This window comes from Salinicoccus halodurans, from assembly GCF_900114445.1.
GTDB classification, from domain to species: Bacteria; Bacillota; Bacilli; order Staphylococcales; family Salinicoccaceae; genus Salinicoccus; species Salinicoccus halodurans.
In genome coordinates, this window is record NZ_FOTB01000001.1 from 33,885 (window position 1) to 120,635 (window position 86,751).

The window sequence follows — 86,751 nt, forward strand, 5'->3', positions numbered from 1 at the left end:
GCTTCCTCAGCTTCACGTTGTTCCGCAGCTTCCTGCTCAGCAATTCTCTGCGCTTCGGCTTCTTCCGCTTCACGTTGTTCTGCAGCCTCTTGCTCAGCGATTCTCTGTGCTTCGTCTTCTTCTGCTGCGACTTCCTCTTCAGTAGGTTCTTCTTCAACCGGAGGTGCAGCTTCTTCAGTTGCTTCCTCTACAGTTTCCTCTTCAACGCTTTCTTCAGCCGGAGCTTCTTCCTGAGTCACTTCTTCAGCTGTCTCTTCCTCGGCAACTGGTTCAGATTCAACAACTTCTTCAGCTGTTTCTTCTTCGACAGCCGGCTCTTGTTCTACAGTCTCTTCCTCAACAACTTCTTCAGTTGCCTCTTCTTCAGTTGCTTCCTCTGCTGTTTCTTCTTCAGCGCTCTCTTCAGCCGCTTGCTCTTCGGCTTCAAGCTGTGCAGCTTCTTCAGCTGCCTGACGTTCTGCCTCTTCAGCAGCCGCCTGTTCCTGAGCTTCCTGTTCAGCGATTCTCTCTGCTTCAGCTTCCTCGGCCGCTGCTTGCTCCTCAGCCTCACGTTGTTCCGCTGCCGCCTGCTCTTCAGCTTCAGTATCTTCTTCAACAACTTCCTGTTCCTGTGCAACAGACGCATCAGGATTTACATTCAACACCTGGGAAGGGTGGATGAGGTGATCAGTAATGCCGTTTATGTTCATCAATGTGCGGTAGCTCATGCCGAACTGGCTGGCTACGCTGCCCAATGTATCGCCCGGTTTAACCGTATATGTGTCAGCGTCAGTATCAACTGGCGCCGCCTCTTCAGTTTCAGTCTCAGCTTCGACAGGTTCTTCCGTCTCTTCTGCAGCTTCAACTTCCTCAGCCGGCTCAGCTTCCTCGACTTCTACCGCCGTAGCAGCAGGAACCTCGACTGCAGGCTTTTCTTCAACTTCAGTTTCTGCCGCAGGTTCCAGTGTCTGTGCAGGTGTCTTCACCTCAGGCACCGGTGCCGGCTCGTCGCTTTCACCGATGGTAAGTTCCTGGTTCACCAGGATGAGGTCGGAACTCAGATTGTTCCATTCCTTCAATTCATCAACCGTAACGTTGTGCCTCAAAGCAATGCCCCATAAGGCGTCACCGGACTTAACCTTATATGTAATGGCCTCTTTTTGTTCATCAAGCTCAAGTGTCTGATTTACTAAAATTAAATCTGAAGTCAGATTGTTGTATTGCTTCAGCTGGTCAACCGTCAGATTGTTGTCGTTGCCGATCTTCCAGAGGGAATCTCCCGGCTGGACTGTGTAACTCTTGGCAGATGCATCGTCGGATAATCCATAAGCTGAAATTGCTGCTGTTGCTGTGAGTGCAGTAACTAATTTTTTCATAGATTGTTTATCCCCCAGATATGTTTAGTTTTACGCGTAACTTTATCAAATTTTCAAATTACTATAACACTTTACATACTAACAAAGTTAGAAATAGGAATAAGCAATGTAACACGATTGTAATATAAATAAAATATAATATTCATATTAGCGAAGAAAATTTACTGAAATTAAATGTTTGGGAAGATGAAAACCCCATCCTGCCATATCTTTCTTTGGCAGAACGGGACGCTCACCGCACCCCAGAAAGTCTGTAATATACCTCATGAGGTATAAAGATATCAAAAGACCTCAAGCTGTCAGAAAGGGTGGTCAAAATGAACTTTGCAGAACAATATGCCCGAAAAAGGGGAGCAGCAGACCCTGATTTCAAAGCCTTGCCGGGGAATCCGGTTAATGCACAGAATCACGAGCTGAGAGCACAATTGATCCAACTGAGGCTCAGTCTGGGACTGACCCAAAAAGAATTTGCAGATCTTACCGGAGTTCAGCAGTCACTGATTTCCCGGCTGGAAAACGGCAATCAGAATATCACTATAGGAAGGCTGCAGAATATACTGGTAAAGACGGACACCGGCGCTAAATTGAAAATAGAGACAGATGAACATGAGTTGATTTCCCATTAAAAAAGCCCGTACGGGCTTTTTTAATGAAGAAATATTATTTTTAATAAATGTTCAACCTGTTCCATTTATTCTTATATCAACTTCTTCTTCGTAAACTTGTTCCTCAACCATCTCACCGTCAGCATGATACCCATGAGTATACCGAGATACCCGAGCAGCGGGTAGACAAAATTCACGAGATCCACGAATCCGACCAGACTCAGTACATAGCGACGACAAGTGCAATCACCAGCGCCACTTTATACTTCCGGCTGTAAGGTACCCAGATCCGGGCACAGAAAAAACCGAATAATGGACGTTTTTATTCACTGTCCATTATTCGGGTTATAGTTCATCCAGGAAGACCTTTTTACTCACTTTAGAAGATAAAAGTCACTAATAAGAAGATCACTGAAGTTTGTATGAACAAATAGATCATAAATACTTTTCAGTCGATTTTTAAATTATTTATAAACTTTTGACCAATATAGTTGAAGAAAAATACGATTAGAAGAATCAAGAAATAGTTCAAAACATAACTCATATAAATAGCCCTTTTCTCTAAAAATTAAAATATAGTATAAAGTATTTCATTTCATATACTGACTTTAAAGAGAAGGGTTTTACTTATCAAAATGTTTATTGCTTATTGTCTGTCTTCTCCTGGCAAACGTTGTATTGACACCAGAAACACAAGCATTAGAAAAAAATTCCAAAAGGAGCAGGAATAGACTCATAAAGAGTACATTAAATATAAGGTTCTGAGAATTAGGTAAAAAATTAGAAACCAGATTAGTGATTTTGCATGTTTGTTTTTATTTTCTTTTTGGAATTTTATTATGCCAAAAATAATTATTGCTGGTAAGATTATATAACCTATTAAAATGTGGTCTAATAGAATACTTAAGATTTTCAAACCCTCCTTTTGTTTAATGATTTATAGATATAAATTGTGTTTGGAATTAGCTTCTCTAATGCATTTGTAGTTCATATAGCCATAAACTGTTATTAAGCCAGGGACAGTAACTGATGCGCTTTTTTTTGCAAGTTCTGCGGCTGCTTTTCTAATTCTTTTTTTATGACTTGGTATTGAGGGTGGTCCTTTAATTCTTGTTCTAATTGCTTTTCATTAATTAGAGTTGTTCCATCTGCTTGCACAATAGAACTTTTATCCAGTGCTTTTAAAATTACTGCTGCTTCTTCTGTTTCTAAATTTTGTGTGTCTGATGATATATTTGCCGAGGTACTCATTGGTACCAGACTAGTAAAGATTAATAAAAGAGATAAAGTGAAAAAAGTTGATTTGAAAAGTGAATTTTTAAAATCCATGTGTGAATTTCCTCTTTATGTATGCTTCTATAATTGTGTCATTCTTTTCTTGTGAAATACAGTAGGTGGGTAAATTCTTTACTGAAACTTAACATAAAAATAGTATTATTATTTTACTTTTAATTTAAGTCTATTGTTCGAGTATAAACGAGTTTTTTATCTTGATACGAAGATTAGAACTATAATTATTTGAAGTGATTGAATGGCTGGGAGCCAGAATGAAAAAATCAATTCTCTTTAACTAGATTTCCATTACTACTCTATAAGTCACTACTCCTCCTGATATAAAACCTCTAAACGAACCCCATCTTCTCTTTTATTTTCAATAGATTTAATATTGTAATATTTTTCTCCTCTTTCCACAGGTCCAGTATACGGAGATGGAAATCATGTCCAAAGGCTGAATCTTCTCGTAATCATCTTTTCACTTTGCGATGATTACGAATGTTATAAACAATAATTCTTAAGTACTTCTGATTTATATTTATTAGTATCCATGACTCAATTCTGTTGGTATGGGTCTTTAAGCGCAATTGTAGAGATTATAAAGGAACGCACGCCCGCTCGAGCCACCATTCATTTAGATCAGGGCTGGCACTATCAGAAGAAGCTGTAATCACGAACGATTAAAACAAAAATTGGCTGGAACAGTCCGGTCGAATACCGAACAGACTCCAGCCAATCTGACTCATAATATAAACGCTAACTTTTGGGACTAACCATCAAAAACTCAACTTTAGGGTGTATGCATTGCATATCAGAAGTACATTAAACTAATGGTGAACACAGTACAATGTGTACCCATTCCTTCTATATCAACTTCTTCTTCGTAAACTTGTTCCTCAACCATCTCACCGTCAGCATGATACCCATGAGTATACCGAGATATCCAAGCAGTGGATAGAAGAAATTCACGAGATCCACGAATCCGACCAGACTCAGTACATACCCGACGACCAAAGCCATCACCAGCGCCACTTTGTATTTCCGGCTGTACGGCACCCAGAACCGGCTCAGGAACGGATACAGCATGCCGACTGCGGTATTGTAGATGATCAGCAGCATGACGATCGTCAGCACCAGGTGCAGCACGGGATGGATCTCATACGCAAGCATCAGTGTAGGCAGGTCCGCCTGGCTGGTCTTGTCGAACTTCGATACGAGCCCCGCATTCATCAGCATCATCAGCACAAGCAGGATCACACCACCGTACATGCCGCCGCGGCGGGCGACTTTATGTGTGGACTGCGCGCCGACGATCGACAGGATACTGAACGCCATCGCAATCACGATGCCGCTGTATGTGATGGCCTCGAGCCACCATATGCCGGTCGGCGTCTTACTCAGATCTGCAATTTCATTGATTTCACTGAACGAAACCGTCGGCGTCATGAAACTGTATACCGCAATGATCGCAACAATCGCAATCAGAAACGGTGTAACGAATCCGAGTGCCGTCAACATCTTATCAAACCCGAGCGTCAGCGTGATCATCACCGCAAACATCATGACGAGTGACCCGAGCCATGCCGGCACACCGAAGCTCTGCTCAAGCGCCGAGCCCCCGCCCGCAAGCATGATGATCATCACACCGTACAGGAAGAATATAAGTATGTAATCGACGATGCGGCCGAGCGTATCGCCGAACATTACCTTGATCGGCTCGAGATGCGACTCCGCATCCAGCACATGGCCGAACTTCGCCACCTGCCGGCCCAGAAACATGATCACCACAGCAGAAAGCAGCACAGCCCAGTAGCTCATCGTGCCGAAGTTACTGAAGAACTGCAGTATCTCCTGCCCCGTCGAGAAGCCCGCACCGAGGACCACCCCGACATAGGCAAAACCGATTTTGATGGATTCCTGTTGTCCTTTACTCAAACAATCAACTCCGAATTTTAGTTTCTGATTTACATAAGTAAGTCGTCAAACACAAAACGAAAAAGATACAGAACCCGATGGGAGGCGTGGGCAATCTACAGAGGCAACGGGGCATAGAGAGGATTCGGGGCACGACCATCATTTGAAAAATTATTCACAAGTACATATTAAAACATAATGACGGAATCCTGTCAAAACGGTGAAACAGAATGACGCATACCGTTCAGCACACAATCACAAGCCTTTTTAAACACATCGTGTTATCATATCCTTTCATATGAAAGGGACTGAGACCATGGATACACAAAAAATGAAGCAGGCATTCATGTCCCACGAAGGCCTGATATTCACACTGATGTTCACACTCATCTTCATCGTGACCAATCTGATCATGATCGACTACAGAGGACTGCAAAGCCTGATTACCAACATGGATCCATTCACGATCCTGACGATGGGCGCAATATTGACCTACCTATATAAAAATTCAAAAATCACTTTTTCAAGGAATAAAAACCTGTTTCTCATTGTATGGGGCCTGTATATACTGTCCATTTTCGCCAGCATGCTGGTGGAGAATCACTTCGCCTGGACAGAAGCTATTATATGGATACTGCTTTCGGTAATGTTCCTATATAAAATACCGCTCGAGCTGATCATGTATATCACAGCCGGCGCACTGATCAGTCTGCCGTCGCTGCTGATGGCGGACATCACATTGAACGAATCTGGTTCAACGCTCGTTCTCGTCTTTGCGGCGGGGCTGATCTTTATGCCGAAGACGAACCGCGCGATGATGTGGTACGTGCTGCCGTCACTGGCACTGCTCGTCATCATTACGACAAGCCGGACCGCGATGCTCGTGTATCTGCTGGTGACGGTCGCACAGTTTGCCTATATCAACATATACAGGACGAATAAGAAACAGAGGAAGAATTTCCTGATCGCGATGGGAATCTTCATGCTGGCACCGCTCATATTGTTCTCAAGACAGCTGTACAGCTATTTCATCCAGGGAAGCTTCGGTGGGGCGGGCGTAGATCTCGACAGACTCACCTCCGGCAGATGGGATCCCTGGCAGACGGTCATCGCCAACAGCCGTTGGTTCGGGCAGGGACATGACTACGTCGATTTCACCCATCTCCTGCACGTCCATAATATTGTGTTCGACACACTCGGCAGGTACGGCATACTGACCATGGTATTGTTTATCGCTCTTCTATGCTTAACAGTTCTTATCTCCATTTTCTCGACAAGAAGTTTCAATATTACACTCTTCCTGATTGCTTTCATCTTGACGGGAATGTTCGAGTACAATTATCTGTTCATGTTCGTATATTTCTCACCGGTCGTATTATTCTTTGTTATTACTGGCTTTATAATTAATCAGAAAGACTTCAGATCATAATAATCTGAAGTCTTTTTTAGTGTGATAAATAAACTATTATTTCACCGCGATTTCTCAGTAAATTATTTATTTCATTTTTTTATATGAATAATGAAATAAAAAGAAAATTCAATAAGTTAGAATGATTTCATTTAAAAGAGAAAGCTGAAAAATGGTCCTATGATATAAATCATTAGAAATCCTATAACCACTGAAATGACAGCAATAGGGAATTTATGTAAATGACTTATGAATGTACTTGCATCAATGCATAAAGTTTAAAAGTATACTAATTGACTATATTTGACTTTTTACAGTTTCAAAATATTTCCTGAAAAAATCTGAAAAAGGGTATATTTAATATTTGTAAAATGCTATAATCCTATGTGATTGAAATTACATAATGTAACCCAATATCAGTTTGGCATGGAGGAAGCTCATGGAAGAAACATTGAATCTGGAAGATATTCTGGATGTGATCAAGAAGAACCTGATCATGATCATCAGTCTTACTTTACTATTTGGTGCACTGGCTGCATTTGCCACGGCACTGCTTATGACACCACAGTATGAAGCAAATACACAGATCCTGGTCAGCCAGTCGCAGGACAGTGATGCAGGAATCAACAACCAGGAAATACAGGCGAACTTGCAGCTGATCAATACATATCGGGACATCATCAAAAGTCCCACAGTTCTGGATGATGTAGTAGCAAACTTGAATCTTGAACAGACGACAGCGACTCTATCCAATCAGATTACGGTGAACAATCAGGATCAGTCACAGGTACTCACAGTAACAGTGACGGATGAAGTGCCGGAAAATGCGGAGACGATCGCCAACGAAGTGGGAACAGTCTTCCAGGAAAGAGTAGCGGAAGTGATGAGCGTGGATAACGTATCGATACTCGCACCGGCGGATATCGGAGACAACCCGTCACCAGTTTCACCACAGCCGCTGATCAATATCGCAATCGGCCTGATCCTTGGCGCACTGCTTGGTCTCGGAATCGCGTTCCTGAGAGCATTCCTGGATAAGCGCTTGACGACGGAAGAAGAAGTGGAACAGCATCTTGATCTCCCTGTACTCGGTACAGTGGCAAAATTTCATAAATAGGAAGGAGGACACACATTATGTTTGGCAAGAAAAACAAGCATCTGGATTATACATCCGGGCCGCGGGATCTGATTGTGGCAAAAGAGCCGAAATCCCCCATCAGTGAGCAGTACAGGACCATCCGCACGAACATTACATATTCGAGTGTGGACACACCGATAAAGTCAGTGTTGTTCACTTCTTCATTGCCGAGTGCCGGTAAATCCACTACGGCTGCTAACGTTGCGATTGCGTATGCACAGGCAGGTAAAAAGACACTGCTGCTGGATGCGGATCTGAGACGTCCGACAACGCACTATACATTTGAAATGAACAATCAGAAAGGATTGTCTACGGCAATCGTAAATGAAATGCCACTTGAGAATGTCATCAAGGAAACAGAAATAGAAAACCTGGATATCGTAACTTCCGGGCCGGTACCACCGAATCCCTCTGAACTGATTGCATCGAACAAGATGGAGCATTTCTTCAAGACCGTAACGATGCAGTATGACATGGTGATTGTGGATTCACCGCCAATTCTTGCGGTTACGGACGGACAGCTGCTCAGCAAACTCGTTGATGGAACGATACTTGTAACAAATGTGGAATCCAACAACAAAGACAGCCTGACACATGCCAAAGATCTGCTTCATAAGGCGGATTCGAATCTGATCGGTGTCGTCCTCAACAACAAGAAACAAAAAAGTTCAAAAGACAGCTACTACTATTATTATGGGAATGAAAAATAATGATAGATATCCATAATCATGTGCTGATCGGTGTTGATGACGGTCCGCAAAATGAAGATGAAGCGTTGAATCTTCTGAGACAGGCGATTGACAATGGAATTACGGACATCATAGTAACCCCACATCACTATAGTGGGGATTTCATTAACCCGAAAAGTAAAATAGTTACAAAAATGGCAGAAGTTACAGACATCATTGAAAAGCATCAGTTGAATATCAATATTTACCCGGGTCAGGAAATCCGTATTAACGGAGACCTGGTGAATGAAATTGAAACTGATGTGAATCTTCCGCTCAATCAATCGCAATACGTATTGGTTGAGTTTTCTTTTACAGAAATTGCGAGCTTTACTGAAAATCTGTTCTTCGATCTGCAGATGAAAGGCTATACGCCGCTGATTGCCCATCCGGAAAGATGTCGGCCGATGGCTAAAGATCCGAATAAACTGTATGAACTGATTGAAAAAGGGGCAATTGCCCAGATTACTGCCGGTTCTGTTTCAGGAGCGTTGGGAGAAGGTTTGCAGGAGACGAGCCTGAAGATGATAGAGCATAATCTGATTCATGTAGTGGCAAGTGATGCCCACCACGCGACCATGAGGCCGTTCATGCTGAAGGAAGCGTATGAAGTGATTGAAGAGAAGCTCGGATCAGAATATGTGGAATATCTTCAGAAAAATGCTGAAGCGATTTTGAATAACAAAGAGGTCAAAGTAAGGTCGCCGAAAAGGATTGAAATGAATAACAAGGGTGCTAAAAAGAGAAAGAAATTCTTAGGGTTATTTTAGAGGAAAGAAGTGTGTTGTGAATGGGAGCGAAAAAACGATATTTTCTCCTGCTGTTTATAGATTCAATCATAGTTACATTTTCGGTGTTTTTGGGTTATTACATCCTGGCGCCGTTTTTTCTGCAGTATACATGGCCTGCATTGGTAATTACGGCACTTATACTGCTGATCAGCCACCATATATATGCATATGTATTTAATCTTTACCATCGTGCGTGGGAGTATGCGAGTGTACGGGAGCTGATATCGATTACTCAGGCGGTCACGGCTTCGATTGTGACTACATACATATTGAATTTTCTGCTTTTCCAGACCACTTTTACCAGATTGATGCTTATCACATGGATGATGCATCTGATTTTAATTGGGGGATCAAGACTTTCCTGGAGAGTGGCTAGAAAGCAGATTGTGGGTAAGAATGCGAAGGATTCACGTCATAAGAAAACTTTGATAGTCGGAGCAGGTAAAGGTGGTTCCATGCTGATCAAGCAGATCATGGATACGCCGACGATGGAGATGAATCCGATTGTCGCGGTTGATGATGATCAGGCAAAACAGAGAATGGAACTGGCAGGCAGAGTTAAGGTTGAAGGGACTAGACAAGACATACAAAAACTCGTTGAAAAGTATGGGATTGAGAAAGTGGTTATCGCCATTCCTTCACTTACAAAAACAGAACTGAATGAAATTCATGAACACGCAAACCGTGATGGAGTAGAAGTTCTGACGATGCCTAACATAGATGATGTCATGTCGGGACGTGTGGAAGTCAATGCTCTCAAAAAAGTGGAAGTTGAGGATCTGCTTGGACGTGAACCTGTAGAGCTGGATTCGGAAGGGATTGAAGATCAGGTTAGGGATAAGACCATACTTGTTACAGGTGCCGGTGGAAGTATAGGGTCCGAACTGGTAAGACAGATTTCAAAATTCCAGCCACGACAAGTTGTACTGCTTGGTCATGGAGAAAACAGCATCTACACCATTTTGGAAGAAATGTCAGGTATCAAAGGGAATATTGAATATATCCCAATCATTGCGGATGTACAGGATCGAAAACGAATCTTTAAAATATTTGATAAGTACAAACCAAATATCGTATATCATGCAGCAGCACATAAGCATGTGCCGTTGATGGAGTATAACCCAAAAGAAGCCGTGAAGAATAATATTATTGGGACAAAGAATACGGCAGAAGCGGCTATAGAATATAAAGCTGAAAAATTTGTTTTAATCTCTACAGACAAAGCGGTGAATCCACCAAACGTAATGGGAGCAACAAAGAGAATGGCAGAAATGGTTGTACAAGTGTTGAATGGTGAAAGTGAACAAACAACGTTAGTGGCGGTACGATTTGGGAATGTGTTGGGTAGTAGAGGATCTGTAATACCTAAATTTAGAAAGCAGATTGAAGCCGGAGGTCCAATCACAGTCACTGATGAACGTATGACAAGGTACTTCATGACTATACCAGAGGCGTCAAGATTGGTTATACAAGCTGGTACGCTCGCAAATGGTGGAGAAGTATTTGTTCTCGATATGGGACAACCAGTTAAAATTGTAGATCTTGCTAGAAACATGATTAGATTAAGTGGTTATTCAGAAACAGAGATACAAATACAATTCAGCGGAATCAGACCTGGGGAGAAATTGTATGAAGAATTATTAAATGAAAACGAGATATATCCAGAGCAGATTTTCGAAAAGATATATATTGGAAAAGCAAACATATATAATAATTTTAATATTAATGAAATTATAAAAGAACTCTTAGGTTCTCAGGAGACTAAAAGTTCTCTGATGGAATTTATTAATAGAAGATAGGGGGATATTAATGGAAAAGGAAAAAGATGTCCTATTTTTATGTCAATATTTTTATCCTGATGCAGTGTCATCAGCTCAGTTGCCGTTTGAAACTGCTACATCACTATCAGAAAATGGTATCAATGTTGATGTTCTTGCAGGCTTTCCAAAGGAATATAACTCTTCAAAAAATGTTAAATCCAAAGAGAAGCTAAATGGTTTTAATATTAAAAGAGTAAAGTATTTACAATTAAATAGAAATAGTTTTTTAGGTCGTATTCTTAATTATTTTTCTTTTACCTTATCAGTATTTTTGAAATTCTACTCAATGAAAAATTATAAAATGATTCTTGTGTATTCAAATCCTCCAATTCTTCCATTAGTAGCTAGTTTATCTCAAAAAATTTTTAGAACTAAAGTAGCTTTCGTTAGTTATGATGTTTATCCGGAAATAGCATACCAAACTAAGTCTTTATCTCGGGATAGTATGGTTGGGAAAATTATGAAAGTTGTAAACAGTATAGTCTTTAATGATTCAATTAATGTAATTGCGTTATCTCATGAAATGAAAGAATTATTATTACAAAAGAGACAAGGTTTAAAAGAAGACAAAGTACATGTAATACCTAACTGGGACACTGCTGAAACTACCCGTGAAGATAATAAAAGTAATAGCAGACTTAAGCTAACTAGTTTAAAAGAAAATGGAAAGTTTATAGTATCCTATTTTGGTAATTTAGGTATCGCTCAAGACGTTGATACAGTTTTAGATACTATATATAAAGTTAAAAATCATTCTAAAATACATTTTATTTTTGCAGGTCATGGAAATAAAGTGGAAGAACTTAAGAAATACGTAAGGAATAATGGGATTTCTAATATAAGTATTTATGGTTTCCTTACAGGTGAAGACTTTGAGGAAGCCCTAAAGGTCAGTGATTTTTCCATTGTAAGCCTAGGAGAAAATTTAACTGGCTTGGCAGTCCCAAGTAAAACTTATACATATCTACGTGCAGCAACAACTGTCTTTGCAATTATGGATAAAGAAACAGACATAGTGCAGGATATTGAAAAATACGAGGCAGGTTTCCATATTCCTCATGGTGAGAGCCAAAAAATAATAGAAAAAATGGATATATTGATTCAAGATAAAAATCAATTAAATCAAATGAAAGATAATGCTGCAAATCTATATAAAGAAAAATACAAAAGAAAACTTAGTACTGATAAATATACTGATGTAATAAAATCTATTTTGAAGGAAGATACTAATGTTCGAAAATAAAGTATTACTTATTACAGGTGGAACCGGTTCTTTCGGGAATGCTGTACTCGACAGATTTTTAGAAACTGATATAAAAGAAATTCGAATTTTTTCTCGAGATGAAAAAAAGCAAGACGATATGAGAAAAAAATATAGAAATGAAAAAATAAAATTTCATCTCGGCGACGTAAGAGATAAGGATAGTGTTAAAAATTCAATGCATGGTGTTGATTATATATTCCATGCAGCTGCTTTAAAACAAGTGCCGTCATGTGAATTTTTCCCTATGGAAGCAGTTAAAACTAATGTTGTAGGCACTGAAAATGTAATAGATGCTGCTATCGAAAAAAATGTAGAAAAAGTGATTTGTTTATCCACAGATAAAGCGGCCTATCCAATTAATGCGATGGGTATTTCTAAAGCAATGATGGAAAAAGTCCTTGTGGCTAAATCTAAGACAGTTAGTTCTGAGGATACTTTGATATGTGGAACGAGATATGGCAATGTCATGGCTTCAAGAGGTTCAGTGATTCCTTTATTCATACAACAAATTAAAGAAGGAAAAGATATAACAGTTACCGATCCAAATATGACACGATTTTTAATGAGTTTAGAAGAAGCAGTTGAATTAGTAGTATTTGCATTTGAAAATGCTAAATCGGGAGATATAATGGTTCAAAAATCACCGTCATCTACTATAAAAGATTTGGCACAAGCACTTAAAGAATTATTCAATGCAGATAATGAAATCAAAATTATAGGGACACGGCATGGCGAAAAATTATATGAAACACTTTTAACAAGAGAAGAGTACTCAGTGGCTAAAGATATGGGTGGGTTCTTTAAAGTTCCCGCAGATTCCAGAGACTTAAATTACGATAAGTATTTTGAAGAAGGCGATAGACAATTATCAGAAGAAAGTGAATATAATTCTCATAATACAGAAATATTAAATATACCTGAAATAAAAGAAAAACTTTCTTCTTTACAGTTTGTTCAAGAAGAATTAAAAGGGTGGTCAAACAAATGAATATTTTGATTACTGGTGCAAATGGATTTGTGGGTAAAAATTTGTCTGCAGAATTAGAGCAAAATACTAACTATATAGTATATAAAATCACTAGAGAAACTACAGAAGAAACTTTTGAAGAATACTGTAAAAAAGCTGATTTTGTTTTTCACCTAGCTGGTGTAAACAGACCCAAAAATGAGAAAGAATTTATGACTGGTAATTTAGACTTTACAGTCAAGCTGGTCAACGAATTAAAAAAACATGATAATTTTGCGCCAGTTCTAATTACCTCTTCTATTCAGGCAGAATTAGATAATCCTTATGGAAAAAGTAAAAAAGCAGGAGAAGATATTGTTTTTGAATATGGGGGAAATAACAAAGTGAAAACCTTTGTATATAGGTTGCCAAACTTATTTGGTAAATGGTGTAGACCTAATTATAATAGTGTCGTTGCAACCTTCTCTCATAATATCGCTAATGGACTTCCAATTAGGATAGATAATCCAGATGCAAAAATCAAACTACTATACATTGATGATCTTATCAATGAATTTAAGTTAGCGATGGAAGATAAAGAAAAAAGAAATACTGAGGGATACTGTGAAGTAGAGAATGTTCTTGAAGTCACATTAGATGATGTGGTTAAAACTCTGAATTCATTTAAACAAAGTAGAGAAGATAAATTTATTCCTAATATGGAAGATTCATTTACCAAAAAACTATATAGTACTTATTTAAGTTATCTATCTGAGAATGATTTCAGTTATGAATTGAAAATGAATAAAGATAACAGAGGCTCTTTTACGGAATTTATTAAAAACGTTGATAGAGGACAAGTATCTATAAACATTTCCAAGCCTGGCATAACAAAAGGAAACCATTGGCATCATACAAAAAATGAAAAATTTTTGGTTGTTAGTGGTGAGGGTGTAATAAGGTTTAGAAAATATGGTGAAGAAAAAGTAATAGAGTATTTAGTGAATGGAAATAAGCTTGAAGTAGTCGATATACCAACTGGTTACACACATAATATTGAAAATCTTGGTGAAACGGATATGGTAACTGTCATGTGGGTTAATGAAATGTTTGATCCAAATAACCCGGATACATATTATGAGGAGGTTTAAAAATGAAAAAATTGAAGGTAATGACGGTTGTTGGAACGCGTCCGGAAATTATTCGTTTATCAGCAGTAATTAATAAACTTGAAGAATCTGAAGCAATTGATCATGTTTTAGTTCATACTGGCCAAAATTATGATTATGAACTGAATGAAGTGTTTTTTAAAGATTTTAATTTAAAGAAACCAGACTATTTCCTTGAAGCAGCAACTGGAATAGCAGTAGAGACAATAGGAAATATTTTAGTAAAAGTAGACCCTATCATGGAAGAGGTTAATCCTGATGCTTTTTTAGTTTTAGGGGATACAAATAGTTGTTTATGTGCCATTGCAGCAAAGCGGAGAAAAATTCCAATTTTCCATATGGAGGCAGGCAACAGATGTTTTGATCAAAGAGTCCCGGAAGAAACGAACAGGAAAATAGTTGACCATATTGCTGATATTAATCTTACATATAGTGATATTGCAAGAGAGTATCTTTTAAGAGAGGGACTGCCAGCAGATCAAATTATTAAAACAGGTAGTCCGATGTATGAAGTTTTAAATTCTAGAAAAGAAGATATTGAAAATTCTGAGATACTCCAGAATTTGAATTTAACAGAAGGAAAATACTTTGTTGTTTCGGCTCATAGAGAAGAAAATATAAATTCTGAAAAGAACTTTATCTCTCTAGTGAACAGTTTAAATGCAATTGCAGAAAAATATAACTATCCGATTATCATGAGTACGCATCCTAGAACACAGAAAATGATTGTAGAAAAAAACATTACTTTTAATCCTTTAATTAAAATCTTAAAGCCTTTAGGTTTTAATGATTATGTGAAACTACAAATGGCATCCAAAACTGTTTTAAGCGATAGTGGGACTATTAGTGAAGAGTCTTCAATATTAGGTTTCAAAGCTTTGAATATTCGAGAAGCACATGAAAGACCGGAAGCTATGGAAGAAGCTTCTGTAATGATGGTTGGAATGAATGAAGAAAGAATTCTACAAGGTATAAAAATAATGGAAACACAAAAAAAAATAGAAGTAGAGATTGTAAAAGATTATAGTATGCCGAATGTAGGAACAAAAGTTCTGAGAATTATATTATCTTATACAGACTATATTAATAGAGTAGTTTGGGGGAAATAATTTGAAAGTATGCATATTAAGTATAATGAATATAAGACATATGTCATTAATATCACTATATACAAATTTTTTAGAAAGTCACGATATTGATTACGATATTATTTATATAGATAAATACCAAGAAGATGAAAAAATAAATGCTAAGAACGTTTATAAATATTCATTGTATGTTCAAAGAAATTGGGGATTTATAAGAAAATTATATGCATATTGGGGTTTTAGAAATTTTGCTAAAAGTAAATTGCGCGAGCATGATTATGATCATATTGTTGTATGGCGAAGTGAAACAGCTTTAATGTTTTTGGATTTCCTACTAAAAAATAAGAAAAAGAAGTATAATATCAATGTTCGAGATTACTGTAAAGAAAAGAATTTATTTGTTTATTATGCTATGGCGAAATTAATAAAAAATTCTTTGTTTACCACAATTTCTTCAGAAGGTTTCAAAAGATTTTTACCCCCTTATAAATATGTTTTAGTTCATAGTTATAATAATAACGTTTTAAAAGAAATTAGACCAAATTATACTAAAGTTAAAGAAAATGAGCCTATTAAAATTTGTTTTATAGGTTATGTGAGATTTTATGAAGAAGATAAAAAATTAATTGATACTTTGGGAAATGATAACAGATTTATATTACAGTTTTTTGGTTCAGGATCGGATGAACTTAAGAACTATGCTTACGAAAAAGGAATTAAAAATGTTATTACAAAAAAAGCATTTAAGGTAGAAGAAACACCTCATCTATTGCAGAAAGCTGATGTTATTAATAACTTATATGGAAATGGAAATATTGCTTTAGATACTGCTATATCTATCAAATACTATTATACATTGAAAATGCAAATACCAATTTTAGTTAATGAAAACACTTATATAAGCCATATTGCTCAAAAAACTGATGTGGGTTTTATAGTTAAAAATAATCATGAAAATCTAGCAGATGATTTTTATAACTGGTATCATAATAGGGATTTAGAAAGATTTAAAAATAGATGTCAAAGAGAGCTTGAGAAAGTAGAGGAGAAAAATAAAGAGTTCAATGAGTTTCTAGAAACTATATTCATAAAGGGTAAATATAATGAGGATTAATATAGATCTGTTTAATATATCTATCATCGTAACTTCTATCTTAAGCTTTTTAGTTTCTCTTTTTTTCTATCAAAATGTATCTCCTGGATATAATAATATAATTCTTTTGCCTTTAATATATTTATTTATTTATATCATTATCTTGCAAAATTTAAGAAGAGTTCCATCATATTTCGTAGTATATGGGATTATATTAATGCAGTGGATTAGGTTTGTATTAATGCCTCCGGTGATAATTATGGCTGGCAGTATGCCAGGTATGGCATATATAAATCCAAGTGAGTTTACACTAAATTTAGCTATCTTATTAATGATATATGAACTTATATTCACCTCGGTATTTGCTTTTTTTTGGTTTACAACAAGAAAGAAAAAGCTCATATTTCTTTCTAGAGATAAAGATATCTCATTCAAAGGGAATAAACTAATTTATTCTTTATTTATAATTTTGGGAATCGTATTAGCTATAACCATTGGTTTAAATAATAATATTTTAAATTTTGCATATATACCGATTGATGAAACAAATCAAGAAAGAATTGGAGATCTAACAAACACATTTTTGGTTTTGATACGTCAGATAATTTTAATATCACTGTTCATAATATTCTTATGGACTGTGCATGTAGCTAAAAAGTTTTATGAAAAAAGCTCTAAGAGTATTTATATAGATTTTGCAATTATAATGGCTTTATTAAACGTTATTATTATAGTAGGTGAACGCAGAACCGTACAAATATACACAGCATTAGTTTGTATTTGGATTTTATCGAAAGTTTTTCCTTATTATAAAAAAAGGATAATTTTTAATATTGGCTTAGTTGCTTTTATAGTCCTTTTCTTTATGAGTGTATATAAGTTTTTAGCTGCTTATACGTCAGGTTCTTATATAACAGCTATAGGAAGTGCGGACATGGATATTTTTTGGTGGTCAAGAACCTTACAAAGTTATTTTTTTGGTCCTGAAAATATAGCTGCAACCATTGAGTTTTCAAAAATTTATAGTTCATCCGGAGAAAATTTGATATTTGATATTACAAGATCAATATTTGGTCTTAGTTTTTTAGCTAAGGGTGATGGAATATTGACTTCCGCTGCTTTCAATACATATATATATGGAGAGAATAGACAAACAGGGCATGTTATTTCTGCTATTGGCTATGGAACTATTTATTTCGGTAAAATACTTTCGCCAATAATTGCTGTAATTAATATTATTATCGCAGCTAAAATAGAAGAATTCATGAAAATTAGTAAGTCATATGAAATGATGTTCGTTTGGTGTTATATATTAGTAAGGTTTGCAACTAATTTGTTTGTAAGCACTCCTCCTCTATTAAGTTATGGAAGTATGATGTTAGGAACTGCTGGTTTATTATTTATAACTGCCATTGGGTTGAAAAGTAAGGGAAATAATAAATTATTATAATAATTTTATTCAAGGGGGGCAACCATTTATGAATATTTTAGTTCTATCATATGGAATTATAGATTACGATGGTAGATTAAAGGAATTAATCAATGTAGCAGAAAACATGGGGAAAGTCACGACGGTGTGTTGTGCAGAAAATCGTAAAAGTGACGAAAGTAGTATACTAATTAACACTAAAAGAAAAAAGTATTTAGGATTAAGATTATATTCAGAATTTTTTTTGAAATCATTATTGACAATGTTAAACTTGAAAAATATTGACATATTGATCGTTGATAATTACTTCGCTGCTAATGTTGGCTTGATAATTAAAAAGTTTTTTAAAATAAAATACGTTGTACAAGATGTGAGAGAATTATATTTTATCAATAATATGAATTCATGGAGAGGAAAGTTATTAGTAAAATCAGAAGTCAGCTTAATGAAACAAGCCGACGTAGTATTGACAGCCAATGAGGCTAGATCTAAAATAATGACTGAATACTATAAATTGGAAAAAAATCCAATCGTTTTTGAGAATATCCGTTTTTTAGAGGGAAGCTATAATAAGAAGGAACTTGATGAAAAATATAAAAATTTTTTCAAATATAAATATAATATTATAAGTTCCGGAGGAATCTCTGTAGCTCGGGGTACAGACAGATTAGTCAATGCTATGAGTGGTATGAGCAAAGATTACGGGCTATATATTGTCGGTGGAGGTACTATAAAAGATATAAGTATAATAAAGGAACTTATAAATAAACTTAAACTTACTAATGTTCATTTAATAGCAAAAGTTCCTTTACAAGAACTTAAGTATATAGTAAACAATTGCGATATAGGGATTGTAAACTATCATAAAAAAGATTTAAATAACGAATATTGTGCTTCAGGGAAAATATATGAATACATTGGAGAAAACCTCCCAATTGTTACTACTGATAATATTCCCCTTAAAAATTTTTGTGAAGAATATGAGGTTGGGGTCGCAGATAATAATTTCAAAGAAGGTTTACTAAAAGTATCTAAAAATATTAATTACTATAAATATAAAGTCGAAGAACTCCTGAAAAAAACATCTGTGAATGAATATAATTTAGAAGTAGCCGAAGAAATTTTAAGTTCAATCCAATTGGAGAGTAAGATACATGAGAGATCAACTAAATAGAATTAAAAGCAATCAATTCCTTCTCTCACTATCCACACTAATAAGTGGCTCTGTTATCGCACAAGTGATTACAATACTTCTATCTCCTTTAATAACTCGATTATTTTCACCTGAACAATTTGGTTTATATACGATTATTATTACAGCAGTTTCTCTATTCGGTCCTATTATTTGTTTGAAATATGATATGGCTATAATTGGTGCGAATAATATAAAAGAGACTTTTTCTATTATAAAGTTATGTTTTATATTAATATTTCCAATTAGTTTTATAATTAGCATAAGTTATAGTCTATTAGTTTTTAACGGATTCAATAAAAAAACTGAAGTTATTTGGTATAGTTTTGTTATTTTTATACTTCTATTAACTTATGGATTAAATAATGTTCTTTTAGCATACAATAATAAAAGTAGATCATATAATCTAATAGCTTCAGTAACCATCATAAAATCTTCTGTGAATAATTTTATACTATTGATTACAGGGTTTCTTAATTTGGGAAGTGTTGGATTGATACTTTCTCAAATTATTAGTTCAATTGTTGGCGTAAGGAAACAATCAAAAGAGATAAGAAAAAAGCTGATCTATCTAAAAAAAACTAGTCTTTATAATATGAAATCAGTGTTTATAAAATACATTAATTTTCCAATGTTTAATGCTACATCAGCTATTATAAATACCTCTATTTATTCGAGTATTAATCTTTTTATTGCTATGTCTTTTTCGCTTCAGCAATTAGGTTATTATTCTATATCTTATAGAGTACTAGGAATTCCATTTATGATTATAAGTGCTAATGTAGCTAGAATATTTTTTGAAAGAGCAACAAAAGAAAAAAATGAAAAAGGGAATTTCAATAGTACATTTAACAAAACATTTAAAATTATAGCTATAGTAATTATTCCTACTATAGTGTTGTTAGCGATTCTTGCTCCAACCTTGTTTCCAATAATTTTTGGACATGAGTGGGGTATCGCAGGTATTTATATAGCTTTATTGTCGCCAATGTTTGCAATAAGGCTGATTGGCGAGTCTTTAACAACAAGTTTTATAGTGGCGGGCAAGCAAAATGTGGAATTACAGTTTCAATTAACACTAATGATTGGACAATTAATAATATATATTTTTACATATTATTTAAACATTCAGATTGAAACTTTTTTCGTTTGTATCTCATTCTTATATGTGATTGTTCAAAGCATTATGATTATATATATGAAAAATTTAAGTGAAAAAATTCTTTGAATTAGAAAATATACTCTCATTTATTCTTACAATTGATCCACTTTAAGTTCTTAATATTAACAAAAATATATTTTTAGAAATAATTATAATGATAGTTGAGTGAAAAAATGGAAATTATATTACTGAGTACGACCTCTAAGCATAAAAAAGATATTTTAGAATTGCCTAGAAAAAAAGTATTAAAACATGTTAGTGAAAATTATTTAATTAGTTCTAAAAAATATCTACATCAATTTATTGAAGAAAAAAATAATGAAAATAGGCTTTTTATCGTAGACTGTGAAAAAAAACAAAATATTTCTCTTTATGATGAACTAAATAGTTTAAATATTAACATCAATTTACTGGATTATAAACCTAATGATTTAACAATGGAGGCAGCAGATCTTGCACTATTTAATTATTTTTTTAGGGATATTTCGAATAAATCTATAGCAATTTACGGTACAGGTAATATTGCGTTCAAATTGGCTCTCAGATTATCTGAACGAAATGCCAATGTTTATCTTTATGGTCGAGACCAAAAAAAAGTACAAATTTGTGTAGAAGCTTTAAGACAAATTACATTTGATGGTAATTTAATTCATTATGGAACGGATGATACTAAAGTAGATTCATTGGTTTCTTGTGTCAGTGCTCATGAAGTTATTGACGTTAAATATTTACAAATACTCAATAAAAGCTCTCTATGTCTGGATGGAGGAATAGGGAATTTCTCAAAAAAATTTATTGAGCTATCCCTGGAAAAAGGACATGAGGTCAGGAGACTGGACGTGCGGCAATCCCAGGAAATAATGGATGGTTATATTAAATCACGAATGGATTCTGAATTCGATAGTATCATTGGTAAAGACATAATTAATGACCAACCTGTTGTAGCTGGTGGAATTTTGGGACGTAACGGTGAAATTATTATAGATAATATATCGAAACCTTCCAAAGTAATTGGCATAGCAAATGGTATAGGGGGAGTCAAAAGTGAATCAGAGCTTAGCGATGAAGAGAGAGAGAAAATCAAAAAAGTTGAGTATCATATTCAATAAAGTTTCTAAAAGAGCACTGGATATTGGTGTAAGTGTAGCGGCTCTTATCGTTGTCAGTCCTATCTTAGTTTATGCTTCATATAAAATAAAAAGAGAAGATAATGGTCCGGTCCTTTTTAAACAGAAGAGAAGCGGAGTTAATGATGAGCCATTCGAAATGTATAAATTTAGGTCGATGAGGGTGAATAATAATGTCATCGGCACTCATTCCAACAACTCTAAAGATCCTTATAAAGACTGGAATGGAAGAGTTCCAGATGATTTTGTGTTTAAGAGTGCTTCTGGTTACAACCCAAATATAACCGACATAGGGGCATTTATTAGAAAATATTCAATAGACGAGTTGCCTCAGCTTATAAATGTACTTAAAGGTGACATGAGCGTTGTCGGCCCTCGCCCAGAAATTACACAAATTACAAATCATTATGATGCAGAACAAAAAAGAAGGCTTGAAGTGAAACCGGGAATAACCGGTTGGGCACAGGTGAACGGTAGAAGCGATATGAACCATGGTAAAAAGATTGAGTACGATCTTTTGTATATAGAGAACGAAAACTTCTGGTTGGATATAAAAATATTGTGGATGACCTTTATGCAAGTTATTAAGGGTAAAGGCTCAGTTTAAATTATTATAAAGAATGTACAGTTGAACTAACTCTACATTTCTTTAAATATTTTAATCAAATGATACGAGACGTATTCATAAACGCCGATTGTAAAATTAAACTAGACACATAAAAAGAACCACGCGTGATACACTCAAAATGTATTTCCGACCAAAGAAATCATAGGAGTGATCACGAATGACCGACCCCCATCTTAGCACGGATGAACTCGTAATTATAGAATCTTATTTCCAGCATAATGTCTTTGTATCAAAGATTTCAAAACAGATTGGCCGATCCTGTCAGACCGTACACAATGTGATGACTTTTCTGAGAGCCGGCCATACCGCATTGGATTTCTATAAGCGCTACCAGGCAAACAAGCAGCGCTGTGGCCGAAAACGGGCGAGACTGCCAGAGAACCAGCACGCATATGTGGCAGAAAAAGAGCACAGGGCTGGACACCGGATGTGATTGCCGGCTGGCGTGAACATAAGATCCAGTGTTCCGGCCTCAAATTGTACCGCATGTTCAAACGTAAGGACTTTGATGTGTCCACATTGCCAATGAAAGGCAAAAGAAAACCCAACGGTCATAAGGAACGCCGGGGGAGTCAGGCCTTCAGACGGAAACGCTCTGACAGAGAGAGGGACTATCCCGGCTTCACAGAAGAATTTGGACATCTGGAAGTGGACACCGTTGTCGGTGTCCACCATAAAAGTGCCGCTGTGACCCTCGTAGAACGGCTGTCAAAAGTGATCATTACCCTCAAGCCCGAGGGCCGGACAGCAGGAGATATTGAAACAGCCATCAACGGATGGTTCCATCAATTTCGATTGTGGGAAGGAATTCTCAAATTGGCAGTCAATAAGCAACCGGAATGAGATTGACATTTACTTTGCCAACCGGGGTACGTCCTTTCAGCGGGAATTGAACGAGCATTCCACTGGACTGCTTCGGAAAGACGGGCTGCCTAGAAATATGGATTTCAACGCGGTGGATCAGAGGATGCTTGCTTCAGCAGCCTCCAGGAGAAACCACATACCCAGAAAGTCTCTGAACTACCAGACACCGTTGGAAGTATTTATGAGTTACATGGATGTAGGCAGGCTGTCTAACTTATTTTGACCAACGAAGATTACATAAATGAACGTACTATTTAACAGTAATTATTCTTGAGTTGTATAGAGTATGTAACTGCTAAACTGGATTCAAGAATATCAATCGTTTAAAATGCGATGTTAATAAAAGAGGGAAAAATAGTGACGGATGTTGATAAAGAATTAATCACTCTAAAACAAAAGTTAATATATGAAGAATATGTACTTATTAATAAAAGAAATAAATATTTATTAAAATATTTTCGGAAATTTATAAAGAATAATCAATGTTTCAAGAACATGAAATTAAGTGAAATCAATTATGGTGAACATGTGATTATATACAATAAAATTAAAATTACCATTGAAATCTATAATGATTTTATGAAATTACTTGGGCAATTATTTAAACTTCAAATGCGTAATAATAATCTTACCTATAGAGGTCATGCTAACGCTAATTATCAATTGGTTTCCTCACTTCTAAGAGAGGAAGAAAATTTGCAGAATGAAGATAAAATATATTTTGATATAATAAAAGCCTTCCCTGAAAAATTTTCTAATGCAAGATATCATTTAGATTATCTTAAAACTATACAACATTATAATGGTAAAACCAGAATAATGGATTTAACTACAAACTTCTTAATTGCCTTATATTTTGCAACTTCAAGCAATAACGAAGTACTTGGTGAACTTATTATTTTTGATAAGAACATTGATAAACACCTTTTAGAGAAATTTGGACCAAGATATATAAAAAAAGTGAAACGATTAAATAGCGACACTATAGAAATACTTGCATCATTAGCAGCTTTAGATTATGAAAGTAAAGAAAGTATAGAAGCACATGCTCATTCTTCAAGTACATTTATTGACTCCAACCCAATAAACGAATTTCAATACATTGAAATTTTTAATGAGTACGAAAATGTCCAAAGACTTGTTCATGAAGTAGGGCAAGTAAGACTTAATTTTTTGCCTAAGATAGATCCAAGGCACCTATTAGATGTGTATTTTTCAGATTCAACTTTTGACAATGAAAGGATTACAAATCAAGCAGGAGAGTTTATTATACATGGATTACTCCCTAAAAATAAAGTGATGAAAAAATTAAATAAGTATAGGTACAAAGCTGAAGGTAAGAAAAGAATTATACTTATAGATAATAAAGCAAAAAATGATATGTTGGAGCATCTCCAAATATTAAATATTAAAGAGAGTACAATATATCCTTCTTTGGAAAATACTATTAAAGAGATTTATAAAAATTATCAGAGTTAATACAGTACGTATATAGAATAGCAATAATAAAACATTTGAAATATAAATAAAAACCTTAAAATTAGATAACAGAAATCTTATTCTTGATACTCCTTACTATATTAACTTTTCATTGCTCTCTTCAGTACTGTTACTTCAGTGATATTTCAAATTAATTGATAGTTGCCAGCTTGTCAGCTAATATGTTGATAAACCAGTTTGCAAAGCACCATCAAACATCAGTTATGTATTTGTGTTTTATTACAAACTAATTCATTCTGCAGTCGAGTGAGTCCTCTACTGCCTCGAAGCTTTTATTTTCTTTACAGACTTTATTAACTGTTTGTATTCCTGCATTTTTTCAAGTATATTGTATCAGCTACAGTAGGTCTTTTTCTGGAGCTTTTAAATTTCTGAAGAACATTATATATTTCTTTACCAACACAATACGGTCTAAATTAACTTTATTCAAAGCTCATTGAATAAAGTTTTATTTTTACACAAAGAATAAATTCTTAAAAAATATTATATCTGAATATTCAAAAATCTATTGCTTGTTTATAACGTGATGGTTATAATAATGTTTAAATACCATTTAATTGTAATAAGTAAATAAGTGTTTTGTAGTAAGTGGTTTAGTAGTTAACTATTTTAAAATTAAATATACAGAGGAGGGGTGGCATGAGGGAATCTATCAACCTGGAGAAAGCATTGGAGATTATAAAGAAAAATATGACTTCAATTATTGTGTTGACTCTGATCATGGGAATTATCGCTGCTCTCATTACATTCTTTTTAATCCCTCCGCGCTACCAGGCACAGACGCAAATTCTGGTCAGTGAATCTGAAGAGACAGAGAATACGAGTGATCAGGATATTGAGACAAGTCTCCAACTGATTGGTACATACAGTGATATCTTACAGAGTCCAATCGTATTGGAGAATGTCATCAATAATTTGGAACTGGATAAATCTTTCTCCAGTCTTTCCGAACAGATTACTGTTGTTAATCAGGAACAGTCCCAAGTGCTGACTGTAACTGTGACGGATGAAAGCATGGAAGAGGCTCAACGTATCGTGAATGAGATTGTGAATGTGTTCCAGGAACAGGTGACGAGCATTATGAATGTCGACAATGTTTCTATTCTTTCACCGTCAAATTTGGAAGCGGATACAGATCCTGTGTCGCCGAATCCTCTGATTAATATCACTGTTGGGATTGCGCTTGGCCTGATTCTTGGTCTGACGCTTGCATTTTCCAGAGCTTATTTTGATAAATCTGTAAGAGATGAAGAAGATGCAGAGTATTATCTTGATATGCCTGTGGTCGGGTCCATAGCAAGGATAGAAGAATAAGAGGGGGGTCCTCGTGATGCGGGACAGGAAGATGAACAATGAAGTTGCCAGTGCAAAGAAGATCATCGTTGCGACTAAACCGCATTCTCCTGTAAGTGAGCAGTTTCGTACGATACGGACGAATATCATGTATTCCAGCATAGACCGTCCGATCAGATCTGTCCTGTTCACTTCAGCCGTGGCAGGAGCGGGAAAATCCACGATTGCTGCCAACGTGGCAATCGCCTATGCCCAGGCAGGGAAGAAAACACTGCTGCTTGACGGGGATCTGAGACGGCCGACCTGTCATTATACATTCAAGGTGAGTAATCAAAAAGGGCTTTCCACTGCCATCGTGAATGACATTGCTTTGGAAGATCTGGTAAATCAAACAGAGTTCGATGATCTTGATTTGATTACATCAGGGCCAATTCCGCCGAATCCGTCTGAACTTCTGTCATCGAAAAAGCTGACTCAGTTCATCGACCATCTGAAATTCCAGTATGAAATGATCATCGTGGATTCACCGCCTTTATTGTCCGTGACAGATGCTCAGCTTCTGAGTAAGAGTGCGGATGGCGTGATTCTGATTACCGATGTGGAAAATAATAACCGCAATCACTTGCTGGAAGCGAAGGATCTTCTGAACAAAGCAGATGCAAATATCATTGGGCTTGTCCTGAATAACAGAACCATAAAAGATAAATCAAAAGACGATTACTATTACTATCAGGCGTCACATGACGTCTGATTTTCATATACGGAAGATAGTACATATCTTCTGATGTCGGGTGCACACGTATCGCTCAATCAGAACATCATGCAGGGATTGAGGGTGGAGGCAATACAGAAGGAAATTATGCAGATGCTTATAAAAAGAGATGCGGCTGTGTGATTTTATAAAATGACTCACGTCAATTACAACAGGGGTGCTGTAATTGACTTGAGATAAGTTAAGGAGGTTTAGAGAAACTGCTGTCCCGCTGCAGAAGCCAATACGTGTTTTTGGTAAGTGTAAGTAAAAAATGAATTTATTAGAAGCGTGCGATGATGATTTCACTTAGAGAGGTCAAAGTGAATCATCCAAAGAATTCGCGAAGAATGCTTAATGGTGCATTCAAAACCAAATAAGGGTTCATCGGAAAGAAGAGATACTATGGGTGCAAAGAAACGCTACTTTCTCTTTCTCTTTGTCGATTCGTTAATCGTCACTTTTTCGGTGTTTATCGGTTATTACATTCTCATGCCCTTTTTCTCGGAGTATCCACTGACTGTATTAGGGGTCACAGCAGTGATGCTGCTCCTAACTCACCATCTATTTGCCTATATATTCAATCTGTATCACCGGGCATGGCAATATGCGAGTGTGAGGGAACTGATTTCGATTACTCAGGCGGTCACTGCCACAATGTTCGCAACATCCATATTGATCTTTCTCCTTTTTGAAATGACTTTCATGAGGCTGATGGTCATTACATGGATGATGCATCTGATTTTTATCGGTGGCTCACGGTTGTTCTGGAGATTGCTTTATTATCAGCTGAATGGCAGACAATCACATAATCCTAAAATGATCAGAACACTGGTGGTCGGAGCAGGCAAGGGTGGTTCACTGCTTATCAAACAAATGCTGGATAACCCGACAATGGGGATGAATCCGGTGGTTGTTGTGGATGATCATCCTTCCAAACAGAATATGGAACTTGCCGGTGGAGTGAAGGTTGAAGGAAAACGAGAGGATATCGAACGGCTGGTAGGCAAGTACGGAATAAAAAAAGTGGTTATTGCCATACCGTCGCTCAGTAAAAAGGAACTCAAAAAAATCCATGCCCTTGCAAATATTGAAGGCGTGGATGTACTGATCATGCCGAATATAGAGGATGTACTCTCCGGAAGACTGGAAGTCAATATGCTGAAACGGGTCGAAGTGGAAGATCTGCTCGGACGTGAACCGGTGGAACTAGATATCGAAGGCATTGAAGAAGAGGTCGCGGATAAGACGATACTTGTTACCGGGGCCGGTGGCAGCATCGGTTCCGAAATAGTGCGCCAGATTGCAAAGTTCCAGCCGCGCAAAATATTGCTGCTCGGACATGGTGAAAACAGCATCTACACGATACTGGAAGAGGTGCTGGACAATAAGACGGACAGTATCAGCTATGTTCCAATCATCGCTGATGTGCAGAACAGAAAACGGATGTTCAAAGTATTTGAAAAGTACCGTCCGGATATCGTTTATCATGCAGCGGCACATAAACATGTACCGATGATGGAGTACAATCCGCAGGAAGCAGTGAAAAATAATGTGATTGGTACAAAAAACACTGCAGAGGCGGCATGTCACTTCAAGGCGAAGAAGTTCGTCATGATATCGACTGACAAGGCGGTCAACCCTCCGAATGTGATGGGTGCTACAAAACGGATGGCTGAAATGATTGTACAGGCACTGGATAAGGGGTGCGAACACACGACGCTTGTGGCAGTAAGGTTCGGCAATGTACTCGGCAGCAGGGGCTCGGTCGTTCCCAAGTTCAAAAAACAGATACAGCTTGGCGGGCCGGTGACTGTGACTGATCCGAGGATGACAAGGTATTTCATGACGATTCCTGAAGCTTCAAGACTTGTCATTCAGGCGAGTACATTAGCTGAAGGGGGCGAAGTATTTGTCCTCGACATGGGAGAACCTGTAAAGATTGTCGATCTTGCCAAAAATATGATCCGTCTGTGCGGCTTCGCAGAAGAGGATATCGGCATCGAATTTGTAGGGATACGTCCCGGCGAGAAATTGTATGAGGAGCTTTTGAAAAAAGAGGAAATCCACCCTGAACAAGTATACGAAAAAATATACCGGGGTAGGGTATCGGAATCTTCATTGAGTGTAATCGAATCGCATATTAAGAACTTCCTGTCGATTGATGAAAATGAATTGAAGGAAAGCATGCTTAACTTCATCGGACAGGAAAATGTGAGAAAACCGGAACTGGTAAAAGAAAAAGTAGTCTGATTAACGGAGAACCAGTGCTGTGGAAACTCTTGGTCGGGTGCACTGCAGCATGTCCAATTAAGGGAGAGGTGACGTGATCATGTCTCAGAATAGAATACTATTATCATCCCCCCATATGGGCGGGAATGAAAAGAAATATGTAAAAGAAGCATTCAAAACGAACTGGATTGCACCAGTCGGAAATAACGTAAATATGTTTGAAAAACAGATTATGGAATTTACAGGTACAAAAGCAGCCTGTGCGGTATCCAGTGGTACAGGCGCGATACATCTTGCACTCGATCTGCTGGGTGTGGGAAAGGATGACATCGTCTTTTGCTCGTCACTGACTTTTGTAGCCAGTGCCAATCCGATTCTCTATCTCGGAGCAAGACCGGTATTCATCGACTCGGAGCTTGATACATGGAACATGAGTCCGGAAATACTGGAACAGGCTCTCGAGTTCTATCAGACACATGAGAGGCTTCCTAAAGCAGTGATTGTCGTCAACCTATACGGGCAATCAGCACAGATGGATCGTATTGTTGAAATATGTAACCGGTACGGTGTTCCGATTATCGAGGATGCTGCAGAATCCCTGGGGGCCGTTTACAAAGGAAGAATGAGCGGCACGTTTGGGAAATTCGGAGTTTATTCCTTCAACGGTAATAAGATCATTACGACTTCAGGGGGCGGTATGATCATATCGGATGAAGAGATAATGATCAAGAAGGCATTGAAAAAAGCGACACAGTCCAAGGAAACGGCTGCCCACTATCAGCATGAGAATGTGGGGTATAACTACCGTTTGAGCAACATATGTGCAGGAATAGGCAGAGGACAGATGGAAGTTCTGGAAGAACGCATCAGGCAGAAACGGGCGATTTTTGAACAATATGTATACGGGCTTGGAGATGTGGATGGCCTTGGATTCATGCCTGAAGCCAATGATTCATTCCACACAAGATGGTTGTCTGCCCTTACAATCGATCGGACGAAATTGGGTGCGACTGCAGGGGAAATGATAGAACATCTGGCTGAAAATAATATAGAAGCAAGGCCGGTATGGAAGCCGCTTCACATGCAGCCATTATTCAGAGGGTTCGATTACTTCTGTGAAGGACAGGACAATTCCAGATATCTTTTTGAAAATGGCATATGTCTTCCGTCGGATACAAAAATGACTGTTGAGGAGATCAGCAGGGTCATAAGATTGATGAGGGAACGTATACACGCCGATAAGATTTTAGCCTGAAACGGGCAGAGGATCAGGTTGGACTATTAAGGGAGTATAATACGGACCTTATATGATCTGAAAATTATTCCCATGGAAAGGGGACTAAAGTTATTGACGGGAGCCATCTGAGGTCTTGGAAACCGAGGAGGAAATGACTTGAGGACAGACAGTTATGCGAAGACAGTGACGGCAGGTCTATTGAAGACAGTGAATTCGATGTACCTTGTAAAGATTTTGGCAGGGGAGTACTACAATATTTTCCGGAAAAGGCATCTTTACAAGGATATACAGATCAGCGACCATCAGGAGGCAGAAATACAGGACTTATGGGAAAGGCATTACGGCAAGAGGATTTCCACCAGGTGGCACCGGCTGTATCAGAGTTATTCCGGACATTTCAACAAAAGGTATTTCCCCGAGATGCTGTTTACAACCAGGCTTGAGAGAAAACTCAACAACCGGGAAGTCGGACGGATGATCAGTGACAAGAGCTTCCTTGCGATGTACTACAGGGACATCGAAGGTGTAAGGATGCCCGACACTTACCTCATCAACAACAGCGGAATTTTCTATACGGGGGACAGGAAGATCATTACGAAGGAAAAAGCGGATTCGATTCTTGAAGACAAGGGAGAAGCCGTTATCAAGCCGACGCTGGATTCAAGTTCCGGGGATTCGGTTGCGCTCTTCGATTTCAGGGGCGGTGTCGATCAGCGCAGCGGACGGTCTCTCGATGAAGTGCTTGCCTCCTACGATGAAGATTATATTGTGCAGGAAAAGATTGTCCCAAGCAGCAGCCTCAAGGAGCTTTATGCAGGATCCATCAACACACTCCGGGTAATCACCTATCTTGTGGAAGATGAGGTGTTCCATGCGCCAATCACACTGAGCATGGGCAGGAACGGCAATCATGTCGATAATATACAGGCCGGTGGAATCTCAGTGGCGGTTTCTGATGAAGGGGTGCTTGGCAGCGAGGGATTGACGTTCTTCAGGGAAGTCCATGCATCTCATCCGGACACTGGTACTTTATTTGCAGGGCATAAGTTGCCGAAGATTGATGCACTCATCAGGGTGGCAAAAGAAATGCATGAAAAGACGCCGCATATGAGAATCATCTCATGGGATTTTACGCTGGATGAGAATGACGAAATCGTTCTGCTGGAATTCAATATCTTCGGACAGTCTGTCTGGTTCCCCCAGATGGTGAGCGGAAAAGCGGTATTCGGAGAACATACGGAGCAGATGATCAAAGCGATGCGCAGAAGATAAGGCCTGAATAGGAAAGGGCAGGTGCATTAGATGAAGAAGATACTGGTTACAGGGAGTGCCGGATTCATCGGTTCCCATCTTTCAGCAAGGCTCCTGCAGGAGGGATACACGGTCGCCGGCATAGACAATCTCAACGATTACTATGATGTCGGACTCAAGAAAGACCGTCTGGAACTCCTGCTCCAAAACAGGGTCAAAAGCTATGAGGCGGATATATCGGATACGGGCAGTGTGATGGAGATATTTGAGTCGGAGAAGCCGGATATCGTAATCAATCTGGCGGCGCAGGCGGGCGTCAGATACAGTCTTGAGAACCCGCATGCCTATATCACAAGTAATATCAACGGGTTCACAAATATACTCGAGGCATGCAGGCATCAAAAGGTCGAGCAGCTGATCTATGCGTCGTCGAGTTCGGTATACGGGGCGAATACTTCGAAGCCTTTCTCCACTTCGGATAATATCGATCACCCGCTCAGTCTGTATGCGGCAACTAAGAAGGCGAATGAACTGATGGCCCACACATACAGTCATCTGTACCGTTTGCCGACGACGGGCCTCCGGTTCTTTACGGTATACGGCCCGTGGGGACGGCCGGACATGGCGTTGTTCAAGTTCACCAAAGCGATATTGGAAGACAGACCGATCGATGTATACAACAACGGCGACATGCTTCGGGACTTCACATATGTCGATGATATTGTTGAATCAATCCACAGGCTCGTCAAACTGACACCAAAGCCGGATCCTGAGTGGTCTGGGGATAATCCGAATCCAAGTTCAAGCAACGCACCGTACAGAATATATAATATCGGCAACAATGCACCGGTCAGACTGATGGCATTCATCGAGGCGATTGAAAACAGACTCGGCAAAAAGGGGGAGAAGAACTTTATGCCGCTTCAACCCGGAGATGTACCTGAAACCTATGCCGACGTGGAGGATCTCTTCAGGACGACCGGGTTCAGGCCCTCTACGGATATACAGGACGGGGTGAATCATTTCATCGACTGGTATCTCGGCTACTACAGCACGGAGCCGGTGGCAGAAAGCCGGGTTATATGATTGCTTTTCAATGTTTTGAAGCATAATCATGAAATGAGTGATGCAGATGAATAGGAAAATTGGAGTGGTCGGTCTCGGGTACGTCGGACTCCCTGTCGCAGTTGCCTTTGGCAAAATCGGGAAAGTCATCGGTTTTGACATCAGTGACAGCCGGATCGAAGAACTGCAGAAAGGATACGACCGGACGAATGAAGTGGACGGGCGTGAATTGGAACTATCAAATGTTGAATTCACATCTGATAAAGAAGCGCTTCGTGCAGTGGATTTCATCATCGTCTCCGTACCGACACCGATCAATGAGCACAATCAGCCGGACCTCTCGCCTTTGATCGGAGCGAGTGAAACCGTCGGTTCTGTGCTCAAGGAAGGGACAACCGTCGTCTATGAATCGACAGTGTATCCGGGTGCGACCGAGGAGGTCTGTGTGCCCGTGCTGGAGCAGATGTCGGGTCTTGCCGGCGGCAGTGATTTCCATGTCGGGTATTCGCCGGAGCGGATCAATCCGGGGGACAGGGAGCATACGTTTGAGAAGATAACGAAAGTGGTCAGCGGCCAGACAGACGAAGTGACGGATATCATCGCGGAAGTGTACAGTTCGGTAGTAAAAGCCGGTGTATACAAAGCGGAGAGTATCCAGGTCGCAGAAGCTGCCAAAGTCATTGAAAACATACAGCGGGATGTCAACATCGCGCTGATGAATGAACTGGCGGTCATATTCAATAAGATCGGCATCAGTACCCGGGAAGTGCTGGCAGCCGCAGGAACGAAATGGAACTTCCTGAAGTTTTCACCGGGTCTTGTCGGCGGACATTGCATCGGTGTTGATCCGTATTACCTGACGCATAAGGCACAGGCGATGGGCCATCACCCGGAAGTGATACTCGCCGGCCGGCGCATCAATGACAATATATGCAAGCACATCATTTCGTCGATGGTCAAAACGATGCTCTGCAAAGGACTTGTGGTGCAGGGTGCGACCATCAATATGCTGGGTCTGACTTTCAAGGAGAACACACCGGACCTCCGGAACACCAAGGTTATCAACCTCATCAATGAACTCCATGAATTCGGCTTCAACATTGCGGTGAATGACCCTGTGGCGGATCCGGGTGAAGCGAAAAGGTTTTATGATATCAATCTGAAAGATAAAGAGGACCTTGAGCAGACGAATGTCATGATGTTTGCGGTATGCCACGACGAATACCGTGAGAATAAGCGGGATTATCTCGATTATCTGAGTGAAGATGGTCTCGTAATCGATATCAAAGGAATCATTGATGACGGCGATCTGCGCGGGGAGCAGACAGTGTGGAGACTGTAGAAGGCAATCCAGTAAGCGGCGCACAAAAAGATAGAGTTCGAATGCCGAAAAAAAGAAAAGGATAGATATCCGGCATCTTGGAAATCCCGGCAGGGGTGCAACAGGGATTTCTCCAAAGAAGGGGAGTGTCGGTCATGCTCAAACGAAAGATGGGAAAACCAGGGTGTGATCCAGGAAAAAATGATTTTCAATTTGAAGTCAGGAAGATAGATAATGACAGAGAGGGTCCAGCAGAAGAAATACAAGGACCTATAAGGATACGATATGAAGAATAAAATCCTGCACGTGTGCTCCACGCTGCTGTTTTCATTCAACCAGTGGATCCAGGTCATCCTCATCACAAGAATGATCGGTCTGTACGAAATGGGGCTGTTTTCCTATTTCCTTGCGATAGTGGCGCCGCTCGTACTGTTCAGCAGATTCTCGTTTTCAGATCTTGTACCGACCCAGCGGAAATACAGCTACGGCTATACGATATTTGCGAGATTCAGAAGCATTCTCAACTATATCTTCCTGTTTTCGATGGTGGGTTTTGCCCTGACCATCGATTTCAAACCGTATGAAATCGTCTGCCTGATACTGTTCAGCGTATTCAAATTCTATGAGACGAAAGAGGATTTCATATATACGGAAAATATAGCGGAGGCCAATATCAGATTTCTGGCACAATCCAAAATCATCAAGAGCATCGTGACGATACTGCTTTTCGCCCTCGCGGTATTTTTGACCCACTCGCTCATAGTCGCAATCATCAGTCTGCTGGTTTCACAGATGCTCGTCTACTATTTGTATGACAAGAGGTTTTCATCCTATGATAGTCATTTAGCGAAGCTGTTCGGAAGGATGCATTTCAGGCATATTTTCTGGCTGGGTATCGGGTTATCCATTGTCGGATTGCTGTCCTCGCTGAATGCGAACGTTCCGAGATATATTCTTGAACATTATCACAGCGTGGAGGATCTCGGCATATATGCAACGATCATGTATTTTGCGGCGATTTCATCGAACATTGTCATCACCATCAACCAAAGCTACATCGCGGAGCTTGCTTCGGCCGCTGCAGAGAGCCTGCGGAAATTCTACGGTGCGTTCCTGAGACTGCTGGGACTTTATCTGATTGTGATACTGCTTGGGAATATCATCCTCTTACTTTACGGCAATGATATCCTCGTGTTCGTCTACGGGGATGCATTCCGCGGCTATCAGACGGAGATGCTGCTGCTCGGTGCATTCATCAGCCTGATTGTCATTGAGAAGTCATTCGAAATGGCACTCAACATATTCAATCTTTATAACATCCAGGTCATACTGCAGATGGCGAATTTCGTCATCACTGTGATTCTGTCGATGCTGCTCATCGTGCCATACGGAATCAGAGGAGCATTCATGGTGGCGGTCATCACGGCATTCACTGTCGTGGCTGCACAGATTTCAACAATACTCTATACAAGGAAATACTAAATCCGGTTCTGGAGGTGGCACATGCTGCTCATTTGGGGTGTTACTTTAATCTATCTCTTTCTCGGGGCATCGTTGAATCATTTTTATTTCCCCGACAGCACGTATCTGACAGTGACATTCATATGCATCACTTCAATTTTGCTGCTGCTGTCACTTCTGATAGAGTACTCGGAATTTTTCCTTGTCATATTTGCAAGTTTCATCACGCGGGTGTTTCTGCTGCTTGCCGATCTGTACATGATGGATGTGTTCGAGGTGCCCCACAGCGGGGATGATACTGAGAACTTCTATCTGACAGGCATCATGATCTCGGAGGATCTGTCCATGCTGAATGAATCGGTCTACGGCGGTGTTTATTCTCACCTGTTGGGCATCCTCTTCAATATATACGGGGATGACAGGCTGTTCGTCCAGTATCTCAATATACTGATTGCAATCACGGCAATACTGATCGTCATCCGGATCTTCAGGATGCTGGAGGTGCCGCACCGCACACAGATGGTGCTTGTGCTGGTTGTGGGATTCTTCCCGCATTCACTGATATTCTCGGGCATTCTGCTGAGGGAATCCATCATTTCACTGTTTGTGGTCATGTCACTCTACTGCTTTATCAGGTGGTTCAGGGAAAAGGATCGGATCAGTGCATTTCTGAGTGTGCTGCTGGTGCTTTTCGCAGCATCCTTCCATTCGGCAATCATCGGCATACTGCTCGGCTATCTGTTCGGGTTCATCTTCTACCGGCATGACCAAAAAGCATTTCGTTTCACTCTGGAATCCGTCGTCCCGTTCAGTCTGTTCGCACTGATCATGACCTATGTGCTGGTCTTTCCGAGTATCGTTTCGGGACTGCCGATCTTCAATAAGGTGGATCAGGTGCTGAACAACAATGACAACATCTACGAAGCGTTCACATCGAGCCGGGGGGATACCGCATATCTGACCGGACTGGAAGTCAATAATCTGTTCCAGGTCGTCCTGTTTGCTCCGATCAAGATCATCTATTTCATCGCTTCACCGATGCCGTGGAGCGTGCGGAACATGAACGACCTGATCAGTTTCTTCCTGGACGGCGTATTCTATCTCTTCTCGGTTGTGGTATTCGCGCGTAACATCGATACAATCAAAAAACGACCCATACTGGGAATCCTGCTGCTGAGCATCCTCGCCGGATGGCTGATTTTCGGACTTGGGATTTCAAACGCGGGGACGGCACTCCGGCACCGCTTCAAATTTTTCTATATCGTCATCGTCGCACTTGGGGCCGTGTGGTCAAGAACGGGCAGGGGACAAAGGTTTGAACAGAGGTCCCGTCAGTAGCATAAGCGGGTGCTTTTATGAAAATAACAGGGTTTGGAGTTGTAGCCTATGCATAGGAAAATGATTCAGGGCGTCACTTCCTCACTGAGCGTCGTGTTCATCAGGGAACAGGTCCAGTTCATAGAAAAGAACGGCTATCAGGTCACCGTTGTCTGCAACAAGGATTTCGAAACGTCGTATGACGGCATGACAGTTGAACATATTCCATTCGAGAGGGAAATAAGCATATTACAGGATATCCGGACGCTCTACAGTCTGCTTAAGTATTTGAAACGGGAAAAACCGGACATCATCAATTTCAGTACACCGAAAGCCGGGCTGCTCGGCATGGTTGCCGGACGGCTTGCCGGCGTCCCGACACGGATCTATATCCAGCGGGGACTGCGCCTTGAGACCGCCGGGGGAATAAAGAAACATATCCTCTATGCGACTGAGAAGACCGCATGCAGTTTGAGTACACATGTGATCGTCGTCTCCGACAGCCTGGAGCGTGAGATGGTCGAACGGAAACTGCTCACGCGTGAAAAGATGGTCCGGATAGGCAAGGGCAGCAGTCACGGCATAGACACAAAAAAATATGACCCGGCGGCGATCGACTGGGACCGTCTGAACAATCTCCGAGATGAATTGGGAATTGGCCCATCGGACTTTATCATCGGCTACGCCGGCAGGCTTACGCGGGATAAGGGCATCAATGAACTGGTAGAATCTTTCATCAGTCTCGCGGAGCACCGCAGTCATGTGAAACTGCTGCTGATCGGGGACTTTGAAATGAGCGACCCGATTGAAGAAAGAAACATCCGGAGCATCGAATCCCATGCTCGGATCATCCATTGTGCATACACGGGGGGCATGGAATATTACTACAGCCTGATGGATGTATTCGCCCTGCCCACGTACCGTGAAGGCTTCAGCAATGTCAGCATCGAGGCACAGGCAATGGGCGTGCCGGTCGTCACTTTCGACTCGACGGGCGCGCGGGACACGATCGACCCGAGACGGACCGGCATCATTGTGAAAAGCAATGATGCGAAGGGGCTCAGGGATGCTCTGGAGGCGCTGATCGATAATGGCGTAAAGCGGAAAGCTCTGTCTGGAGCGGCAAGGAAGTTCATCGTCGATAATTTTGACAGGCAGTACATGCATCATGAACTGCTGAAGTTCTATGACAGCCTTGGAAAGCGGGGTGAATATGATGTTGAAGAAAATGATGAATACCTCGGTGCATGACATATACTTCAGCTCGCCGGTGTTCATGCAGCATGCGTTTACGAGTGTCTACGGCTATAAGCTGAGACGGGAACGGTACAATGTGCTCTACCGCCGGGCCTTCAGACGCTATATGGAAGGGGGAACGAATCCGAAGGAAATGCTGTCCGATTTCATGCATCACCTGAAACAGAACATCCCGTTCTACAGGGATATCAGGATCGATGAAGGCAATCTGTTTGAGAGTTTCCTTGCGCTGCCGGTGACAGTGAAAGAGGACTTGAGAAACGGGCTTGAAGAGCGGTCACACACGGTGGGAATCATGCGCAAATCCCGGACCAGCGGAACGACGGGTAAAAATTTGGCCGTCTATGACTCGGAATACGACCGTGCAGACAGGATGGCGTACCTGGATTATATAAAGATGCAGAGCGGGGTGAAGCCCTTCTCTAAGCGCGCATCGTTCACCGGCCAGGAACTGACACCGCCGGACCACAGGAATATTCTCTGGCGCTATAATAAACCGATGAATCAGATTCTCTATGCAACCTTCCACATGACACCGGAGAATGTGGGACATGTGTATGAAAACCTCGTCAGGTTCAGGCCGGTGACCCTGGACGGGTTTCCGACATCGATCCATATGCTCGCCAAATATATGCTGTCAAATGGACTGAAGCCTGATTTTGAGGTCAGGGCTGTCTTTCCGACTGCGGAGACGCTTCTGCCCCACGTAAAGAGGGATATTGAAAAAGCCTTTGATACGGTTGTCATCGACCAGTACTCCTCGTCGGAAGGGGCACCGTTCATCTACGGCACCGAAGACGGCAAATATATCGTCGGCAAAGAGACGGGGCTGATCGAATTTGAACGGGTCGGACATCACCTCTATGACATGATCGTCACGAGCTATATCAACCGCGCCACACCGATTGTCCGTTACAGGATCGGCGACCAGGTAGAGATCCGTTCGGACCGGAAATATCTGAACTCCTTCGATGATGACATAAAGATAGAACGCATCATCGGCCGCGCGGCCGATTACCTGACCGGCAGCCGGTCGAACAGGGTGACTGCCGTAAATATTTCATGGGTCGTCGACGGACTGGAGGAAAAAGTCATTCAGATGCAGTTTGTACAAACGGGGAGATATCATTATGTGGTGAACATGGTGGTCGAGGATGCATTCGAAAAGCATGATGAAGATATCATCCGGGACAGGATGTACCGCCGGCTGGGGGAAGAGAGTGTCATACACTTTGATTATATGGAAGCAATCCCAAAAGAGAAAAACGGCAAAGTGCGGTTCATCATCAATCAAACCGGAAAGGAAGTGAGTGTCGGCGATACGGATGAATCGGTTTAACTGAAGGCACGTGTTGTGGAAAGGTTCAAAGTGCGGTGCGTTTCTTTATTCCAAAGTGATTTTGCGCATGTTTCAAATGCCGTCACACTTGTGTTGAAGGCAATTTTGATTGAAGAAGTGGACAGTTTGCGCTGCCCGGCTTCTTAACAGTCTATGAGATAAGGTGATCTTAATGCTGAAAGAACTGATAGGTGCCTCGACACATAATATCTACTACAAGTCGCCGATATTTCTGCAGCACGCATTTACCAGTGCCTACGGCTATAAACTGAAGCGTGAGAGATACAACAAGCTCTACCGGGACGCGCTTTTGCGCTATGTCAAAGGCGGGTTCGATAAGAAGCAGACACTGATTGAGTTCATGCACCATTTGAAGCAGCACATCGACGTGTATGCTCGGATCGAGATTGATGATGACAACATCATCGACAGTTTCCTCAAGTTGCCGATGACAGTCAAATCGGATCTGAGGTATGAACTCGAAGCCCGTTCCTGGAGGAAGGGACAGATCAGATTTTCAGGGACGAGCGGTACGACGGGGGAGAGTCTGGCAGTCTACGATTCTGAATATGACCGTGCAGACCGGATGGCCTACCTGGATTATATAAAATTGAAGAATGGCGTCAGGCCATTTGCGAAACGCGCATCGTTTACGGGGCAGGATCTGACACCGCCGGACCACAGGAATATTCTCTGGCGCTATAATATGTCGATGAACCAGATGCTTTATACGGCGAACCATCTGACGGCGGATAACATCAGATATGTCTACGAAAACATGGCCCGCTTCAAGCCGGCGGCACTGGACGGTTTCCCGTCCGCCATCCATATGGTGGCAAAATTCATGCTGAGCAATCATATAAAGGCGGACTGGGATGTGCTGGCGGTATTCCCGACCTCTGAAATCCTGCTTCCGTACGTAAAGACGGATATTGAGAAGGCGTTCGGCACGACGGTCGTCGACCAGTATGCGAGCGGCGAAGGGGCGCCGTTCATATACGGAAATGCTGACGGCGCGTATCAGATAGGACACGAAACCGGCCTCTTTGAATTCAAAAGGATCGGAGACCGTCTGTACGAAATGATCGTGACCAGCTTCATCAATTATGCGACACCGATCGTGCGCTACAGAATCAACGATCAGGTTGAAATCGATTCTGACAAAGATTATCTGAACTCCTATTCCGATGACATCAGGATCACCAGGATCTTTGGGAGAAGGTCGGACTATCTGATTGGAAGCAGGGGGAATAAAGTGACCAGTGTAGGCATTGCACGGGCGGTCGAAGGCATTGAAGACAAAGTGATCGCCTTCCAGTTCATACAGAAGGACATGAAGGAGTTCGTGGTGAATCTGGTGGTGGAGCCGGACTACGGTGAAAAAGAAGATAAGATATTCAAGGAACGGGTCGTGCGCCGGCTGGGACAGGACAGCCGCTATCACTTCAATTATGTGGAGACGATCCCTAAAGATAAAAACGGCAAGGCCCGCTTCATCATCAATGAGATAAGCGGGGCAAAGTGAATGGATTGTCCATGGGAGGTGCCGTAATGAAAAGAGCATTCGATATTTCCGCGGGAATACTTGCGCTGTTGATCCTTTTTCCACTGATGGCCGCCACCGCTGCCCTGATAAAGATGAAAATGGGCGGTCCGGTCATATTCAGACAGATGCGGCCGGGATACTTGGGCGCGCCATTCTGCCTCTACAAGTTCAGGACGATGACGGATGAGACCGATGACAAAGGGGAAATGCTGCCGGATTCAAAGCGGCTCACTGCTGTGGGGATATTGATCCGAAGGTTGAGCCTGGATGAACTCCCCCAGCTGATCAACGTCATTAAGGGAGACTTGAGCCTTGTGGGACCGAGGCCTTTATTGATGCAGTATATGGAGCTTTACAGCGAGCGTCAGATGAAGCGCCATGAAACGCGTCCGGGGATCACAGGATGGGCGCAGGTGAACGGGCGGAATACCCTTTCGTGGGAAGAGAAATTCGAGATGGATGTATGGTATGTGGAAAACCATACCTTTTGGCTGGATCTGAAAATCCTGGCCATGACGGTGCAGAAGGTGCTGAAAAGCGAAGGCATCAATCAGGAAGGGGAGAGTACGGCCCGGGCATTTACCGGAAACAAGGCAGACAGCTGAAGCAGATTTCCTTTGGTCGGGTAGTTTAAATCTGCATATATGCTGCAATACCGTAACCCGCTTTGTCGGGAAGCCGGTCACGGTATGTGATACAAAAATCCAATTAGGGGGAAGGAGTGACTGGATGTGTCTCAATGGAGAATCCAAAGGATATCACCTCGTAAGGATTGCATAGGGAAGGAACGTTTGAAAGAAGCGTTTGAAATGAACTGCGTTGCAGATGTTTATAAAGAAAATCGCAGGAAAAGATTCACGGGTGGTGCTTTTGACGGATCGCTGCGTAAGTTCGAGATAGAGAATGGATCCTGTTCAGATACGGCTTGTGAAGCGTGCGTCAGAGTCAGCATGAAAATGTTCATGAAGCAAATCCATATAGATTGCCTCTTTCCCGAAACGCGTGAGTGTTAAGGGGAAATTAAGAGTCTTTGGAATCTAATGGAGGACTTGCCATGAACAAAGATATCTATTTTACGAGGGAATACGCACAGGTGAACGAGCTGATCGAAAACGGAAAATCACTCTATTATGAAATCAAAAGCAGGCACGGGCATATCACGCTGGGGGCGATAAAAAGAGAGATAGACACGCCCGTTGACGGTGAGCGCTATTATGATCTGATCACGCCGTACGGCTACGGTGGTCCCGTTATCCATGAGTGCACAAACCTGAAACAACTTCTGTCAGAGTTCCAGGAATGCTTCACCAGATACTGCAGGGATAATAATATCGTGTCGGAATTCGTCAGGTTCAACCCGTTATTCCAGAATCAGGAACCTTTCAGGGAAATGTACGATGTCAGCTATATAAGGAACACAGTGGGGACAGACCTGGAATGTTCGGAGGATACATTCCAGAGCGAATTCTGTTCGTCTGCCCGGAGGAAAGTCAGGAAGCTTCTGAGAAATGACAAGATTTCCTGCACTTTGACTAGAGGGTTTGAGGACATCGAGGAATTTCTTGAGATATACAACGATACGATGACGCGGCAGCATGCCACAGGGTTTTATTACTTTGACAGGGAGTACTTCTATGAGATGAAACGGCAGTTCGGCGACGATCTGTTCACCACGAGCGTATATTACGAAGATGAAATCATCGCCATGGGCCTTTATTTCATCTCGGGGAATATCATCCATGACCATTTGAACGGTACCAGGTCTAAGTATCTGAACTTCTCTCCGGCCTATCTGCTGAAATATACCGCGATGAACTGGGCAAAAGAGAATGGATTCTCCGTCATACATTACGGAGGCGGTGTTTCCAATTCGGAGGAAGACTCGGTATTGAAGTTCAAGAAGCGATTTTCCAACAGCACAGAGTTCAAGTTCCATATCGGCAGGAAGATATGGAACCAGGAAGTGTATGACCGGTTATGCCGGATGACAGGTGCAGATACAGAAACCGATTTTTTTCCGGCCTACAGAGCAAACGACGGACAAAAGAAAAAAGTGGCAGTGTAGTCTTTATTCCGGAGATTGGTGTGACGCTGGTCTTCGGAATATATTTATATAAGACGATAAAAAATACATAAAGTAAGATGGAGAGGAGCATCAGAGCCCATGAAAATAAGAATCATAGTTATTGTAATCTGTCTCCTGTTACTGTTGTTGGTCCTCATGCTGATTGACAGCTTCAACCATAACTACTCGGATGCTCCTGTTCAAAGTGACGTCATCGTGATGCTCGGCGGTGACGGCGGACGCATGCAGAAAACCGCCGAATTATACCGCGCGGGATATGCAGACTACGTACTGATCACGCCGGTTGTAGAAACAGAGTTTCTATCGCAGAGTACCAAGCTTGCTGTCGCGTATGGCATTCCGGAAGAAGCTTTGATCAAGGAGTATGAAGCAACGAGCACCTATACCAATGCGGCCATCACGATGGAAATCATGGAAGAGCACGGTTTCGATTCAGCACTGGTCGTCACAAGCGATTATCATGTAAAAAGGTCCAAGTATATCTTCGATAAGCTGAACGATGGGAGTTTTGACTTCAAATATATCGCATCGTTATCAGATGACGGAGAACGCTGGTACGAAGGACCGGGTGCTTCACACATATGGCGGAGTGAACTGATCAAGCTGTGGGCATACAGATTCGGGTTGTATCGGTGGAGTGAGTAGGGGGCAGAAGTTACTTATAAAAAATAGTGTTCGACCATTTATATTGAAAATCAGATTAATAAACTTCCTGTATTATCGATTGGTACACACAGTGTACACAATGATAATCAGGAAGTTTTTGTTTTTTATAAGATCATCACAATACAAAAGCAGTATGGTTTTCAGATTGTGATGAGAAGAGTCATTTAACTAAAAATTCTGATATATAATTGGGTTGTGCACAAATAGGAGGCAGTATAAATGATTAAAAAGTATAAGAAGATCGTACGGTACTTATTAAATATCAATCATGAAAGAATCGAAAGCCTTACTCGCCATTTTGATATCGAAAGCAAGGAAATAGCTAATCTTGTTAACGATATAAATACACATTTTAGAAAAGAAGCAATCATTTACAATGGAGAAATGATTTATATTGCTAATGAATTTACAACGTTGATTGCTGAGTATTATCAAATTCCTATTGATGAACTAACTCCTATTTATAAGCCTGAGGTCAGGAGGGATATTGCTTTTTTGAAAATTGCTCTAAATGATGATTACCTTTCTTTGGATGATATATCGCAACATTGTCTGGCGAGTAAAAATACTTTAACGAATGATATTAAAGCCATCAATAGCTATATATCTGAGAATGATATCTACATCGAGTATCAAAGAAAGTATGGTTACTTAATTAAAGGCAAGGAAATTAATGTCAGAGCTGAAATTATGAATGTAGTGGACAGAATGTTCCAATATCCTAACGGAAGAAGTCTTTTAGAAGAGAAAGTAATCATGGTTAAAGGTGAATATTTTTTGCTTACTGAGCGGATTAGGAAACTGGAAAGAAAACTAAATATCACGCTAAGCGATGAATATTTAAACAAATTGCCCTACATTATATTAATTATGATAAAGCGTTCTGAAGTTACAGAGAAAGAGTGGGAGTTATCAATAAGATTCCAGGACTTGAGCAGTACCAAAGAGTTTAAAGAAATACAGGATCTTTTCTGGGGGTACCCTGAATTAACAAAACAGGATTTAACTTATTTGGCATTAGTATTCCTGGGAGCAAATAGAGTGGATTTAAAAACTGAATCTGATATCAAAAGTGAGATAGAGATTGAGAAGTTCGTAGACTATATCACCATGAAGTTGGAAGAAAAACTCGCCTTTAATTTTAAAAATAACCAATTTAAATCTAAATTGACACAGCATCTTATTCCTGCTCTTGTCCGTAAGAACCTTAAATTGACAATCGAAAATCCAGTAACTGATGATTTTATACAAAGGTATTATCCAGTTTATGAAGTTGTAAAAGAAATTATAGATGGTTATCAAGATATTAGCTTGAATGAAGCGGAGATTGTCTATCTTTCAATGATTGTCCTTGGTCATATGTATTATGTGAATAATGAGGAGTACAGGAACAATAAAGAATTAAAAGCAGTGGTTGTATGCCACAGCGGACACTCAATATCTGAATTAATGAAAGTGCAATTAAAAGATATGTTCTCTGATGTTAATTATATTGGAACTTATAGCATGCGGCAGTTTTACGAAGCAAAGCCCAATGTTGATATCGTATTCAGCACTATTCCATTAAAAACTAATAAAAAAGTTTTTATCATGGAAAATCTCTTTTCTGATCCAGGGAGAAAGGCCTTTATAGAGAAAGTTGAGACTTATTTTGAACTTGATCCTAATATAAAAACTAGACAGCTCATGAATTTTCTCAAAGATGTAATACCTGAAGAAAATTTTGAAACTATAAAAGATAAGGCTCACACCTTTTTTGAAACGGAAGAAGAGGATTTTAATAACTCATTGGAACTGTTAGGAGAAGAACAAATTAAATTCGTCAGGGATAAAGATATATTTCAGATGGCCGCTAAAGGATTAAATCTACTCAAGAACAGAAATTCGATAAATCAAAACTACTTGGACAGTACTATGAGTATATTTGAAGAAAAGTTTGAAACGATGATAATTGGTCCAGGTGTATATTTGCCGCATGCTCCTGTAGAAGATGGAGCAATTAAAGAAGATTACCAACTATTAATCAATCCTTCTTTGGAAAAATGCGTATTATGCATATCTCCTGAAAGTAATAATGCCCATGTAAAAAAATTACTAGAGTTAAACAGTCTTTTCACAGATGAATTATTTATGAAGAGATTATATAAATCGAATGAAAAAGAATTAATTAATTTAATAGAAGGGAGTTACGAATGTGGGATATGGTAGTTTGTTTGACGAAACACTAATAACTTTGGATGCATCTTATAGTTCCCAGGAAGATCTATTCAAGAATGCCGCAGAACACCTTGTCGACCTAGGATACATTGAAGAGACATATCTGGAGGCTTTGGTGAATAGAGAAAGAGAATTCCCGACGGGATTAGAAACAAAATATTGTAATATAGCAATCCCGCATACAGATGCTCCTCATATAAAGCATCCATTCATTTATCTTATAAGACTGAATGAAAATCTGAAGTTTAAAAATATGGGTGATGTGAATTCAGAGGTCGCGGTAAAGATTGTATTGTTTTTAGGAATAAAAAACCCTAAAAAACAAATATCATTGCTATCTGATTTGATGGGAAAATTTGAGGATGAAGATATATCCAAAATGATTTTAAATGGTAAAAATGAGAAGGAATTAGAACAAAATTTAAAAAAATTATTTTAAGGAGTGTAATTATGAAAAATGTAATTGTAGCGTGTGGTAGTGGTGTAGCAACAAGTCAAACAGTAGCGTCTAAGGTCAAGAAAGTTCTAGATGAGAATAAAATTAAAGCGAATGTAGAAGCTGTGGATATTAAGTCATTAGATAGCTATATCAGATCAGCAGATGTATATGTATCGATAACTAAAACTTCAAAAGAGTATGATATACCAACATTAGATGGTATAGCGTTTCTGACAGGAATGGGAATTGAAGAAGAAAAACAGAAATTGATTGATGCTTTAAAATAAATACTTTTTAGAAAGGAAAATTATATGGAAGTATTACAAAATGCAGTTCAATATGTGTTAGATATGGGAGCCGCTGTATTTGTACCAATAATAATGCTTATTATTGGTCTTGTAGCAAGAATGAAATTTAAAGATGCATTAAGTGCGGCCATAATCTTTGGTGTTGCTTTCTCAGGTATGACTCTGGTAGTTGATTATATGTTATCTTCCATCAGTCCTGCAGCACAAACTTTTGCTGAGAATACTGGTATAAATTTAACTTCTGTTGATGGGGGTTGGACTACAGCAGCAGCTATAACTTGGTCATGGCCATTCGCTTTCTTGATGTTTCCGATACTGGTCATCATAAATATCGTCATGCTGGCTTTTAAGTGGACGAAAACATTAAATGTCGATGTGTGGAATGTTTGGGGCAAAATATTCACAGCAATTTTAGTGACCTATCTATCAGGAAGTATTGTTGCCGGTTTTATCGTTGCAAGCATACAAGTAATAGTAGAACTGAAAATTGGAGATGTTTGGGGAAGAGAAGTTGAGGATTTGACTGGAATCCCGGGTGTTACTGTACCACATCATATGACTCTGATCGCTGCACTTCTTTATCCAATTGATAAGTTAATGGATAAAGTACCATTTCTCAATAAAAAAATGGATGCTGAAGCATTGAGAGATAAGTTGGGTGTATTTGCAGAAAACCATATTATGGGTGGTATTATTGGTCTCTTGCTTGGTTTAGCCGCGAGTTATAGTATTCAAGAAGCTTTAATATTGGCCATTCAGGCTGCTACCGCTCTGACTTTATTCCCGATGGTTTCCAAGTTATTTATGCAAGCGCTATCACCAATCTCTGATGCCATTTCTGATTTTATGAAAAAGCGATTCAAAGATCGTGAAATTTTAATAGGCTTGGACTGGCCTATATTGGCTGGTAGAAATGAGATTTGGGTAACTGCGATTATAATTGTTCCGGTATTGCTCTTATTTGCAGTGACACTGCCTGGAAATACTGTACTACCATTTGGCGGAATCATTAATCTATCCATAGTAGTAGGAGCGGTTCTTCTAACTAGAGGTAACTTAGTGAGAATGATTATTTATGGAGTGATTACTGCACCTGTATTCCTCTATATATCTACTTACTTCTCGCCTTATATTACACGTTTGGCTCAAGAGACAGGGGCAGTTAATGTGGAAGAAGGAAGCATGCTGACATGGAGCACGATTGAAAATGGTGAATTCAAATTGTTCTTTGCAAATGCGATGAATGGCGAGTGGTGGGCAATACTTGCTTCGATAGGCTGGCTTGCAATATTCACATACTTCGTCATAGGAAGGCAAAAAGATAACAAAAGGTATTTTTCAGCAGAAGCAAAAGAAGTCAATTGATATAAGTGAGTGATAATAAATGAATCTAATTTTAAAAAGCAAATTATTTTGGAGTTTTATGGTGCTATTGGGAGCAGCATTAATGATAATTGGATTTTTCACTAAAGATATAAAAATGTGGTTTATAGCTTTTGCGATAGCACTATTGGTAAGGTATTATGCTGCTGATTTCCTATTTCACTCTTACGAGAATAGAATCGAGAGATTGAAACAGAAACATAGCCAGTTAAAGGATGGATAAAATGATTTATACTATCACATTAAATCCAGCAATTGACAAAATAAAATATCTAGAAGGCAACTTGGAACAGGAGAAAAACAATCGTGTAAAGGAGAAATTTATAGATTTAGGTGGAAAAGCAACCCATGTGTCAGCGATATTGCAGCAATTAAATAAATCGAATATTGCACTTGGTTTTTCAGGTGAGCTGAATAAACAGGAATTTTATGAAGTTTTGAAAATTTATAATATCCGACATGATTATATCGAAGTGAAAAATGAATCAGTAAGGGAGAGTATTGTAGTTATAAATAACTCAGGCGGCAGTTATATGATTACTGAAAAAGGCCCTGATATTTTAGAACCAGATAAAAATAAATTAATCAAAATTTTGAAAGAACAAGTTAAAGAAAACGATATTATTGTAATTGCAGGTTCACCACCTCCTGGTTATTCATCAAAAGATTTCAGAGAATTAATAAAGGTTCTTCGAAAAAATAATGCCTATATAGCTTGTGATGTAGCAGGTAAATATTTAAAGGTATCGTTGGAAGAAGGTGTCGATTTCGTAAAACCAAATGAGCATGAACTGGAAACTTTGTACGATGGCAATGAAGACCTCAGTGAGAAATTTAAAAAACTGACATCGAAAGTAAAAAATGCAGTATGTAGTCTTGGCGGTGAAGGCGCAATGTATATGGCAAACGGTAAAATTTTTAGAATTACACCTCCCAAAGTTAAGGTGAAAAGTGATACTGGTGCAGGTGATGCCTTTGTTGGAGGATATATTTACGCACTTAGTAATAATAGTTCAATTCATGAAAGAGTAAAGCAGGGGATTATAGTATCTGCAAGTAAAGTACAGCATCATGGAAGTTGTCAGATAGATCCGGCTCAATTCGATTTTATTAATAAAAACACAAAAATTTTAGAGGTGAGATAATGTTATATGCAGAAGAAAGAAAAAAGATGTGCGCGACAGTAAAAATAATGTTTGATCGATTTCAAACTAACGCTGCCGGTGGAAATTTAAGTTTAAAAGTTAATGATGATCATATTATCATGACTCCAACTCTGATGTCACAAAATTATCTTTGTGATTTAAGTCCATTTCAGATTTTAGTCGTCGACAAAGATTTGAATATCATTGAAGGAGAAGGACGCTTAACTCGTGAAATCAATATGCACATGGCATGTTATGAAGAAAACCCAGATATTAAATGTGTTATACATGGCCATGCAAAAGAATCAATGGTTTGGGCAAGTATAGGAGAAAATATGCCTAACGTTACCGAAGCCACTCAGAAATTGGGAGAAATAAAGTGTCTTGATTATAAACCGGCAACTACTCCTGAACTTGCAGAAAGTGTTAGAAGTTATATTAAGACACGAGATAGCCTACCAGTGGCTCTGTTATTAGAAAGACATGGAATACTCATTATGGATAAAAGTATAGAAAAAGCTTATGACATGGTCGAGCGCCTGGAATATAACGCATATGTCTCCTATAAGATGCATGTTCTATCAATTTTAGGTGAAGAAGTTTCTCTGGAAAAACAACACGAGTACAATACTACAGAATAAAATGACCCTGATAGAGGTGGAACAGAAAATGAACTGTTCCACCTAAAAAGGATGTGAAAATTTGACAAGATGGTTAATTGCTTTTGATCTGGATGATTCTCTTTTAATGGAGAATGGTGCTGTTCATGAAAAATTGAAATTTAAGCTGAGAGAACTTCAAAAGAATGATAATGTTCTTTTGTTTGCTTCCGGGAGATCAGATTATTCGATAACAAATGTAATCAGTACCATAGGTTTAAATGAAGAGAATATATACACTTCTGCTTATAACGGTGCGTTATTAAAATATGGAAGAAAAGAAATATTCTCAGAAAAATTGAAGCAGGAAGATATCAAGAAACTTATGAACTATATTTATACGAATGATTTATATGCTCAAAGTTATATTGATGAATTTATCGTATATGAGACAGAAAATGAATATACGGAGATAGAGCAAAATATAACTGGGCAGCAAAAGAAAAAAGTTAAGAGTCTGATGGAGGCCTCACAAAGTTATCCTAAATTAATGGGTTTGGGGCATCCGAGTCTTATTAGAGAGGTGTTGGACAATACTACGAATGATTTGAAGAACGACTATAATATAACAATAACTAAACCTTATTTTCTTGAAATGATGAAAAAGAATATATCAAAAGCCAAATCTGTAAATCTAATAATTGATAGAGAAAAAATAGACCATAAAAAAACAATGGCATTTGGAGATAGTCATAATGATATTCAGATGCTGGAAGCTGTGAGTATTAATGTAGCAGTAGATAATGCAATCAAAGAAGTCAAAGATGTCTGCAATTTTAAAACTTTATCTAATAACGATAATGGCATCTATGAGTTTCTGATAAATTTCAAAGATTGGAGTTAGATGAATGACGATCTTTTATCTGATAAGGCATGGTGAAACAGAGCATAACGCAAATAATAATGCTTACTGTGGCAGAACAGATGTACAACTGAATGATGAAGGCCATAGGCAGAGTAGAGCATTATCTGAAAAACTTAAAAACGTTAAATTTACAGCATTCTATGTATCACCACTTACAAGAGCAAAACAAACTATGAGTTATTTGACGGAAGATTATTCAGTTGAGGAGAGATTATTGGAAATTGATTTTGGCAAATGGGAAGGATACACAAAAGAAGAAATAAGTGAAAGGTTCAGTAAAAATTGGAGCGAATGGCAAACTACTTCTAAAGGTGATGTAAAAGCGGGTGGAAATGGTGAAACTATGTTGGAAGCTTACTCACGTATCAAATCATTAATCGATGAGGTATCAATCAAATTTCCACAATCAAATGTAATGATTGTCGCCCATAATACTATTATCAGATTGCTTCTTACAGGGTTATTCGAAGCGAAATGGTCAAAATACAGATCATTTAAATGTGCTAATACATCAGTTGCGGTCTTAAAAACAGAAAATGACAAATTTGAATTATTGAAGATAAATGATGATATCCATCTAGTGGAGAAGGATTGATCTATGCCATTATTTATAGGACTTGACTTAGGAACTCAAGGAGTAAGAGCTATCGTTTCAAATGAGAATGGAAACATCTTTGCCAGTGAAAGTATAAAGTTCGATATGCAAATGATCAGTAGTCCAGAACAAGATACTGAGGTTTGGAGAAAATCAATATTGAAAGTGCTATCAGCCGTTTCAGGTCAATTAGGGAGGTCGATAAGAGATATACAATCTATAAGTGTTACATCCACCTCAGGTACAATAGTGCCTATAAATGAGAAGTTGGAACCCATTTATAATGCCATTATGTATCATAATAACGTTGGGATTTCTTATTTGAAAAAGTTGACAGATGGTAATTTAAACAAGTCATTTACATTTGGTAAAATTCTTTGGTTTCAAAATGAACGAAAAAAATATATGAAAGATGTGTATAAGTTTATACATGCAAATGATTATTTAATATTACTATTAACTGGCACACAAATCGTTTCAGATTATAGCAGTTCTCTAAAAAGTGGTTATGATGTTTTTAATGAAAGATGGAATGATTTAGGTGAAGTCTTGAAATTATCATCCCTTTTCCCTAAAGTTGATAAACCAGGAAAAATAGTTGGAAATTTATCGAAACAAATTAGCCAAGAGACGGGTTTGCCACAAACAATTAAAGTTGTTTTAGGTATGACTGATGGCTGCACAGGACTCTTATCCACAGGATGTGCGAAAGAAGGAGACTGGTGTACAACAATTGGTACGACCATGGTAATAAAGGGCTTATCACAAGAATATGTAAAAGATGATGTGTTCTACAGCCATAAACATCCTGATAATTTATGGATGCCAGGCGGCGCATCAAATATAGGTGCAAAATGGGTGTCTTATCATGACTTTGATAAAAACATAGACTATTTCAATAAATATGCATACGAAAATTTATTGGCAGAGCAATTTCATTATCCACTGATTGGTAAAGGTGAACGATTTCCTTTCCAAGATCAAGAGGTAGAGGGATTTGATAATACATCCACTGATGAAGAAAGTTTCCTTGCAGGAATGGAAGGAGTGGCATTTATAGAAAGAATGGCTTATGAAAAACTGGAAACTGAGTATGGAGTGATTATAAAAAATATATTTAGTGCGGGATCTGCCGGGCAAAATGAAGTATGGAACAAAATAAGAAGTAACGTGCTAAAGAAACCGATAATTCCTGCTGGGAATGAAGGTAGCGCTTTTGGAGCGGCAATCATTGCTGCTTCTGGAACTCATTTTGATAATTTGTCTGGTGCAAGTATAAACATGAATCAAAGAAATAGTAACATAGTAAAAGATTATTCTTTGAGTGAGCAGTATGATAAAAGATATTATGAGTTCTTAAAAGTTTTAGATAAGCAAAGACTTAAAGATAAACAATGATGATTTAAAGCCATCTTTATGAACAGATGGCTTTAATCAACTAATTTTATAAGCTTAACAAAAATTAGTTGAATAACTATAAGCTAAACAAACAATACTAAAATATTATAATTCTCTTGTTGAATCACATGATTCATCTGAAGGATTATAATTCCATTAATAAAACTGATATAACTAACCTGACTTAAAACACTCCAAATATAAAAACTAGTGATAGGAAGGTGTTTCACTTTTTGTCTATCTAGTATTCTTTTTTTGAGTTGAAGATAACTTTTATAATATTTAACTACATATTTATTTTCACGTTCTGTTTTATGAGATCTATTATAATTATGCATGAGAGAACGTATATCGTAATAATTATTAATTTCTTTAAACTTCATCTTAAATATTCTTTTATTGTGTTTTTTTACAGTTTTTAGATCCCGATTTATCAGAGTATCATTAAAAGCGTAAGTTATGAAATTTAATAATAAATGAAAGATAAAAATGATAACAAATAATCCTATGAGCAATAAAATTATATCATTACTAAATAATTTCATGAAATCTATAATAATGATGTATAAAAGCAGTGTGGCAGCTATATTCAGTAAAAAAAACTAGAATGATGATTATTATTATATTCGTTAACGAATTAATTTTATTCTCATCTGCAAATACTTTAGTAATGGAATTGAAGAAAGTGAAAATATAATACATTAAAAGTATCAGTATTACTAGCCATATTAAAGTATTATCCATATTATAATGTTGGATAAAATCTTCATAAAAAGAAGTTTCTTTTAGTAAGTTATACATAGCTGCCATTATAGTTACTCCTTTTTCAAATTAGTCAAATCACTTCTCCGACACAAATTTAAACGTATACTTCACTGGATGGTAGTACACTTTGGAATATTCGAACCGTGTGCCGTCATCGAAAGTGGAGTAGGCTTCAAGGCACAACATCGGTGCCTCTTCATCAAGATGAAGCTGCTCCATCAGTTCTTCCGTCGGCAGGATTGGCTTCAGATCGGCATGCCTTTTGCTGATTTTAAATCCTTTATTTTGGATGTATTCATATTTTGATTCCTTCAGGACATTGACGGACAGATCGGGAAAGAGATTAAACGGGAGATACGACTCTTCCAATATCAACGGTTTTCCGTCTGCGAGTCTCAACCGTTTTACATAGTAGACTTTCTGATCATCCTCTAACTTCAAATATTCTTTTACTTCCTCTGACGGTTCTGTCAGCTGGAACTCCAGTATCTCATTGGTGGGATTGTTGTGAAGACCGCTCATCTCTTCGGTAAATCCCTGCAGTTTATAAATATCATGTTCAATTTTTTTCTCGCTGACGTACGTACCGCTTCCATGCACACTGTACACCATTCCCTCTTCAATGAGCAGCTTGACGGCGCGTCTTACCGTCACCCGGCTGACTTCGTACATTTCCGCGAGTTTCGTCTCCGTCGGAATGGCTTCCCCGCCCTTTGTTCTGTTCGATATGATATCTTCTTTGATTTTGTTCGCAACCTGTTTATATAAAGGTGTTGTAGACTTCCACATACCACGCTCAACCTCTCTGTTTCATTACCGTTATTCTATCATTTGTTTTAAATAATTAATACATCTTTATAAACTTGTATTAAAGTTGTATTGTAATTATGAAAGTGTTGTGTTAAATTGATATTAAATAATATTGGAAGGGGTTTCATAGATGGAGAAGAAGAATCTCGTCATTGTCGGCGGAGGCAGTACCTACACACTCGGCATCATCATGAGTCTGATTGCTGAGAAGAAAACACTGCCGCTCGGCAAACTGACATTTTATGATACGGATCGAGAACGGCAGGAGAAAATCGCCAAAGCGACGGAAGTGATATTGAAAGAGAAATACCCGGAGCTTGAGGAATTCAAATATACGACGGACAAGGAGACGGCATTTACGGATATCGATGTCGCATTCCTCCAGATCCGGACCGGCGGCCTCAAGATGCGTGAGCAGGATGAAATGATTCCACTCAGGCACGGCGTCCTCGGACAGGAGACATGCGGGCCGGGCGGCATGGCTTACGGCATGCGCTCCATCCCCGACATGATCGAACTGGTGAAGGATATCAGAACTTATTCCAAAGACGCATGGATCATGAACTACACCAACCCGGCGGCCATCGTGGCGGAAGCCCTGAAGCGCGAATTCCCGGATGATAATAAACTGCTCAATATATGCGATATGCCGATCGCCATCATGAAGAGCTATGCGGATATGCTTGGTAAAAGTGTGTGGGACCTCGTCCCTGAATACTTCGGACTCAATCATTTCGGCTGGTTCACCAGTATCAAGGACAAACAGGGGCAGGACTATACCGGGACAATTAAGGACAAAATCGTCAACGAGGGGTTTATTCCCACTGACAGTGAAATCGCCAATGATGCGTCCTGGCAGGCGACATTTGCCACTGCACGAAAGATGCTGATGGATTTCCCGGAATACTTGCCGAACACGTATCTCCAGTACTATTTCTACCCGGAGGATATGGCAGCCAAAGAGGATCCGGATAACACCCGTGCGCGCCAGGTGATAGGCGGACGCCAGAAGCGTGTCCATGAAACGTGCGACAAAATCATCGAAACCCAGTCATTGGACGGGGTGGAGCTGACGGATGATATCCACGGTGCCTACATGATTCGTGCGGCGGCGTCACTCATCCATCATTTGAACCATATCTACATCGTGATGGTGAAAAATGACGGCATCATCTCCAACATCCCGGATGAGGCGATGGTGGAAGTGCCGGCAATGCTGACTGCGGACGGACCGAAACCGTTTGCGGTCGGGGAGATACCTGCGTTCTACAAAGGACTGATCGAGAACCAGTATGCATACGAAAAGCTTGTCGTCGATGCCTACTACGCACAGAGTTACACGAAGATGCTCCAGGCGCTGACGCTGAACCGGACGGTGACGGATGTGAACAAGGCGAAAGCGATACTGGAAGACCTGATTGAGGCAAATATTGACTACTGGCCGGAATTGAAATGACTAAAGGGGATGGGATGAATAATGAAACGTATCATAATCAACGCTGACGACTTCGGTTACTCCCGGGGTGTCAACCACGGCATCATCGATGCACATACGGAAGGTTTGCTGACATCAACGACACTGATGACGAATATGCCTGCAGCCGGGCATGCATTCGAACTGGGGCATGCGAATAAAAACTTGGGTATCGGTGTCCATCTGACACTTACATGCGGCAGACCGCTGCTTGATACGCATCACACACTGGTGGATCCAAGAGGTGATTTCAAGAAGAACTCGAACTACCAGGGGAAATTCCATATCGATCAGGAGGAGCTGTATCAGGAGTGGAAGGCACAGATCGAGAAGTTTCTGGGTTCCGGACTCACACCGACGCATCTCGACAGCCATCATCATGTGAATGCACTGGAACCTATGCTGCCGGTGTTCAAAGAACTGGCGAATGAATACAGGCTGCCGGTAAGGAACAACTTTGAAGAAGCGGCTACTGAGTTTACCACCACGGGTTATTTCCAGTATGAACCGGACATTCTGCTTGCGGACAACGACAAGGTTTATGAAACATTCGGAAGCGCAGAAACGGTAGAAATCATGTGCCATCCGGCCTATATCGACAAATCACTTATGGGCGGATCAACGTATGTCATGCCCAGGCTTGAGGAACTGGATGCACTGACGGACGAACGGATTAGAAAAAAGATGATGGACGACGCACGATTTGAGCTGATCACCTACGGTGACCTCAGCAAGGGGGTATAAATAATGAAGAAATTCATGCAGAACTTAGGGAAATCCATGCTGATTCCCATCGTCGCCATGCCGATTGCGGGGATCCTGTTCCGTCTGAGTGCGGAAGACCTGCTGAACATCACACTGTTCCAGGCAGCGGGCGTCATATTCGAAAACATGGATGTGCTGCTCGCCATCGGTATTGCGATGGGATTGGCGAAGACGAAGGACAGGGGGATTCCGGCGCTGACCGGTTACCTCGCCATTACTGTATTGAACCAGGGATTGACACTGATGAACCCGAACCTCGACATGAGCGTATTCGGCGGGGTCATCTCGGGGCTGATTGCAGCAGCAATCTATAACAGGTTCAAAGATACAGAACTGCCGGCGATGTTTTCATTCTTCGGCGGTGAGAAATGGCCGATCACACTGATCATCCTGATCATGATTCCTGTGGCAGGCATTTTCTCACTCATCTGGCCGTATGCCCAGGCGGGAATCGATTCATTCGCTCAAGCCCTGGTCGGAATGGGCGCATTCGGCATATTCCTGTTCGGTTTCCTGAACAGATTCTTGCTGCCGTTCGGCCTGCACCACGTACTGAACACGTATATCTACTTCGGGCTGGGCAGTTATGAAACGCCGAGCGGTGAAGTGGTCACCGGTGAGATCACACGCTTCCTTAACGGCGATCCGACAGCCGGCTACTTCCTCGGCGGATTTTTCATCGTCATGATCTTCGGTGTGCCGGCCATTGCACTGGCCATCACCCGTGCTGCATACAAACGTAAGAAGGAGAAGACGAAAGCCCTGATGTCTTCCGGCGGACTGACTTCTGTCATTGCCGGGCTGACCGAGCCGATCGAGTTCACGTTCATCTTCACGTCACCGCTGCTTTATTTCATCCATGCGGTATACACGGGACTTGCCGGAGCAACATTATATCTGCTGCACATCCGGCACGGCTTCTCATGGGGCGGCAGTGTCATCGACTACGGGCTTAATCTCGGCATCGCGGAAAACGGCATCTTCATCCTGCCGATCGGTCTGGCATTCGGGGTCCTTTATTACTTCACATTCTATTTCCTGATTACGAAGTTGAACATTCCGGTCATCGGACGTGAAAAGGATGAGGACTTCGGAACGGAATCAGACGAAGCGGAACAGGAGCTCGAACTCAGCCACTCCAAATATGAGTATATGGCGAAGAAGGTGCTTGAGAACGTAGGCGGACGCGAAAATGTTACAGACTATGAGAACTGCATGACCCGGCTTCGCCTCGTCGTCGATGACATGAGTCTGGTCGACGAAGATAATATCAAGCAGACCGGTGCGCATGGTGTCGTGAAGGTTGATGACCATCATGTACAGATCATCGTCGGACCGCAGGCCAATACCATTATGACGGAATTCAAGAAACAGATGGAGAAGTAGCGGTTGAAGAGGGTTGGAAAGTATAAATATTATGTAGGGACAGATTCAGTAATGGATCTGTCTTTTGTTGTTTGAAAGGGGATGATATGGTGGGAAAACACAGCGATGACAAGACAGAGGTACGGGTTCGATTCCCGCTGCCGGCTTTTATTCAACTGATCGGGCACAGAATTTATTATGCAGATTAATAATTTTAATCCGGACAATGGAGATGATACACTTAAGAAAATCTCGAAAAGAAGAATGAGGGAAGAAGTATGAAGAAGCAGATCATCAGAATCGTTAAAGAAACGTTGAAAGATCCTGTTAAAAGAGAAAAGGCATTAAACTATATCAAACCGATCATCTCTAATTATAAAAATAAAAAGAGATGATGAAAATAGAATGTTGTAATGTACTGTCAGCCAGACAGGAAATTCGGAGTAGAATCCTACGCGTCAATACAGGAACTTGAAACCAGCAATTCAAAATATGAGTATATGGCGAAGAAAAGTTTTCGAAAACATTGGCGAGCCAGACAGTGTCACAAACTATAAAAACTGAATGAGCCCCGCTTGCATCTCATCATCGGTGGGATGAGCCTAATCGACGATTATTATGTAAAAGTCATCGTCAGTCCGTGAGCCAACACGATTATGAATGAGCTCAAGAAATAGATTGAGAAATAGAGAATTAATTTTAAAAATATAAACGCTTTCCAGTTCACTGGAAAGCGTTTATATTTTTATTAATAATCGTGATTCTATTTTAGCTCATAATAGGTGAAGCCAAATATATGTTGTAACTGGAGAGTTCCTCGGCAATATCACTTTCAATCGGCTTATCTGTAATCAGTGTATCGATCTGACCGACTTTGGCAAAGACAGCACTTGAATTGACACCGATTTTAGAACTGTCAATCACAGCAACGACTTTCCGTGATCTTTTAACCATTTCTTTTTTTAGTTCAACTTCATATAGATTGAAATCTGTTAATCCTTTTTCTAGGGAAAAACCACTTGCAGAGGTAAACATGATATCTATATTTACATAATCAAGAATATCCAGCCCCAATTTTCCTTCAATGGAAGTAGACCCGTTCGTTACCACGCCTCCGATCATTATGACAGTGATATCAGGATTTTCTTTTAACTCCAATGCTGACTGGAGACCGCTCGTCACGACGGTCAACCGTATTGGCTGATGTTTTAAGTACCGTGCCAATTCAAGAGCGGTGGAGCTGGCATCCAGGAGGATACATTGCTTTTCTGTGATAAAGCCGAAAGCTTCTCTTGCGATTTCGCTCTTTTCTTTTTTATTTCTTTTCTCACGGACAGAAAAACTGGTTTCATTATCAGCATACTCGTTAAGAATGGCACCGCCATGGGTTCTGGTAAGTAAACCATCCTTTTCCATTCTGGTAAGATCTGACCTCAGTGTCGCTTCTGATACTCCTGTTTTTTTGGCAAGTTCTTTCACTGTTATCCTCTGCTTGTCATGCAGAAGGTGCATGATTTTATTTCTTCTTTCACTAGCGAACATTTTCATGAACTTCTCATCCCCATTATTTATATAGTAATTTAAAATGTTTCAGTTTCTCTCATTTTATCAGCACTTTCAAATGACGTCATCATTATTTTCGTTTTCTTTTGTATTATACATATAAATAATGAAATCAGAAAATAACAAAAAAATATAATGATATAATTGACAATACGAAAATAAATGATAATATAATTGTTATAAACATGATTGAAAACGATTGCAGAATATCCTTTGTCAAAGCTTTAGATAATAATACTTATCTTTGATCAGAAGATGCGAAGCACCGCACAGGTTCATTTGCATTTACTAATGGCAGTATATCATAATCTATTCATATTTCTGCCAGTGAATTTGCATCATTCAATACCTTTTAAGCGGATGAAATTTAGCGAAAGAGAGGATTTTATGGAATTTAAAGGATTTGATAAGAACTTCAATATTACAAATAGAGTGGCTGTAGTCACCGGTGGAGCGAGTGGAATCGGCAAGGCTGTTGCGGAATTATATATTGAAAAAGGCGCGAAAGTAGCTATCTTTGACATGAAAGAAAATGTAAATGAAATTGCGAAAGAAATTGATAAAGAAAATGCAGTAGGTATCCATTGTGATATTACGGATAATTCCAGTATAGACAACGCTGTTGAAGCAGTGAATGATAAGTTTGGCAGAATTGATATCCTTGTAAACTGTGCCGGTATCGCATTACTGGACGATGCGGAGAATATTTCCGACGACTACTGGAATAAAACGATTGAGCTTAATCTTACCGGTGCATTTAAAATGAGCCAGAAAATTGGAAATGTAATGATCAAACAAGGGGAAGGCGGCAAGATTATCAACATGGCTTCCCAAGCCGCATTAATCGCACTAGATAATCATGTCGCATATGGCACCAGTAAAGCCGGAGTCATTGGAATGACAAAAGTACTCGCGCTTGAATGGGCAGAATTCGATATAACGGTCAATGCGATTTCTCCAACTGTTGTACTGACGGAACTGGGTAAAAAAGCATGGGCTGGAGAAAAAGGCGAAAAAGCCAAAAGAGAAATACCTCTTGGAAGATTTGGCTACCCTGAAGAAGTGGCAGCGATTGCTTTATTCCTGGCAACAGATGCAGCAAACTTGATTACAGGTGAAAATATCGTGATAGATGGCGGCAATACTATAAAGTAGTCCGATTGACTTTACTTCGAATGCAATAATTGTCCTGCAGAAAATATCGTTTTATAAAGTTATATAAAAAGGAGAACAAATTATGAATGAAACAGTAGAAACAAAAGAAGCGAATTCGACAGTTCCTGAAAAAATGAAAGCGGTTGTAGCATACGCACCGAAAGATTATCGATATGAAGAAGTAAGTACGCCGGAAATCGAAAATGATAAAGAAATCATTATTAAATTGGAAGCATGTGGCATCTGTGCGGGGGATATAAAAGCATATGACGGTGCACCAAGTTTTTGGGGAGATGAAACACAGCCGGCTTATATAAAAGCTCCGATGATTCCGGGTCATGAATTCATCGGTCACATTGTTCAAAAAGGGGATGCAGTGACAGATTTTGAAATTGGAGACCGTGTAATCTCTGAACAGATCGTTCCCTGCTGGGATTGCAGGTTCTGTAACAGAGGTCAGTACTGGATGTGTGAAAAACACGATCTGTACGGTTTCCAAAAGAATGTGAACGGCGGCATGGCTGAATATATGAAGTTTACAAAAGAAGCAATTAACTTCAAAGTGCCGGAAGAACTGCCGATTGAGCAAGCCATTTTAATTGAACCTTATGCCTGCAGCCTCCATGCAGTACAGAGAGCTCAAGCCCAGCTGGGGGATGTGGTAGTCCTCTCCGGCGCAGGCACACTGGGTCTTGGGATGATCGGTGCCCTCAAGAAATCGGGGCCGAGTAAAATAGTTGTCCTGGATATGAAGGAAGACCGGCTTAAACTCGCAAAGGAATTCGGAGCGGACATTGTATTGAATCCAAAGGAAGTGGACGTTGTACAGGAAATCAAGGATATGACTGAAGGCTACGGTTGTGACATCTATATTGAAGCTTCAGGACATCCTAAATCTGTAGAGCAGGGGCTTCATGCAATCAGGAAATTAGGCCGCTTCGTAGAATTCAGTGTTTTTTCCGAACCGGTAACCGTGGACTGGAGCATCATCAGTGACCGCAAGGAGTTGGATCTTCTGGGATCCCATCTTGGCCCTTATTGCTATCCGATTGTCATAGACAGTATCGCAAACGGCGATTTCCCGACTGAGGGTGTAGTGACACATCAATTAAAATTAGAAAAATTTGAAGAAGGCTTTGAGCTTATGAAAAAAGGTGAAAATTCATTGAAAGTGATTTTGAAACCGTAGTATTCTGCTGCGGAATGAAACGGGGGATGGGAAATGTCATATTTATCACAAAACAATAATTTTCTGGATAAGATTGGTTTGCCGTCGCATTTAGTATGGGGTTATCTTGGTGTAATGATTTTCATGATGGGGGATGGACTGGAGCTTGCCTGGATCAGCCCTTATCTGGTAGATCAGGGACTCACCGTGCAGCAGACTGCGTTCCTTACAACAGCCTATGGTATAACCATCGCAATTGGTGCATGGTTCTCTGGCGTCCTGGTAGAAGGGATAGGACCAAGAAAGACAATGATGCTGGGTGTCCTGTTCTATATCGTGGGACATATACTTTTCGTCGGTTTGGCAATACCTAATTTGAACTATGGCCTCATGATTCCAACATATGCAATCAGAGGTTTTGGATATCCGCTGTTTGCCTATGCATTTCTCGTCTGGATTACTTACCGCACACCAGTTCAACAGTTAGGCAAGGCTGTCGGCTGGTTCTGGTTTGTATTTACAGGAGGATTGAGCGTACTCGGTGCCTTCTACTCAAGCTGGTCCATCCAACTCATTGGACATATTCCTACATTATGGACCAGTCTCCTGTGGGTAATCATCGGTGCAGTTTTCGCAATTGTCATTAACCGTGATACATTTGAACTTAAGACTAAAGCGGAAGGGGAAGGTACTTCCAAGCTAAGAGAACTGCTCAATGGAGTCACAATACTTAAGAGGGAACCCAAAGTGGCCATTGCTGGTGTTGTACGTGTCATCAATCAGTCTTCCCAATACGCGTTCCCATTGTTCCTGCCAATATACCTTGCTGAATACGGCATAGAAACTACAGTGTGGCTCAATATATGGGGCACAATTTTCATCTCAAATATCGCATTCAATCTGATATTCGGTTATGTAGGTGATAAGATGGGATGGAGAAATACAGTGACATGGTTCGGTGCTGTTGGATGTGGTGTCTTCACATTGTCATTATTTTATGCACCGCAGATCTTCACCGGCAATATTGTGATTGTAGCAATCATCGGCATGCTTTGGGGTGCGTGTATTGCAGGTTTCGTCCCACTTTCAGCTCTTACACCTTCGTTAGTTGGAGATGGGGACAAAGGGGCGGCAATGTCCATCCTGAATCTCGGCGCGGGACTTTGTGTATTCGTTGGACCGGCGCTTGTCGCACTGTTCTTTGACTCAGTCGGACCTGAGGGCCTTGTATGGATCATGGGCGGACTTTATTTTGTCGCTGCAGTGATGACACGATTCCTGAAACTCCCGGAACAGGAAACGAAGAAAACAGAAAAAGAATTGGTAGAAGAGGTACAGACCGCACCTTAATGCTAAGTAATTAAAAATTTATTTAAAATACAACATACATTGAACGAGGAGTGGAGAACGATAAAAAAGTTAATGAATGATTCAAAGAATATAGTTGAAGAAATGGTCGAAGGCTATGTGAAAGCGCATCCCAAACATATAAAACAAGTGCCTGAGAATGGCAGGGCGCTTGTTACTGCCAAAGAAACAAGAGAAGAAAAAGTGGGAATCCTGGTCGGAGGCGGATCTGGGCATGAACCTGGATTCATGGGATACGTCGGTGCTGGTATGGCTGACGGAGTCGCGGTAGGCAACATATTCGCTTCTCCATCTCCTGACCCGATCCTGGAGGTAACGAAAAATATCGATAAAGGTGCAGGTGTTGTCTATCTATACGGAAATTACGCAGGTGATGTGATGAACTTTGGAATGGCGGCTGAAATGGCTGACCTGGAAGAGGACATTGAGGTTGGTATGGCACTGGCAACTGATGATGTGGCATCCGCACCAAAAGCAGAAAAAGAAAAACGTCGCGGAATCGCAGGAGAATTCTTCATCTTCAAAGCGGCTGGTGCAGCAGCTGACTTCGGTTATGATCTCAATGATGTTGTCAGGGTTGCTAATAAAGCGAATGAAAATACGCGATCCATGGGAGTTGGACTGACGCCATGTTCACTGCCGCAAACCGGCGAACCAAGTTTTGAGCTTGGTGAGGATGAAATGGAAATCGGTCTCGGACACCACGGCGAACCAGGTCTGGAAAAAGGACCGTTAGAATCAGCGGACAGTGTAACAGATCGTCTGGTAAACGATATTCTTGCAGATATTGAAATCAATAAAGGAGACAAAGTCGCAGTACTTGTCAACGGACTGGGTTCAACGCCACGCATGGAACTATATGTCATGTTCCGAAGAGTTGAACAGATTTTAAGTGAAATGGGCATAGAAATTTACCGATCTTATGTCGGAGATTATATTACTTCACTTGAAATGGGCGGTGCTTCTGTAACGTTGATGAAATTGGATGATGAATTGGAACAGGCGATTGATCACCCGGTAGATTGCCCGATGTTTGTTCAAAAATAAAAAAATAGGAGGGAATTAGAATGGAATTAACAGCAAAAGATTTTATAGAGTACTATAAAGAAATCGTCAGTATGATCGAAAAAGAAAAAGATTACTTATGTGAGCTTGATCGCAAATTGGGCGACGGGGACCATGGGGTTACAATGTCTATCGGCTGGCAGGCAATCGATGAGAAACTGGAGGGGGAACTGGCATCTGAAGAGGACTGTGGAAAAATCAATATCTCTGTGGGGAAAACATTTTTGAGTGCTGTGGGTTCTTCAGTGGGACCGCTTTATGCCACCGGCTTTTTGAGAGGCGCCAAAGCTGTTAAAAACAAGTCTGTGGTGAATGATGCAGATTTAGCGGCATTCTGGATTGCTTTCGCAAAAGGTGTAAAAGAACGTGGGCAGGCAGAAGTCGGGGACAAAACAATGATAGATACACTTGAACCGTTCTTCATTAAATTAGAAGAATCTTTCGATGCAACTGCAGATTTTCCGAGCGCTTTTGCAGAAGGGGTTGTCGCGGGAGAAGAAGGAATGAAGTCCACAAAGGATATTGTTTCTAAAAAAGGACGATCCAGCCGTCTAGGAGAGCGTTCCATCGGTGCGCAGGATCCAGGTGCGACATCAGCCCATCTGATTCTGAAGTCTTTCCAGAACTTTATAGAAGTACATGCAGCCAAGGCGGAGCAGGCGAGCTTATAATTATTATTGTGAAGTACGAATAATATGTATCTTAAATAAATAACTACATTAAAATGAAAAGAATCAGAGAGATTATTTCTGGTTCTTTTTTATAAAAACAACAAACGAAAATAAAAGATAAATAATGAAAGTATATTGTTGATAAACAAAACATTACGATGTAAAATGAAAATTAACGAAAGTTTATACTTATTGGAGGAATAATAATGAGAATCGGTATTGGAAGCGATCATAATGGTTTTGAATTGAAAGAAGCAGTAAAGAGATTTTTGGAAGAGACAACAGATCATCAACTAGTGGACTACGGCTGTCATTCATGTGCTTCAACAGACTACCCGGATGTAGCATTCGAAGTTGCTGAAGCTATAAGTGAAGAGAAAATGGATCGTGGGATATTGATCTGTGGAACAGGGATCGGTGTTGCAATTGCAGCGAACAAGTATCCAGGCATCCGCGCAGCAACGACTCATGATGTGTATTCTGCTGAAAGAGCCCAGTTGAGTAACAATGCTCAAATTATTACAATGGGGGCTCAAATTATAGGAGAAGAAGTAGCGAAGAAGGTGGCAGAAGCGTATATCAATGTAGAGTGGACAGAAGGTTCCAAACGCAAAGTGGATAAGATTATTGAAAAAGAGAATGAATTTACTGGCAGAGGTTTAGTAAAGGAAGCAGTTTCCGGCGATCAATGCAGTTAAATGAAGGGGGACCTATAATGCAATCCTTGGCATTAGAATTTTTGAAAGTAACCGAATCCGCAGCGATTTCCGCTTTTCCATGGATTGGCAGAGGAAACAAAATAGCAGCAGATGATGCTGCTACCACTGCAATGCGTGATGCACTGAATCAGGTGCCGATGGAGGGGACCATCGTCATCGGTGAAGGTGAAATAGATGAAGCACCGATGCTCTTTATTGGTGAAAAATTAGGCAGAGATGAAATTATTGAAGTTGATATCGCAGTGGACCCGATCGAAGGTACGACGCCCACTGCGAATGGACAGGAAAATGCAATTACAGTCATTGCTGCTGCACCCAAAGGCACACTGCTTCATGCGCCGGATATGTATATGGAGAAGATGGCCGTCGGGCCAAAAGCAAAAGGCAAAATCAATGTTGAGGCACCACTGATTGATAATCTGAAAATGGTCGCCGAAGCGAATGGTAAGGATATATCGGAACTGAATGTTGCTGTTCAGGACAGACCACGTCATGCAGAATACATTGATACCATCCGAAAATCCGGAGCAAAAGTCCAATTATTCAAGGACGGCGATGTACTTTATGCTGCTGCAACATGCATGGAACACATCGATATCGATATGTTTCTTGGGGTTGGTGGCGCACCTGAAGGAGTACTGAGTGCCGTGGCCATACGTGCTCTGGGGGGAGAACTCCAGGCACGACTGAAACCAAGGGATGATGGTGAAACAGACAGATGCAAGAAGATGGGAATTGCAAATCCTGAGGGCGCCCTTACGCTGAATCATCTTGTTTGTTCAGATGAAGGTATCTTTGTCGCAACAGGTTTGACAGACAGTTTCCTTCTGAATGGAATCAAATGCAATAATGGCGAATATAAAACGCATTCCATACTGATTGATGGTAAAGAAAATCAGCTGCGTTTTATTGAAAGCCAATACAATGCAAAACCGGCACCACAGACGATATAGCAGAAAAATTAAGACCTTATTATAGAAAGGATGGCCAAATAATCATGCCAACAACTCAGGTTCCTGTAGAACAATTATCAATAAATACCATCCGGACTCTCGCTATTGACGCGATTGAAAACGCGAACTCTGGTCATCCGGGCCTTCCAATGGGTGCGGCTCCAATGGCATACGCACTATGGACGAATCACATGACGCACAACCCGAAAAATTCCAAATGGTTCAACCGTGACCGTTTCGTTCTCTCGGCAGGTCATGGATCAATGCTTTTATACAGTATGCTGCATCTCTCTGGATACGATCTGTCGATTGAAGATTTAAAACAGTTCCGACGGTGGGGATCAAAAACACCGGGGCATCCTGAAGTCTACCATACTGATGGAGTGGAAACTACAACCGGACCGCTTGGTCAGGGAGTGGCCACCGCTGTGGGCATGGCGATGGCTGAAGCTCATCTATCTGCTAAATTCAATAAGGACGGCCTATCTGTGGTCGATCATTATACATTCGCATTAGTCAGCGACGGAGATCTGATGGAAGGTATTTCCCATGAGACTGCATCACTTGCAGGTCATCTCGGACTCGGAAAATTGATCGTCTTATACGATTCGAATGATATCTCACTTGATGGTGATTTAAACAAGTCATTCTCTGATAATACGGAAGAACGTTTTAAAGCATATGGTTGGCAGGTCATCCGTGTTGAAGACGGAAATGATGAAAAGGCTATAAATGAAGCTTTGGAAACAGCGAAGCGGAATACGAAACAGCCAACTCTGATAGAAGTGAAGACTGTCATTGGTTTCGGTTCTCCAAACAAAGCCGGATCTGCAGATTCTCACGGTTCACCGCTCGGCAAAGAGGAGACGGCACTTACAAAAGAGAGTTATGATTGGTCACATGAACCTTTCCATGTACCTGATGAAGTTTATGCAGATTTCAATGAAAAAATAATCAAGACCGGTGCGGAAGCGGAACTAAGATGGAATGAACAGCTTAAAAATTATAAACAAAAATATCCAGCGGAAGCCAGGCAGCTGGAAATGGCAATGAATGGAGAATTGACGCTGGACTGGGAGAAAGAACTGCCAGTCTATGAGCCGGGAGAAAATACTTTCGCTACGAGAGCCGCTTCAGGAGAAGTATTAAATGCAATCGCAGAAGCGGTACCAAACCTCATTGGAGGCAGTGCAGACCTTGCAGGGTCCAACAAAACCCTCCTTAAAAGAGAAACTGACTTTTCACGTGAAAACTACACAGGCAGAAATATATGGTTCGGCGTAAGAGAATTCGCTATGGCCGCTGCATTAAATGGAATGGCTCTCCATGGTGGTTTGAAAGTCTATGCAGGTACATTCTTCGTATTCAGCGACTATCTACGGCCGGCTGTCCGGCTTTCAGCAATCATGAAGCTGCCCGTCACATACGTTTTCACTCATGATTCAATCGCTGTTGGAGAAGACGGTCCGACACATGAACCTGTTGAACACCTGGCAGCCTTACGCACAATGCCAGGATTATCTGTGATTCGACCAGCTGATGCCAACGAAACGCAAGCAGCATGGCGTTTGGCAATGCAATCAAAAGACGAACCAACAGCACTGATATTGACAAGACAGAACCTTCCAACACTTGAAGGTACAAAAGAAAATGCCTATGAAGGTGTTAAAAAAGGTGCATACGTCATAAGCAGAGAAGCGAAAGAAACGCCGGATGCTTTACTGCTCGCAACTGGCTCCGAAGTGCAATTGGCAATCAGTGCCCAAAAAAGATTGGCTGAAAAAAATATAGATGTGCGTGTTATCAGCATGCCATCCTGGAATCGTTTTGATTCACAGGATCAGATATATAAAGACAAAGTTATCCTGCCAAACGTTAAGAAACGTCTTGGCATAGAAATGGCATCACCATTTGGTTGGCGGGAATATATCGGTGATGAGGGGAGAATACTCGGAATCAATACATTCGGCGCCTCCGCAAGAGGTGAGAGAATTATGGAAGAATACGGCTTCACTGTAGACAATGTAGTGAAAGTGTTGGAAGAATTAATAGAACAATAGTTTAATGATAAAGCGAAGAGTGCGATTAACCGTATAACTACCATGAAATGGCAGATCAATACGAACATGAATGAGTTTAAGGAGAAATAATGAATCAAAGTGGTTGAAATACAAGCGGGATGGAGATCGGAAGCGGTCTTCATCCCGCTTTTCATGCATAAGTAAAAATTCACTTGCTATTTTATATGAAAATGTAATATAATCTAGTCAATTGTATAATTCAATCAAATTATGAAACATCATTGTAATTATGGGGGATGACAATCCCGTATCGAATCATCTGCTTGAACGATTTGGCTGAAAATAAAATAATAAGGTGAAGAATCATGATTTCTTATCGTACTTTGAATGAATATCTGGACAATATTGAATTGCCTATGAGCATTGAAGAAGTATTGGACTATGAGCATACTTTGGGTGAGAATGATCTTGCTTACATAAACAGCGCCAATCGTTTCTTAAAAGAATATGCGGATTATGACAGCTATCGTAATCAGAAAGCGCACTGCATTGGAACCTGCCTCACCAATCTCACACGCAGCGGGATGTATTTCCTTCTGGAAAATGAGTTTGTCACGGTAAGCACGTCCAATCTGAGACCTTTCAGTGAACAGTCGGAATGGCAGATCACCCATTATCCATTCAATGAGATCCAGGAACTGGACCTTCAATTGATGGAGTACACGAATGAATCCAATTATGAAGCGGGTGTCATGTATATGAAAGTACTCAATGAAAAAGAGTTGGAACGCACTCATATTCTCCGCAACCTCAATCCCAAACATTTCCAGTGTTTCATCGATTTCCACAATGAAATCATAGAGAGTAAAAAGATTACAGGTATATAGTAAATAGATAGTAATATGCATGTTTTCCTTCAGGGAAGATATGCATATTTTTTATTCAGACATTTACTCTGTTCAGTTCAATGCTTTTGACAAGGATATCAATCATTTTCAAGTAATTCCCCAACGATGAAAATGAAGATAATAGCATATGATATTCGAATATCCAGTTTCAACCAGCCTTATTAGTGCAATAGTAACTATAGAGGTTATTTTTTGATACGGAAGTTTATTATATAAGGGGGAGAAAACATGCAGTTGAATGTTGCTCAGAAATTGATCCAGGATCATCTGGTTTCAGGTGAAATGACACCCGGTGAGGAAATCGGACTCCGGATCGACCAGACTTTGACGCAGGATGCGACAGGCACGATGGTGATGCTGGAACTGGAAGCGATGGGCATAGATGAAGTGAAGACGGAAGTTTCGGCACAGTATGTGGATCATAATCTGATCCAGGATGATTACCGGAATCCCGACGACCACATATTCCTGAGGAGTGCCGCTCAGAAATTCGGTGTTTATTACAGCAGGCCGGGTAACGGTGTGAGCCACCCGGTGCATATGCAGGAGCTTGCAATACCGGGAAAAACGCTGCTTGGATCCGACAGTCATACATGTGCGAACGGATGCATGGGGATGCTGGCCATGGGTGCCGGCGGTATTGATGTGACGATGGCCATGGCCGGTGAGGCGTATCATGTGGAAATGCCGCGAGTCATGGGTGTGAAGATCACAGGAGAACTGCCGGACTGGGTCAGTGCCAAAGATGTAATTTTGGAGATGCTGCGCCGTCACAGTGTAAAAGGCGGTGTGGGTAAAATCATTGAATATTACGGTCCGGGACTGGACAGTCTTTCAGCGATGGACCGCCATGTCATCGCCAATATGGGGGCTGAGCTTGGAGCGACGGCGACCGTTTTCCCCTCAGACGAAGAAGTGAGACGATTCATGAAAAGCCAGGGGCGTGAAGATGAATGGATGGAATTGAAGGCGGATCCGGATGCAGAGTACGATGCGCATGATGAAATCAATCTGTCCGAGCTGGTGCCGCTGATTGCGAAACCGACCAGTCCGGATAATGTCGTACCGGTCACTGAAATCGCTGGTGAACCGATCTATCAATCCTACATTGGTTCGTCCGCCAATCCGGGGTACCGCGACTTTGCGGTTGCGAGTGAAATCGTCAAAAGCAAACAGATTGCCAACGGAATTTCATTTGATATCAACCCGACATCGAGACAATTGCTCCAGCAGCTGGTGGAGAACGGCCATATCGCCAATCTGCTGTCTGCCAGCGGACGCATGCACCAGGCGGGGTGTAACGGCTGTATCGGCATGGGGCAGGCACCGGCAACCGGACAGAACAGTCTGCGGACGACACCGAGGAACTTCCCTGGACGTTCGGGCACGCAGGAGGACAGCGTTTTTCTCTGCAGTCCCGAAATCGCAGCAGCTTCAGCATTGACCGGTGTCATTACGGATCCGAGGACACTCGATATGCCTTGCCCGGACATACAAGAGCCAGCAGCTATAAATAAACAGGAAATGCTGGAGGCGCCGCCAAAAGACACCAGCGACATCGAGCTGAAGAAAGGACCGAACATCTCCACAATCCCTGATTTTGATGCGATTGAGGATAATTTCGACCTGCCGGTTCTCCTGAAGATGGGGGATAACATTTCAACAGATGAGATACTCGCCGGTGGTTCGAGAGTCCTGCCTTACCGCAGTAACATCCAGAAGATCAGTACATTCGCTTTTGAAGGCGTAGATAAGAACTATCATAATGAAGCGTTGGTAAAAATGACGGACGGCGGACATATCGTCGTCGCCGGGCACAACTACGGACAGGGGTCGAGCCGTGAACATGCGGCGCTGGCACCGCGCTATCTGGGTCTGAAAGTGGTTCTCGTCAAAGGCTTCGCCCGGATCCACCTGCAGAACCTGATCAACTTCGGCATCCTGCCCGTCACATTCATGAACGAGGAAGATTATGAACGCATTGAAAAAGAGGATATCATCGAATTCAGAAATATCCACCAGGCGATCCGGAGCAATGAACCGTTCGATGTCAGACTGAAGAAGTCGGGTGAGACTATCCCGGTGAAGCATGATCTGACAAAACGTCACATGGATATTCTTCTTGCCGGCGGTATCATCAACTGGGTCAAAGAGAAACAGTAATGGAACGGAAGATTGAATGAATACAAAAGAAAACCAGCCAAAGCTTGGGCGATGACAGAGTATCGCTGCTTTGGCTGGTTTTTTATTTCAAATGATGCCCTGTTTATGAGATTTTTCTAATCAGTCGGCATCAGCCGGATGTTAAATCGACAGGATTTCGCGTATATCTTCTTCCGACATGGAGGATGCCGCCGCTTCCCCGGGCTGTATGATCTGATCGATCATCTCTTTTTTTTGCTGCTGCAATCCGTTGATCTTTTCTTCGATCGTCCCCTGGGCGATCAGCCGGATGACCTGGACGACATTTTTCTGGCCCATCCGGTGGGCACGGCCGATGGCCTGCTCTTCCACAGCCGGATTCCACCACAGATCATACAGTATGACGGTATCCGCGCCTGTCAGGTTCAGCCCGGTGCCGCCGGCCTTCAGTGAGATGAGGAAGATATCTTCCTGACCCTCGTTGAATGACTCGACCAGGCGGACGCGTTCCTGCGACGGTGTGCTGCCATCCAGGAAATAGCTGTGTCTGCCTTCTTTGGCCAATCGTTCCTGGATGATTTTTAGCATGCTCGGGAACTGCGAGAATATCAGCATCCTCTGTTTGTTCTGGAGGGCAGTTCCAATGATTTCAAAAAGTGCCTCCATTTTGCCAGACACGCCGCTGTAATCATCCAGGAAGAGGGAAGGGTGGCAGCACAGCTGCCTGAGCCGGGTCAGGCCGGCGAGTATTTTCATCCGCCCTTTATTAAAACCTTCACCGGCCAGCGCATCTTCGGTTTCTTTCTGTATCTTATCGAGATAGGCGAGGTATAATTTCTTCTGATCTTTTTCAAGATCGGTATAGTGCACGGTCTCTATCCTGTCAGGCAGCTCTGTCAGGACATCTTCCTTGACCCTCCTCATAATAAAGGGTTTCACCCGCCGGGCGATGATTTCCGGAGGGATGCTGCGGAATGTCTTCTGGTCGGGCAGGAATCCCGGCATGATGGCCTGGAACACCGACCAGAGTTCGTCCACTGAATTTTCCACCGGTGTGCCGGATAATGCGAAGCGTCTCGGCGCTGAGACCGACCTTACCGCATGGGCGATTTTTGTCCGGTGGTTTTTGATTGCCTGGGCCTCGTCCAGAATCAGGGCATGGAACATCATGCTGCCGTAGTATTGCTGGTCATGGCGCAATGTGTGGTAGGAAGTGATATAGACATCCGGCTGCTCGGTGTTCCGGAGTATGTTTTCCCGTTCAGCCGCATTGCCCGATACGACGGTCACGTCCGTGCCGGGTGCGAATGTCTCGAATTCATTTTTCCAGTTATAGATGAGCGACGCCGGTGTCACGATCAGGAATGGCCTGTCAGTGCCTGCCTCCATTTCTGACAATACATAAGCGATGCACTGGAGTGTTTTGCCAAGCCCCATATCATCGGCCAGTATACCGCCGATGCCGTGTGCGGACAATGATTTCATCCATTTGAAGCCCGTCTCCTGATATGGCCTCAGATCCGCATTCAGTTTCCCGGGGATCCGGATCTCTTCTGTTGAAGGCTCTTTGATGGAGGATATGAAGTCCCGGAAACTGCTGCTGAAGTCACTCTGTCTGTCATCGAGATCCATGAGTGAATCCTCTATCTCGATGCCGCGGTACATGGGCAGTGTCATTGAACCGTCCGTGCTGGTGACTGCGTTCTGCTCCATTTCATCATACAGGCCGGCGACTTCAGCAAGTCCGCTGTCTTCAAGCGGCATGAATGCACCGTTCGGCAGACGGACAAAGCGCCGTTTTTCCCGCACTGCCTTAAGAACGCCCGGGATTTCCTCAGGGTCGATGCCGTCCATTTTGAAATCGACTTCCAGAAAGTCGTTCGATGCCGGTGCGTCGACGGATACTGTCGCCTTCGGCGGGTCGGGAAGAAGCATATCCCTTAAGGCAGGTGACATATAGATTTCCGCATAATCTTCGATATCCGGCAGCGTATCATGCAGGAAGCGGAATAATGCCTCATCCGTCGAGATATGGAAAGCCGCGTCCGACTGCTCCATGGACCGGCTGTCCAGAAGTTCCATGAATGCCTGTTCCTTCGGATACTCCCGGATCAGTATCTCTTTTGTCTGTTCCGTATTTTCGCCGGACGGATCGAGCGGGTTTATGACCACGGGGCCGTAATGATAATTGATTGTCACATCCACCGACATTTCCGACTGATCAACGAACACTTTGATGGCGAGCGGTGTCTCGTTCACCTGTGAAGAGACGTCTCCTTCAAGTGACACCTCGCCCATCTGCCTGATGCCGGGCAGCGCCCGTGATATGAAATCCCCGATCTGGTCTTCAGATATGGTGATGCCGAAGCGGTCCAGTGTCCCTTTGCTGTTCTGCAGAACAGGAAGCATTTCCTCCTGGGTGCCGGACATTTTGTACAGGATGCCGTCTTCCGAGTACCATCCGTACATATGGTAGAATGTCCCGTCCAGCACGCCGTGCACTTTCAATCGGTATTCCTCAGCATCCGGCTGCTCCAGGGAAAATGTTATCGGCACCGGCTGTTCTGACACTTCGAGCTGTCTGTAGGCGAACTGCCCGTCCTTGTATCTGCAGTTCATGTATTTCAAATGCGCGAGCAGTCCATCCAGGGCAGACCGGGGGATGGTGAGCTCCTTCGATTTCTGCCTGGGCATCCAGCTGCGCGTGTTTTTATTGTAAAAGTCTTCGGTCTGCTTAATGTCTATCAGCTGATTGAGCACCTGCATGTCCACATCCGAAAATGTGTGATAGTCCGGACGATAGATGAAATGCGTGCCGAATTCGACTTCCTTTCCCGTAACCACAGCTTCCAGGAATTCACGGATGTCCTTGACGACATACAGGCGGTTTTCGCCCACCTTGAGCTGTATGTCGAACGTTTCTCTCATTGAAGCATCCTTGAAGGATCTGAGGGTGTACTCGACATGGAGCGGATATTTATTGTAGGAAGGGGTGACATGTCCGCCGAAAAAGTCGATGAGCGTATCCGCTTTTGCGTAGCGGGGATTGTTCGATGACCTGTTTTCAAAAAAGCTGCGGTCTGATTTCTGCGGCTTCTCCTGTTCCTGTGAATGACTGATGGCAAGCAGGGTGGCGCATATGTGCTTGCACTCGCCGTACGTCGGATAGGCGGGGCAGTCGCAGAAATCGGCTATTTCATCGTCATTCAGGATGACGCGCGTATTATACGTCCGGCTGCCGGTAACTTTTGCCCGCCATATATTCTTCTCAGGTACATAAATGACGTCCTGTACATTTCCCGTCTGGAAATAGTGTTTGCCTCTTTTAAAAAATTTATCCGAATAAAGTCTGCGTATCCGTTCTTCAGTCAGCTGTACCATCAATCACACACTCCATTGTTTATATTTCTACGATTATAACATGCTGATTCCGCTGTTACTCCATTACTCCAGTGTAGCGTATTTTAAGCGCCATGCATACATTCTTAAGTTGGAGAATATGGATTTTGCCGCTTCACTGCAGTACCCGCCGAGCTAAAAGATCTGAAGTGTTACCTACATAAACAGTTAATTTTCATCTACAAATCAATATTTCGAAATGTTACAGTAAAATAAAGGTAAGTTATGTAATAAATGAATAGTGAGAAGAGAGCGCTTGAAAGTATCGTTTAAAATATCTATCTTGCTGTTTGTAATAGGTATTACAGCCGGGTTCATAGTGAGTTTATTTACAAATGGAAATGAGAAGGAAAATGAACCTGCTACAGATATTTCCGCATCTTTGAATTCCGATTTGTACAGGATAGCGGTTGGTGAAATCACAGGCCGGTAACTTCGAAAATGCGGTGAAGGTACACAATATCATATGGAATCACAGGCAAGGCTTTGCGTCTCATGACGAAAGAGGAAGAAATGAAATATGTGAAGATTCATTTCTAAGTAAGCAGTGATATATTTTACGAAAGGGGATTCTATGAACAGCATATTGAAACTGGTTATCATTTTGGGGACTCTCTCAATCATCACGGGGGCCCTCATCACCACTTTTTTCTTCATTAATTCTAAAAATGAACTGAGGGAAACTGTGACACTTACCAGCGAAGAAGAAAAGGAACTGGAACAACTGGCGTCGGGGGAAAAGGAATTTCAGGTATCCGATGAATCCGAAGACGGCCGCATGAGCGAACGTGTCTTCTCCGACCGACTTCACGGCATGACGCATCAGAAAGTCTATGCCGAAGAAAAGTGGGGGTATGTCCCGATTACGGAAAAATCCATCGACCTCATGCTTGAAATCCTTGAAGAATCCGACTACACGCATCAGGATTTTTATAAGCAATCATTGCTCGCCTGGAAAGACGGCGACTTCTCGAATGCCGTTAAAGTCCACAACGTGATCTGGAACAGCAAAGGCGGAAATGTCGGTAAGGCACAGCGTCTGCTGACACCGCAGGAAGAGATGGATTACAGAATAGAACATCAGAATTGATTGATGTCCAAAATGAAAATGGATAGACTGGAGTATGAACAGCTGGATTTTTATCTTTGGATGAAGGAGCTTCAATATGGAGACAGTATATATTGCGGGCGGATGCCTGTGGGGCGTCCAGGCGTTCATCAAGACTCTGCCGGGAGTCAGATCGACAGAAGCGGGACGTGCCAATGGAGCAGGTCAGCAGCTTGACGGTGAGTATGACGGTTACGCAGAATGTGTGAAGACAGAATTTGATCCGTCGGCTTTGACGATCAGGGATTTGATGGGATACCTGTTTGAAATCATTGATCCATACAGTGTGAACCGGCAGGGCGGGGATACAGGAGAAAAATATAGAACCGGTATATACAGCGAAAAGAGCGGACACCTCGAAGAAGCGGAGAAATTCATCAGGGAAAGAAATGATCATGACCGTATCGCTGTTGAAGTGCTGCCGCTTGTAAATTACGTGAGGAGTGCTGAAGAACATCAGGACAGGCTGGACAAGTGTCCGGATGATTACTGTCATATACCGGCAGAAATGTTGAATAAGTATAAGCGGATATGAAATTCCGGCTAACATTAAAGTGGCATTTTTCATGAAATATATGATTCCGTTTTGTTTAAAATATGTTATAATCTATTAGAATGTTTCATTACATATATTCTTTGGATTTTGCCGACATAGTTTAATGGCAGAACACAGCCATGGTAAGGCTGCAATGCGAGTTCGATTCTCGCTGTCGGCTTACTGCATTTAAGAACACTCCCAGCAGGTGCCGGGAGTGTTCTTTTAGTATCTGTCTTTTCTTTCGTCTGTTTTGTCATCTTCATTTTTCAGTTCAGTCACTTCTATATCCTCGTGGCTGACGACTTCAGAAATGTGCTTCGTATCTGTTTTTTTCTCTTTTCTGATGATGATCTCTTCTGTGACCACCTGTTCTTTGATGATTTTGATCCGTTCTTTCGTGATCGGGATGCGGATGGTATTCATGTCATCGTTCGTATCATCCTGGTTGTATGTTTCGAATAAAGGTTCCCCTTCAACCGGACGTCTTTCAACACTCACTTCATCCCGTTCCACAGGGACGTCGATTTCCTCGACTTCCGAGTCTGTGTACTTATTGACGACGACCTCACCAAGATTCACGTTCTTCTTATCAACGACAAGCTGTTCCTCGCGCAGCGGGATGCTGTCTTCATCCTGACGTGTGACTTTGTTGGTCGGCCGGACTGGACGATCATCGGCGTCATTTTCCTGTGTGGTGACCTTTCTATCGTCATACAGGTCTTTATTATTATAATCGATGTAAAGCAGTGCCTTCCCGTTCTCGAGTGATTTTCTGTATATCTCCTTTTCGTGGTTCTCAAGGTGCAATTTATCCATGACCTGATCCTCGGGATCTTCCCCTGCCATCCAGGCGACAATCTGATCCCAGGCGTCGCCCTTGGCGGATTTCTGGTTCACATTCGGGTGGTTGATCAATGCGTCATCCAGGTTGAATTCCGAGATGACAGTCAGCCGGTCATCACGCAGGTTCTTCGATTTATAGTGGTCGATTCTGTCGAGCAGCTGATGTTCTTTTGAGAATGATTCAATCTTTCCCATGATATCTGTCTCCTTTATTTATATGATTGGCTGATGTAAGTGTGATTGGTGGTTTATTCCCCCGCTGATTGAAGGATAAACAGGATAGGAGACGCATTCAGCGGGTATATGTAAAAGGTGGGATTTACAAAGTCCGGAAAAGGAAACGTGTAATAGTGTTTGCATGTGTATGAAGAACTGTGAAGCGGGTGGTTGATGTGTTTTCTCTGGATTGGCAATGGCTGAATATGGTAAGCAATATTGCCTTGATTACAAATATCATACTGGCGGTGTTTATCGTCATTTTCGAGAATAAAAAGGCAACATCTGTATGGGCATGGCTGATGGTCCTGTTCTTCCTGCCGATCGTCGGCTTCCTCCATGCCAAATCCATCGTGATCGATGATAAAGTTTCATCCATCGGCACAGCGAACGTGGACATGCGGAGTGCAGAACTGAATTTTGAAATAAACACCTTCATCTATCATGAAGAATTCGCAGAGGAGATGAAGAAGACTTTCCATAAGGATATGGAATCTTCCACAGAAATGACCGAAGAGATGTATGAGAACCGCTCCTACTATAAAAGAGTGAAGGAATCTGTGTCCCGGCTGCTTTCCCCGTTACTTTAGGTTTCCAGGCGAAAACTTTTGGAATGGGTGTTGAAACAGGCATCCGAAAGTCTGTGAATGATTATCTGTAGGGGATGGATTGTGGGAAAATGGGTTTTATTATCCCCGGAGCGGGTATATTTGTTATCATTAACTTTTGATATAAATATAATTGATTTACAGATATAGAGTGTTTAATCAGAAGAATAGTCACCTGGCGAAAAATATCCTGGTCCTGTGCCGGGATTTTTAATTGGAGGAAAATATGAATCTCAAATTTATAATGACCATAAGCAGTCTGCTGCTCGTCTTTGTGGGCACTGCATTGGCTGATAGTTTTCTTCCTGTTGAAGCGGATGAACCTGCAGAAAGTGAAGTGATTGTCCTGCTTGGCGGCGGTGACCAGGGCAGAGTGAAGAAAGCGGCTGATCTATACAAGGAAGGCTATGCCGATGAGGTATTGATCACTGCGGCAGAAAAGGACGGCAGTGTCTCTGATCTGAAGACAGTCGCAGGGCATTACGGCATTCCTGAAGAAGCCTTGATTGTCGATAACGATGCAACCAGCACGTATACCAACGCAAAGAATACGATGGATGTCATGGATGCGGAAGGTTTTGATTCCGCAATGGTGGTGACAAGTGACTATCATGTCGAAAGGGCGGAGTTCATTTTCGATAAAGTGAATGATGCGAATCATGAGATCAATTATATTGCTGCACCAAGTCTGTCCGGTGAAAACTGGATGGAAAGGGACCATTCTAAAGATATATGGTTCAGTGAACTGACAAAGATGTGGGGATACAGAATTGGATTGTACAAGTGGATAGATCAGTAAAGGGCATTCACACGGATAAGTGTGGATGCTTTTTTGAATGAGTGGAGAACTTTAACTTAAGTATAGTAGACTGGATGAAATATGTGTTTTTATGAAAACATTAAAATAGGAGAGACCGATGGATAAAAATTATATAAAAGATATAAGCAAAACATTGGAAAATATAAAGTTGGACGGCATTAAACTTAAGGGTGGCCAGGAAGAGGATAACAAAATCAACAGTTTATGGAATTTTTTCAATTCTTCCAGAATAAGTGACTTATTTCTTATTTTATTGTTAATGTCCATAACTACACTTGTAATTAGAATCTTTGGTCTAAACACATCATTTATCAGCGATCTGGAAATTTATTCTGTACTCTCAGATTTCAACTGGTTGTTTTTGTTGAATGATTCTTTAATATATATCTTCAATTATTTGATGATCTTTTTTATAGTGACTGTGTTGTTGGGTGTATTACTTAGAACACTGGAATATCAGTTGATTTTAAATAGTATGACGTCAATTACATACTTCAGATTATCATCTACTTCTTTTAATTTAATGGGAATCATTTTTATGTCCAATTATATTTTTAGGTTTAATGAAGGATTGTTGGTAACGAATGTTCTTATAAATGAAGTGAATTCAAACTGGCAGGTTGGATTATATTTCACTTTCTTCATTTTTTATATCATCGTTTTACCTCTGCTGATGGTTATTCAACAATTTAATGATAGGCGATGAGTTGTATAACTGGATAGATCAATAAAGAAACGGCAGCCTCTGGAGAGGCTGCCGTTTTCAGTAAAATGGCTGTTACTATATTATTGTGCCTGATAGTAACCTGTTTCATAAATTTCGATTGGCGGGGCAAGTGACGTATTCGGCATTTCTTCAGGCATTTCTGACATGAACCGGTCAGGCATCTGCGTTACGATGGCTCCGGAAAGTCCTTTGTCTGTCATGAACATGTGGTGATATGCCTCTCTTGTCTGATCATACGCTGTTTCGTAGTCGCCTTCAGCATATGCGTCAAATGCGCCTATAAGCTGTTCAACATGCATTTACAGTCCTTCTGCAAGTACATCAGTCTGCGCATATTTTACACCTCACTTGGATGATCGTTGTTTGTTAATGAGTATACGCCGGGAGAAGAGAAGAAGAGAAATGGATCACAATTAGTAAATAGTTTCTTTTTATGTATGTGTACATATTTTGCGTATGGTGATATAATATGTATAAATACATATTTGCGGGAAGGTAAAGTGGACAAAGAAATTGGTTTTATCGAGAAAGATTTAACTAAAATAAGTAAAAAGAAGCCTGAGCAGTTCAAGGTAATCTCAAATTATTTAACTTATTTATAATTACAGGGCTTCGATGTATCCCGGCCAAAAGCTGATAATGTGAGCAAAAACATTTTCGAATTACGTCCATTACATTTTAGAATTCTTTATGCATATGAAAACGAAAAAGCAGTGGCACTTGTAATATTCGAGAAGAAAGAATCTAAAATACCGCAAAGATATATAGATCTCGCAATCCCAAGGCTTTCTGACTATAGAAGCAATTAAGGTAATGAAGACTGGGGAGTTTAAACTCCCTCTTCATTCTATTATATAATTATATCCAAAACTTTAAGAAGGAGTGGAAATTATGAGTAAAATATTCAACCCTGAAGAGTGGGGAGTTTCAAAACAGGATAAAAAAGCTATAGAATTAATTGTGGAATTGGAAAAAACAAGAAAAGATTTGAATTTAACCCAAAAAGAAGTAGCAGAACGTGCAAGAATAACTCAAGGACAATTATCCAGGATTGAAAATTTAGAAAGCATCCCCTCTCTTGAAACCATCAATAATATTGCTGAAGCGTTGGATAAGAAACTGACATTAGTGTAAAATTTTAAAACTAGCAATATAAAATAAATTAAGATAAAGAATCAGGTTTAATAATCTGGTTCTTTTCCTATATTGGAGCGTTGTACATGAAAAGAATCAAACTTCAGATGGTAAGAGATGATTTGAATGATATACCCGGATACGAACTGCCGGAAGGATACAGATTCCGTATGTTTGAAGCGGGGGATGAAAAAATCTGGGCGGATATCGAAACCCGGGTGGATGAATTTGAAACGGAAACGAAGGCGCTTGAGAGGTTTCGACGCGAGTTCGGTCCGTACATCGATGAAATGGGCCACCGGTGTTTATTCATAGAAAATCCTGAAGGGGAAGCGATCGGTACGACGACTGCGTGGTACGGTGACCTGGAAGGGGACGGGAATATCCGCGGCCGGATCCACTGGGTCGGGATTGTGCCGGAATACCAGGGCAGGGGGTTGTCGAAGCCGCTACTCAGTCAGGTGATGAATATTTTGGCTGAATTTCATGAGTCAGCTTATCTGACGTCGCAGACGACGAGCTGGCAGGCGGTGAATATGTATTTGAATTTCGGATTCCGTCCGGTGCGGCTGGATGATGATTATGAAGAAGCCTGGTCGCTGCTTGAAGAGAAGCTTGGCAGGATAATTGGTTACTGAAGAAAAAACTTCATCTATAGTATAGCTTAATCATTGACGTGCGTTAAAACGTACGCTATGCTTATAGCAAGAGGTGGTAATTATGGATATTATGTCCCCAACAGATGCAAGAAAAGATTTTTACAGTGTACTTAAACGCGTTAATGAAGATCACCAACCGGTCATTATTAATGGGAGCAAGGAAAACAGTAATGCTGTAATCATCAGTCAAGAAGATTGGCAAAGTATACAGGAAACTCTGTTTCTGGAACAAACCGGCGTAATGGACAAAGTCAGGAAAAGAGAAACAGACGAGAGTGGGTTTACCGATATTGATGATTTGGATTGGGATAATATCTGATGTCGAATTATCGTATAGTGATAAAAAATTCGGCTAAAAGCGACTTGAAGAAAATAAAGCATTCTAACTTGAAGAGCCAGTTTGAAGATGTAATTGATGTTTTGAAAGAAAATCCATATTATCCAAACCAATCGTTTGAAAAACTGCAACCTAAAAATCAAGGGCGGTATTCAAGAAGAATTAATCAGCAGCATAGAGTAGTTTATAAAGTCGATGATTCTTTAAAACAAGTTGAAATATATTCGGCTTGGTCTCACTATGAATAATGACGAATAAAATCAACCCGGATTAACGGCTGACAGTCGTATAATCCGGGTTTCATTTTTTATTGAGTACTGGAAAAGCACATGACGATAGTGTGACTTTTTAATGAAAGCATTATCAATGTGGTATAATTTGATTCATAAAAAAGTGCGGGATGTGAAATGTATATGAACAAAAGACTGATGGTGTTATTGACTGCATTCATGGTGAGTATTGTATTTGGAAGCGTCGCCGAAGCGCATTCTTCAATGGTTTCTTCGGATCCTGAAGACGGGTCGACGGCTGAAGGGGAAGTTTCTGATGTCACGATGACTTTTGACACTGATATCCAGCAGGAAGAGGAAATCTATCTTGAGAATGCTGACGGGGAAAGAGTGGAGCCTGAAGCTGTGAACATTGACGGCGATACTGTGGAAGTAACTTTTTCTGAACCGCTTGCTGCTGCAGAGTACAATGTGATCTGGGAGCTTTACGGTGCGGATGGTCATCTTGTAAATGGTGACTTCGGATTTACTGTAGCCGAGGGGGCAGCGGATGGTTCTAAAAAAGAATCTGAAGAAACAGCAGAAGAACAGACTGAAGAGGAACAGCCTGAAGAACAGACTGAAGAGGAACAGCCTGAAGAACAGACCGATGAAGTACCGGCTGAAGAGTCGGAAGGTGCTGTTGAAGATGCGGCAGTTGAGGACGGGGGCGGCATGTCCGGCGGTGTGATTGCATTGATTGTCGGACTTGGAATTGTGGTAATTGCGATGATCATCTTCTTCGCACGCAGGCGAAAATAGGGAGGCCGGCTGATGGTTATTGCTTCCCAGCTTCTTTTGTATTTATGCCTCTCACTTTTGATGGGGGTAATGCTCGGCAATTCAGTATTTGCCGGACATATGCCGAAGTTCCGTGTTCCGAAATGGCTGTTGATTTCGGCGGCGGCGGGTGTCGTCGTATTCGGCTTTTCATCTTCACTCGTGATCATCCTCAATATGGCGGGAAGCCTTTCTTTCGCGGGCGCACTCTGGCAGGTGCTGTTCAGCTTCAATACCGGCCGGGCATGGCTGTTCATGTATCTGATTTCCATCATACTCATTGCATTTTTTGCTTTTGACATAATGGAAGGCCGTGCAATGGCCCGCGCCGGCACAGTGCTGGTGGTGCTGCTTGCGGTTGCGCAGAGTTTCGCCAGCCATGCTTTCGAGCAGGCGGGTTTCTGGGGCATTACGGTGCATGCGGTCCATCTGCTGGCTGTGATGGTGTGGAGCGGGCTCTTGACCATACTCGGCTGGTTCACTGTTGAAAAGGTGAAGTGGACGGATGTGCTGTCCTGGTTCACACCGCTTGCTTTGATATCTATCATTGTTCTGGCGGTTTCCGGAATATTCACCGGTGATGTGGTGACCGCGGCCGCGGATCCAAGTGGTGAACAGATCAATATATTCCAGCGGTTTGCGAATGCCTGGCTGACGGATTACGGTCAGTCACTGCTGTTCAAGCAGCTGTTGCTGGCGGCAATTCTGGGGTTTGGCATCATCAACGGCATTCTGTACAGAAAACGATTGCATGATGAACCGGATCTTCAGATACAGCCGTGGATCAAAGCGGAATCATCTCTTGTACTGATTGTCCTGGCAGTGACCGCTTTTATGAGTGAACAGGCGATACCGAATCAGATTGATACAATCATTGAACGGAGCGGGGCATCCGGACTTTTTGCAGCTGTCTACGGTCAGGGTCTGCCTGCTGATCTGACGGTTGCGCTGACATTTGACGCTGTGGGCATAGTGCTGCTTGTGCTTGCCGCAGTATTTTTCTGTTTCATGCTGTATGCGGCCAAAATGCGGATGCATGCGGTGGTGTCGCTCTTTATGGCATTATGCTTTGTGCTGTCTGCGTATACCGGACTGATGCTGAGTGTGGCATGATGTGACTTGATGAAAGTGCTAATAATTTGAATAAAAAGTCTCAATTCCCGGATACATGTGTCCGGGAATTTTTGTCTGATGCGGTGTTTATCGGACATTGAAAATTCACGGTGTCCGAAGAAAGGGAGTTATCGGACATCGTAGCGCAAACTGTCAAACAGCCGGAGATTTTTATTGTAATTGCTAAATTATGTTTCCATAACACTATTATGACAATGATATTATTGATTCAATATGTTAGTTTGGAAAGGGATTCATAATAAAACAAAGGGGAGATTTTATGGAATTTACGAATCAGCCGATACTGATTTGGTTTGTTATCGGTTATGGAATTTTTATGCTGATACTGGGTGTGTTCTACTCGAAGAAGATCAGCTCAAGTGAGGACTTCATCCTTGCAGGGAAATCACTCGGCCCGATCGTCCTGATGGGGACGCTGCTTGCGACGTGGGTCGGAAGTGGATCTGTGACGGGCGGTCAGAACTCGCTCGCCTATTCGTTCGGTCTGTGGCCGGCACTGATGTCGACGCTGCCGTCACTGATCGGTATCGGAACGATCTTTCTCATTTCATCGAAGATCAAGCACTACGGAAAATACACTGTTGCGGAAATACTTGAAGTAAAATACGGACGATGGGCGAGCGTGCTGGCAGCCCTTATCATCATTTTGGCGTTCGTCGGCATCGTTTCCTACCAGTATCAGGGGCTCGGGTTCATCCTGAACATATCCACGGGTATTTCACCTGAAATGGGGACGGTCATCGGCGCGGCAATCATCATATTCCTGGCGTGTGTCGGCGGCCTGATGTCTGTCGCACCGACGGATGCCGCGAGTGCGTTCCTCGTAATACTGGGGCTCATCATCGCATTGCCAATCGCCCTGTCTGTCGGCGGCGGCTGGAGTGAAATCACGGCAAATGTACCGGACAGCCATATGTCACTGACCGGCGGACTGAGCTTCGTCCAGCTGATGGGCTACTATCTGCCGACATTATTCCTGCTGCTCGGTGACCAGAACATCTATCAGAGGATGACGGCTTCAAACAATGATAAATCGACGAAACTCGGAACTGCCGGATGGATTCTCGGCCTGATCGTCGTGACACCGATCATTTCCATTCTCGCATTCATTTCGCGCTCTTTATTCCCTGACATTGATCCGGGTATGGCGCTGATCGCACTGACAAGCGTGCTGCCGATCGCAGTCGGCGGCGTTCTGATTGCGGCACTCACGGCATTCATCGTCACGACGGGCAACTCCTATCTGCTGTCGGCCGCGACGAGCGTAATCTACGACTTCTTCGGAAAATACATGAAAAAGGACATCACCGACCATCAGAAACTCGTGTATACACGCGTGCTGATTCCGGTGCTCGGCATCATCGCCTTCCTGCTCACGATGTACTTCCCGACGGTGCTGTCCGTCCAGATGTACGCCTACACGGTATACGGCGCAGGCATCACACCGGCACTGCTCGCTGTGTTCCTGTTCCCGCAGGTGACCCGTGCGGCCGGACTGTCGTCGATGGTGACCGGACTCGTCGTGACACTGTTCTGGGAATTCTTCTACGTACAATCGACGGAAATCAACTCCGTCATCATCTCAGTGCCGGCGGCAATTATCGTACTGATCGTGGTAACACTGTTCACTAAGGATAAAAACCAGGGTATGAAAGAGGTGGCTGAATGATGAATATGCACCAGAGGATCGAGAGATTAAGGGAAGTAATGGAGGCACGCGGCCTTGATGCCGCTGTCATCTTCAATTTTGAGAATCAGTTCTATTTCAGCGGATTGAAGGCCATCACGTATTCACGGCCGATCATTCTCATTGTGGAACGCACGCGCCAGAGTCTGATTATTCCTAGATTAGAGGAGAATCATGCGAAGGAAAAGACGGATGTGGACGCGCTCTATGTGTATCATGAAGTTGCGGGCGCAGGTGATGCGGGCACGGATTACCGTGAACTGTTTGATGAGGCGCTTTCCAAACTGGGGCCTGACAGCACAGTCGGGATTGAATATGGTTCGCTGCCGACGGATTACACGCTCAGAATCCAGGACCAGGGATTCGGGATTGAAGACATCGGCCGGGATATCGTGGAACTGAGAGCAATCAAAACGGATGAAGAAATAGGAATGATCCGGAAATCCGGAGAACTGGTGAGCGGTGCATTGAAAGAGACGCTGGAGAATTCCAGTGCCGGCAAGTCGGAACTCGAGATCGACTATTACGGCAACCAGTTCTTATTCGAGGAGATATCTCAGAAATACACGAACTCGACACTGGACTACTTCGTCATGTCGCCGTCGGGTGTCCGCCGCACGAACATGCCGCATGTGTTCTCGAATACACGGAAACTGGAGGAGGGGGACGTCATCATCCACAGCAGGCAGGTCGGACTGAACGGCTACCGGGCGGAATGCGAGCGCACGTTTTTCGTCGGTGAACCGGCAGACCGCCAGCGTGAAGTGTTTGATGTCATGCTGCGGGCGCATATCGCCGCTCTGGATTTCATCAAAGTTGGGGTGACGGCGGCGGAAGTGAACGAAGCCGCGCTGTCCGTGATCCGGGAAGCGGGACTGGAAGAATACGTCTCACACCGGACCGGTCACGGCATCGGGATCGGCCAGCACGAAGAACCGTCGCTCAGGTTCGACAACAATCTCGTGCTCGCGCCCGGCATGGTGTTCTGCGTCGAGCCCGGGATCTATGTGCCGGGCGTCGGCGGATTCAGACATTCGGATACGGTCGTGCTCAGGGAAGACGGCACCGAAATCATCACAGAATATCCGAGAGATCTGGAGAGTCTGATATTTAAATAGAAGTTTGAGATGGAGACTGCGGTCTCCATTTTTTTGTGGACGGCGACCGATAAAAAGGTTTGTCGGCCGCCGCGGTGCGTACGATGTCCATAAAGGGCGTTATCCGGCCTTCGTTGATGCAGACGACGTCCATAA

76 protein-coding genes, 1 tRNA gene and 2 pseudogenes are annotated in these 86,751 nt (G+C 41.5%); 71 read left to right on the forward strand and 8 right to left on the reverse strand.

Annotation, left to right across the window (positions count from 1 at the left end):
* Positions 1 to 1,355, reverse strand: a 1,355-nt coding sequence (locus BM271_RS00180) for a LysM peptidoglycan-binding domain-containing protein (RefSeq protein WP_074924516.1), incomplete at its 3' end; no start/stop codon positions are given.
* 317 nt (positions 1,356 to 1,672) lie between these two features.
* Here BM271_RS00180 and BM271_RS00185 point away from each other — a divergent pair.
* Entirely contained in the window at positions 1,673 to 1,981 is a 309-nt protein-coding gene (locus BM271_RS00185) for a helix-turn-helix domain-containing protein (RefSeq protein WP_052749829.1), read from the forward strand.
* 987 nt (positions 1,982 to 2,968) lie between these two features.
* Here BM271_RS00185 and BM271_RS00190 read toward each other — a convergent pair.
* Positions 2,969 to 3,289 carry a hypothetical protein gene (locus BM271_RS00190; protein ID WP_046789640.1) on the reverse strand — a complete coding sequence of 107 codons (321 nt, stop codon included), beginning with the start codon at positions 3,287 to 3,289 and terminating at the stop codon, positions 2,969 to 2,971.
* An 810-nt stretch (positions 3,290 to 4,099) separates the two neighbouring features.
* Entirely contained in the window at positions 4,100 to 5,170 is a 1,071-nt protein-coding gene (locus BM271_RS00195; protein ID WP_046789641.1) for a YkvI family membrane protein, read from the reverse strand.
* 295 nt (positions 5,171 to 5,465) lie between these two features.
* On the opposite strand from BM271_RS00195, the gene BM271_RS00200 reads away from it, so the two are divergent.
* From BM271_RS00200 to BM271_RS00410, 42 genes and pseudogenes are all read left to right on the forward strand, one after another.
* Complete coding sequence (locus BM271_RS00200; protein ID WP_234960346.1) at positions 5,466 to 6,578, forward strand: O-antigen ligase family protein; 1,113 nt, start codon at positions 5,466 to 5,468, stop codon at positions 6,576 to 6,578.
* A gap of 418 nt (positions 6,579 to 6,996) precedes the next feature.
* Positions 6,997 to 7,674, forward strand: coding sequence for a YveK family protein (locus tag BM271_RS00205; RefSeq protein WP_046789642.1), 678 nt, complete (start codon positions 6,997 to 6,999; stop codon positions 7,672 to 7,674).
* A gap of 17 nt (positions 7,675 to 7,691) precedes the next feature.
* Complete coding sequence (locus BM271_RS00210; protein ID WP_046789643.1) at positions 7,692 to 8,405, forward strand: CpsD/CapB family tyrosine-protein kinase; 714 nt, start codon at positions 7,692 to 7,694, stop codon at positions 8,403 to 8,405.
* The gene (locus tag BM271_RS00215; RefSeq protein WP_046789644.1) at positions 8,405 to 9,193 is read left to right on the forward strand and encodes a tyrosine-protein phosphatase; all 789 of its coding nucleotides are present in this window, start codon (positions 8,405 to 8,407) and stop codon (positions 9,191 to 9,193) included. Before BM271_RS00210 ends, BM271_RS00215 begins: the two co-directional genes overlap by 1 nt.
* A 20-nt stretch (positions 9,194 to 9,213) precedes the next feature.
* Entirely contained in the window at positions 9,214 to 11,013 is a 1,800-nt protein-coding gene (locus tag BM271_RS00220; protein WP_046789645.1) for a polysaccharide biosynthesis protein, read from the forward strand.
* A gap of 10 nt (positions 11,014 to 11,023) precedes the next feature.
* On the forward strand, positions 11,024 to 12,277 hold the full coding sequence (locus tag BM271_RS00225) for a glycosyltransferase family 4 protein (RefSeq protein WP_046789646.1): 1,254 nt from the start codon (positions 11,024 to 11,026) through the stop codon (positions 12,275 to 12,277).
* Positions 12,264 to 13,286, forward strand: a complete 1,023-nt coding sequence (locus BM271_RS00230; RefSeq protein ID WP_046789647.1) for a nucleoside-diphosphate sugar epimerase/dehydratase — start codon at positions 12,264 to 12,266, stop codon at positions 13,284 to 13,286. The genes BM271_RS00225 and BM271_RS00230 overlap by 14 nt, the downstream gene beginning before the upstream one ends.
* Positions 13,283 to 14,395, forward strand: a complete 1,113-nt coding sequence (locus BM271_RS00235; RefSeq protein ID WP_046789648.1) for a polysaccharide biosynthesis C-terminal domain-containing protein — start codon at positions 13,283 to 13,285, stop codon at positions 14,393 to 14,395. The genes BM271_RS00230 and BM271_RS00235 overlap by 4 nt, the downstream gene beginning before the upstream one ends.
* Before the next feature lie 2 nt (positions 14,396 to 14,397).
* Positions 14,398 to 15,522 carry a non-hydrolyzing UDP-N-acetylglucosamine 2-epimerase gene (wecB, locus tag BM271_RS00240; RefSeq protein ID WP_046789649.1) on the forward strand — a complete coding sequence of 375 codons (1,125 nt, stop codon included), beginning with the start codon at positions 14,398 to 14,400 and terminating at the stop codon, positions 15,520 to 15,522.
* Positions 15,523 to 15,562: 40 nt separating this feature from the next.
* Positions 15,563 to 16,615, forward strand: coding sequence for a glycosyltransferase family protein (locus BM271_RS00245; RefSeq protein ID WP_143544865.1), 1,053 nt, complete (start codon positions 15,563 to 15,565; stop codon positions 16,613 to 16,615).
* Complete coding sequence (locus BM271_RS00250) at positions 16,605 to 18,044, forward strand: hypothetical protein (protein WP_046789651.1); 1,440 nt, start codon at positions 16,605 to 16,607, stop codon at positions 18,042 to 18,044. The genes BM271_RS00245 and BM271_RS00250 overlap by 11 nt, the downstream gene beginning before the upstream one ends.
* Before the next feature lie 28 nt (positions 18,045 to 18,072).
* Positions 18,073 to 19,197 carry a glycosyltransferase family protein gene (locus BM271_RS00255; protein WP_046789652.1) on the forward strand — a complete coding sequence of 375 codons (1,125 nt, stop codon included), beginning with the start codon at positions 18,073 to 18,075 and terminating at the stop codon, positions 19,195 to 19,197.
* Positions 19,178 to 20,443, forward strand: a complete 1,266-nt coding sequence (locus tag BM271_RS00260) for an oligosaccharide flippase family protein (protein WP_046789653.1) — start codon at positions 19,178 to 19,180, stop codon at positions 20,441 to 20,443. Before BM271_RS00255 ends, BM271_RS00260 begins: the two co-directional genes overlap by 20 nt.
* Before the next feature lie 107 nt (positions 20,444 to 20,550).
* Entirely contained in the window at positions 20,551 to 21,486 is a 936-nt protein-coding gene (locus BM271_RS00265; RefSeq protein WP_046789654.1) for a hypothetical protein, read from the forward strand.
* Positions 21,422 to 22,111 carry a sugar transferase gene (locus tag BM271_RS00270; protein WP_234960348.1) on the forward strand — a complete coding sequence of 230 codons (690 nt, stop codon included), beginning with the start codon at positions 21,422 to 21,424 and terminating at the stop codon, positions 22,109 to 22,111. Before BM271_RS00265 ends, BM271_RS00270 begins: the two co-directional genes overlap by 65 nt.
* Positions 22,112 to 22,289: 178 nt before the next feature.
* A pseudogene (locus BM271_RS00275) lies at positions 22,290 to 23,219 on the forward strand (IS30 family transposase).
* Positions 23,220 to 23,353: 134 nt separating this feature from the next.
* Positions 23,354 to 24,475: an FRG domain-containing protein gene (locus BM271_RS00280; protein ID WP_046789656.1), complete on the forward strand. Its 1,122-nt coding sequence runs from the start codon at positions 23,354 to 23,356 to the stop codon at positions 24,473 to 24,475.
* A 660-nt stretch (positions 24,476 to 25,135) separates the two neighbouring features.
* On the forward strand, positions 25,136 to 25,810 hold the full coding sequence (locus BM271_RS00285; protein ID WP_046789657.1) for a YveK family protein: 675 nt from the start codon (positions 25,136 to 25,138) through the stop codon (positions 25,808 to 25,810).
* Positions 25,811 to 25,826: 16 nt separating this feature from the next.
* Positions 25,827 to 26,540, forward strand: a complete 714-nt coding sequence (locus BM271_RS00290; RefSeq protein ID WP_046789658.1) for a CpsD/CapB family tyrosine-protein kinase — start codon at positions 25,827 to 25,829, stop codon at positions 26,538 to 26,540.
* Positions 26,541 to 26,945: 405 nt separating this feature from the next.
* The gene (locus BM271_RS00295) at positions 26,946 to 28,793 is read left to right on the forward strand and encodes a polysaccharide biosynthesis protein (protein ID WP_046789659.1); all 1,848 of its coding nucleotides are present in this window, start codon (positions 26,946 to 26,948) and stop codon (positions 28,791 to 28,793) included.
* A 79-nt stretch (positions 28,794 to 28,872) separates the two neighbouring features.
* Positions 28,873 to 30,027, forward strand: a complete 1,155-nt coding sequence (locus BM271_RS00300; RefSeq protein WP_046789660.1) for an aminotransferase class I/II-fold pyridoxal phosphate-dependent enzyme — start codon at positions 28,873 to 28,875, stop codon at positions 30,025 to 30,027.
* A gap of 138 nt (positions 30,028 to 30,165) precedes the next feature.
* Entirely contained in the window at positions 30,166 to 31,281 is a 1,116-nt protein-coding gene (locus BM271_RS00305) for a sugar-transfer associated ATP-grasp domain-containing protein (RefSeq protein ID WP_046789661.1), read from the forward strand.
* A 30-nt stretch (positions 31,282 to 31,311) separates the two neighbouring features.
* Positions 31,312 to 32,346: an NAD-dependent epimerase gene (locus tag BM271_RS00310; RefSeq protein ID WP_046789662.1), complete on the forward strand. Its 1,035-nt coding sequence runs from the start codon at positions 31,312 to 31,314 to the stop codon at positions 32,344 to 32,346.
* Positions 32,347 to 32,392: 46 nt separating this feature from the next.
* Positions 32,393 to 33,667, forward strand: coding sequence for a nucleotide sugar dehydrogenase (locus BM271_RS00315; protein WP_046789663.1), 1,275 nt, complete (start codon positions 32,393 to 32,395; stop codon positions 33,665 to 33,667).
* 134 nt (positions 33,668 to 33,801) lie between these two features.
* Positions 33,802 to 33,942, forward strand: coding sequence for a hypothetical protein (locus BM271_RS14245; protein ID WP_158462222.1), 141 nt, complete (start codon positions 33,802 to 33,804; stop codon positions 33,940 to 33,942).
* A complete protein-coding gene (locus tag BM271_RS00320; RefSeq protein ID WP_046789664.1) occupies positions 33,932 to 35,128 on the forward strand; it encodes a lipopolysaccharide biosynthesis protein in 1,197 nt (398 codons plus the stop codon). The genes BM271_RS14245 and BM271_RS00320 overlap by 11 nt, the downstream gene beginning before the upstream one ends.
* 21 nt (positions 35,129 to 35,149) lie before the next feature.
* Positions 35,150 to 36,445 carry a hypothetical protein gene (locus BM271_RS00325; RefSeq protein WP_046789665.1) on the forward strand — a complete coding sequence of 432 codons (1,296 nt, stop codon included), beginning with the start codon at positions 35,150 to 35,152 and terminating at the stop codon, positions 36,443 to 36,445.
* Between the two features lie 48 nt (positions 36,446 to 36,493).
* Entirely contained in the window at positions 36,494 to 37,675 is a 1,182-nt protein-coding gene (locus tag BM271_RS00330) for a glycosyltransferase family 4 protein (protein ID WP_046789666.1), read from the forward strand.
* Entirely contained in the window at positions 37,638 to 39,020 is a 1,383-nt protein-coding gene (locus tag BM271_RS00335; protein WP_234960350.1) for a phenylacetate--CoA ligase family protein, read from the forward strand. Before BM271_RS00330 ends, BM271_RS00335 begins: the two co-directional genes overlap by 38 nt.
* Before the next feature lie 172 nt (positions 39,021 to 39,192).
* Entirely contained in the window at positions 39,193 to 40,545 is a 1,353-nt protein-coding gene (locus BM271_RS00340) for a phenylacetate--CoA ligase family protein (RefSeq protein WP_046789668.1), read from the forward strand.
* A gap of 26 nt (positions 40,546 to 40,571) precedes the next feature.
* Positions 40,572 to 41,171, forward strand: coding sequence for a sugar transferase (locus BM271_RS00345; RefSeq protein ID WP_046789669.1), 600 nt, complete (start codon positions 40,572 to 40,574; stop codon positions 41,169 to 41,171).
* Positions 41,172 to 41,620: 449 nt separating this feature from the next.
* On the forward strand, positions 41,621 to 42,631 hold the full coding sequence (locus BM271_RS00355) for a lipid II:glycine glycyltransferase FemX (RefSeq protein ID WP_046789671.1): 1,011 nt from the start codon (positions 41,621 to 41,623) through the stop codon (positions 42,629 to 42,631).
* Positions 42,632 to 42,730: 99 nt separating this feature from the next.
* Positions 42,731 to 43,297 carry a YdcF family protein gene (locus BM271_RS00360; RefSeq protein WP_046789672.1) on the forward strand — a complete coding sequence of 189 codons (567 nt, stop codon included), beginning with the start codon at positions 42,731 to 42,733 and terminating at the stop codon, positions 43,295 to 43,297.
* Between the two features lie 240 nt (positions 43,298 to 43,537).
* Positions 43,538 to 45,526 carry a BglG family transcription antiterminator gene (locus BM271_RS00365; protein WP_046789673.1) on the forward strand — a complete coding sequence of 663 codons (1,989 nt, stop codon included), beginning with the start codon at positions 43,538 to 43,540 and terminating at the stop codon, positions 45,524 to 45,526.
* On the forward strand, positions 45,513 to 45,974 hold the full coding sequence (locus tag BM271_RS00370; RefSeq protein ID WP_046789674.1) for a PTS sugar transporter subunit IIA: 462 nt from the start codon (positions 45,513 to 45,515) through the stop codon (positions 45,972 to 45,974). The genes BM271_RS00365 and BM271_RS00370 overlap by 14 nt, the downstream gene beginning before the upstream one ends.
* An 11-nt stretch (positions 45,975 to 45,985) precedes the next feature.
* Positions 45,986 to 46,261 (forward strand): PTS sugar transporter subunit IIB, encoded by a 276-nt coding sequence (locus tag BM271_RS00375; RefSeq protein ID WP_046789675.1) that lies wholly within the window; start codon positions 45,986 to 45,988, stop codon positions 46,259 to 46,261.
* A 24-nt stretch (positions 46,262 to 46,285) separates the two neighbouring features.
* Positions 46,286 to 47,647: a PTS galactitol transporter subunit IIC gene (locus BM271_RS00380; protein WP_046789676.1), complete on the forward strand. Its 1,362-nt coding sequence runs from the start codon at positions 46,286 to 46,288 to the stop codon at positions 47,645 to 47,647.
* A gap of 242 nt (positions 47,648 to 47,889) precedes the next feature.
* Positions 47,890 to 48,810 carry a 1-phosphofructokinase family hexose kinase gene (locus BM271_RS00390; RefSeq protein ID WP_052749830.1) on the forward strand — a complete coding sequence of 307 codons (921 nt, stop codon included), beginning with the start codon at positions 47,890 to 47,892 and terminating at the stop codon, positions 48,808 to 48,810.
* Positions 48,810 to 49,451, forward strand: coding sequence for a class II aldolase/adducin family protein (locus tag BM271_RS00395; protein WP_046789678.1), 642 nt, complete (start codon positions 48,810 to 48,812; stop codon positions 49,449 to 49,451). Before BM271_RS00390 ends, BM271_RS00395 begins: the two co-directional genes overlap by 1 nt.
* Positions 49,452 to 49,512: 61 nt before the next feature.
* Entirely contained in the window at positions 49,513 to 50,313 is an 801-nt protein-coding gene (locus BM271_RS00400) for a Cof-type HAD-IIB family hydrolase (RefSeq protein ID WP_046789679.1), read from the forward strand.
* Between the two features lie 4 nt (positions 50,314 to 50,317).
* Complete coding sequence (locus BM271_RS00405; protein WP_052749831.1) at positions 50,318 to 50,929, forward strand: histidine phosphatase family protein; 612 nt, start codon at positions 50,318 to 50,320, stop codon at positions 50,927 to 50,929.
* A 3-nt stretch (positions 50,930 to 50,932) separates the two neighbouring features.
* The gene (locus BM271_RS00410) at positions 50,933 to 52,327 is read left to right on the forward strand and encodes an FGGY-family carbohydrate kinase (protein ID WP_052749832.1); all 1,395 of its coding nucleotides are present in this window, start codon (positions 50,933 to 50,935) and stop codon (positions 52,325 to 52,327) included.
* 840 nt (positions 52,328 to 53,167) lie between these two features.
* On the opposite strand, the gene BM271_RS00425 is transcribed toward BM271_RS00410, so the two are convergent.
* Positions 53,168 to 53,881: a GntR family transcriptional regulator gene (locus BM271_RS00425; protein WP_046789682.1), complete on the reverse strand. Its 714-nt coding sequence runs from the start codon at positions 53,879 to 53,881 to the stop codon at positions 53,168 to 53,170.
* Between the two features lie 151 nt (positions 53,882 to 54,032).
* On the opposite strand from BM271_RS00425, the gene BM271_RS00430 reads away from it, so the two are divergent.
* From BM271_RS00430 to BM271_RS00440, 3 genes are read left to right on the forward strand one after another with little or no spacing between them, the layout of a single operon-like run.
* On the forward strand, positions 54,033 to 55,358 hold the full coding sequence (locus BM271_RS00430) for a 6-phospho-alpha-glucosidase (RefSeq protein ID WP_046789683.1): 1,326 nt from the start codon (positions 54,033 to 54,035) through the stop codon (positions 55,356 to 55,358).
* Between the two features lie 21 nt (positions 55,359 to 55,379).
* On the forward strand, positions 55,380 to 56,120 hold the full coding sequence (gene chbG / locus BM271_RS00435; protein ID WP_046789684.1) for a chitin disaccharide deacetylase: 741 nt from the start codon (positions 55,380 to 55,382) through the stop codon (positions 56,118 to 56,120).
* A 3-nt stretch (positions 56,121 to 56,123) separates the two neighbouring features.
* Positions 56,124 to 57,527: a PTS transporter subunit EIIC gene (locus BM271_RS00440; RefSeq protein ID WP_046789685.1), complete on the forward strand. Its 1,404-nt coding sequence runs from the start codon at positions 56,124 to 56,126 to the stop codon at positions 57,525 to 57,527.
* A gap of 747 nt (positions 57,528 to 58,274) precedes the next feature.
* Here BM271_RS00440 and BM271_RS00445 read toward each other — a convergent pair.
* A complete protein-coding gene (locus BM271_RS00445) occupies positions 58,275 to 59,054 on the reverse strand; it encodes a DeoR/GlpR family DNA-binding transcription regulator (RefSeq protein WP_046789686.1) in 780 nt (259 codons plus the stop codon).
* 402 nt (positions 59,055 to 59,456) lie between these two features.
* Here BM271_RS00445 and BM271_RS00450 point away from each other — a divergent pair, with 402 nt between their 5' ends.
* The 10 genes from BM271_RS00450 (at position 59,457) to BM271_RS00495 (ending at position 71,260) form a co-directional block, all read left to right on the forward strand.
* On the forward strand, positions 59,457 to 60,224 hold the full coding sequence (locus BM271_RS00450) for an SDR family oxidoreductase (protein WP_046789687.1): 768 nt from the start codon (positions 59,457 to 59,459) through the stop codon (positions 60,222 to 60,224).
* Positions 60,225 to 60,306: 82 nt separating this feature from the next.
* Positions 60,307 to 61,413, forward strand: coding sequence for an MDR/zinc-dependent alcohol dehydrogenase-like family protein (locus BM271_RS00455; protein WP_046789688.1), 1,107 nt, complete (start codon positions 60,307 to 60,309; stop codon positions 61,411 to 61,413).
* 33 nt (positions 61,414 to 61,446) lie between these two features.
* A complete protein-coding gene (locus BM271_RS00460) occupies positions 61,447 to 62,742 on the forward strand; it encodes an MFS transporter (protein WP_046789689.1) in 1,296 nt (431 codons plus the stop codon).
* A gap of 60 nt (positions 62,743 to 62,802) precedes the next feature.
* The gene (locus BM271_RS00465; RefSeq protein ID WP_046791442.1) at positions 62,803 to 63,807 is read left to right on the forward strand and encodes a dihydroxyacetone kinase subunit DhaK; all 1,005 of its coding nucleotides are present in this window, start codon (positions 62,803 to 62,805) and stop codon (positions 63,805 to 63,807) included.
* Between the two features lie 20 nt (positions 63,808 to 63,827).
* Positions 63,828 to 64,496 carry a dihydroxyacetone kinase subunit DhaL gene (dhaL, locus tag BM271_RS00470; RefSeq protein ID WP_046789690.1) on the forward strand — a complete coding sequence of 223 codons (669 nt, stop codon included), beginning with the start codon at positions 63,828 to 63,830 and terminating at the stop codon, positions 64,494 to 64,496.
* Positions 64,497 to 64,702: 206 nt separating this feature from the next.
* Positions 64,703 to 65,194 (forward strand): ribose 5-phosphate isomerase B, encoded by a 492-nt coding sequence (rpiB, locus tag BM271_RS00475; protein ID WP_046789691.1) that lies wholly within the window; start codon positions 64,703 to 64,705, stop codon positions 65,192 to 65,194.
* 17 nt (positions 65,195 to 65,211) lie between these two features.
* Positions 65,212 to 66,168: a class II fructose-bisphosphatase gene (glpX, locus tag BM271_RS00480; RefSeq protein WP_046789692.1), complete on the forward strand. Its 957-nt coding sequence runs from the start codon at positions 65,212 to 65,214 to the stop codon at positions 66,166 to 66,168.
* Positions 66,169 to 66,212: 44 nt separating this feature from the next.
* Complete coding sequence (tkt, locus tag BM271_RS00485) at positions 66,213 to 68,228, forward strand: transketolase (RefSeq protein WP_046789693.1); 2,016 nt, start codon at positions 66,213 to 66,215, stop codon at positions 68,226 to 68,228.
* A 326-nt stretch (positions 68,229 to 68,554) separates the two neighbouring features.
* Positions 68,555 to 69,076: a hypothetical protein gene (locus tag BM271_RS00490; RefSeq protein ID WP_046789694.1), complete on the forward strand. Its 522-nt coding sequence runs from the start codon at positions 68,555 to 68,557 to the stop codon at positions 69,074 to 69,076.
* 249 nt (positions 69,077 to 69,325) lie between these two features.
* Positions 69,326 to 71,260: an aconitate hydratase gene (locus BM271_RS00495; protein WP_046789695.1), complete on the forward strand. Its 1,935-nt coding sequence runs from the start codon at positions 69,326 to 69,328 to the stop codon at positions 71,258 to 71,260.
* Between the two features lie 141 nt (positions 71,261 to 71,401).
* Here the strand turns inward: BM271_RS00495 and BM271_RS00500 are convergent, their stop codons facing one another.
* The gene (locus tag BM271_RS00500; RefSeq protein ID WP_046789696.1) at positions 71,402 to 74,620 is read right to left on the reverse strand and encodes a DEAD/DEAH box helicase; all 3,219 of its coding nucleotides are present in this window, start codon (positions 74,618 to 74,620) and stop codon (positions 71,402 to 71,404) included.
* 592 nt (positions 74,621 to 75,212) lie between these two features.
* Here BM271_RS00500 and BM271_RS00505 point away from each other — a divergent pair.
* The 3 genes from BM271_RS00505 to BM271_RS00515 all read left to right on the forward strand — a co-directional run bounded on the left by BM271_RS00505 (position 75,213) and on the right by BM271_RS00515 (position 76,462).
* Complete coding sequence (locus tag BM271_RS00505) at positions 75,213 to 75,728, forward strand: DUF6241 domain-containing protein (RefSeq protein ID WP_052749833.1); 516 nt, start codon at positions 75,213 to 75,215, stop codon at positions 75,726 to 75,728.
* A 76-nt stretch (positions 75,729 to 75,804) separates the two neighbouring features.
* Positions 75,805 to 76,281, forward strand: coding sequence for a peptide-methionine (S)-S-oxide reductase (locus BM271_RS00510; protein WP_046789697.1), 477 nt, complete (start codon positions 75,805 to 75,807; stop codon positions 76,279 to 76,281).
* 110 nt (positions 76,282 to 76,391) lie between these two features.
* Positions 76,392 to 76,462 (forward strand) — tRNA-Thr (locus tag BM271_RS00515).
* Between the two features lie 44 nt (positions 76,463 to 76,506).
* Here the strand turns inward: BM271_RS00515 and BM271_RS00520 are convergent.
* On the reverse strand, positions 76,507 to 77,322 hold the full coding sequence (locus tag BM271_RS00520) for a YsnF/AvaK domain-containing protein (RefSeq protein ID WP_046789698.1): 816 nt from the start codon (positions 77,320 to 77,322) through the stop codon (positions 76,507 to 76,509).
* Positions 77,323 to 77,549: 227 nt separating this feature from the next.
* On the opposite strand from BM271_RS00520, the gene BM271_RS00525 reads away from it, so the two are divergent.
* The 3 genes from BM271_RS00525 to BM271_RS00535 all read left to right on the forward strand — a co-directional run bounded on the left by BM271_RS00525 (position 77,550) and on the right by BM271_RS00535 (position 79,477).
* On the forward strand, positions 77,550 to 77,933 hold the full coding sequence (locus tag BM271_RS00525) for a phospholipase D-like domain-containing protein (RefSeq protein WP_143544871.1): 384 nt from the start codon (positions 77,550 to 77,552) through the stop codon (positions 77,931 to 77,933).
* 244 nt (positions 77,934 to 78,177) lie between these two features.
* Positions 78,178 to 78,750 (forward strand): YdcF family protein, encoded by a 573-nt coding sequence (locus BM271_RS00530; protein ID WP_046789700.1) that lies wholly within the window; start codon positions 78,178 to 78,180, stop codon positions 78,748 to 78,750.
* A 118-nt stretch (positions 78,751 to 78,868) separates the two neighbouring features.
* Positions 78,869 to 79,477, forward strand: a complete 609-nt coding sequence (locus BM271_RS00535) for a hypothetical protein (protein WP_046789701.1) — start codon at positions 78,869 to 78,871, stop codon at positions 79,475 to 79,477.
* A gap of 80 nt (positions 79,478 to 79,557) precedes the next feature.
* Here BM271_RS00535 and BM271_RS00540 read toward each other — a convergent pair whose 3' ends face one another.
* A complete protein-coding gene (locus BM271_RS00540) occupies positions 79,558 to 79,797 on the reverse strand; it encodes a hypothetical protein (protein WP_046789702.1) in 240 nt (79 codons plus the stop codon).
* A 318-nt stretch (positions 79,798 to 80,115) separates the two neighbouring features.
* Here BM271_RS00540 and BM271_RS14640 point away from each other — a divergent pair.
* The 9 genes and pseudogenes from BM271_RS14640 to BM271_RS00590 form a co-directional block, all read left to right on the forward strand.
* Positions 80,116 to 80,307 (forward strand): annotated as a pseudogene (locus BM271_RS14640) (type II toxin-antitoxin system RelE/ParE family toxin); the annotation flags it as partial.
* An 82-nt stretch (positions 80,308 to 80,389) separates the two neighbouring features.
* Positions 80,390 to 80,632, forward strand: coding sequence for a helix-turn-helix domain-containing protein (locus BM271_RS00555; RefSeq protein WP_046789704.1), 243 nt, complete (start codon positions 80,390 to 80,392; stop codon positions 80,630 to 80,632).
* Between the two features lie 86 nt (positions 80,633 to 80,718).
* The gene (locus BM271_RS00560) at positions 80,719 to 81,270 is read left to right on the forward strand and encodes a GNAT family N-acetyltransferase (RefSeq protein ID WP_046789705.1); all 552 of its coding nucleotides are present in this window, start codon (positions 80,719 to 80,721) and stop codon (positions 81,268 to 81,270) included.
* Between the two features lie 82 nt (positions 81,271 to 81,352).
* Positions 81,353 to 81,610 (forward strand): type II toxin-antitoxin system Phd/YefM family antitoxin, encoded by a 258-nt coding sequence (locus BM271_RS00565; protein WP_046789706.1) that lies wholly within the window; start codon positions 81,353 to 81,355, stop codon positions 81,608 to 81,610.
* Positions 81,610 to 81,876, forward strand: coding sequence for a Txe/YoeB family addiction module toxin (locus BM271_RS00570; protein ID WP_046789707.1), 267 nt, complete (start codon positions 81,610 to 81,612; stop codon positions 81,874 to 81,876). The genes BM271_RS00565 and BM271_RS00570 overlap by 1 nt, the downstream gene beginning before the upstream one ends.
* 165 nt (positions 81,877 to 82,041) lie before the next feature.
* A complete protein-coding gene (locus BM271_RS00575; protein WP_046791444.1) occupies positions 82,042 to 82,659 on the forward strand; it encodes a copper resistance CopC family protein in 618 nt (205 codons plus the stop codon).
* 12 nt (positions 82,660 to 82,671) lie between these two features.
* Positions 82,672 to 83,790 (forward strand): copper resistance D family protein, encoded by a 1,119-nt coding sequence (locus BM271_RS00580; protein WP_046789708.1) that lies wholly within the window; start codon positions 82,672 to 82,674, stop codon positions 83,788 to 83,790.
* Positions 83,791 to 84,070: 280 nt separating this feature from the next.
* On the forward strand, positions 84,071 to 85,480 hold the full coding sequence (locus BM271_RS00585; protein ID WP_046789709.1) for a sodium:solute symporter family protein: 1,410 nt from the start codon (positions 84,071 to 84,073) through the stop codon (positions 85,478 to 85,480).
* Positions 85,480 to 86,616, forward strand: a complete 1,137-nt coding sequence (locus tag BM271_RS00590) for a M24 family metallopeptidase (protein WP_046791445.1) — start codon at positions 85,480 to 85,482, stop codon at positions 86,614 to 86,616. The genes BM271_RS00585 and BM271_RS00590 overlap by 1 nt, the downstream gene beginning before the upstream one ends.
* Positions 86,617 to 86,751: the final 135 nt, after the last annotated feature.

Excerpts from the sequence above, each read along its gene's own strand:
- BM271_RS00450 (WP_046789687.1), top strand. The coding sequence starts at position 59,457 with ATGGAATTTAAAGGATTTGATAAGAACTTCAATATTACAAATAGAGTG.
- BM271_RS00460 (WP_046789689.1), top strand. The coding sequence starts at position 61,447 with ATGTCATATTTATCACAAAACAATAATTTTCTGGATAAGATTGGTTTG.
- BM271_RS00495 (WP_046789695.1), top strand. The coding sequence starts at position 69,326 with ATGCAGTTGAATGTTGCTCAGAAATTGATCCAGGATCATCTGGTTTCA.
- BM271_RS00380 (WP_046789676.1), top strand. The coding sequence starts at position 46,286 with ATGGAAGTATTACAAAATGCAGTTCAATATGTGTTAGATATGGGAGCC.
- dhaL (WP_046789690.1), top strand. The coding sequence starts at position 63,828 with ATGGAATTAACAGCAAAAGATTTTATAGAGTACTATAAAGAAATCGTC.
- BM271_RS00215 (WP_046789644.1), top strand. The coding sequence starts at position 8,405 with ATGATAGATATCCATAATCATGTGCTGATCGGTGTTGATGACGGTCCG.
- rpiB (WP_046789691.1), top strand. The coding sequence starts at position 64,703 with ATGAGAATCGGTATTGGAAGCGATCATAATGGTTTTGAATTGAAAGAA.
- BM271_RS00375 (WP_046789675.1), top strand. The coding sequence starts at position 45,986 with ATGAAAAATGTAATTGTAGCGTGTGGTAGTGGTGTAGCAACAAGTCAA.
- glpX (WP_046789692.1), top strand. The coding sequence starts at position 65,212 with ATGCAATCCTTGGCATTAGAATTTTTGAAAGTAACCGAATCCGCAGCG.
- BM271_RS00530 (WP_046789700.1), top strand. The coding sequence starts at position 78,178 with ATGAATCTCAAATTTATAATGACCATAAGCAGTCTGCTGCTCGTCTTT.
- BM271_RS00570 (WP_046789707.1), top strand. The coding sequence starts at position 81,610 with ATGTCGAATTATCGTATAGTGATAAAAAATTCGGCTAAAAGCGACTTG.
- BM271_RS00395 (WP_046789678.1), top strand. The coding sequence starts at position 48,810 with ATGTTATATGCAGAAGAAAGAAAAAAGATGTGCGCGACAGTAAAAATA.
- BM271_RS00225 (WP_046789646.1), top strand. The coding sequence starts at position 11,024 with ATGGAAAAGGAAAAAGATGTCCTATTTTTATGTCAATATTTTTATCCT.
- BM271_RS00405 (WP_052749831.1), top strand. The coding sequence starts at position 50,318 with ATGACGATCTTTTATCTGATAAGGCATGGTGAAACAGAGCATAACGCA.
- BM271_RS00190 (WP_046789640.1), bottom strand. The coding sequence starts at position 3,289 with ATGGATTTTAAAAATTCACTTTTCAAATCAACTTTTTTCACTTTATCT.
- BM271_RS00285 (WP_046789657.1), top strand. The coding sequence starts at position 25,136 with ATGAGGGAATCTATCAACCTGGAGAAAGCATTGGAGATTATAAAGAAA.
- BM271_RS00210 (WP_046789643.1), top strand. The coding sequence starts at position 7,692 with ATGTTTGGCAAGAAAAACAAGCATCTGGATTATACATCCGGGCCGCGG.
- BM271_RS00235 (WP_046789648.1), top strand. The coding sequence starts at position 13,283 with ATGAATATTTTGATTACTGGTGCAAATGGATTTGTGGGTAAAAATTTG.
- wecB (WP_046789649.1), top strand. The coding sequence starts at position 14,398 with ATGAAAAAATTGAAGGTAATGACGGTTGTTGGAACGCGTCCGGAAATT.
- BM271_RS00555 (WP_046789704.1), top strand. The coding sequence starts at position 80,390 with ATGAGTAAAATATTCAACCCTGAAGAGTGGGGAGTTTCAAAACAGGAT.
- BM271_RS00325 (WP_046789665.1), top strand. The coding sequence starts at position 35,150 with ATGCTGCTCATTTGGGGTGTTACTTTAATCTATCTCTTTCTCGGGGCA.
- BM271_RS00310 (WP_046789662.1), top strand. The coding sequence starts at position 31,312 with ATGAAGAAGATACTGGTTACAGGGAGTGCCGGATTCATCGGTTCCCAT.
- BM271_RS00205 (WP_046789642.1), top strand. The coding sequence starts at position 6,997 with ATGGAAGAAACATTGAATCTGGAAGATATTCTGGATGTGATCAAGAAG.
- BM271_RS00265 (WP_046789654.1), top strand. The coding sequence starts at position 20,551 with ATGGAAATTATATTACTGAGTACGACCTCTAAGCATAAAAAAGATATT.
- BM271_RS00440 (WP_046789685.1), top strand. The coding sequence starts at position 56,124 with ATGAAGAAATTCATGCAGAACTTAGGGAAATCCATGCTGATTCCCATC.
- BM271_RS00590 (WP_046791445.1), top strand. The coding sequence starts at position 85,480 with ATGAATATGCACCAGAGGATCGAGAGATTAAGGGAAGTAATGGAGGCA.
- chbG (WP_046789684.1), top strand. The coding sequence starts at position 55,380 with ATGAAACGTATCATAATCAACGCTGACGACTTCGGTTACTCCCGGGGT.
- BM271_RS00185 (WP_052749829.1), top strand. The coding sequence starts at position 1,673 with ATGAACTTTGCAGAACAATATGCCCGAAAAAGGGGAGCAGCAGACCCT.
- BM271_RS00345 (WP_046789669.1), top strand. The coding sequence starts at position 40,572 with ATGAAAAGAGCATTCGATATTTCCGCGGGAATACTTGCGCTGTTGATC.
- tkt (WP_046789693.1), top strand. The coding sequence starts at position 66,213 with ATGCCAACAACTCAGGTTCCTGTAGAACAATTATCAATAAATACCATC.
- BM271_RS00540 (WP_046789702.1), bottom strand. The coding sequence starts at position 79,797 with ATGCATGTTGAACAGCTTATAGGCGCATTTGACGCATATGCTGAAGGC.
- BM271_RS00340 (WP_046789668.1), top strand. The coding sequence starts at position 39,193 with ATGCTGAAAGAACTGATAGGTGCCTCGACACATAATATCTACTACAAG.
- BM271_RS00535 (WP_046789701.1), top strand. The coding sequence starts at position 78,869 with ATGGATAAAAATTATATAAAAGATATAAGCAAAACATTGGAAAATATA.
- BM271_RS00410 (WP_052749832.1), top strand. The coding sequence starts at position 50,933 with ATGCCATTATTTATAGGACTTGACTTAGGAACTCAAGGAGTAAGAGCT.
- BM271_RS00430 (WP_046789683.1), top strand. The coding sequence starts at position 54,033 with ATGGAGAAGAAGAATCTCGTCATTGTCGGCGGAGGCAGTACCTACACA.
- BM271_RS00425 (WP_046789682.1), bottom strand. The coding sequence starts at position 53,881 with ATGTGGAAGTCTACAACACCTTTATATAAACAGGTTGCGAACAAAATC.
- BM271_RS00355 (WP_046789671.1), top strand. The coding sequence starts at position 41,621 with ATGAACAAAGATATCTATTTTACGAGGGAATACGCACAGGTGAACGAG.
- BM271_RS00230 (WP_046789647.1), top strand. The coding sequence starts at position 12,264 with ATGTTCGAAAATAAAGTATTACTTATTACAGGTGGAACCGGTTCTTTC.
- BM271_RS00245 (WP_143544865.1), top strand. The coding sequence starts at position 15,563 with ATGTCATTAATATCACTATATACAAATTTTTTAGAAAGTCACGATATT.
- BM271_RS00445 (WP_046789686.1), bottom strand. The coding sequence starts at position 59,054 with ATGAAAATGTTCGCTAGTGAAAGAAGAAATAAAATCATGCACCTTCTG.
- BM271_RS00575 (WP_046791444.1), top strand. The coding sequence starts at position 82,042 with ATGAACAAAAGACTGATGGTGTTATTGACTGCATTCATGGTGAGTATT.
- BM271_RS00390 (WP_052749830.1), top strand. The coding sequence starts at position 47,890 with ATGATTTATACTATCACATTAAATCCAGCAATTGACAAAATAAAATAT.
- BM271_RS00510 (WP_046789697.1), top strand. The coding sequence starts at position 75,805 with ATGGAGACAGTATATATTGCGGGCGGATGCCTGTGGGGCGTCCAGGCG.
- BM271_RS00320 (WP_046789664.1), top strand. The coding sequence starts at position 33,932 with ATGAAGAATAAAATCCTGCACGTGTGCTCCACGCTGCTGTTTTCATTC.
- BM271_RS00220 (WP_046789645.1), top strand. The coding sequence starts at position 9,214 with ATGGGAGCGAAAAAACGATATTTTCTCCTGCTGTTTATAGATTCAATC.
- BM271_RS00295 (WP_046789659.1), top strand. The coding sequence starts at position 26,946 with ATGGGTGCAAAGAAACGCTACTTTCTCTTTCTCTTTGTCGATTCGTTA.
- BM271_RS00360 (WP_046789672.1), top strand. The coding sequence starts at position 42,731 with ATGAAAATAAGAATCATAGTTATTGTAATCTGTCTCCTGTTACTGTTG.
- BM271_RS00260 (WP_046789653.1), top strand. The coding sequence starts at position 19,178 with ATGAGAGATCAACTAAATAGAATTAAAAGCAATCAATTCCTTCTCTCA.
- BM271_RS00500 (WP_046789696.1), bottom strand. The coding sequence starts at position 74,620 with ATGGTACAGCTGACTGAAGAACGGATACGCAGACTTTATTCGGATAAA.
- BM271_RS00335 (WP_234960350.1), top strand. The coding sequence starts at position 37,638 with ATGATGTTGAAGAAAATGATGAATACCTCGGTGCATGACATATACTTC.
- BM271_RS00330 (WP_046789666.1), top strand. The coding sequence starts at position 36,494 with ATGCATAGGAAAATGATTCAGGGCGTCACTTCCTCACTGAGCGTCGTG.
- BM271_RS00365 (WP_046789673.1), top strand. The coding sequence starts at position 43,538 with ATGATTAAAAAGTATAAGAAGATCGTACGGTACTTATTAAATATCAAT.
- BM271_RS00505 (WP_052749833.1), top strand. The coding sequence starts at position 75,213 with ATGAACAGCATATTGAAACTGGTTATCATTTTGGGGACTCTCTCAATC.
- BM271_RS00200 (WP_234960346.1), top strand. The coding sequence starts at position 5,466 with ATGGATACACAAAAAATGAAGCAGGCATTCATGTCCCACGAAGGCCTG.
- BM271_RS00520 (WP_046789698.1), bottom strand. The coding sequence starts at position 77,322 with ATGGGAAAGATTGAATCATTCTCAAAAGAACATCAGCTGCTCGACAGA.
- BM271_RS00455 (WP_046789688.1), top strand. The coding sequence starts at position 60,307 with ATGAATGAAACAGTAGAAACAAAAGAAGCGAATTCGACAGTTCCTGAA.
- BM271_RS00300 (WP_046789660.1), top strand. The coding sequence starts at position 28,873 with ATGTCTCAGAATAGAATACTATTATCATCCCCCCATATGGGCGGGAAT.
- BM271_RS00315 (WP_046789663.1), top strand. The coding sequence starts at position 32,393 with ATGAATAGGAAAATTGGAGTGGTCGGTCTCGGGTACGTCGGACTCCCT.
- BM271_RS00250 (WP_046789651.1), top strand. The coding sequence starts at position 16,605 with ATGAGGATTAATATAGATCTGTTTAATATATCTATCATCGTAACTTCT.
- BM271_RS00565 (WP_046789706.1), top strand. The coding sequence starts at position 81,353 with ATGGATATTATGTCCCCAACAGATGCAAGAAAAGATTTTTACAGTGTA.
- BM271_RS00290 (WP_046789658.1), top strand. The coding sequence starts at position 25,827 with ATGCGGGACAGGAAGATGAACAATGAAGTTGCCAGTGCAAAGAAGATC.
- BM271_RS00255 (WP_046789652.1), top strand. The coding sequence starts at position 18,073 with ATGAATATTTTAGTTCTATCATATGGAATTATAGATTACGATGGTAGA.
- BM271_RS00560 (WP_046789705.1), top strand. The coding sequence starts at position 80,719 with ATGAAAAGAATCAAACTTCAGATGGTAAGAGATGATTTGAATGATATA.
- BM271_RS00585 (WP_046789709.1), top strand. The coding sequence starts at position 84,071 with ATGGAATTTACGAATCAGCCGATACTGATTTGGTTTGTTATCGGTTAT.
- BM271_RS14245 (WP_158462222.1), top strand. The coding sequence starts at position 33,802 with ATGCTCAAACGAAAGATGGGAAAACCAGGGTGTGATCCAGGAAAAAAT.
- BM271_RS00525 (WP_143544871.1), top strand. The coding sequence starts at position 77,550 with ATGGTAAGCAATATTGCCTTGATTACAAATATCATACTGGCGGTGTTT.
- BM271_RS00580 (WP_046789708.1), top strand. The coding sequence starts at position 82,672 with ATGGTTATTGCTTCCCAGCTTCTTTTGTATTTATGCCTCTCACTTTTG.
- BM271_RS00490 (WP_046789694.1), top strand. The coding sequence starts at position 68,555 with ATGATTTCTTATCGTACTTTGAATGAATATCTGGACAATATTGAATTG.